Annotated in this window: 117 protein-coding genes and 1 tRNA gene (1 of these 118 only partly in view); 85 read left to right on the top strand and 33 right to left on the bottom strand. The window is 63.8% G+C overall.

Annotated features, from left to right (window positions below; genetic code table 11):
• The 10 genes from AC0L3U_RS16680 to AC0L3U_RS16635 form a co-directional block, all read right to left on the bottom strand.
• Positions 1 to 267, bottom strand: partial view of a sporadic carbohydrate cluster 2OG-Fe(II) oxygenase gene (locus AC0L3U_RS16680; protein WP_473362436.1) — the start only. Its footprint begins 540 nt before the window's first position; only the first 267 of its 807 coding nucleotides appear in the window; its start codon is at positions 265 to 267; its stop codon lies off the left edge, out of view.
• Positions 264 to 1382, bottom strand: coding sequence for a DegT/DnrJ/EryC1/StrS family aminotransferase (locus AC0L3U_RS16675; RefSeq protein ID WP_473362435.1), 1119 nt, complete (start codon positions 1380 to 1382; stop codon positions 264 to 266). The genes AC0L3U_RS16680 and AC0L3U_RS16675 overlap by 4 nt, the downstream gene beginning before the upstream one ends.
• The gene (locus AC0L3U_RS16670; RefSeq protein ID WP_473362434.1) at positions 1372 to 2478 is read right to left on the bottom strand and encodes a DegT/DnrJ/EryC1/StrS family aminotransferase; all 1107 of its coding nucleotides are present in this window, start codon (positions 2476 to 2478) and stop codon (positions 1372 to 1374) included. Before AC0L3U_RS16670 ends, AC0L3U_RS16675 begins: the two co-directional genes overlap by 11 nt.
• Before the next feature lie 8 nt (positions 2479 to 2486).
• Entirely contained in the window at positions 2487 to 3446 is a 960-nt protein-coding gene (locus tag AC0L3U_RS16665; protein WP_473362433.1) for a transketolase family protein, read from the bottom strand.
• 10 nt (positions 3447 to 3456) lie between these two features.
• On the bottom strand, positions 3457 to 4305 hold the full coding sequence (locus tag AC0L3U_RS16660; RefSeq protein WP_473362432.1) for a transketolase: 849 nt from the start codon (positions 4303 to 4305) through the stop codon (positions 3457 to 3459).
• Positions 4302 to 5330 carry an aminoglycoside phosphotransferase family protein gene (locus AC0L3U_RS16655; protein ID WP_473362431.1) on the bottom strand — a complete coding sequence of 343 codons (1029 nt, stop codon included), beginning with the start codon at positions 5328 to 5330 and terminating at the stop codon, positions 4302 to 4304. Before AC0L3U_RS16655 ends, AC0L3U_RS16660 begins: the two co-directional genes overlap by 4 nt.
• Positions 5327 to 5938: an HAD family hydrolase gene (locus AC0L3U_RS16650; RefSeq protein ID WP_473362430.1), complete on the bottom strand. Its 612-nt coding sequence runs from the start codon at positions 5936 to 5938 to the stop codon at positions 5327 to 5329. Before AC0L3U_RS16650 ends, AC0L3U_RS16655 begins: the two co-directional genes overlap by 4 nt.
• A 5-nt stretch (positions 5939 to 5943) precedes the next feature.
• A complete protein-coding gene (locus AC0L3U_RS16645; protein WP_473362429.1) occupies positions 5944 to 6945 on the bottom strand; it encodes an NAD-dependent epimerase/dehydratase family protein in 1002 nt (333 codons plus the stop codon).
• Between the two features lie 27 nt (positions 6946 to 6972).
• On the bottom strand, positions 6973 to 8544 hold the full coding sequence (locus AC0L3U_RS16640; RefSeq protein WP_473362428.1) for a PfkB family carbohydrate kinase: 1572 nt from the start codon (positions 8542 to 8544) through the stop codon (positions 6973 to 6975).
• A gap of 83 nt (positions 8545 to 8627) precedes the next feature.
• Positions 8628 to 9656 carry an SDR family oxidoreductase gene (locus AC0L3U_RS16635; protein WP_473362427.1) on the bottom strand — a complete coding sequence of 343 codons (1029 nt, stop codon included), beginning with the start codon at positions 9654 to 9656 and terminating at the stop codon, positions 8628 to 8630.
• A gap of 161 nt (positions 9657 to 9817) precedes the next feature.
• Here AC0L3U_RS16635 and AC0L3U_RS16630 point away from each other — a divergent pair, with 161 nt between their 5' ends.
• The 13 genes from AC0L3U_RS16630 to AC0L3U_RS16570 all read left to right on the top strand — a co-directional run bounded on the left by AC0L3U_RS16630 (position 9818) and on the right by AC0L3U_RS16570 (position 30021).
• On the top strand, positions 9818 to 10405 hold the full coding sequence (locus AC0L3U_RS16630) for an SIS domain-containing protein (RefSeq protein ID WP_473362426.1): 588 nt from the start codon (positions 9818 to 9820) through the stop codon (positions 10403 to 10405).
• Positions 10406 to 10481: 76 nt separating this feature from the next.
• The gene (locus AC0L3U_RS16625; protein WP_473362425.1) at positions 10482 to 11750 is read left to right on the top strand and encodes a methyltransferase domain-containing protein; all 1269 of its coding nucleotides are present in this window, start codon (positions 10482 to 10484) and stop codon (positions 11748 to 11750) included.
• A gap of 376 nt (positions 11751 to 12126) precedes the next feature.
• Positions 12127 to 12318, top strand: coding sequence for a preprotein translocase subunit SecE (gene secE / locus AC0L3U_RS16620; protein ID WP_007602984.1), 192 nt, complete (start codon positions 12127 to 12129; stop codon positions 12316 to 12318).
• Positions 12318 to 12872, top strand: a complete 555-nt coding sequence (gene nusG, locus AC0L3U_RS16615) for a transcription termination/antitermination protein NusG (protein ID WP_007602985.1) — start codon at positions 12318 to 12320, stop codon at positions 12870 to 12872. The genes secE and nusG overlap by 1 nt, the downstream gene beginning before the upstream one ends.
• A gap of 130 nt (positions 12873 to 13002) precedes the next feature.
• Entirely contained in the window at positions 13003 to 13431 is a 429-nt protein-coding gene (gene rplK / locus AC0L3U_RS16610) for a 50S ribosomal protein L11 (RefSeq protein ID WP_007602986.1), read from the top strand.
• Between the two features lie 6 nt (positions 13432 to 13437).
• A complete protein-coding gene (gene rplA, locus AC0L3U_RS16605; RefSeq protein WP_007602988.1) occupies positions 13438 to 14130 on the top strand; it encodes a 50S ribosomal protein L1 in 693 nt (230 codons plus the stop codon).
• 90 nt (positions 14131 to 14220) lie between these two features.
• Entirely contained in the window at positions 14221 to 15168 is a 948-nt protein-coding gene (locus AC0L3U_RS16600) for a 2-hydroxyacid dehydrogenase (RefSeq protein WP_473362424.1), read from the top strand.
• Positions 15169 to 15745: 577 nt separating this feature from the next.
• Positions 15746 to 16264, top strand: coding sequence for a 50S ribosomal protein L10 (rplJ, locus tag AC0L3U_RS16595; RefSeq protein ID WP_027567495.1), 519 nt, complete (start codon positions 15746 to 15748; stop codon positions 16262 to 16264).
• A 54-nt stretch (positions 16265 to 16318) separates the two neighbouring features.
• Complete coding sequence (gene rplL / locus AC0L3U_RS16590) at positions 16319 to 16696, top strand: 50S ribosomal protein L7/L12 (protein ID WP_007602994.1); 378 nt, start codon at positions 16319 to 16321, stop codon at positions 16694 to 16696.
• A gap of 481 nt (positions 16697 to 17177) precedes the next feature.
• The gene (gene rpoB, locus AC0L3U_RS16585; RefSeq protein WP_007602996.1) at positions 17178 to 21293 is read left to right on the top strand and encodes a DNA-directed RNA polymerase subunit beta; all 4116 of its coding nucleotides are present in this window, start codon (positions 17178 to 17180) and stop codon (positions 21291 to 21293) included.
• 128 nt (positions 21294 to 21421) lie between these two features.
• Positions 21422 to 25618: a DNA-directed RNA polymerase subunit beta' gene (gene rpoC / locus AC0L3U_RS16580; protein ID WP_456769430.1), complete on the top strand. Its 4197-nt coding sequence runs from the start codon at positions 21422 to 21424 to the stop codon at positions 25616 to 25618.
• A 191-nt stretch (positions 25619 to 25809) separates the two neighbouring features.
• Complete coding sequence (locus AC0L3U_RS16575; RefSeq protein ID WP_473362423.1) at positions 25810 to 27870, top strand: FAD-dependent oxidoreductase; 2061 nt, start codon at positions 25810 to 25812, stop codon at positions 27868 to 27870.
• 132 nt (positions 27871 to 28002) lie between these two features.
• On the top strand, positions 28003 to 30021 hold the full coding sequence (locus AC0L3U_RS16570) for an ABC transporter ATP-binding protein (protein WP_473362422.1): 2019 nt from the start codon (positions 28003 to 28005) through the stop codon (positions 30019 to 30021).
• Here AC0L3U_RS16570 and AC0L3U_RS16565 read toward each other — a convergent pair.
• Positions 29952 to 31187, bottom strand: a complete 1236-nt coding sequence (locus tag AC0L3U_RS16565) for an FAD-dependent oxidoreductase (protein ID WP_473362421.1) — start codon at positions 31185 to 31187, stop codon at positions 29952 to 29954. The two genes, AC0L3U_RS16570 and AC0L3U_RS16565, sit on opposite strands and share 70 nt — an antisense overlap.
• Positions 31188 to 31827: 640 nt before the next feature.
• Here AC0L3U_RS16565 and rpsL point away from each other — a divergent pair.
• The 35 genes from rpsL to AC0L3U_RS16390 all read left to right on the top strand — a co-directional run bounded on the left by rpsL (position 31828) and on the right by AC0L3U_RS16390 (position 54627).
• A complete protein-coding gene (rpsL, locus tag AC0L3U_RS16560) occupies positions 31828 to 32199 on the top strand; it encodes a 30S ribosomal protein S12 (RefSeq protein ID WP_007603006.1) in 372 nt (123 codons plus the stop codon).
• A 15-nt stretch (positions 32200 to 32214) separates the two neighbouring features.
• Positions 32215 to 32685 carry a 30S ribosomal protein S7 gene (gene rpsG, locus AC0L3U_RS16555; RefSeq protein ID WP_007603009.1) on the top strand — a complete coding sequence of 157 codons (471 nt, stop codon included), beginning with the start codon at positions 32215 to 32217 and terminating at the stop codon, positions 32683 to 32685.
• A gap of 30 nt (positions 32686 to 32715) precedes the next feature.
• On the top strand, positions 32716 to 34788 hold the full coding sequence (gene fusA / locus AC0L3U_RS16550) for an elongation factor G (protein WP_027518591.1): 2073 nt from the start codon (positions 32716 to 32718) through the stop codon (positions 34786 to 34788).
• A gap of 40 nt (positions 34789 to 34828) precedes the next feature.
• Positions 34829 to 36019 carry an elongation factor Tu gene (tuf, locus tag AC0L3U_RS16545; RefSeq protein ID WP_018456453.1) on the top strand — a complete coding sequence of 397 codons (1191 nt, stop codon included), beginning with the start codon at positions 34829 to 34831 and terminating at the stop codon, positions 36017 to 36019.
• Between the two features lie 82 nt (positions 36020 to 36101).
• Complete coding sequence (gene rpsJ, locus AC0L3U_RS16540) at positions 36102 to 36410, top strand: 30S ribosomal protein S10 (protein WP_002712302.1); 309 nt, start codon at positions 36102 to 36104, stop codon at positions 36408 to 36410.
• 53 nt (positions 36411 to 36463) lie between these two features.
• The gene (gene rplC, locus AC0L3U_RS16535; protein ID WP_007603016.1) at positions 36464 to 37177 is read left to right on the top strand and encodes a 50S ribosomal protein L3; all 714 of its coding nucleotides are present in this window, start codon (positions 36464 to 36466) and stop codon (positions 37175 to 37177) included.
• 1 nt (position 37178) lies between these two features.
• Positions 37179 to 37799 (top strand): 50S ribosomal protein L4, encoded by a 621-nt coding sequence (gene rplD / locus AC0L3U_RS16530; RefSeq protein ID WP_007603018.1) that lies wholly within the window; start codon positions 37179 to 37181, stop codon positions 37797 to 37799.
• Positions 37796 to 38098: a 50S ribosomal protein L23 gene (locus tag AC0L3U_RS16525; RefSeq protein ID WP_007603019.1), complete on the top strand. Its 303-nt coding sequence runs from the start codon at positions 37796 to 37798 to the stop codon at positions 38096 to 38098. Before rplD ends, AC0L3U_RS16525 begins: the two co-directional genes overlap by 4 nt.
• Before the next feature lie 12 nt (positions 38099 to 38110).
• Entirely contained in the window at positions 38111 to 38944 is an 834-nt protein-coding gene (rplB, locus tag AC0L3U_RS16520; protein WP_007603020.1) for a 50S ribosomal protein L2, read from the top strand.
• A 12-nt stretch (positions 38945 to 38956) separates the two neighbouring features.
• Positions 38957 to 39235 (top strand): 30S ribosomal protein S19, encoded by a 279-nt coding sequence (gene rpsS / locus AC0L3U_RS16515; protein WP_007603021.1) that lies wholly within the window; start codon positions 38957 to 38959, stop codon positions 39233 to 39235.
• A gap of 10 nt (positions 39236 to 39245) precedes the next feature.
• On the top strand, positions 39246 to 39632 hold the full coding sequence (rplV, locus tag AC0L3U_RS16510; RefSeq protein WP_007603022.1) for a 50S ribosomal protein L22: 387 nt from the start codon (positions 39246 to 39248) through the stop codon (positions 39630 to 39632).
• Positions 39633 to 39650: 18 nt separating this feature from the next.
• Positions 39651 to 40376, top strand: coding sequence for a 30S ribosomal protein S3 (gene rpsC / locus AC0L3U_RS16505; protein ID WP_007603023.1), 726 nt, complete (start codon positions 39651 to 39653; stop codon positions 40374 to 40376).
• Positions 40377 to 40408: 32 nt separating this feature from the next.
• Complete coding sequence (gene rplP, locus AC0L3U_RS16500; RefSeq protein ID WP_007603024.1) at positions 40409 to 40822, top strand: 50S ribosomal protein L16; 414 nt, start codon at positions 40409 to 40411, stop codon at positions 40820 to 40822.
• Between the two features lie 5 nt (positions 40823 to 40827).
• On the top strand, positions 40828 to 41034 hold the full coding sequence (gene rpmC / locus AC0L3U_RS16495; RefSeq protein WP_007603026.1) for a 50S ribosomal protein L29: 207 nt from the start codon (positions 40828 to 40830) through the stop codon (positions 41032 to 41034).
• Positions 41035 to 41047: 13 nt separating this feature from the next.
• Entirely contained in the window at positions 41048 to 41296 is a 249-nt protein-coding gene (gene rpsQ, locus AC0L3U_RS16490) for a 30S ribosomal protein S17 (protein WP_279662106.1), read from the top strand.
• A gap of 83 nt (positions 41297 to 41379) precedes the next feature.
• Positions 41380 to 41748 carry a 50S ribosomal protein L14 gene (gene rplN / locus AC0L3U_RS16485; RefSeq protein ID WP_007603030.1) on the top strand — a complete coding sequence of 123 codons (369 nt, stop codon included), beginning with the start codon at positions 41380 to 41382 and terminating at the stop codon, positions 41746 to 41748.
• Complete coding sequence (gene rplX, locus AC0L3U_RS16480; protein WP_007603031.1) at positions 41748 to 42062, top strand: 50S ribosomal protein L24; 315 nt, start codon at positions 41748 to 41750, stop codon at positions 42060 to 42062. Before rplN ends, rplX begins: the two co-directional genes overlap by 1 nt.
• Positions 42055 to 42612, top strand: a complete 558-nt coding sequence (gene rplE / locus AC0L3U_RS16475) for a 50S ribosomal protein L5 (protein ID WP_007611607.1) — start codon at positions 42055 to 42057, stop codon at positions 42610 to 42612. The genes rplX and rplE overlap by 8 nt, the downstream gene beginning before the upstream one ends.
• A 46-nt stretch (positions 42613 to 42658) precedes the next feature.
• Positions 42659 to 42964: a 30S ribosomal protein S14 gene (gene rpsN, locus AC0L3U_RS16470; RefSeq protein WP_456769434.1), complete on the top strand. Its 306-nt coding sequence runs from the start codon at positions 42659 to 42661 to the stop codon at positions 42962 to 42964.
• A gap of 14 nt (positions 42965 to 42978) precedes the next feature.
• Positions 42979 to 43377 (top strand): 30S ribosomal protein S8, encoded by a 399-nt coding sequence (gene rpsH / locus AC0L3U_RS16465; protein ID WP_007603034.1) that lies wholly within the window; start codon positions 42979 to 42981, stop codon positions 43375 to 43377.
• A 16-nt stretch (positions 43378 to 43393) separates the two neighbouring features.
• Positions 43394 to 43927: a 50S ribosomal protein L6 gene (gene rplF, locus AC0L3U_RS16460; RefSeq protein ID WP_007603035.1), complete on the top strand. Its 534-nt coding sequence runs from the start codon at positions 43394 to 43396 to the stop codon at positions 43925 to 43927.
• Between the two features lie 11 nt (positions 43928 to 43938).
• Complete coding sequence (rplR, locus tag AC0L3U_RS16455; protein ID WP_007603036.1) at positions 43939 to 44301, top strand: 50S ribosomal protein L18; 363 nt, start codon at positions 43939 to 43941, stop codon at positions 44299 to 44301.
• 47 nt (positions 44302 to 44348) lie between these two features.
• Entirely contained in the window at positions 44349 to 44936 is a 588-nt protein-coding gene (gene rpsE / locus AC0L3U_RS16450) for a 30S ribosomal protein S5 (protein ID WP_007603037.1), read from the top strand.
• Between the two features lie 25 nt (positions 44937 to 44961).
• Entirely contained in the window at positions 44962 to 45168 is a 207-nt protein-coding gene (gene rpmD, locus AC0L3U_RS16445; protein WP_007603038.1) for a 50S ribosomal protein L30, read from the top strand.
• A gap of 73 nt (positions 45169 to 45241) precedes the next feature.
• Positions 45242 to 45727, top strand: a complete 486-nt coding sequence (gene rplO / locus AC0L3U_RS16440) for a 50S ribosomal protein L15 (protein ID WP_007611602.1) — start codon at positions 45242 to 45244, stop codon at positions 45725 to 45727.
• A 152-nt stretch (positions 45728 to 45879) separates the two neighbouring features.
• Positions 45880 to 47211 carry a preprotein translocase subunit SecY gene (gene secY / locus AC0L3U_RS16435; RefSeq protein ID WP_027518585.1) on the top strand — a complete coding sequence of 444 codons (1332 nt, stop codon included), beginning with the start codon at positions 45880 to 45882 and terminating at the stop codon, positions 47209 to 47211.
• Positions 47212 to 47485: 274 nt separating this feature from the next.
• Positions 47486 to 48358: an adenylate kinase gene (locus AC0L3U_RS16430; protein WP_473362420.1), complete on the top strand. Its 873-nt coding sequence runs from the start codon at positions 47486 to 47488 to the stop codon at positions 48356 to 48358.
• Positions 48359 to 48545: 187 nt separating this feature from the next.
• A complete protein-coding gene (gene rpsM, locus AC0L3U_RS16425; protein ID WP_027518583.1) occupies positions 48546 to 48914 on the top strand; it encodes a 30S ribosomal protein S13 in 369 nt (122 codons plus the stop codon).
• Between the two features lie 123 nt (positions 48915 to 49037).
• Positions 49038 to 49427, top strand: a complete 390-nt coding sequence (gene rpsK, locus AC0L3U_RS16420) for a 30S ribosomal protein S11 (RefSeq protein ID WP_007603045.1) — start codon at positions 49038 to 49040, stop codon at positions 49425 to 49427.
• Between the two features lie 111 nt (positions 49428 to 49538).
• On the top strand, positions 49539 to 50570 hold the full coding sequence (locus AC0L3U_RS16415) for a DNA-directed RNA polymerase subunit alpha (RefSeq protein ID WP_007603046.1): 1032 nt from the start codon (positions 49539 to 49541) through the stop codon (positions 50568 to 50570).
• A 120-nt stretch (positions 50571 to 50690) separates the two neighbouring features.
• A complete protein-coding gene (gene rplQ, locus AC0L3U_RS16410; protein WP_456769435.1) occupies positions 50691 to 51107 on the top strand; it encodes a 50S ribosomal protein L17 in 417 nt (138 codons plus the stop codon).
• Between the two features lie 120 nt (positions 51108 to 51227).
• Positions 51228 to 52067, top strand: coding sequence for a c-type cytochrome (locus AC0L3U_RS16405; RefSeq protein WP_473362419.1), 840 nt, complete (start codon positions 51228 to 51230; stop codon positions 52065 to 52067).
• An 80-nt stretch (positions 52068 to 52147) separates the two neighbouring features.
• A complete protein-coding gene (locus AC0L3U_RS16400) occupies positions 52148 to 52936 on the top strand; it encodes an SDR family NAD(P)-dependent oxidoreductase (protein WP_473348179.1) in 789 nt (262 codons plus the stop codon).
• A gap of 9 nt (positions 52937 to 52945) precedes the next feature.
• The gene (locus tag AC0L3U_RS16395) at positions 52946 to 53242 is read left to right on the top strand and encodes a DUF1330 domain-containing protein (RefSeq protein ID WP_473362418.1); all 297 of its coding nucleotides are present in this window, start codon (positions 52946 to 52948) and stop codon (positions 53240 to 53242) included.
• A 56-nt stretch (positions 53243 to 53298) separates the two neighbouring features.
• Positions 53299 to 54627 carry a chloride channel protein gene (locus AC0L3U_RS16390; RefSeq protein WP_473362417.1) on the top strand — a complete coding sequence of 443 codons (1329 nt, stop codon included), beginning with the start codon at positions 53299 to 53301 and terminating at the stop codon, positions 54625 to 54627.
• A gap of 3 nt (positions 54628 to 54630) precedes the next feature.
• Here the strand turns inward: AC0L3U_RS16390 and AC0L3U_RS16385 are convergent, their stop codons facing one another.
• Both AC0L3U_RS16385 and AC0L3U_RS16380 read right to left on the bottom strand, forming a co-directional pair.
• A complete protein-coding gene (locus AC0L3U_RS16385; RefSeq protein WP_473362416.1) occupies positions 54631 to 55644 on the bottom strand; it encodes a zinc-binding alcohol dehydrogenase family protein in 1014 nt (337 codons plus the stop codon).
• Positions 55645 to 55724: 80 nt separating this feature from the next.
• Positions 55725 to 57338, bottom strand: a complete 1614-nt coding sequence (locus tag AC0L3U_RS16380; RefSeq protein ID WP_473362415.1) for an OprO/OprP family phosphate-selective porin — start codon at positions 57336 to 57338, stop codon at positions 55725 to 55727.
• 312 nt (positions 57339 to 57650) lie between these two features.
• Between AC0L3U_RS16380 and AC0L3U_RS16375 the strand changes: the two genes are divergently transcribed.
• From AC0L3U_RS16375 to AC0L3U_RS16360, 4 genes are all read left to right on the top strand, one after another.
• Complete coding sequence (locus AC0L3U_RS16375; protein ID WP_473362414.1) at positions 57651 to 59057, top strand: DegQ family serine endoprotease; 1407 nt, start codon at positions 57651 to 57653, stop codon at positions 59055 to 59057.
• A complete protein-coding gene (locus AC0L3U_RS16370; RefSeq protein WP_027518575.1) occupies positions 59054 to 60388 on the top strand; it encodes a replication-associated recombination protein A in 1335 nt (444 codons plus the stop codon). Before AC0L3U_RS16375 ends, AC0L3U_RS16370 begins: the two co-directional genes overlap by 4 nt.
• A 78-nt stretch (positions 60389 to 60466) precedes the next feature.
• Positions 60467 to 60784 (top strand): HigA family addiction module antitoxin, encoded by a 318-nt coding sequence (locus AC0L3U_RS16365; protein WP_473362413.1) that lies wholly within the window; start codon positions 60467 to 60469, stop codon positions 60782 to 60784.
• The gene (locus tag AC0L3U_RS16360; RefSeq protein WP_473362412.1) at positions 60781 to 61998 is read left to right on the top strand and encodes an RluA family pseudouridine synthase; all 1218 of its coding nucleotides are present in this window, start codon (positions 60781 to 60783) and stop codon (positions 61996 to 61998) included. The genes AC0L3U_RS16365 and AC0L3U_RS16360 overlap by 4 nt, the downstream gene beginning before the upstream one ends.
• Before the next feature lie 98 nt (positions 61999 to 62096).
• Here AC0L3U_RS16360 and AC0L3U_RS16355 read toward each other — a convergent pair whose 3' ends face one another.
• Positions 62097 to 62543 carry a hypothetical protein gene (locus tag AC0L3U_RS16355; protein ID WP_473362411.1) on the bottom strand — a complete coding sequence of 149 codons (447 nt, stop codon included), beginning with the start codon at positions 62541 to 62543 and terminating at the stop codon, positions 62097 to 62099.
• Between the two features lie 74 nt (positions 62544 to 62617).
• On the opposite strand from AC0L3U_RS16355, the gene AC0L3U_RS16350 reads away from it, so the two are divergent.
• From AC0L3U_RS16350 to AC0L3U_RS16330, 5 genes are all read left to right on the top strand, one after another.
• Positions 62618 to 63412: an ATP12 family chaperone protein gene (locus AC0L3U_RS16350; protein ID WP_473362410.1), complete on the top strand. Its 795-nt coding sequence runs from the start codon at positions 62618 to 62620 to the stop codon at positions 63410 to 63412.
• 54 nt (positions 63413 to 63466) lie between these two features.
• The gene (gene fliK, locus AC0L3U_RS16345) at positions 63467 to 65071 is read left to right on the top strand and encodes a flagellar hook-length control protein FliK (protein ID WP_473362409.1); all 1605 of its coding nucleotides are present in this window, start codon (positions 63467 to 63469) and stop codon (positions 65069 to 65071) included.
• Complete coding sequence (locus AC0L3U_RS16340; RefSeq protein WP_007603059.1) at positions 65068 to 65328, top strand: EscU/YscU/HrcU family type III secretion system export apparatus switch protein; 261 nt, start codon at positions 65068 to 65070, stop codon at positions 65326 to 65328. Before fliK ends, AC0L3U_RS16340 begins: the two co-directional genes overlap by 4 nt.
• Before the next feature lie 126 nt (positions 65329 to 65454).
• Positions 65455 to 66273, top strand: coding sequence for a penicillin-binding transpeptidase domain-containing protein (locus AC0L3U_RS16335; RefSeq protein ID WP_473362408.1), 819 nt, complete (start codon positions 65455 to 65457; stop codon positions 66271 to 66273).
• Positions 66274 to 66334: 61 nt separating this feature from the next.
• Positions 66335 to 66991, top strand: coding sequence for a carboxymuconolactone decarboxylase family protein (locus tag AC0L3U_RS16330; RefSeq protein WP_473362407.1), 657 nt, complete (start codon positions 66335 to 66337; stop codon positions 66989 to 66991).
• 108 nt (positions 66992 to 67099) lie between these two features.
• Here the strand turns inward: AC0L3U_RS16330 and AC0L3U_RS16325 are convergent, their stop codons facing one another.
• The 3 genes from AC0L3U_RS16325 to AC0L3U_RS16315 form a co-directional block, all read right to left on the bottom strand.
• Entirely contained in the window at positions 67100 to 68095 is a 996-nt protein-coding gene (locus AC0L3U_RS16325) for a dienelactone hydrolase family protein (protein WP_473362406.1), read from the bottom strand.
• Positions 68096 to 68174: 79 nt separating this feature from the next.
• Entirely contained in the window at positions 68175 to 68768 is a 594-nt protein-coding gene (locus AC0L3U_RS16320; protein WP_473362405.1) for a hypothetical protein, read from the bottom strand.
• Between the two features lie 149 nt (positions 68769 to 68917).
• Positions 68918 to 69322, bottom strand: a complete 405-nt coding sequence (locus AC0L3U_RS16315) for a DUF4260 domain-containing protein (RefSeq protein ID WP_027567473.1) — start codon at positions 69320 to 69322, stop codon at positions 68918 to 68920.
• A gap of 148 nt (positions 69323 to 69470) precedes the next feature.
• Here AC0L3U_RS16315 and AC0L3U_RS16310 point away from each other — a divergent pair, with 148 nt between their 5' ends.
• Both AC0L3U_RS16310 and AC0L3U_RS16305 read left to right on the top strand, forming a co-directional pair.
• Positions 69471 to 71003, top strand: coding sequence for an acyl-CoA carboxylase subunit beta (locus AC0L3U_RS16310; protein ID WP_007603066.1), 1533 nt, complete (start codon positions 69471 to 69473; stop codon positions 71001 to 71003).
• Positions 71004 to 71124: 121 nt separating this feature from the next.
• Positions 71125 to 71469: a hypothetical protein gene (locus tag AC0L3U_RS16305; protein WP_473362404.1), complete on the top strand. Its 345-nt coding sequence runs from the start codon at positions 71125 to 71127 to the stop codon at positions 71467 to 71469.
• Between the two features lie 10 nt (positions 71470 to 71479).
• Here AC0L3U_RS16305 and AC0L3U_RS16300 read toward each other — a convergent pair whose 3' ends face one another.
• Both AC0L3U_RS16300 and AC0L3U_RS16295 read right to left on the bottom strand, forming a co-directional pair.
• A complete protein-coding gene (locus AC0L3U_RS16300; RefSeq protein ID WP_018456483.1) occupies positions 71480 to 71632 on the bottom strand; it encodes a hypothetical protein in 153 nt (50 codons plus the stop codon).
• A 91-nt stretch (positions 71633 to 71723) separates the two neighbouring features.
• Entirely contained in the window at positions 71724 to 72371 is a 648-nt protein-coding gene (locus AC0L3U_RS16295; protein WP_473362403.1) for a glutathione S-transferase family protein, read from the bottom strand.
• Positions 72372 to 72501: 130 nt separating this feature from the next.
• Here AC0L3U_RS16295 and AC0L3U_RS16290 point away from each other — a divergent pair, with 130 nt between their 5' ends.
• Together AC0L3U_RS16290 and AC0L3U_RS16285 are read left to right on the top strand one after the other, a co-directional pair.
• Positions 72502 to 72816, top strand: coding sequence for a hypothetical protein (locus tag AC0L3U_RS16290; protein ID WP_473362402.1), 315 nt, complete (start codon positions 72502 to 72504; stop codon positions 72814 to 72816).
• A gap of 139 nt (positions 72817 to 72955) precedes the next feature.
• Positions 72956 to 73234, top strand: a complete 279-nt coding sequence (locus AC0L3U_RS16285) for a twin-arginine translocation signal domain-containing protein (protein ID WP_473254756.1) — start codon at positions 72956 to 72958, stop codon at positions 73232 to 73234.
• A gap of 146 nt (positions 73235 to 73380) precedes the next feature.
• Here AC0L3U_RS16285 and AC0L3U_RS16280 read toward each other — a convergent pair whose 3' ends face one another.
• The 3 genes from AC0L3U_RS16280 to AC0L3U_RS16270 all read right to left on the bottom strand — a co-directional run bounded on the left by AC0L3U_RS16280 (position 73381) and on the right by AC0L3U_RS16270 (position 75631).
• The gene (locus AC0L3U_RS16280; protein WP_007603074.1) at positions 73381 to 73632 is read right to left on the bottom strand and encodes a GCG_CRPN prefix-to-repeats domain-containing protein; all 252 of its coding nucleotides are present in this window, start codon (positions 73630 to 73632) and stop codon (positions 73381 to 73383) included.
• Positions 73633 to 73838: 206 nt separating this feature from the next.
• Complete coding sequence (locus AC0L3U_RS16275) at positions 73839 to 74849, bottom strand: alpha/beta fold hydrolase (protein WP_473362401.1); 1011 nt, start codon at positions 74847 to 74849, stop codon at positions 73839 to 73841.
• A gap of 83 nt (positions 74850 to 74932) precedes the next feature.
• The gene (locus tag AC0L3U_RS16270) at positions 74933 to 75631 is read right to left on the bottom strand and encodes a winged helix-turn-helix domain-containing protein (RefSeq protein WP_027567467.1); all 699 of its coding nucleotides are present in this window, start codon (positions 75629 to 75631) and stop codon (positions 74933 to 74935) included.
• Positions 75632 to 75779: 148 nt separating this feature from the next.
• Between AC0L3U_RS16270 and AC0L3U_RS16265 the strand changes: the two genes are divergently transcribed.
• From AC0L3U_RS16265 to AC0L3U_RS16255, 3 genes are read left to right on the top strand one after another with little or no spacing between them, the layout of a single operon-like run.
• Positions 75780 to 76088 (top strand): NIPSNAP family protein, encoded by a 309-nt coding sequence (locus tag AC0L3U_RS16265; protein WP_063995954.1) that lies wholly within the window; start codon positions 75780 to 75782, stop codon positions 76086 to 76088.
• Positions 76089 to 76125: 37 nt separating this feature from the next.
• A complete protein-coding gene (locus tag AC0L3U_RS16260; RefSeq protein WP_473362400.1) occupies positions 76126 to 76476 on the top strand; it encodes an antibiotic biosynthesis monooxygenase family protein in 351 nt (116 codons plus the stop codon).
• Positions 76477 to 76527: 51 nt separating this feature from the next.
• On the top strand, positions 76528 to 77337 hold the full coding sequence (locus AC0L3U_RS16255) for an isocitrate lyase/PEP mutase family protein (RefSeq protein ID WP_473362399.1): 810 nt from the start codon (positions 76528 to 76530) through the stop codon (positions 77335 to 77337).
• 58 nt (positions 77338 to 77395) lie between these two features.
• On the opposite strand, the gene AC0L3U_RS16250 is transcribed toward AC0L3U_RS16255, so the two are convergent.
• A complete protein-coding gene (locus AC0L3U_RS16250; protein ID WP_354200886.1) occupies positions 77396 to 77788 on the bottom strand; it encodes a hypothetical protein in 393 nt (130 codons plus the stop codon).
• Positions 77789 to 77952: 164 nt separating this feature from the next.
• On the opposite strand from AC0L3U_RS16250, the gene AC0L3U_RS16245 reads away from it, so the two are divergent.
• Positions 77953 to 78606, top strand: coding sequence for a trimeric intracellular cation channel family protein (locus AC0L3U_RS16245; RefSeq protein ID WP_473362398.1), 654 nt, complete (start codon positions 77953 to 77955; stop codon positions 78604 to 78606).
• A 182-nt stretch (positions 78607 to 78788) separates the two neighbouring features.
• Here the strand turns inward: AC0L3U_RS16245 and AC0L3U_RS16240 are convergent, their stop codons facing one another.
• Complete coding sequence (locus tag AC0L3U_RS16240) at positions 78789 to 80015, bottom strand: c-type cytochrome (RefSeq protein ID WP_473362397.1); 1227 nt, start codon at positions 80013 to 80015, stop codon at positions 78789 to 78791.
• 280 nt (positions 80016 to 80295) lie between these two features.
• Here AC0L3U_RS16240 and AC0L3U_RS16235 point away from each other — a divergent pair, with 280 nt between their 5' ends.
• From AC0L3U_RS16235 to AC0L3U_RS16190, 10 genes are all read left to right on the top strand, one after another.
• The gene (locus tag AC0L3U_RS16235; RefSeq protein WP_473362396.1) at positions 80296 to 83787 is read left to right on the top strand and encodes an indolepyruvate ferredoxin oxidoreductase family protein; all 3492 of its coding nucleotides are present in this window, start codon (positions 80296 to 80298) and stop codon (positions 83785 to 83787) included.
• 103 nt (positions 83788 to 83890) lie between these two features.
• The gene (locus AC0L3U_RS16230) at positions 83891 to 84361 is read left to right on the top strand and encodes an immunity 26/phosphotriesterase HocA family protein (protein ID WP_473362395.1); all 471 of its coding nucleotides are present in this window, start codon (positions 83891 to 83893) and stop codon (positions 84359 to 84361) included.
• A 501-nt stretch (positions 84362 to 84862) separates the two neighbouring features.
• Complete coding sequence (locus AC0L3U_RS16225) at positions 84863 to 86020, top strand: thiolase domain-containing protein (RefSeq protein WP_473362394.1); 1158 nt, start codon at positions 84863 to 84865, stop codon at positions 86018 to 86020.
• Complete coding sequence (locus tag AC0L3U_RS16220; RefSeq protein WP_473362393.1) at positions 86020 to 86409, top strand: Zn-ribbon domain-containing OB-fold protein; 390 nt, start codon at positions 86020 to 86022, stop codon at positions 86407 to 86409. Before AC0L3U_RS16225 ends, AC0L3U_RS16220 begins: the two co-directional genes overlap by 1 nt.
• Positions 86410 to 86603: 194 nt before the next feature.
• On the top strand, positions 86604 to 87464 hold the full coding sequence (locus AC0L3U_RS16215; protein WP_473362392.1) for a MaoC family dehydratase: 861 nt from the start codon (positions 86604 to 86606) through the stop codon (positions 87462 to 87464).
• Positions 87465 to 87644: 180 nt separating this feature from the next.
• Positions 87645 to 88523, top strand: a complete 879-nt coding sequence (locus tag AC0L3U_RS16210) for an SDR family oxidoreductase (RefSeq protein ID WP_473287530.1) — start codon at positions 87645 to 87647, stop codon at positions 88521 to 88523.
• 28 nt (positions 88524 to 88551) lie between these two features.
• Positions 88552 to 89505 carry a dihydrodipicolinate synthase family protein gene (locus tag AC0L3U_RS16205; RefSeq protein WP_473362391.1) on the top strand — a complete coding sequence of 318 codons (954 nt, stop codon included), beginning with the start codon at positions 88552 to 88554 and terminating at the stop codon, positions 89503 to 89505.
• Positions 89506 to 89509: 4 nt separating this feature from the next.
• Positions 89510 to 90325 carry an NUDIX hydrolase gene (locus AC0L3U_RS16200; protein ID WP_473362390.1) on the top strand — a complete coding sequence of 272 codons (816 nt, stop codon included), beginning with the start codon at positions 89510 to 89512 and terminating at the stop codon, positions 90323 to 90325.
• A gap of 80 nt (positions 90326 to 90405) precedes the next feature.
• Positions 90406 to 91320: a DMT family transporter gene (locus AC0L3U_RS16195; RefSeq protein ID WP_473362389.1), complete on the top strand. Its 915-nt coding sequence runs from the start codon at positions 90406 to 90408 to the stop codon at positions 91318 to 91320.
• 124 nt (positions 91321 to 91444) lie between these two features.
• Positions 91445 to 94132, top strand: a complete 2688-nt coding sequence (locus AC0L3U_RS16190; protein WP_473362388.1) for a PAS domain S-box protein — start codon at positions 91445 to 91447, stop codon at positions 94130 to 94132.
• Positions 94133 to 94235: 103 nt separating this feature from the next.
• On the opposite strand, the gene AC0L3U_RS16185 is transcribed toward AC0L3U_RS16190, so the two are convergent.
• Complete coding sequence (locus tag AC0L3U_RS16185) at positions 94236 to 94586, bottom strand: GrlR family regulatory protein (RefSeq protein ID WP_085395594.1); 351 nt, start codon at positions 94584 to 94586, stop codon at positions 94236 to 94238.
• A 257-nt stretch (positions 94587 to 94843) separates the two neighbouring features.
• On the opposite strand from AC0L3U_RS16185, the gene AC0L3U_RS16180 reads away from it, so the two are divergent.
• Positions 94844 to 95341: a hypothetical protein gene (locus tag AC0L3U_RS16180; RefSeq protein WP_473362387.1), complete on the top strand. Its 498-nt coding sequence runs from the start codon at positions 94844 to 94846 to the stop codon at positions 95339 to 95341.
• Between the two features lie 50 nt (positions 95342 to 95391).
• Here AC0L3U_RS16180 and AC0L3U_RS16175 read toward each other — a convergent pair whose 3' ends face one another.
• A complete protein-coding gene (locus tag AC0L3U_RS16175) occupies positions 95392 to 95775 on the bottom strand; it encodes a VOC family protein (protein ID WP_007603095.1) in 384 nt (127 codons plus the stop codon).
• Positions 95776 to 95954: 179 nt separating this feature from the next.
• Here AC0L3U_RS16175 and AC0L3U_RS16170 point away from each other — a divergent pair, with 179 nt between their 5' ends.
• From AC0L3U_RS16170 to AC0L3U_RS16160, 3 genes are all read left to right on the top strand, one after another.
• A complete protein-coding gene (locus AC0L3U_RS16170) occupies positions 95955 to 96524 on the top strand; it encodes a hypothetical protein (protein ID WP_473362523.1) in 570 nt (189 codons plus the stop codon).
• 159 nt (positions 96525 to 96683) lie between these two features.
• Positions 96684 to 97244 carry a hypothetical protein gene (locus AC0L3U_RS16165; protein WP_473362386.1) on the top strand — a complete coding sequence of 187 codons (561 nt, stop codon included), beginning with the start codon at positions 96684 to 96686 and terminating at the stop codon, positions 97242 to 97244.
• A gap of 152 nt (positions 97245 to 97396) precedes the next feature.
• Positions 97397 to 97473 (top strand) — tRNA-Arg (locus tag AC0L3U_RS16160).
• 61 nt (positions 97474 to 97534) lie between these two features.
• On the opposite strand, the gene AC0L3U_RS16155 is transcribed toward AC0L3U_RS16160, so the two are convergent.
• Positions 97535 to 98500, bottom strand: a complete 966-nt coding sequence (locus AC0L3U_RS16155) for an AraC family transcriptional regulator (protein ID WP_456769476.1) — start codon at positions 98498 to 98500, stop codon at positions 97535 to 97537.
• A 437-nt stretch (positions 98501 to 98937) separates the two neighbouring features.
• Positions 98938 to 99210, bottom strand: a complete 273-nt coding sequence (locus tag AC0L3U_RS16150; RefSeq protein WP_473348213.1) for a hypothetical protein — start codon at positions 99208 to 99210, stop codon at positions 98938 to 98940.
• 312 nt (positions 99211 to 99522) lie between these two features.
• Here AC0L3U_RS16150 and AC0L3U_RS16145 point away from each other — a divergent pair, with 312 nt between their 5' ends.
• A complete protein-coding gene (locus AC0L3U_RS16145) occupies positions 99523 to 99984 on the top strand; it encodes a host attachment protein (RefSeq protein ID WP_473362385.1) in 462 nt (153 codons plus the stop codon).
• 26 nt (positions 99985 to 100010) lie between these two features.
• On the opposite strand, the gene AC0L3U_RS16140 is transcribed toward AC0L3U_RS16145, so the two are convergent.
• A complete protein-coding gene (locus tag AC0L3U_RS16140; RefSeq protein ID WP_027567447.1) occupies positions 100011 to 100274 on the bottom strand; it encodes a hypothetical protein in 264 nt (87 codons plus the stop codon).
• Positions 100275 to 100562: 288 nt separating this feature from the next.
• On the opposite strand from AC0L3U_RS16140, the gene AC0L3U_RS16135 reads away from it, so the two are divergent.
• The 3 genes from AC0L3U_RS16135 (at position 100563) to AC0L3U_RS16125 (ending at position 102824) form a co-directional block, all read left to right on the top strand.
• The gene (locus AC0L3U_RS16135; protein WP_007603109.1) at positions 100563 to 101009 is read left to right on the top strand and encodes a hypothetical protein; all 447 of its coding nucleotides are present in this window, start codon (positions 100563 to 100565) and stop codon (positions 101007 to 101009) included.
• A 101-nt stretch (positions 101010 to 101110) separates the two neighbouring features.
• The gene (locus AC0L3U_RS16130) at positions 101111 to 101983 is read left to right on the top strand and encodes a DMT family transporter (protein WP_247361829.1); all 873 of its coding nucleotides are present in this window, start codon (positions 101111 to 101113) and stop codon (positions 101981 to 101983) included.
• 97 nt (positions 101984 to 102080) lie between these two features.
• A complete protein-coding gene (locus AC0L3U_RS16125) occupies positions 102081 to 102824 on the top strand; it encodes a hypothetical protein (protein ID WP_473362384.1) in 744 nt (247 codons plus the stop codon).
• Between the two features lie 56 nt (positions 102825 to 102880).
• Here the strand turns inward: AC0L3U_RS16125 and AC0L3U_RS16120 are convergent, their stop codons facing one another.
• Together AC0L3U_RS16120 and AC0L3U_RS16115 are read right to left on the bottom strand one after the other, a co-directional pair.
• On the bottom strand, positions 102881 to 103195 hold the full coding sequence (locus tag AC0L3U_RS16120) for a histone (RefSeq protein ID WP_473362383.1): 315 nt from the start codon (positions 103193 to 103195) through the stop codon (positions 102881 to 102883).
• Between the two features lie 66 nt (positions 103196 to 103261).
• Positions 103262 to 104773 (bottom strand): cryptochrome/photolyase family protein, encoded by a 1512-nt coding sequence (locus tag AC0L3U_RS16115; RefSeq protein WP_473362382.1) that lies wholly within the window; start codon positions 104771 to 104773, stop codon positions 103262 to 103264.
• 77 nt (positions 104774 to 104850) lie between these two features.
• On the opposite strand from AC0L3U_RS16115, the gene AC0L3U_RS16110 reads away from it, so the two are divergent.
• Positions 104851 to 106581: a methyl-accepting chemotaxis protein gene (locus AC0L3U_RS16110; protein ID WP_473362381.1), complete on the top strand. Its 1731-nt coding sequence runs from the start codon at positions 104851 to 104853 to the stop codon at positions 106579 to 106581.
• A 54-nt stretch (positions 106582 to 106635) separates the two neighbouring features.
• On the opposite strand, the gene AC0L3U_RS16105 is transcribed toward AC0L3U_RS16110, so the two are convergent.
• Positions 106636 to 107295, bottom strand: a complete 660-nt coding sequence (locus AC0L3U_RS16105; RefSeq protein WP_473348220.1) for a peroxiredoxin — start codon at positions 107293 to 107295, stop codon at positions 106636 to 106638.
• A 392-nt stretch (positions 107296 to 107687) separates the two neighbouring features.
• Between AC0L3U_RS16105 and AC0L3U_RS16100 the strand changes: the two genes are divergently transcribed.
• Positions 107688 to 108275 carry a hypothetical protein gene (locus tag AC0L3U_RS16100; protein WP_473362380.1) on the top strand — a complete coding sequence of 196 codons (588 nt, stop codon included), beginning with the start codon at positions 107688 to 107690 and terminating at the stop codon, positions 108273 to 108275.
• Between the two features lie 56 nt (positions 108276 to 108331).
• Here the strand turns inward: AC0L3U_RS16100 and AC0L3U_RS16095 are convergent, their stop codons facing one another.
• A complete protein-coding gene (locus AC0L3U_RS16095; RefSeq protein WP_473362379.1) occupies positions 108332 to 110197 on the bottom strand; it encodes an alkaline phosphatase family protein in 1866 nt (621 codons plus the stop codon).
• Positions 110198 to 110631: the final 434 nt, after the last annotated feature.

The following is a 110631-nucleotide window of genomic DNA, read 5'->3' as shown; positions in this document are numbered from 1 at the left end:
CCAGGGCTCGGCGTTGAGACCGTTGAAGACGTGCAGCCGCAGGCCGTTGAGATCATCCACGCTCACCCGCGTGTGGATGGTGTCGAGCATCGCGTAGGGGTCGTTGCCGTGTGGCAGCTTCAGATAGTCCGCCGCGAGCTCGGCGGCGCGCCGCTGGATCCGGTCGAGCCCGGCGCGATCGTCGGCCGGCGTGGTGACGAATCCGTCGTCGATGAAGCGTTGCGCCAGTTCCTGCTCGTCGGCCTCGAGGAAAGCCGTGTCCGTCATGCAAAATACTCCCGGGCGGTCGCGCAAACATAGCTGATATCCGACGCAGAGAGGAACTGGTTGATGGGAAGCGTGAGGATCTGATCCGCCTGCCGCTCGGTCACCGGGAACGCGCCGTGACCGTGACCCAGATGCGCCGCCGCCTCCTGGAGATGGATCGGTACCGGATAGTGGATCGCGGTCTCGATGCCCTTGTCGGCAAGATATTTCTGGAGGTCGTCGCGACGGTCCGTCTGCACGACGAAGGTGTGGAAGGTGTTGTACTCGATGTTGCGGCAAACCGGGATGAACAGGGGAAGGCCGGCGAGCTCAGCGCGGTATTGCGCGGCGTTGCGGCGCCGGCGTTCGATGACAGAGGGCAGGTGACGCAAGCGAATCCGGAGCACCTCGGCCTGGACTGTGTCGAGGCGTGACACGATGCCCCATTCCTGAACGTCACTGCGATTGATCAGGCCGTGATTGCGCAGGCGGCGAATTCTCGCTGCAAGCTCGGCGTCGGCGGTGACGACGAAGCCGGCGTCGCCGGCGGCATTGAGGTTCTTCAGCGGGTGGGCGGAGAAGCAGCCGAACGTTCCGATGGTCCCGCTCATCCGCCCGTCATAGGTCGAGCCGACGGCCTGTGCGCTGTCCTCGATCACGGCGAGAGCGTGCTTGGCCGCAATCGCCATCAGCGGGTTCATGTCGGCCATGCGCCCGGTCAGGTGCACCGGCATGATCGCCCTGGTCCGCGAGGTGACGGCGGCCTCGACCGCGGCCGGATCGATATTCTGGTCCGGCAGCACGTCCGCAAATACTGGCGTGGCGCCAACGGCGATGATGGCTGCGGTCGACGCCACGAACGAATTCGGCGGGGTGATCACCTCGTCGCCGGGACCGATGTTGAGAGCCCGCAACGACAGGATCAGCGCATCGGTGCCGGAATTCAGCGTCACCACATGCGGCGAGCCGAGATAGGTGGCGAGCTCCTCTTCGAGCTTCGTAACGGCCGCGCCGCCGATGAAATCGCCGCGCCGGAACACGCCCTCGATCGCCTGCATGATCTCAACGCGCTCTTCCTCGAATTGCGCGGGAAGATTGACGTAACCAATGCGCCGGCGGCCGGTGTCAGCGTCCATGGCAGAACTTCCGAACGATCTCGATGACGCGGTCCTGCTGGGCGCGCGTCAGATGCTGGTCGACGGGGAAGCTGATGACTTCCTGGGCGTGGCGGTCGGTGACCGGGAAGGTGCCCGGCGCGTAGCCGAGGTGCTTGAGGCCTTCCTGCTGGTACAGCGGGATGGGATAGTGGATCTTCGCTTCGATGCCGTTGTCCAGGCAGTATTTGTAGAGCTCGTCGCGACGCTCGGCGAACACCATGTAGAGATGGTAGACGTGCTTGACGTTGGGCCGGCGCGGCGGAATGCGCAGCCCGGGCAGGCCGGCAAGGCCCGCATCATAATAGGCCGCGTTCTCGATCCGACGGCGCGTGATCTCGCTGGTCTGGCCGATCAGCCAGTTGCCGACGACCGCCTGGAGGGAATCGAGCCGCGAATTGCAGCCGAGGATCGCGATCTCGTCGCGATTCTTCATGCCGTGGTTGCGGATCAGACGAAGTCGCTCGTTCATCCCGTCGTCATTGGTGACGACGACACCGGCATCGCCCCAGACGTTGAGGTTCTTGAGCGGATGCAGAGAGAAGCCGGCCGCGATACCGTGGGTGCCGGACCGTTTTCCCGCGAACTCCGACAGGATGCCCTGGCAGGAATCCTCGACGACGGGGATGTTGTGACGCTGGGCGATCGCCATCAGCTTGCCCATGTCGGTGACCTCGCCGGTCAACTGAACCGGCATGATCGCCTTGGTCTTCTCGGTGATCGCGGCTTCGACGTAGTCGACGTTCATGCAGAAGGAGTCGTCGCAGTCGACCAGCACCGGCGTCGCGCCGGTCTCCGCGATGGCGCCGACGGTGGCGATGAAGGTGTTGGCGGCCGTGACGACCTCGTCGCCATGGCCGATGCCGAGCGCTTTGAGCGGCAGCTTGAGCGCATCGGTGCCCGATCCGACGCCGATGGCGTGACGCACGCCGATCAGCTCGGCAAAGCGCCGTTCGAATTCCGCGACTGGCTTGCCCAGGGTGAAGTCACCGGTCGCCACCAGTCGGCCGATCTCGGCCAGGATCGGTGCCGGGTCGGAGAATTGCTCGAGCAGATAGGAATATCGAACGTCGTGCATGGGGCCCGTCAGGTGGAATGAAGTTGAGGAGAGGAGGTGTGCGAGGCGGGGAGCGCGCGCGCGATCGCGGTCGCAATGGCGTCGGCGGAAAGTCCGTGCTTCTTCAGCAGCGAGTCCTGCGATCCGTAATTGTGCATGAACCGGTCCGGCAGCGACAACCGCAGCATCGCGGGCAGGCCAGAGCCGAGCTTGTCGATCAGCGCCTCCGCGACCGCGCTGCCAAGGCCGCCCGAGGGCACGTGCTCCTCCAGCGTCACCACGAGCCTGGTGCCCCGGATCGCTTGCAGCAGCGCCTCGGTGTCGAGCGGTTTGACCGTGTGCATATGCAGGATGCCGGCGCGAATGCCTTGCGCTGCCAGCAGGTCGGCCGCAGCGAGTGCGCGCTGGAGCATGATGCCTGTCGTGACCATGATGACGTCGCCGGGCGGGCGCATCAGGATGGCCTTGCCGATCTCAAAGCCGTGCTCGGCCTTCGAGACCACGGCGTCGCCACCTTTGCCGAGTCGGATGTAGATCGGCCCGGTCCAGTCGAGCGTTTGCTCCATCAGCCGCGCGGCCTCGTCGGCATCGCACGGGCAGACCACCGTCATGTTCGGCAGCGCCCGCATGATGGCGATGTCCTCGATCGCCTGGTGGGTGGGGCCGAGCGGCGCGTAAACCAGCCCGCCGCCATTGGCGATCAGCCGCACCGGCAGATTGTGCAGGCACAGATCGACCGCGACCTGCTCGTAGCAGCGGCGGGTGAGGAATGTGGCGATGGTGTTGACGTAGGGCACGAAGCCTTCCATCGCGAGACCGGCCGACATGCCGATGATGTGTGCTTCCGAAATGCCTTCGATCAGGTGGCGCTTGGGAAACTCCTTGCTCATCGCGCGCAAGGTACCTGCGCCGGGATCGGAGCCGATGTAGAGCACACGCTCGTCGCGCGCGGCGAGCTTGTGGACCATGTTCATCGCGGTGTTGCGCATGAGGACCCGATCAAAAATCCCCGACGGCGACGCGGATGGCGTCGAGCTCGCTGTCGGTGAGCTTGTTCTTGTGATGCCAATCGGCGTTGGATTCCGCGGCCGGCAGACCCTTGCCCTTGACGGTATGGCAGATGATCGCGGTGGGTTTTCCCGGAACGGCTGGGACCTGCTTCAGGACTGTGCGCAGGGCGCCGACGTCGTGGCCGTTGAGCTCCTGGACGGCAAAGCCGAAGCTGCGCCATTTGTCCGCGAGCGGCTCCAGCGGCAGGACGTAATCGGTGGGCCCGTAGCTCTGCAGCTTGTTGTAGTCGATCAGCGCGACCAGATTGTCGAGCCCGTGCTTGGCCGCGCCCATGGCAGCTTCCCAAACCGATCCCTCGTTGATCTCGCCGTCGCCAAGCAGGACGAAGGTGCGGTAGCTGCGCTCGCGCATGCGCGCAGCGAGCGCGAGGCCGACACCGATCGACAGGCCGTGTCCGAGCGCGCCCGTCGAGGCCTCGACCCCCGGCACCATTCCGTATTCGGGATGTCCGCCCAGAATGCTGTCGGGGCCGCAGAAGCCGTCCAGCTCCGACAAGGGAAAGAAGCCGCGATCGGCCAGCAGCGCATAGAGTGCCAGACAGCCGTGCCCCTTGCTGAGGATCGCGCGGTCGCGGGCCGGATCGCGCGGGTTGTTCGGATCGATCCGCAGCACGTCATCGTAGAGCACGCGGACCATCTCGATCAGCGACAATGCCGGACCGACATGTCCGCGCCCCGCGGAGCGGACAGAACTGAGCACCAGGCGGCGCAGATAAAGGCTACGCTCGTCCAGCGTGCAGGTGAGGGCGGCTTCGGCGTAGGGCGAGATCTGGGTCACTTCGGTAAATCGGTTGGGCGAATCGTCTGGTGAAGCCGGCGGGCTTTGTCGAGCTGACCGGCGAGGCGGATCGTAACATCGCCACCTTGCGCAGCCATTGCGCGCCGGGAGCGGCTGTCCGGCAAATAGGCGTTCAGGACAATCAGGCACCAGATTCCCTTGAACACAGGATACAGTACGTCACGGCGGATCGCAAACGCGTCATCGCTCGCCTCGAAGGCGCGTGACAGCCGTTCAATCAAGCGATTCGCGCTCGCTTCCGGCAGGTCGCTGCCGGGGTGAATGGCGGTGTCGGAGACGAGCTTGACCGGGTCGTCCCAGCCAAAATATTCGAAGTCGATGAATCGCAAGCGCCCGTCTTCGGCGCGCAACGCGTTGTGCAGTCCGAAATCGGACGGACTTAGCGCGCGAAGGCTGGGCGCAAGGTCCGCCGTTGGATCCCAGCCCAGTTCCGCGTAGCGCCGACGGAGCTGCCGAATCGCGACGTCAATGCTGGGAACCAGGCTGCCTTCGATAAACGCACGCAGATCGGGATGATCATCCGAGGCCCGCTTCAGTGCGTCCAGGCGCTGCTCGTACTGGGCGATGGCCGCCTCGGGCGAGAAGATGCTGGCTGAGGCGTTCCGCAGATTCTGCGCACCTTCGGCCTCGCGCAGCTTCTGCAGCGCGATGAGGAAATCGGCGAGCTGATCGGCATCGTCGCCTTGGGGGCGCAGCACCGCGGCCTCGCCGTCGAACCATTGGTACAGCGCGCAGAACGCATCCGCGTCCTTCGCGACTGGCTGCGGTGTCGACGTGATGCCGCTGCGCGCCAGGAACGAGAGTGCATCATACTCCTGTCCCAGGCGATCGCGTCCGTCGGAGGGATAATGCTTGAGGGCGAGGGGCGGTCCATCCGCCATCTCCAGCCGAAACACCCTGTTGTTGCCGCCGGATCGTGCCGGCTGGGCGGACGCAACACGCGCACCGGCCAGGCGGCTGCCGATCGCCATCGCATCCGGCGCGGTGATGTCGGTCTCGCTCATGCCGCAAACACCTCGCGGCGGATATCGGCCCATGTCGCGATCGGCTTGCAGTGTTCGGGGTGGGGCGGCTGCGACTGCGTGAACAGGATCGATCGCGTGGCCTTCGGAAAATGCGGTTGTTCGAAGACGTCGACGAGGTCATCGATGAAGACGTCGAGCTTCAGGCTCACGAGCCTCTCGACCTTGGCGGGCAGTGTGTCCTCGAAATAGACATCGCCGATAGCCAGCGCCGCATCCGCAGCGTCGACCAGGTTGGCCCCCCGCAGCCAGCTGCGCGCGGCGTCACGCAGATCGGTGCGGTCGGGGTCCTGATGACCGAATCGGGTCTTGTGGCTGACGATGCAGACCTTCGCGCCGGTCTGCTTGCACGCCGCCAGGAATTCGCGGACTCCGGGATAGATCTCGGCGCTGCCAATTCCCTTGCCGTAGACGAAGCCTTGCAGTCCTTGCCAGGCGAGCTCGCCGCCCGCGCGGGACCGGAGATGATCCCGTAGGTCGGTCTTAAGCCCCTCCCACCCTTCCGGCACCAGCCCACGCTGACGTGCGACGGCGGCAAAGACCTTGTCGTAGCAGATGATCGTGTTGTCGAAATCGATGCCGATTCGCACGCCGCTCACTTCAGGCTGATGTTCTGCATCATCTTGATGTTGAAGTACCGGGGGTCGTTGAGCGAGTTCGGCAGGCGGCCGCCCTTGAAGGCGTTGACGAGGCCGGACACGGCCTGCTCGATCGTGTGGGTCGGCGCAAAGCCGAGCTCGCGGCGGATCTTCTCCGAAGAGACGTGGTAGGAGCGGAGATCGTCGGTCGGCTCGACGACGACGTCGACATTGCTGCCGACCACCGACTTGACGATGTCGGCGATCTTCATCAGCGAGTGGTTCTCGTAACCGATATTGTAGGTCTTGCCGTCGATCTTTGCGTCATCCTGCTGAAGCAGGAACAGATAGGCCGCTGACATGTCCTCGATGTGCAAATTGGGCCGGCGCTGCGTTCCGCCGAACACGCGGATGCGGCCGGTGTTGACCGCGAGATTTGTCAGGATGTTGACGACGACGTCGAGCCGCTGCCGCGGTGCGTAGCCGCAGACGGTGGCGGGACGAACCGTGCAGGTGACGAAACCGGACGCGGCCTCGTCGGCAAGGTCGGTCTCGCACATCGCCTTGAACTTCGAGTAGTCCGTGAGCGGCTCGCAGGACAGGTCCTCGGTCACCTCGGCTTCGTCCTTGGTGCCGTAGACGCTGGACGAGGAGGCATAGATGAAGCGCTTGATGCCCGCCTTCTTGGCGGCCCGTACCATCGGCCGGAAGCAATCGTAATTGATCGACTTGCCGAGCCCCGGGTCCAGCTCGAACGACGGGTCGTTGGAGATGCAGGCGAGGTGGATCACGGCGTCGTTGCCGCGCAGGGCCTCGTTGATCGCGGCTTCGTCACGGATGTCGCCCTTGATCAGGCGCAAATCGGGATTGTTCCGGACGGCATCGAACACGTCCTCGCCATACATGAACAGGTCGAGCACGGTGACCTTGTGGCCCGCAGCGAGCAACTGGGGAACCAGCACGCTACCGACATAGCCGGCACCACCGGTGACCATCACATTCCATTGTCGACCAATCACTGTCGTTCTCCAGTATCTGCCGTCGCGCTACTTCAGCAACGCGGTGACGAACTTGACCAGCGGCACCTTTTCGACCGAGCTGCGGTGGCCGACGATTCCGACCTTGATCGCGCCGGCCGCGTTGCCGATGAAGGCGACGTCCTCGATATTGCCGCCGGCGGCGACCAGCGGCGCGGTGATCGTCAGGAAGGCGTCCCCCGCGCCGACGGTGTCGACGACGGTCTTGGTGAAGGCGGGGACGCGCGTGACGCCGGTTTTCGACGAGAAGGGGTAACAGCCGAAGGAGCCGTGCGTGATGATCATGTTGTCGCAGTCGATCTTGCCGTGCAGGCCGGCCTCGATCACGGACGCGATGTCGCTGAACTTGTCGGTTGCAGCCAGACGCGCCTCCGGCGCGTCGATGCAGATGTAGTCGGCCCGCGGATATCTCGTGATCAAATTGTAGCCGTGATTGCCGCTGTTGCTCTGAGCATTGACCGCCAGGAACCTGGAGTTGGCGATCAGGGTGTCGATCGTGCTCGACGCGATCATGCCGTGGCCGAAATCAGTGGCGATCACCACGTCCGCGCTACGCACACGCTCCGTCGTGATACGGTCGATTTCCTTCCGATCGGCCTCGTCGAGCGGCGTGTCGTCCATGGTGTAGACTTCGAAGAGCTTGTGCAGATATCCCAGCTCGACGTACCGCGATTTGCGGGTCGTCGGACGGCCCTGAAGGCGGATCGGCGTTAACGTGACGTTCGGGCGGACATGCGCCCGAATGAACTCCTCAGGGTAGTCGTTGCCACCCAGCGTCGTGACGACCTCCACCGACTTGCAGAAGCTCGCGACATGGTTCGCCGCGGCGATGACGCCGCCGGCAAATTGCTCGCCGCTCTTGAACAGCGTGGCGACGATGTTTTCCTTCGAGGCTTTTCCGAGCGCCGTGACGTACTGGTATTCGTCGATGATGGTGTCGCCGACCAGCACGACGTGCATGTCCTGCACCTTGTCGATCAGTTTCAGCAGGCGATCGGCGCCGCCACCTTCACGGACTTTTTGCAGGTAGTCGCGGAGCGGCGGATCGTAGATGTCGAAATACCGGTTCACCAGCGACGAGGAGCTGAAGGTCACGTCACGGGTGAACACGATGCGTCCGCCGTGACGCTCGACGACGTCGCGCTCGCTCCGGATCTTGCCGGTCACGTCGTCTTCGGGGTTTTCGTAGTCGGACCCCTTCACATAGATGTCCGGCCGCACCGTATCCAGGATCGGCTCGGCGCTGGAGGTATGATTGATGCCGACCCAATCCACGGTCGCGAGCGAGGCCAGCATCTCGGCCCGCATGTTTTCGGGGAAGATCGGCCGACCGGGTCCCTTGTTGACGTAACGGTCGGCGGTGATCGTCACCATGACGACGTCGCCCTCGTTGCGCGCCGCCTGGATGTGTCTGATATGGCCGAGATGCACGAGGTCGAAGACGCCGTGGCAGAGTGCAACCTTCCGGCCCCGCGCTTGCGCGGACCGCGCAATCTCGCCCAATTCCTCGACCGTCTTGATCTTTTCGTGGGCCGCCAGTTGGTCGTTCAACGCGGGAGTGTCGGTCGGAATATTGCCCATGTGAATAACCCAAAGCGCCAGCCGGCCTCAGCCGGGCGGCCCGGAATTGATCGATTCGCGGCAACCATACCCGGCGAACCTGTTCACTGGCTTGCCTTCTGCGGCGCCCCGGACGCCGCGTCGTTGTTGTCCCCGAGATATTTGAACCAGTCCTTCGTCGCGTCCGCGATCTTGTCCACTGTCCACAGGGGGGCGTCCTTGTACTGATCCATCGACTTCAGCATCGTCGCGACCCCGTCCTCAAATTTTACCTTCGGCGTCCATTTCAGGATCCGCTTGATCTTGGTGATGTCGGCATAGGTGCAATCGGGCTCGCCGGGACGCTTGGGAATGTGGATCTTGTCGCCGCCGAGAAGCTCGACCAGCCGGTTGACACCGTAGGTGTTGTCGGAGCCGACGTTGAAAATTTCGTTCGAGACATCGGAGCACGCGGCGGTCACGAAAGCGTCGGCGACATCGCTGACGAAGGTGAAGTCGCGGGTCTGCTCGCCGTCGCCGACCACCGTGAAGGGCTTGCCGGCGAGCTTCTGCGCCATGAATACGCCGAACACGGCGCCATAGGTGCCCGTGGTGCGATGGCGCGGCCCGTACACGTTGAACAGGCGCAGCGCGACCGCGGGCAGCTTGTAGACCTGGCACCAGTGCATGACGCACTGCTCGCCGAGATTCTTGGTAAGGGCATAGGGGTACATCGGCCGGATCTCGGCGCTCTCCGGCGTCGGATAGACGTCGGGAATTCCGTAGCAGGACGACGACGCGGCATAAACGAAGCGGCTGACGCCCGCCTGCCGTGCAGCCTCGAGAACGTTGACGGTGCCGTCGACGTTGGCGCGGTGATAGGGGATCGGGGACTCGATCGAGGGAACGATGTCTGCCAGCGCTGCGAGATGGAATACCCAGTCGATGCCGTCGAAATGCGGCTTGATCGATTCGAGTTCGGTGACGTCGGCCCGCACGATCTTCAGTCGATCAGAATCGATGCGCGAGGCCAGATTTTCGGGGCGTCCGATCACGAAATTGTCGAGCGCGACGACCTCGTGGCCATCGTCGAGGAGGCGGTCGACGAGGTGACTGCCGATGAAGCCGGCGCCACCGGTAACGATGCATTTCATAGGAACATCCGTGATGCGAATGCCCAGCGAAACAGGCCCGCCAATGTTGAGTGAAGGTGGAAACCGAATCGGCTGCTGGTCGACTTCGAAGGTAATATACCTTTGCAATCGCTGGTGATAGCCGGTATCAGGGCGTCATGTCGCCGTCGAGCCGCGAGCCCATGCCTGCCGAGTCCGTCGATCCCGGTCACAAGGCTTTCCTTGACGACTACGTAGGGCGCCTCCATCGTGCGACGGCAATTGACGACGGGGTTTTCGCCAGGATTTCCGCCACCCGCACGGCCTGGTTGCGCGCGCGCGAGCAGGGCGGCCGCGTCATCTTCATCGGCAATGGAGGCTCGGCCGGCATCGCCTCCCATCTCGCAATCGATCTGGCGAAGAACGCATCGGTGCCCGCACTCTGCTTCAGCGATGCCAGCATGATGTCGTGCCTTGCCAATGATTACGGTTTCGAGGACTGGATTGCGCATGCTGTGAGGCTGAGTGCCCGCGCCGGCGATTGCCTCGTCGCAATCAGCTCGTCGGGACGCTCGAAGAACATTCTCAATGCGGTCGCGCAGGCGCGGACGATGAAGCTCGATGTGATCACGCTGTCGGGCATGAACGCGGAAAACCCGCTGCGCAATCTCGGCGACGTCAATTATTACGTCGACAGCCGCAGCTACAACATTATCGAGACCACGCATCAGTTCTGGATGATGGCCGCGATCGACCTCATCATCGGTCGCGCGGAATATCCGGCCTCCTGAGGCGGTGCCCTCGATCTGATCACCACGGGGTGAGCTTGCCTCGCCCGCTCGCATATCTCCGTTTTACGGTCCTACGATGAAAAACCTGTTCTACGTCCGTCATACCTGCCGCCTCTGTCATTCGGACAAGCAAGAGCTTGTCGTCCCGATGGCAGGCATGCCCATTGGCACGCCGAACTTTCAGGTGCCGGATGCAAGCGTCGACGATCCCGTCTTTCGGGCCGCGGTGCCGATGGCGCTGCACCTCTGCGCGGACTGCGGCCACCTGCAGATTCTCCACGTCGGCAATCCGGAGATCCAATACCGAAACTACGTCTATACCACCTCGCTCTCGCTTGGCCTGCGGGAGCACTTCGCGGGCTATGCCAACGACGTCGTCAGCCGATTCGCCATCGCGCCTGGCTCGCTGGTCGTCGAGCTCGGCAGCAACGACGGATCGCTGCTCGGTTTCTTTAGGGAGCGCGGCATGCGGGTGCTGGGTGTCGATCCCGCCGTCGACATCGCGCGGCGTGCGACGGAAGCGGGGATCGAGACCATCGGCGATTTCTTCACCGATGCCATTGGTCGCCGCATCCTGCAAAGCCACGGCGCGGCCAGTGTCGTGATCGCCAACAACATGATCGCCAATGTCGACAATCTCGACCCGCTGGTGATCGGGGTTCGCGACGTGCTTGCGCCGGACGGGCTGTTCGTTTTCGAAACGCAGTATGGCGTCGACGTCACCGAGAAGAACCTTCTCGACACCGTCTATCACGAGCATCTGTCGTATTTTAACATCAAGCCGCTGACGCGCTTCTTCGCGCGGCTTGGCATGGAAGTGATCGACGTCCAGCACATCGAGACCAAGGGCGGCTCGATCCGGGTGACGGTGCAGCGTGCCGGCGGCGCGAAGAAGCCGTCCGCGGAAGTCGCGCGCTTCATTGCCGAGGAAGACCGGCTCGGCGTCGACCGGCCGGCCTACTATGTGCCCTATGCGAAGAGGATCGCCGCCATCCGCGACGAGCTGGTCGCAATGGCCCACGCCGCCCATGCGCGCGGCCAGCTCGTGGCCGGCTACGGCGTCTCGGTCGGGACCACGACCCTGCTGCCGCAGTTCGGCCTGGAGAACAAGATCGACTTCCTGGTGGACGACGATCCCAAGAAGGGGAACGTGATGGCGGGCCCCGGATACGACATCCCGATCCTGCCGCCCGCCGCCCTTTACGAGCGCAAGCCGGCGTTCGTCGTCGTCTTCGCCTGGCGCTATGTGGATCCGATCCGGGCCAAGCACGCCGGCTACTTCGCCGAGGGCGGAAAGTTCGTTGTGCCGTTGCCGGGCATTGCGACGATCGACCGGGCCGACTGACCTTGAGGGGTTGCCAAAGGGGCTGCAGGTGAGGGGGCCACCGGTGGTCTCGTTCTGCGAGGAACCGGCTGAGGCCCTGGGGCGGCGCTTTGCAGGCGGCAGATAAGCCCTTGATCGGCCTGATCTCTAATCGGTCGCCCGCGGAGGTCGGTTTACCCGCGCGGGCCCTCTCTATCTTGACCTTTGGTCCCATCCGCAGTAGATACCGCGCACTCGCAGCCGGCCCGTTAGACGCGGATTTCCGGCGCGGCTTTGAAATCCCCGAACAATCGAGCCCGATTTCCGGCTCATCCTTCGACAGAGGGCTGGGCCAACGGCGGCTGTTCGGATCCCTGAAATTCATTCGCGTCTGTCGACGGACGTTGGACATCAAACGATGGCAGTCAGCCCGTTCAAGTTCTTGCAGGAAGTGCGCTCGGAGACCGCCAAGGTCACCTGGCCGACCCGCCGCGAGACCACGATCACCACCATCATGGTGTTCGTCATGGTCGCCGTGGCCTCGATCTTCTTCTTCGCCGCCGACCAGATCATCCGCGTCCTCATCACCTTCCTTCTGGGCATTCACTGATGGCAACAGCAACGGCTCAATTGTCTGACAAGCGCTGGTACATCGTCCACGCCTATTCGAACTTCGAGAAGAAGGTCGCCGAATCGATCCGCGAGCAGGCCAAGCAGCGCGGGCTCGAGGAGCTGTTCGAGCTGGTGCTGGTTCCAACCGAGAAGGTCACGGAAGTGCGCCGCGGCCGCAAGATCGACGCCGAGCGCAAGTTCTTCCCGGGCTACGTCCTGGTGAAGATGAAGCTGACCGACGAGGCGTTTCATCTGATCAAGAACACCCCGAAGGTGACCGGCTTCCTCGGCGCGGAAAACAAGCCGATGCCGATCTCGGAAGCCGAGGCCATGCGCATTCTGCACCAGGTGCAGGAGGGCGTGGAGCGGCCGAAGGCGTCGGTGTCGTTCGAGATCGGCGAGAACGTGCGCGTGGCCGACGGCCCGTTTGCCTCGTTCTCGGGTGTGGTCGAGGAAATCGACGAGGCGCGCTCGCGCGTGAAGGTCGCGGTGTCGATCTTTGGCCGCGCCACGCCGGTCGAACTGGAATTCGGTCAGGTCGAGAAGGTCTGATCGAGTAGGCGTGAGGCTTCGGTCTCGCGCAACAAGAGGCCGTGGGAGGGAGAGGGCGGTTGCCAGCCGCATCCGACCCAGACCACGAACCTGAAACCGCCGGCCCAGGCCGGCCCAACAGGAGTGATACATGGCAAAGAAAGTGACCGGATACCTGAAGCTTCAGGTCCCGGCCGGTGCGGCGAATCCTTCGCCCCCGATCGGTCCCGCGCTCGGTCAGCGCGGTCTCAACATCATGGAGTTCTGCAAGGCGTTCAACGCCCAGACCCAGAAGGAAGAGAAGAATACCCCGATTCCCGTCGTGATCACGATCTACGCCGATCGTTCGTTCACGTTCGAGATGAAGACGCCGCCGATGTCCTTCTTCCTCAAGCAGGCTGCCAAGATCCAGTCCGGCTCCAAGGCGCCGGGCCGTGACAAGGCGGGTGCGGTGACCAAAGCGCAGGTGCGCGAAATCGCCGAGAAGAAGATGAAGGATCTCAATTGCGACTCGATCGAGTCGGCCATGAAGATGGTCGAGGGCTCTGCCCGTTCGATGGGTCTGGAAGTGGCGGGGTAAGGGCTCATGGCAATCGGAAAGCGTTTGAACAAAGCCCGCGAAGGTATTGATCGCGAAAAGCTTTACCCGCTCGCGGACGCCATCAAGATGGTCAAGGAACGCGCGAAAGCGAAGTTCGACGAGACCATCGAGGTCGCGATCAATCTCGGCGTCGATCCGCGTCACGCCGACCAGATGGTCCGCGGTGTCGTGACCCTGCCGAACGGCACCGGCCGTACGCTCCGCGTCGGCGTGTTCGCCCGCGGCGCCAAGGCCGACGAGGCCAAGGCTGCGGGTGCCGATGTCGTCGGCGCCGAGGACCTGGTCGAGAAGGTGCAGAACGGCACGATCGATTTCGACCGCTGTATCGCAACCCCCGACATGATGCCGCTGGTCGGCCGCCTTGGTAAGGTGCTCGGCCCGCGCGGCCTGATGCCGAACCCGAAGATCGGCACCGTGACCATGGACGTCACCGGCGCCGTGAAGGGCGCCAAGGGCGGCTCGGTCGAGTTCCGCGTCGAAAAGGCCGGCATCCTGCAGGCTGGCGTCGGCAAGGCCTCATTCACCGAGGAAAAACTGGTCGAGAACATCAAGGCTCTCGCTGACGCTGTCTCCAAGGCCAAGCCGGCCGGTTCCAAGGGCACCTACATCCAGCGCGTTGCGGTGTCCTCGTCGATGGGCCCCGGCGTGAAGGTCGAGCCGGGCACCATTCTCGGCTAAGCTTTGGAAATGACATGAGGCGAGGGGCGGAATTGGGCAACCGATTCCGCCCCTCGTCGTTTGTGACGGCGTTCACCGGAAACAAGAACAATGACTGACAAGGTCCTGATCTACTCGCGCTTTCCCAAGACGATGATGGCGCGCTTTGCCGAGCGGTTCGAGCTGCTCGACACCGGCGGCAAGCCGGCGCGGGAGATGTTTTCGGCCGACCAGCTCGGCGGCATCCGCGCGGTGCTCACCGCCGGTGGCACGCCGCTGGGCGCGGAGGCGATGGACCTGTTTCCGAAGCTCGGCGCCATCGTCTGCTACGGCACTGGCTATGACGGTGTTGACCTGAAGGCCGCTGCTGCCCGCAACATCGCGGTCGGACATAGCCCGGGCGCCAATGCGGCCTCGGTCGCCGACATCGCGATGACCCTGATGCTCGCGACGACGCGGCGAATCCTGGTTGCCGACCAGTACGTCCGAAGCGGCGATTGGGCCGCGTCAAAGCCCTCGCCGATGATGCGCCCGCAGGCCGGGATGCCGGGCCGCCGCATCGGCGTCTACGGCATGGGCGAGATCGGCCGCAAGATCGCAGCGCGCTGCGCATCCTTCGAGAGCGAAATCGGCTATTTCAGCCGCAGCAAATACGAGCTGCCCTATCAATATTTCCCGACGCTAGAGGCGCTGGCCGACTGGTGCAGCGTGCTGATGATTGCGGTCCGGGCAGGAGCCGAGACCCAGCGTGCCGTCAGCGCCGACATCCTCAAGCGCCTCGGGGCGGACGGCTATGTCGTCAACATCTCCCGCGGCTCGGTGATCGACGAGAAAGCCCTGGTGGTGGCGCTCACCGAAAAGACCATCGCCGGCGCGGGTCTCGACGTCTACGACAAGGAGCCGCACGCCCCGGACGCGCTGACGGCGCTGCCCAACGTCGTGTTCGCCCCCCATATCGGCGGCCACACCCTCGAATCGCACGTCGCCATGCAGAACTGCGTGCTGGCGAACCTGTCCGCGTTTTTCGAAGGCAAGCCACTGCCTTACGGGGTCAAATGAGCCTGAATCGGCCCTTGTCGGCCCGGGTCAAGCGCCTGCGGCAACGGATTGGAACTGGTGTGAATTTTGCTCTTGGCAAGCAGGCCCCGAGCGGTTAAAGAACCGCTTCCGGACGTGCCGGCCTCGGCTGGCGCGTTCGTGCACGCATTCCGAAAACAAGCGATGGAGATCATTCCTTTTCAGGGCGTCCGTGAGGATTTGCCGGAAAAGGAGGGAAACCCGTCGGGTGTGGGATGCGGGCAGAGGTCGGGCGGTTCGCCGGCTGACCTTGTCCTGTCCAAGACTGCAGGCGCCCGCGGGGAATTTCGATTTCTCAACGGCTTAATCGCATGGCCTGCATAGACGGGTGAAGACCGGATTTCACGTCGTGACCGCCTTAGGGTCGGTTGCGGAATGGGTTTGGTTCGGACCTCGACACGCCGTGGGCTCCAGCGAGCTCCCGGAGGGCAGGCTTTGAATTGTCGTCTTGCCCGGCGTGTCCGATGGGTTTGGCCCTGAGGTTCAGGTTTGGGCGGGACGATGGGTGCAACCCGGCGGTCCCGCTTTCGCGATGACCGCCAACCGGAAAGAGCTTGCTGTGGAACGAGCGGCAAAAAAGGAAGCGGTCGAACAGCTCAATGGGGTCTTCAAGACCACGAGCGTCGCGGTCGTTGCCCAATATTCCGGCCTGACCGTTGCCCAGATGCAGAAGCTGCGCTCGCAGATGAAGCAGGCTGGTGCCTCGGTGAAGGTCTCGAAGAACCGTCTCGCCAAAATTGCTCTTGAAGGCACTGACGTCGTTGCCATCGGCCCCATGCTGAAGGGACCGACCGTGATCGCCACTTCAGACGATCCGGTAGCGGCGCCAAAGGTCGCCGTCGAATTCGCCAAGGCGAACGAAAAGTTCGTCATCATTGGTGGCTCGATGGGAACGACCGTCCTGAATGTCGACGGCGTGAAGGCTCTTGCCTCGCTGCCGTCGCTTGACGAACTGCGCGCCAAGATCGTCGGCCTGCTTGTGGCCCCGGCGACCAAGATCGCTCAGCTCGCCAACGCGCCCGCGGGCAAGCTCGCGCGCGTCATCCAGGCTTATGCCTCAAAGGGCGAAGCGGCCTGACGCCCTTCGCAAAACTCAAACCCGAACCAGACTTACATTCAAGGAAACTGAACAATGGCTGACCTGCAGAAGATCGTTGACGACCTCTCGAGCCTCACCGTGCTCGAAGCTGCCGAACTCGCGAAGCTCCTCGAAGAGAAGTGGGGCGTTTCGGCTGCCGCGGCTGTCGCCGTGGCCGGCCCGGCTGGTGGTGGCGCCGCCGCCGCTCCGGCCGAAGAGAAGACCGAGTTCACGGTCGTTCTTGCCGCCGCCGGCGACAAGAAGATCGAGGTCATCAAGGAAGTCCGCGCCATCACCGGCCTGGGCCTGAAGGAAGCAAAGGACCTCGTCGAGGGCGCGCCGAAGCCTGTCAAGGAAGGCGTGAACAAGGACGAAGCCGAGAAGCTCAAGGCCCAGCTCGAGAAGGCTGGCGCGAAGGTCGAGCTCAAGTAAGCAACGCTTACTGGCACGAGATCCCGGTCAGCATCATCGCAACCGGGATCTCGGTCCACTCCTGAAGGGGTGGGCCAGATGCAAAAGGCGTGCGACGGAACGACCCGACGCAGGCCGAACACGAAAAAGTGTGGGGATTTGAGGGTTTGTCCCTCGAATCTGCACTAATGTCGCCCCATATCGGGTCGGCAGCACGAAAGCGCGGTGGGCAGGGATGCCGCATTCCCTGTAAGGCGTTGGGAGAGGAAGCTATTTCGGGCTTTTGCAGTCCGTGAAGAGGTTGGTTGTGACGGGCGGGCGCGCTCCTGCGCCCCGCGCGTCGTTTTGCGTTTTGAAGGTCTGAAGAACAGATTCAGGACATTCCTGCCTGAAACTGAGTCTCCGGCCCCCAAGACGGGTTCGAAAAATTCAACCCGGGGAGCGGCGGTCGCCGCGTTCCGGAGGGCGCGCCCAAATCGGGCGACGAAAATGAGAGGCCACGATGGCGCAGCAGACATTCACCGGTCGCAAACGCGTTCGCAAGTTCTTCGGACACATCAAGGAAGTGGCCGAGATGCCGAACCTCATCGAGGTTCAGAAGGCGTCCTATGACCAGTTCCTGATGGTCGACGAGCCCCAGGGCGGGCGGTCTGACGAGGGCTTGCAGGCGGTGTTCCGCTCGGTGTTCCCGATCTCGGACTTCTCGGGCACCTCGATGCTGGAATTCGTCCGCTACGAGTTCGAGCCGCCGAAATACGACGTCGACGAGTGCCGCCAGCGCGGCATGACCTTCGCGGCCCCCCTCAAGGTGACGCTGCGCCTCATCGTGTTCGATATCGACGAGGAAACCGGCGCGAAGTCGGTCAAGGACATCAAGGAGCAGGACGTCTATATGGGCGACATCCCGCTCATGACGATGAACGGCACCTTCATCGTCAACGGCACCGAGCGCGTCATCGTCTCGCAGATGCACCGTTCGCCGGGCGTGTTCTTCGATCACGACAAGGGCAAGACCCATTCGTCGGGCAAGCTGCTGTTCGCCGCCCGCGTGATCCCGTATCGCGGCTCCTGGCTCGACATCGAGTTCGACGCCAAGGACATCGTCTATGCGCGTATCGACCGTCGCCGCAAGCTTCCGGTGACGTCGCTGATGTTCGCGCTCGGTCTCGACGGCGAGGCGATCCTCAGCACCTTCTACAAGAAGATCCAGTACAAGCGGATCAAGGAGGGCTGGCGTGTTCCGTTCGACGCCAATCGTTTCCGCGGCTACTCGACCATCAACGACCTGATCGACGCCGATACCGGCAAGGTCGTGCTCGAAGCCGGCAAGAAGCTCACCGTGCGCGGTGCGCGTCAGATGCAGGAGAAGGGCCTGAAGGCGCTGCGTCTGTCGGATGCGGAGCTCGTCGGCAATTACATCGCCGAGGACCTCGTCAATCCCAAGACCGGCGAGATCCACGCGGAGGCCGGTGAAGAGATCACCGACAAGTCGATGAAGGCTCTCAACGAGCAGGGCTACAAGGAGCTGCCGCTGCTCGACATCGACCACGTCAATGTCGGCGCCTACATCCGCAACACGCTCTCGGCCGACAAGAACATGACGCGTGAGGACGCGCTGTTCGACATCTACCGCGTGATGCGTCCGGGCGAGCCGCCGACGCTGGATTCGGCGCAGGCGATGTTCCAGTCGCTGTTCTTCGACGCCGAGCGCTACGACCTCTCTGCGGTCGGCCGCGTCAAGATGAACATGCGCCTCGACCTCGATGCGCCCGACACCCAGCGCACGCTGCGCAAGGAAGACATCCTCTCCGTCATCAAGACGCTGGTGGATTTGCGCGACGGCAAGGGCGAGATCGACGACATCGACCATCTCGGCAACCGCCGTGTGCGTTCGGTCGGCGAGCTCATGGAGAACCAGTACCGCATCGGCTTGCTCCGCATGGAGCGCGCGATCAAGGAGCGCATGTCTTCGGTCGACATCGACACGGTCATGCCGCAGGACCTGATCAACGCGAAGCCGGCGGCCGCCGCCGTGCGCGAGTTCTTCGGCTCCTCGCAGCTCTCGCAGTTCATGGACCAGACCAACCCGCTGTCGGAGATCACCCACAAGCGCCGCCTGTCGGCACTTGGACCGGGCGGTCTGACCCGCGAGCGCGCCGGCTTCGAGGTGCGCGACGTGCATCCGACGCATTACGGCCGCATCTGCCCGATCGAGACGCCGGAAGGTCCGAACATCGGCTTGATCAACTCGCTCGCAACCTTCGCGCGCGTGAACAAGTACGGCTTCGTCGAGACGCCTTACCGCAAGGTCAAGGACGGCCGCGTCACTGACGAGGTTGTGTACCTCTCGGCGATGGAAGAGGGCCGCTACACGGTCGCGCAGGCCAACGTGCCGCTCGATCCGAAGGGCCGCTTCACCGAAGATCTCGTGGTCTGCCGTCACGCCGGCGAAGTCTTGCCGGTGACCCCGGACAAGGTCGACTACATGGACGTGTCGCCGAAGCAGCTCGTTTCGGTCGCAGCCGCGCTGATCCCGTTCCTCGAGAACGACGACGCTAACCGCGCGCTGATGGGCTCGAACATGCAGCGCCAGGCGGTGCCGCTGGTTCGCGCCGAAGCGCCGTTCGTCGGCACCGGCATGGAAGGCGTGGTTGCGCGTGACTCGGGTGCCGCGATCGCGGCGCGCCGTTCGGGCGTGATCGACCAGATCGACGCAACCCGCGTCGTCATCCGCGCCACGGAAGATCTCGATCCGACCAAGTCGGGCGTCGATATCTACCGGCTGATGAAGTACCAGCGCTCCAACCAGTCGACCTGCATCAACCAGCGTCCGCTGGTGAAGGTCGGCGACATCGTCAAGAAGGGCGACATCATCGCCGACGGTCCGTCGACCGATCTCGGCGAGCTCGCGCTCGGCCGGAACGTGCTCGTCGCGTTCATGCCGTGGAACGGCTACAACTTCGAAGACTCGATCCTGCTCTCCGAGCGGATCGTGAAGGAAGACGTGTTTACCTCAATTCATATCGAAGAATTCGAGGTGATGGCCCGCGACACCAAGCTCGGGCCCGAGGAAATCACCCGCGACATTCCGAACGTCTCGGAAGAAGCGCTGAAGAACCTCGACGAAGCCGGCATCGTATACATCGGCGCGGAAGTGCGCGCCGGCGACATCCTGGTCGGCAAGATCACGCCGAAGGGCGAAAGCCCGATGACGCCGGAGGAAAAGCTCCTGCGCGCCATCTTCGGCGAGAAGGCTTCCGACGTCCGCGACACCTCGCTGCGCGTTCCTCCGGGCGTGCAGGGCACCATCGTCGAAGTGCGCGTGTTCAACCGGCACGGCGTCGACAAGGACGAGCGTGCGCTGGCGATCGAGCGGGAAGAGATCGAGCGTCTGGCCAAGGACCGCGACGACGAGCAGGCGATCCTGGACCGCAACGTCTACAACCGCCTTGCCGAGCTGCTCGAAGGACGGCAGGGCATCGCCGGTCCGAAGGGCTTCAAGAAGGACACCAAGATCACCCGTGCGGTGCTCGAGGAGTACCCGAAGTCGCAGTGGTGGCTGTTCGCTTCGCCGAACGACAAGCTGATGGCCGAGATCGAGGCCATGCGGAAGCAGTACGACGAGTCGAAGAAGGGGCTGGAACAGCGCTTCCTCGACAAGGTCGAAAAGCTTCAGCGCGGTGACGAATTGCCGCCCGGCGTGATGAAGATGGTCAAGGTCTTCGTCGCGGTGAAGCGCAAGATCCAGCCCGGCGACAAGATGGCCGGCCGCCACGGCAACAAGGGCGTGGTGTCGAAGATCGTGCCGATCGAGGACATGCCGTTCCTCGAAGACGGTACGCATGCCGACATCGTGCTCAATCCGCTCGGCGTGCCCTCGCGCATGAACGTCGGACAGATCCTCGAGACCCATCTCGGCTGGGCCTGTGCCGGCCTCGGCAAGCGTATCGGCCAGACGGTCGATGCCTATTTGTCGAAGCAGGACATCCGGCCGCTGAAGGAAACCTTGAAGAAGGTCTACGGCGAGGACGAGACGATCAAGTCGCTCAACGACAACGAGTTGATCGAGCTCGGCCACAATCTGAGCCGCGGCGTTCCGATCGCGACGCCGGTGTTCGACGGCGCCAAGGAAGCCGACATCGAGGAGATGCTGAAGCTTGCCGGTCTGGACGCTTCGGGCCAGTCGACCGTCTATGACGGCCGCACCGGCGATGCCTTCGATCGCAAGGTGACGGTGGGCTACATCTACATGCTCAAGCTGCACCATCTCGTCGACGACAAGATCCACGCGCGTTCGATCGGTCCGTACTCGCTCGTTACCCAGCAGCCGCTGGGCGGCAAGGCGCAGTTCGGTGGCCAGCGTTTCGGCGAAATGGAAGTGTGGGCGCTCGAGGCTTACGGCGCGGCGTACACGCTCCAGGAGATGCTGACCGTGAAGTCGGACGACGTCGCCGGCCGTACCAAGGTGTACGAGGCGATCGTGCGTGGCGACGACACCTTCGAGGCCGGTATTCCCGAATCGTTCAACGTGCTGGTCAAGGAAATGCGCTCGCTCGGCCTCAACGTCGATCTGCACAATTCCAAGGTCGGACCGGGGACGGCGGAAGCGGCCGAGTAATACGACCCTCATGCCCGGCCTGAATGGCCGGGCATCGGCGCCCAGTCCTCGAATCGCGAGGGCAGGGCGCCCCGCATAGTGATTTTCGAATTTGCTGCCGGAGGCGACCGGCACGCGAGGAGAAGACGATGAACCAAGAAATTATGAATCTCTTTAATCCGACGACGCCGGCTCAGGTCTTCGACCAGATCCGGATCTCGATCGCGAGCCCCGAGAAGATTCTGTCCTGGTCGTACGGCGAGATCAAGAAGCCGGAAACCATCAACTACCGTACCTTCAAGCCCGAGCGCGACGGCCTGTTCTGCGCCCGCATCTTCGGGCCGATCAAGGACTACGAGTGCTTGTGCGGCAAGTACAAGCGCATGAAGTACAAGGGCATCATCTGCGAGAAGTGCTCGGTCGAGGTCACGCTGTCGCGCGTCCGGCGCGAGCGCATGGGCCATATCGAGCTCGCAGCTCCCGTCGCCCACATCTGGTTCCTGAAGTCGCTGCCCTCGCGCATCGGCCTCCTGCTCGACATGACGTTGAAGGATCTCGAGCGGATCCTCTACTTCGAATATTACGTCGTGCTCGAGCCGGGCCTCACCGCGCTGAAGGACCGTCAGCTCTTGTCGGAAGACGAGTATCTGAAGGCGCAGGACGAATACGGCCAGGATTCCTTCACCGCCATGATCGGCGCGGAGGCAATCCGCGAGCTGCTCAAGGGCATGGACCTCGAGAAGCTCGAGCTGACCTTGCGCGCGGAGATGCAGGAGACCGACTCCGACATCAAGCACAAGAAGCTCGCCAAGCGCCTGAAGATCGTGGAAGCGTTCCGCCACTCCGGCAACAAGCCGGAATGGATGATCATGACCGTGGTTCCGGTGATTCCGCCGGACCTGCGTCCGCTGGTGCCGCTGGACGGCGGCCGCTTCGCGACCTCGGACCTCAACGACCTCTACCGCCGCGTCATCAACCGCAACAACCGCTTGAAGCGGCTGATGGAGCTGCGCGCACCGGACATCATCATCCGCAACGAGAAGCGCATGCTTCAGGAGGCGGTCGACGCGCTGTTCGACAACGGCCGCCGCGGCCGCGTCATCACCGGTGCCAACAAGCGTCCGCTGAAGTCGCTCGCCGACATGCTCAAGGGCAAGCAGGGCCGGTTCCGTCAGAACCTGCTCGGCAAGCGCGTCGACTATTCGGGCCGTTCGGTGATCGTGGTCGGTCCCGAGCTGCGCCTGCATCAGTGCGGCCTGCCGAAGAAGATGGCGCTCGAGCTGTTCAAGCCGTTCATCTACTCGCGGCTTGACGCCAAGGGCCTGTCCACCACCGTGAAGCAGGCCAAGAAGCTGGTCGAGAAGGAGCGGCCCGAGGTCTGGGACATCCTGGACGAGGTCATCCGCGAGCATCCCGTGCTGCTCAACCGCGCACCGACGCTGCATCGCCTCGGCATCCAGGCGTTCGAGCCCGTGCTGATCGAGGGCAAGGCGATCCAGCTCCACCCGCTGGTCTGCGCCGCGTTCAACGCCGACTTCGACGGCGACCAGATGGCCGTGCACGTCCCGCTGTCGCTGGAAGCGCAGCTGGAAGCGCGCGTCCTGATGATGTCGACCAACAACATCCTGCATCCGGCGAACGGCCAGCCGATCATCGTGCCGTCGCAGGACATCGTGCTCGGTCTCTACTACGTCTCCATCATGCGCGAAGGCCTGCCCGGCGAGGGCAAGATCTTCGGGGAGATGGCGGAGCTCGAGCACGCGCTGCACGCGAAGGTCATCCACCTCCACACCAAGATCAAGTACCGGTGGGAAGGCATCGACGATACCGGCAAGATCTCCAAGCGCTGGATCGAGACCACCGCTGGCCGCGTCATGCTGGGCAATCTGCTGCCGAAGAACCCGCGTGTTCCCTACGAGATCATCAACAAGCTGATGACCAAGCGCGAGATCTCCGGCGTCATCGACCAGGTCTACCGCCACTGTGGTCAGAAGGAGACGGTGATCTTCTGCGACCGCATCATGGCGCTCGGCTTCTACAACGCGTTCAAGGCCGGCATCTCGTTCGGCAAGGACGACATGGTCGTGCCGCACTCCAAGTGGAAGATCGTCGAGACCACCCGTACGCTGGCGAAGGATTTCGAGCAGCAGTACAACGACGGTTTGATCACCCATGGCGAGAAGTACAACAAGGTCGTCGACGCCTGGTCGAAGGCCACGGAAGAAATCGCCAAGGCGATGATGAAGGAGATCTCCTCGACCAAGAAGACGGCGAGCGGGGCGGATGCCGACATCAACTCGATCTACATGATGGCCCACTCTGGTGCCCGCGGTTCGCCGGCCCAGATGCGCCAGCTCGCCGGCATGCGTGGCCTGATGGCCAAGCCGTCTGGCGAGATCATCGAGACGCCGATCATCTCGAACTTCAAGGAAGGCCTCTCGGTGCTCGAGTACTTCAACTCGACCCACGGCGCCCGCAAGGGCCTCGCGGACACCGCGTTGAAGACCGCGAACTCCGGCTACCTGACCCGTCGTCTCGTCGACGTCGCGCAGGATTGCATCATCACGCAGGACGATTGCGGCACCAAGCTCGGCATCAAGATGCGCGCCATCGTCGATGCCGGCACCGTAGTCGCTTCGCTCGGCTCGCGCATCCTCGGACGCACGGCCTGCGAAGACGTGCGTGACAGCACGGGCAAGGTGATCTTCAAGCGCGGTACGCTGATGGAAGAGAGCCATCTGGATGCCATCCATCAGGGCGGCGTCCAGGAGGTGAAGATCCGCTCGGCGCTGACCTGCGAACTCGTCAACGGCATCTGCGGCAAGTGCTACGGCCGCGATCTCGCTCGCGGCACGCCGGTCAACCACGGCGAAGCGGTCGGCGTCATCGCGGCGCAGTCGATCGGCGAGCCTGGCACCCAGCTCACCATGCGCACCTTCCACATCGGCGGTGCGGCGCAGCTGAACGAGCAATCTTTCGTCGAATCCAACTTCGACGGCAAGATCGTGATCCGGAACAAGGCCATCGCCCGCAACAGCGACGGCCACCTGGTCGCGATGGTTCGCAACATGGTGATCGCGATCGTCGATGCCGACGGCACCGAGCGTGCGACGCACCGTATTCAGTACGGTTCGCGCCTGCACGTCGACGAGGGCGACATGGTCAAGCGCGGCCAGCGTATCGTCGAATGGGATCCCTACACCCGTCCGCTCCTCACCGAGGTCGAAGGCACCATCGGCTTCGAGGATCTGGTCGAGGGACAGTCGATCTCGGAAACGCTCGACGAGGCCACCGGTATTGCCAAGCGCGTGGTCATCGACTGGCGCTCGATGCGCGGCGGCGGGGACCTGCGTCCCGCCATCGTGATTAAGGGCAAGGACGGCAAGGTGCTCAAGCTCGCCCGTGGCGGCGATGCTCGCTACATGCTGTCGGTCGACGGCATTCTGTCGGTCGACGTCGGAGCCAAGGTCCAGGCGGGCGACATTCTCGCCCGTGTCTCGACCGAAAGCGCCAAGACACGCGACATCACCGGCGGTCTGCCGCGGGTGGCGGAATTGTTCGAGGCTCGGCGTCCGAAGGATGCGGCGATCATCGCCGAAATCGCGGGCACCATCCGGTTTGGGCGCGACTACAAGAACAAGCGTCGCATCTCGATCGAGCCGATGGACAAGACCGACGAAGCGCGCGAGTACCTGATCCCGAAGGGCAAGCACATCCACCTTCAGGACGGCGACGTCGTCGAAAAGGGTGACTTCATCGTGGAAGGCAACCCGGCGCCGCACGACATTCTGGCGGTCAAGGGCATCGAGGAACTCGCGGCCTATCTGGTCAACGAGATCCAGGAGGTCTACCGGCTCCAGGGCGTGCTCATCAACGACAAGCACATCGAGGTGATCGTCCGTCAGATGCTCCAGAAGGTGGAAGTCACCGACCAGGGCGACACGGACATGATCTCGGGCGAGCAGATCGACAAGATCGAGTTCGACCAGATCAACGCGAAGGCCAAGGAAGAGGGCAAGAAGATCGCCACGGGAACGCCGGTTCTGCTCGGCATCACCAAGGCGAGCCTTCAGACCCGCTCCTTCTTCTCGGCAGCCTCGTTCCAGGAGACCACCCGCGTCCTCACGGAAGCGGCGGTCAACGGCAAGGTCGATCCGCTCGAAGGCCTCAAGGAGAACGTCATTGTCGGCCGGCTGATTCCGGCAGGCACCGGCGCCTCCATGGCGAAGATCCGCGAAGTCGCCGTGAAGCGCGACAAGATGATCCTCGACGAGCGCGAGAAGCAGGCGGCGGTCGTGCCGCCGGCGCCGGAAGTGGAGCCGATGGCGCTGCCACCTGCGGAATGATCGTTCATCCGTAGGAATACCGAGGACACTGAAAAGGCCGGCGAAAGCCGGCCTTTTTGCTGCTTTGTTTCCCTGTTGCGGTGCAGGATCAACCTTTGTTCATCTTTCCTTCAGGCGCAAAAGCGCTTCTGCTAGGAGAGCTTAGACCGGTGGTCCCGTGAAGGGGGCGGGCCGGAGACCACGGAATTCTCATGCTTGATCTCGCAATCGTAGGCGGCGGCCCCGGCGGGCTGATGAGCGCTTGGTATCTGAAGCGTAAGCTCGGCGACCTCTGCCGCGTCACCATCTACGAGGCATCCGACCGGCTCGGCGGCAAGATCGTCACGCGCAAATTCGATTCCGCGCCCGCGATGTACGAGGCCGGCGTTGCCGAGATCTACGACTACTCGATGACCGGGCCGGATCCGTTACGCGAGTTGATCCAGCATTTCGGCTTGCAGACCATTCCGATGGATGCCGAGCAGGTGCAGTTCGGCGGCGAGCTCCTCAACGACGTCGCGGGCATGCGCCGCAAATACGGTGCCAAGACCGCAGCCGCAATCGAGGCGTTCCGTAAGCGCTGCGCCGAGACGATGACGCCGATCGAGTATTACGAGGGCGTCGGCGCGCACGACAACGAGAACCCCTGGGCCTACAAGACCGCCGAACAGGTGCTCGACGAGGAGGTCGAGGACGAAACCGCAAAGCGATTCTTCAAGGTGATGGCACGCTCGGACCTCGCGACCGAGAGCCACAACACCAACGGGCTCAACGCGCTCAAGAACTACCTGATGGATGTCGACGGCTATATCGGCCTCTATTCCATCCAGAACGGCAACGAGCAGCTCATCGAGTGCCTCCAGTCCGAGGTCAATGCCGACATCCAGCTCAATCATCGCGTCCTCACGGTCGGCAAGGCGCCGACCGGCCGCTATCAGCTCAAGATGATGAACGGCAAGGGGCCGGAGACGCGCGACTTCGACCTTGTGCTGGTCTGTCTGCCGCATTCCTGGCTCGGGACCGTCGGCTGGGAGGGCGAACAGCTCCGCAAGTCGATGGTCAAGCACGTCTCGTACTTCGACCGTCCCGCGCACTATTTGCGTGTCTCGATCCTGTTCGACACGCCGTTCTGGGGCGACAAGATCGCCGGCGCTTGGTTCATGTCGGAAGCCTTTGGCGGTTGCTGTGTCTACAACGAGGGCGCGCGCCATGATGTGGGCAAGCACGGCGTACTGAACTGGCTGATTCCGGGCTCCGACGCGCTGGCCTTTGCGAATCTCTCCGACCAGGAGCTGATCGATGCCGCGCTGAAATCGCTGCCGGCATCGCTCGGCGATGCGCGCGCCCATTTCATGGAAGGCAAGATCCACCGCTGGCTGTCGTCGGTGAACGCGATTCCGGGCGGCTTGCCCGTGCGCGACGTCATGACCAATCACCGGCCGGAGCCGAAGGAACATCCCGGAATCGTGGTGGTCGGCGACTATCTGTTCGACTCGACGCTGAACGGCCTGCTCGATTCCTCGGACGCGGCGACCGACATCATCTTGACCGAGATGATGCGCCTGCGCCGCGAGCGTTCGCAGGACGACAAGCCGCTCTCGGACAAGATCGATCGCGACTATTTCGACAATTATCGCGGCCAGGGTCCCTACAGCGAAACGTGGCAACACTTCACGGATCCCGACTATCTCACAAAACTGATCGGCATTGTCTGGGGCAAGGCCAAAGGCACGAAGCTCTTGATCGCGGGCTCGGCCAGCGGCGAGCTTGTCGGCGCGCTGCGCGATCGCGGCATCGATGCCTTCGGCATCGAGAACAACCGCGCCATTCACGCCAGAACGCCGAAGGCGCTGAAGAAGTACAACAAGCTCGGTTCGATCACCGACATGCCGTTCAAGGACGGTGCGTTCGACTTCGTGTTCGAGACCAGCCTCTGCCATGTTTCCCCGAAGCAGGTGGTCCGTGCGATCAGGGAGCTGAACCGTGTGGTCAAGACCGGGCTCGTGTTCGGCTCGGTCACCTCGGACATGGCGCCGGCACTGATCGACCGCTACGACCTCCTGCGTGGGGTCAAGAAGCTCGGCACCTGGTGGGAATGGTCCGAATTGTTCTTCGGTAACGGCTTCGAGCTGTCGATGCACCGCAAGGACTGCACCGATGCGCTCTGGGAGACGACGCTCGCCGCCAACAAGGGCCCGGGCCAGTGGTACGCCGACGCCGATTCCCTGCGCTATTCCTTTTTTGACAAGGTCGAGGACGAGGAAGACGACTAGCCGCCTGAAACGGCCGCCTTCGCCAATTGTTTTGCCGAATTCATCCTGATCGCATAGAATCGATGCAGTAGCGGTTTCCGCTATTTCCTTCTTTCTCTACGGTCATGCCGGCCGTCAGCATCGGTTGGTTTCATGGCGTCCAAGCCCCTCCCGCCCGACAAACAGAAGCTCGCCGCGGAAGAGGCGGCCGAGCTCGACGACAAGCTCGTCCCCACCGTCAAGCCGGACCTCGAAGACGACGAGGACGACGAAGACGAGGAGGATGGCGGGCTGGAGCTCGATGACGACGATGAGGACGAGGACCTCGTCGTCTTTACCGCGCGCGAAGCCGCCGGCGCGCTCGCGACCATCCTGGGCTTCGTCAAACCCTTCCTGGTCAACTACAAGCAGATGCTGTCCTTCGTGGCGTTCGGCGTCTTCGTCGAGACGCTCTTCAACGTCATCATGCCGCTCAGCCTGAAGTACCTGATCGACGACGCGCTCGGCGAGGAGGATTTCCAGGCGCTGTACAAGATCCTCGGCGTGCTCGCGGTCGCGGGCATCTTCACCTCGATCGTCGCGGTCTGGTACGAACGCTGGGATGCGAGGCTCGCGGCGTGCATCATCTCCGACGTCCGCAAACGGCTGTTCGAGCACGTCCAGGACCTGCCGGCGGCCTATTTCGGCCGCACCAAGCGCGGCGAGATCCTGTCGCGCTTCTCTGTCGACCTCGCGGCCTTCGAGGGTTCGGTCAAGACCTTCGCCAACAGTGCGGCGTTGCCGTTCCTGGAGTTGATCGCGGGCATCATCCTGATGGTGTTCCTGAACTGGCAGCTCGCGGCGGTTGCGCTGCTGGTGTTTCCGATCACGCTGATCGGTCCCCGCATGCTCACACCGAAGGCTGTTCAGGCGAATTACGAGCAGAAGCTCAACGAGTCCGCGCTGCTCGGCATGGTGCAGGAGAACGTGGCGGCGCAGGCCGTGATCAAGGCGTTCAGCCTGCAACGCCGGATGTTCGGGTTCTTCACCTTTCGCAACGACGAGACGCGAAACAAGATGGCCTCGGCGGCGTTCCTGTCGACCATGGTGGAGCGGACGGTCACCATCTCGGTGCTGCTCCTGCATCTCGTCGTGCTCGCGATCGGCGCGTATCTGGCGACCAAGGGTCAGATCACCATCGGCACCTTCGTCACCTTCGAGAGCGCGTTCTGGGAGGTGTCCTACAACATCGCCCATGTGATGCATTTCATCCCCGTGTCGATCTCCGCGGCAGCCGCGATCCGTCATATGCAGGAGCTGCTCGACGAGCCTACGCGCAGCGCCGATCGTGCCGGCGCGCCCGATCTGCCGCGCATCACCAACGACATCACCTTCGACCACGTGACCTTCCAGTACGAAGGCAGCCAGACGCCGGTGCTGGACAATCTCAGTCTCAAGCTCAGTGTCGGCAAGCGCATTGCCATCGTCGGTCCCTCGGGCTCCGGCAAGAGCACGCTGCTGAATCTGATCCTGCGGCTCTACGTGCCTGACGAGGGGCGCGTCACCATCGACGGCGTCGACGTCCGCAAGGTGACGCTGGATTCGCTGCGCCGGAGCATGGCGGTGGTGTTCCAGGAGAACATGCTGTTCAACATGTCGATCCGGGAGAACATCCGGCTCGGCAAGGAGGGCGCGACCGACGAGGAAGTGGAGGAGGCGGCCAAGAAGGCCGAGATCCACCGCTACATCATGAGCCTGCCGCAAAGATACGACACGCCGGTGGGCGAGCGCGGCGATACCTTGTCGGGCGGCCAGCGCCAGCGCATCGCGATCGCGCGCGCGGTCATCCGTAATCCCTCCGTGCTGCTGCTGGACGAAGCCACTTCGGCGCTCGACCAGACCACGGAAGCCGCGATCAACCGCACGCTGCTGAAGGTTGCCAAGGGCCGCACCATGATCTGGTCAACCCACCGTCTGACCTCGGTGGTTGAGATGGACGAGATCATCGTGATTTCAGGGGGCAGGGCGATCGAGCGCGGCTCTCATGCCGAACTGCTCGCCAAGAACGGCACTTATCGCAAGCTGTGGAACGACCAGATCCACCAACCGCATGGCGCGCCAGCTCACGTCGACGAGGACAGCGACGATGACGAGGATGAAGACGAGCTCGACGAGGACGATGACGAGGAGTGACCGAGGAAGTTCGGCTCCAGATCGAAGGCTCCTGCAAGCGGCCGCAATAGCCCCTGAACCGACCAGGCAATGAAGCGTGCCCAGCGCTGCGCCGTCCAATAGGGGCTCGTCGCAATCGAGACCGAGCGGAAGTCGAACGCCTTCGCCGTCGACCAATCGTCGCACGCCCGCTTGACCGGATCTGCGTAGAAGGTGGCGATCTTGCTTGTATCCATCCCGTCGGAGGCCAGCCATCGCGGGATGTAGCGGTTGCAGAGCCGCTCGACGTCGGTGAAGACCTTGTCGCACCCTGTGCCGGCGGCCGGGCAGGAGGTCGAGAAGGCATCGCCCACCAGCACGAGGCCGGGTTGGCCGCTTGCATCGTTCACATAGAGATCGACCGGGCGGATTTTCAGTTCACCGGGAATGTCGAATGGTCCGGTGATGCGCTTGAGCCGTGGCAGCGCGGCGTTCAGCGTCTCGGCGGGCGCGCGGCGCAGCTCAAGCAGCCAGGGATCGTCGAAGCTGCGGTAGACGAACAGATTGGCGCGCATCCGGGTCCCGATCGGAAAAAGCGTGAGGTAGGGGATGCGGTCGCTCGGCCGTTCCGAGAAATAGGTCAGCGCCGGGAAGTCGAACGAGTCCCGTCCCGCGGGCATCACGTCGAACCCGACCGAAATCGAATGGCAGGCACTGACGACTTTTCGCGAAATTCCCAGCTGGTGGCGCAGGCCGACGTTGAGGCCGTTGGCGAGCACGACCAGCCGGGCGGAGACCATCTCGTCGTTGGAGAGAGTGACCTTCTGCCGCTCCGCACTTGTCTCGACCAAGACGGCCTTGGCGCAGATGCGCTCGACGCCGGCAGGAATTTCGTCGCGGACAGCGTTGACGAGGGAATCGTAGAGGATGTTGAACTGTCGGCTCGGCGCCTTGTCGAGCAGGCGGCCGAAGCGCGCGATCCAGTTCTCACCCACGAAGGTCGCGCGCCGCAGCACCGATTCGGCGATTCCCGTCTGCAGGAATCGCCCGACCTGCACGTGACCGCTGAGTTTTTCGACACGAAAGTCCGCCGAATAGCTCTCATGCGGATCGATCAGAATGGTCGAAATGCCGCTACCGCCGAGCATCGCGGCGGCGGTTGAGCCGGACAATCCCCCGCCGATAATGGCAATGTCGGTGTACCGCATGGTGCTAATCTCTGCCCAAGGCGGCACATTGGCGCTCCAACCGGAAAGAAAGCCTTAGCCAAAGGTTACAAAAGTATATTTAACCCGGGTATAAATTGGATTCGAGGTGGCGGAACGCGCTCTTCGTTTCCATCTCGCGAAGGTGCAGCGAGCGGCCCGTGAAGCGATTTCGGCAGGCGCGGGAAGCGCTTCTGACTGACGTTTCGCCTTGACTTGACCGACTCCCACTTATAGAACCCCCTCACTTAACGACAGGCGGTGAGCATCGCCAACGTCGGAACGGGCCACCTGTTTGATCCCCTGGGATCGCCAAGACAGGCACCAACCTCGACGAATGCCGCTCAAACGCTGTCGATCATAGCTAGGCAATGCCAGTGCGATTTTAGGTCTCGTGAGCATGTTCTCTCGAGATCGAATTCGGATGCATGACCTCGGTGCGAGGACCGCAGCTTCAAGCTGACCGGTTCAACTACTGCGGTCCTCTGTGGCGTCGAAGCGCTTTCCGCCCGTTGATGGGTGGTTGGCGCGATTTCGCTTTGTGCGGATTGTTCCGCGCAAGACGGCCTCGTCGGGCGGGTAGCTCGAAAGAATTTGCGGACCCGGCGACGGGCCGCGGCAGAACACAAAGGGTAATGCCAGGATGCCGACGATCAACCAGCTGATCGCTCAACCGCGGGAAGTGCAGAAGTCGCGCAAGAAGGTGCCGGCACTGCAGCAGTCGCCGCAGAAGCGCGGTGTTTGCACGCGCGTTTACACCACGACCCCGAAGAAGCCGAACTCGGCGCTTCGTAAGGTTGCCAAGGTGCGCCTGACCAACGGCTTCGAGGTGATCGGCTACATCCCCGGTGAGGGCCATAACCTCCAGGAGCACTCGGTGGTCATGATCCGCGGCGGTCGCGTCAAGGACTTGCCCGGCGTGCGCTATCACATCCTCCGCGGCGTTCTGGATACCCAGGGCGTCAAGAACCGTAAGCAGCGCCGTTCGAAGTACGGCGCCAAGCGTCCGAAGTAAGCGGGAACCAGGTCCATGTCTCGTCGCCATTCTGCCGAAAAGCGCGAAGTCCTTCCCGATCCGAAGTTCGGGAACATCATCGTCACGAAGTTCATGAATTCGGTGATGTACGCCGGAAAGAAGTCGGTCGCCGAAGGCATCGTCTACGGCGCGTTCGGCCTCATCGAAAGCAAGACCAAGCAGAACCCGCTCGGCGTGTTCGAGCAGGCACTCGAGAACGTCATGCCGACGATCGAAGTGCGCTCCCGCCGCGTCGGCGGCGCGACCTATCAGGTCCCGGTCGAAGTTCGCTCGGTGCGCCGTCAGGCGCTGGGCATTCGCTGGCTGATCTCGGCTGCGCGCGATCGCAACGAGAAGACGATGACCGAGCGGCTCTCCGCGGAGCTCCTGGACGCGTCGAACAACCGGGGTAACGCCGTCAAGAAGCGCGAAGACGTGCACCGGATGGCGGAAGCCAACCGCGCCTTCTCGCACTATCGCTGGTAACGGCGACACACGGAATCTAAGGAACACTCCATGCCCCGCGTTCATGCCATAGAGAACTACCGTAACTTCGGTATCATGGCGCATATCGATGCCGGCAAGACCACGACCACCGAGCGCATCCTCTATTACACCGGCAAGAGCCACAAGATCGGCGAAGTGCACGAAGGTGCCGCGACGATGGACTGGATGGAGCAGGAGCAGGAGCGCGGCATTACGATTACCTCGGCCGCGACCACCGCGTTCTGGGAAGGCAAGCGTCTCAACATCATCGACACTCCCGGCCACGTCGACTTCACCATCGAAGTCGAGCGCAGCTTGCGCGTGCTCGACGGCGCCGTGTGCGTGCTCGACTCGAACCAGGGCGTCGAGCCTCAGACCGAGACGGTCTGGCGCCAGGGCGACAAGTACAAAGTTCCGCGCATCGTCTTCGCCAACAAGATGGATAAGACCGGCGCCGACTTCTACAAGTGCATGCAGGACATCGTCGACCGCCTCGGCGCGAAGCCGATCGCGATCCAGCTTCCGATCGGCTCCGAGAACAACTTCAAGGGTCTGGTCGATCTCGTTCGTATGAAGGGCGTGGTCTGGGAAGAAGAGAAGCTCGACGCCAAGTTCGTCGACATCGATATTCCCGAGGACATGGTCGAGAAGGCCAAGGAATATCGCGAGAAGCTGTTGGAAGCCGCCGTCGAGCTCGACGACGAAGTTCTCGCCGCTTACCTCGACGGCAAGGAGCCCGACGAGGCGACGTTGAAGCGCTTGATCCGCAAGGCCGTGCTGACTGGCGCGTTCTTCCCGGTATTGTGCGGCTCGGCGTTCAAGAACAAGGGCGTGCAGCCTTTGCTCGACGCGGTCGTGGATTATCTGCCGTCGCCGGTTGACGTGCCCGCCATCAAGGGCGTCGACGAAGACGGCAACGAAGTCGTTCGCCTGCCGGACGACAAGGAGCCGCTGGCTCTGTTGGCCTTCAAGATCATGGACGACCCGTTCGTCGGCACCATCACCTTCTGCCGCATCTATTCCGGCACGCTGCTGTCGGGCACCGGCGTCATCAATTCCACGCGCGACCGCAAGGAGCGCATCGGCCGCATGTTGCTGATGCATGCGAACAACCGCGAAGACATCAAGGAAGCCTATGCCGGCGACATCGTTGCACTGGCTGGCCTGAAGGAAGCGCGCACCGGTGACACGCTGTGCGATCCCGACAAGGCGGTGATCCTCGAAAAGATGGAATTCCCCGAGCCGGTCATCGAGATCGCGATCGAACCCAAGTCCAAGGCCGACCAGGAAAAGCTCGGCGTGGCGCTGGCGAAGCTCGCTGCAGAGGATCCGTCCTTCCGCGTGTCGACCGACCAGGAGTCCGGCCAGACCATCCTCAAGGGCATGGGCGAACTCCATCTCGACATCAAGGTCGACATCCTCCGCCGCACCTACAAGGTCGATGCAAACATCGGCGCGCCGCAGGTGGCGTTCCGTGAGCGCGTCACCAAGAGGGCCGAGGTCAAGTACACTCACAAGAAGCAGACCGGCGGTACCGGTCAGTTCGCGGAAGTGTCGATCGTGGTCGAGCCGAACGAGCCCGGCAAGGGCTACGAGTTCGAGTCCAAGATCGTCGGCGGTGCGGTTCCGAAGGAATACATCCCCGGCGTCGAAAAGGGCCTCAACAGCGTGATGGGCTCTGGTGTCGTCGCGGGCTTCCCCGTGGTCGACGTCAAGGTTCAGCTCGTCGACGGCAAGTATCACGACGTCGACTCGTCGGCGCTCGCCTTCGAAATCGCATCGCGTGCTGCATTCCGCGAAGCCTTGCAGAAGGGCAAGTCCGTCCTGCTCGAGCCGATCATGAAGGTCGAAGTGGTGACCCCGGAAGATTACACCGGCTCCGTCATCGGCGACCTGAATTCCCGGCGCGGTCAGATCCAGGGTCAGGACATGCGCGGCAACGCCAACGTCATCAACGCGATGGTGCCGCTCATGAACATGTTCGGTTACGTGAATAACCTGCGCTCGATGAGCCAGGGTCGCGCAACCTTCACCATGCAGTTCGACCACTACGCAGAAGCGCCGGCCAACGTGTCGGCAGAAGTCCAGAAGAAGTTTGCCTGATTGTCGTCGGTCTCGAACTGACGATTGAACGGAGAGTCAAATGGCCAAAGCAAAGTTTGAACGTAACAAGCCGCACTGCAACATCGGCACCATTGGTCACGTCGACCATGGCAAGACGTCGCTGACCGCGGCGATCACCAAGGTCCTCGCCGAAGCCGGCGGCGCGACGTTCACCGCGTACGACCAGATCGACAAGGCGCCGGAAGAGAAGGCGCGCGGTATCACGATCTCGACGGCGCACGTCGAATACGAGACCAAGAACCGCCACTACGCGCATGTCGACTGCCCCGGCCACGCCGACTACGTGAAGAACATGATCACCGGCGCCGCCCAGATGGACGGTGCGATCCTGGTCGTGTCGGCCGCTGACGGTCCGATGCCGCAGACCCGCGAGCACATCCTGCTCGCCCGCCAGGTCGGCGTTCCCGCGCTCGTCGTGTTCCTCAACAAGTGCGACATGGTCGACGATCCGGAACTGCTCGAGCTCGTCGAGCTCGAGGTCCGCGAGCTGCTCTCGAAGTACGAATTCCCGGGCGACACCATCCCGATCATCAAGGGCTCGGCGCTTGCCGCCCTCGAGGATTCCGACAAGACGCTCGGCCATGACGCCATCCTCGAGCTGATGAAGCAGGTCGACGCCTACATTCCGCAGCCGGAGCGTCCGGTCGACCTTCCGTTCCTGATGCCGGTTGAAGACGTGTTCTCGATCTCGGGCCGCGGCACCGTCGTGACCGGCCGTGTCGAGCGCGGCATCGTCAAGGTCGGCGAGGAAATCGAGATCGTCGGTCTGCGCGCCACGCAGAAGACCACGGTCACTGGCGTCGAAATGTTCCGCAAGCTGCTCGATCAGGGCCAGGCCGGCGACAACATCGGTGCGCTGCTTCGCGGTACCAAGCGCGAGGACGTCGAGCGCGGCCAGGTGCTGTGCAAGCCGGGTTCGGTCAAGCCGCACACCAAGTTCAAGGCTGAGGCTTACATCCTCACCAAGGAAGAGGGCGGCCGTCATACCCCGTTCTTCACCAACTACCGTCCGCAGTTCTACTTCCGCACCACCGACGTGACCGGTGTCGTGCATCTGCCGGAAGGCACCGAGATGGTGATGCCGGGCGACAACATCGCGATGGAAGTGCACCTGATCGTGCCGATCGCGATGGAAGAGAAGCTCCGCTTCGCGATCCGCGAAGGTGGCCGTACCGTCGGCGCCGGCGTCGTCGCCTCGATCATCGAGTAATTACGAGAACAGGGATCGGCGAATAGCGAATGTGACATTCGCTATTCGCTATTCGCCACCCCACTGAAGAAAGACCACGGCAATGAACGGCCAAAACATTCGTATCCGTCTCAAGGCGTTCGACCATCGTATCCTCGATACGTCGACCCGCGAGATCGTGAACACGGCGAAGCGCACCGGCGCGCAGGTCCGCGGACCCATTCCGCTGCCCACCCGCATCGAGAAGTTCACCGTCAACCGTTCGCCGCACGTCGACAAGAAGAGCCGCGAGCAGTTCGAGATGCGCACTCACAAGCGCCTGCTCGACATCGTCGATCCGACCCCGCAGACCGTCGATGCTTTGATGAAGCTCGACTTGGCCGCCGGTGTCGACGTCGAGATCAAGCTCTAAGATTTTTGGATCACGTTCGCCACTAGCGGACAGAAAGAACAGGAAGCACGCCGATGCGCTCCGGAGTGATCGCACAAAAGGTCGGGATGACGCGGGTCTTTACAGAGGCCGGCGAACATATCCCCGTGACCGTGCTGAAGCTCGGCAATTGCCAGGTCGTAGGCCACCGCACCGAAGAGAAAAACGGTTATGTCGCGCTCCAGCTTGGTTCTGGCAGCCGCAAGACCGTGTACATGCCCAAGGCGGAGCGCGGCCAGTTCGCGGTCGCGAAGGTCGAGCCGAAGCGGCAGGTCGAGGAATTCCGCGTCTCCGCGGATCAGATGATCCCCGTCGGTGCCGAGATCCTGGCCGACCACTTTGTCGTCGGTCAGTTCGTCGACGTCACCGGTACTTCGGTCGGTAAGGGTTTTGCCGGCGGTATGAAGCGCTGGAACTTCGGCGGCCTGCGCGCCACCCACGGCGTCTCGGTCTCGCACCGTTCGATCGGTTCGACCGGTGGCCGTCAGGACCCGGGCAAGACCTGGAAGAACAAGAAGATGCCCGGTCACATGGGCGTCGACCGCATCACCACGCTCAACCTTCGGGTCGTTCAGCTCGATGTCGAGCGCGGTCTGATCCTCGTCGAAGGCGCCGTTCCCGGTTCCAAGGGCGGCTGGATCCGCGTGCGCGACGCCGTCAAGAAGCCGCTGCCTAAGGAAGCTCCGAAGCCCGGCAAGTTCAAGGTTGCTGGCGAAGCGGACGCTGCTCCGGCTGCGCAGGAGGCGTGAGATGGAATTGAAGGTCACCACCCTCGAAGGTAAGGAAGCCGGCTCGGTCCAGCTTTCCGACACCATTTTCGGCCTCGAGCCGCGCCAGGACATCATTGCACGTTGCGTGCAGTGGCAGCTCAACAAGCGCCAGGCCGGTACGCACAAGGCCAAGGGCCGCGCCGAGATCTGGCGCACCGGCAAGAAAATGTACAAGCAGAAGGGTACCGGTGGTGCTCGTCACGGCTCGGCTCGCGTGCCGCAGTTCCGCGGCGGTGGCCGTGCCTTCGGTCCGGTGGTGCGTTCGCACGCTACCGACCTGCCGAAGAAGGTCCGTGCGCTCGCTCTCAAGCATGCGCTCTCGGCCAAGGCCAAGGACGGCGATCTCATCGTGATCGACAAGGCCGCGCTGGAAGCCGCCAAGACCAAGGCGCTGCTCGGTCATTTCTCCGGTCTGGGGTTGACCAACGCGCTGATCATCGACGGCGCCGAGCTCAACAACGGCTTCGCCGCTGCAGCCCGCAACATCCCGAACATGGACGTGCTGCCGATCCAGGGCATCAACGTCTATGACATCCTGCGCCGTCGGAAACTTGTTCTGACCAAGGCCGCCATCGATGCGCTGGAGGCGCGCTTCAAATGACGAAGAACATCGAGCCTCGCCATTACGACGTGATCCTGTCGCCGGTCGTGACCGAAAAGGCCACGATCGCCTCGGAGCACAACAAGGTGCTGTTCAAGGTGGCCGCGAAGGCGACCAAGCCGCAGATCAAGGAAGCGATCGAGAAGCTGTTCGACGTCAAGGTCAAGAGCGTCAACACGCTGGTCCGCAAGGGCAAGACCAAGATCTTCCGCGGCAACCTCGGCTCGCAGTCGAACTCCAAGCGCGCGATCGTGACTCTCGAAGAGGGTCACCGGATCGACGTGACCACCGGTCTGTAAGGTCGTAAGACGATGGCACTGAAGACATTCAATCCCACGACGCCGGGCCAGCGCCAGCTGGTCATGGTCGATCGTTCGGCCCTCTACAAGGGCAAGCCGGTCAAGGCGCTTACCGAAGGCAAGCACTCCTCTGGCGGCCGCAACAACACCGGTCGCATCACCGTGCGCTTCCGCGGCGGCGGTCATAAGCGGACGTTGCGTACCGTCGATTTCAAGCGTGACAAGGTCGATGCGCCCGCGACGGTCGAGCGGCTGGAATATGATCCGAACCGCACCGCGTTCATCGCGCTGGTCAAGTACGAAGACGGCACCCAGGCCTATATCCTGGCGCCGCAGCGCCTGGCAGTCGGTGATTCCGTCGTCGCCGGCAACTACGTCGACGTGAAGCCGGGCAATGTCATGCCGCTCGGCAACATGCCGGTCGGCACGATCATCCACAATATCGAGGTCAAGATCGGGAAGGGCGGCCAGCTCGCCCGTTCCGCGGGCACCTACGCCCAGCTCGTCGGTCGCGACCAGGACTACGTGATCGTCCGCCTGAACTCGGGCGAACAGCGCCTGGTGCACGGCCGTTGCCGCGCCACGATCGGCGCGGTGTCGAACCCGGATCACATGAACACGTCGATCGGCAAGGCCGGCCGCAACCGTTGGCTGGGCCGCAAGCCGCACAACCGCGGTGTTTCGATGAACCCGATCGACCATCCGCACGGCGGTGGTGAAGGTCGTACCTCGGGCGGTCGCCACCCGGTTACTCCGTGGGGCAAGCCGACCAAGGGTAAGAAGACCCGCTCGAACAAGTCGACCAACAAATTCATTCTCCTAAGCCGCCACAAGCGGAAGAAGTAAGGAACGCCGGACATGGTTCGTTCAGTCTGGAAAGGCCCGTTCGTCGAGGGTTCTCTGCTCAAGAAGGCAGATGCCGCGCGCTCGTCCGGCCGTCACGACGTCATCAAGATCTGGAGCCGTCGCTCGACGATCCTGCCGCAGTTCGTCGGCCTGACCTTCGGCGTCTACAACGGTCAGAAGCACGTGCCGGTGGCGGTCAACGAGGAAATGGTCGGTCACAAGTTCGGCGAGTTCTCGCCGACCCGGACCTTCCATGGCCACTCCGGGGACAAGAAAGCCAAGAAGGCTTGAGGATTAAACGATGAGCAAACCTAAGCGCGAACGGAGCCTCGCCGAGAACGAGGCCAAGGCGGTCGCCCGGATGCTGCGGGTGAGTCCGCAGAAGCTCAACCTGGTCGCCCAGCTCATTCGCGGCCGGAAGGCGGCTGCTGCGCTCGCCGACCTGCAGTTTTCGCGCAAGCGGATCGCGGTTGACGTGAAGAAGTGCCTGGAATCGGCTATTGCCAACGCCGAGAACAACCATGACCTCGACGTCGACGATCTCGTCGTGGCGCAGGCCTTCGTCGGCAACGGCCTCGTGATGAAGCGCTTTGCCGCCCGCGGCCGTGGCCGTTCGGGCCGTGTCTACAAACCATTTTCACAGCTGACGATCATCGTTCGTCAGGTCGAAGCCGCAGCAGCGGCTTAAGGGACGCAGGAGAACACGATGGGTCAAAAGATCAATCCGATCGGTCTGCGTCTCGGCATCAACCGGACCTGGGATTCCCGCTGGTACGCGGGCAAGCAGGAATACGGCAAGCTGCTGCACGAGGACGTCAAGATCCGCGAGATCCTGCACAAGGAGCTCAAGCAGGCGGCCGTCGCCCGCATCGTGATCGAGCGTCCGCACAAGAAGTGCCGCGTCACCATCCACTCGGCTCGTCCGGGCGTGGTGATCGGCAAGAAGGGCGCCGACATCGACAAGCTGCGCAAGAAGGTCGCGGACATCACCGCGTCCGACGTCGTCATCAACATCGTCGAAATCCGCAAGCCGGAGCTCGATGCGACGCTGGTGGCCGAGTCGATCGCGCAGCAGTTGGAGCGCCGCGTGGCGTTCCGCCGCGCCATGAAGCGCGCCGTGCAGTCGGCGATGCGTCTCGGCGCGGAAGGCATCCGCATCAACTGCTCCGGACGTCTGGGCGGCGCGGAAATCGCCCGCATGGAGTGGTACCGCGAAGGTCGCGTGCCGCTGCACACGTTGCGCGCAGACATCGACTACGGCGTTGCGACCGCGTTCACGACCTTCGGCACCTGCGGTGTCAAGGTCTGGATCTTCAAGGGTGAGATCCTCGAGCACGATCCGATGGCCCAGGACAAGAGAATGGCCGAAGGTGAGACTGGTGGCGGCGGCGATCGCGGCGGCCGGCAGCGCCGTGACAACGCTGCGGCCTGACGCCAGCACAGAGAATTTGAGGGCTTGAAGCCATGATGCAACCTAAGAAAACGAAGTTCCGGAAAGCGCATAAGGGCCGTATCCACGGCGTTGCGTCTTCGGGCGCGACGTTGGCCTTCGGCCAGTTCGGTCTGAAGGCGACCGAGCCTGAGCGCGTCACCGCGCGCCAGATCGAAGCCGCCCGCCGCGCGCTGACCCGCCACATGAAGCGCGCCGGCCGCGTCTGGATCCGCATATTCCCCGACGTTCCCGTGTCGAAGAAGCCTGCCGAAGTCCGCATGGGTTCCGGCAAGGGCGCGCCGGAATTGTGGGTCGCGCGCGTCAAGCCGGGCCGGGTGCTATTCGAGATCGACGGCGTCAACACCCAGACGGCGCGTGAAGCGCTGACCCTGGCGGCAGCCAAGCTGCCGATCAAGACGCGCTTCGTCGAGCGCATTGCGGAGTAATGGCCATGGCCCAGATGAAAATCGAAGACATCCGCGCATTGAGCCCCGATCAGCAGGATGACGCCATCCTGAACCTGAAGAAGGAGCGCTTCAACCTGCGCTTCCAGCGCGCCACCGGGCAGCTCGAGAACACCTCGCGCCTGCGCGAGGCCCGCCGTGACATCGCCCGGATCAAGACCGTCGCCGCGCAGACGCGCGCGAAGAAGAAGTAAGAGGCTTACGAAGATGCCGAAACGTACTTTGCAGGGCGTGGTCGTCAGCGACAAGCAAGCCAAGACCATCGTGGTGCGCGTCGATCGCCGCTTCACGCACCCGATCTACAAGAAGACGATCCGCCGTTCGAAAAACTACCACGCGCACGACGAGAGCAGCGAGTTCAAGCCGGGCGACATGGTGTGGATCGAGGAATCGAAGCCGATTTCGAAGTTGAAGCGCTGGGTCGTGATCCGGGGCGAACACAAGAAAAGCGCCTGATCTGTTGGCTTTAGCCGACTGACTTCAGGTAAATGTTGAGCGCCGGCTGGGCTGGCGCAAAGAGAAGAGGACGAGGTGCATCAATGATTCAGATGCAGACCAACCTCGACGTGGCCGATAATTCTGGCGCACGCCGTGTCATGTGTATCAAGGTGCTCGGGGGCTCCAAGCGCCGCTACGCCACGATCGGCGACATCATCGTTGTCTCGATCAAGGAAGCAATTCCGCGTGGCAAGGTGAAGAAGGGCGACGTGATGAAGGCCGTCGTGGTGCGCGTCCGCAAGGACATCCGCCGCGCCGACGGTTCGGTCATCCGCTTCGACCGCAACGCCGCCGTTCTGATCAACAATCAGTCCGAGCCGGTCGGTACCCGTATCTTCGGGCCCGTGCCGCGCGAGCTGCGCGCCAAGAACCACATGAAGATCATCTCGCTCGCGCCGGAGGTGCTGTGATGGCTGCGAAGATCCGCAAGGGCGACAAGGTCGTCGTGCTGACCGGCCGCGACAAGGGCCGCACCGGCGAGGTGTTCGAAGTGCGTCCCGACGCCGGTACGGCGCTGGTGCGCGGCATCAACATGGTCAAGCGTCACCAGAAGCAGACGCAGGCCCAGGAGGGCGGCATCATCTCGAAAGAGTCGCCGATCCAACTGTCCAACATCGCGTATGTCGGCAAGGACGGGAAGCCGACCCGCGTCGGATTCAAGATTCTGGCGGACGGCAAGAAGGTCCGCATCGCCAAGAGCTCGGGAGCTGAGATCGATGGCTGAGGCCGCTTACACGCCGCGCCTGCGCGCGGAATACGACGCGAAGATCCGGACGGAAATGACCGAGAAGTTCGGTTATGAGAACGTCATGCAGGTTCCGCGCCTGGACAAGGTCGTGCTGAACATGGGCGTTGGCGATTCCGTCAACGACCGCAAGAAGGCGGAGAACGCCGCTGCGGAATTGACCCAGATCGCCGGCCAGAAGGCGATCGTGACCTATTCGCGCGTCGCGATCGCGACCTTCAAGTTGCGTGAGAACCAGCCGATCGGCTGCAAGGTCACGCTGCGCAAGGCCCGCATGTACGAGTTCATCGATCGCCTGGTGACGGTCGCGCTGCCGCGCGTCCGCGACTTCCGCGGCTTGAACCCGAAGAGCTTCGACGGCCGCGGCAACTACTCGCTCGGCCTCAAGGAACACATCATTTTCCCTGAGATCGACTTCGACAAGGTCACGGAATCCCGCGGTATGGACATCACCGTCTGCACCACGGCCAAGACCGACGACGAGGCGAGGGCCTTGTTGACCGCTTTCAATTTCCCGTTCCGGCAGTGAGACGCTGACCTAAAGCCTCTCAAACGCGGATACCCAGGAGCCAAACATGGCAAAGAAGAGTTCAGTCGAGAAGAACAACCGGCGCAAGCGGATGACGAAGAACGCCGCCCCGAAGCGCGAGCGGTTGAAGGCGATCATCGCCGACAAGACGTTGCCGATGGAGGAGCGGTTCGCCGCGACCCTGAAGCTGGCGGAAATGCCGCGCAACTCGTCGGCGACCCGCATCCGTCTGCGTTGCGAGCTGTCGGGCCGTTCGCGCTCGAACTATCGCTTGACTAAACTGTCCCGCATCGCAATGCGGGACCTTGGCTCCAAGGGCATGGTCCCGGGCCTCGTGAAGTCCAGCTGGTAAGGAGGGTCGTTTAGATGTCTACGCACGATCCAATCAGCGATCTGATCACCCGCATCCGCAACGCGCAGATGCGCTCCAAGAACAAGGTCTCCACGCCTGGCTCGAAGATGCGCGAGAACGTGCTCGAGGTGCTGAAGAGCGAAGGCTACATCCGCGGTTACGCCACGCTCGAGCACTCCTCGGGCCGCAGCGAGATCGAGATCGAGCTGAAGTATTTCGACGGCGAGCCCGTTATCCGCGAGATCGAGCGTGTCTCCAAGCCCGGGCGCCGCGTTTACGCCTCGGTGAAGAACCTGCCGCGGGTCAATAACGGACTCGGCATTTCGGTGTTGTCGACCCCGAAGGGAATCATGGCTGACCACAGTGCGCGTGAAGCGAACGTGGGCGGCGAAGTTCTCTTCACGGTGTTCTGAGAAGGATTTTTGATCCATGTCACGTGTTGGCAAAAGGCCGGTAGCGGTGCCGTCGGGTGTGACCGCGACCGTCGACGGGCAGACCGTCAAGATGAAGGGGCCGAAGGGCCAGCTTCAGTTCGTCGTCCATAACGACGTCGAGGTGAAGCTCGACAACGGCCAGGTCAAGGTGAACCCCCGGGTCGAGACCAACCGCGCGCGGGCCCTGTACGGGACCGCTCGCGCCCAGGTCGCGAATCTGGTCGAAGGCGTCACCAAGGGTTTCGAGAAGAAGCTCGAAATCACCGGCGTCGGTTACCGCGCCGCGCTGCAGGGCAAGAACCTGCAGCTCGCGCTCGGCTACAGCCACGATGTGGTCTACGCGATCCCGGAAGGGATCACGATCACCGTGCCGAAGCCGACGGAGATCACGGTGACCGGCAGCGACATTCAGCGCGTCGGCCAGGTCGCCGCCGAGATTCGCTCCTATCGTCCGCCGGAGCCCTACAAGGGCAAGGGCGTGAAGTATGTTGGCGAATTCATCTTCCGCAAGGAAGGCAAGAAGAAGTAACGGAGCCGGTCATGTCGAAAGCCAAGGTTACGAATGCCCGGCGCAAGCGCAGTGTACGTCTGAAGCTGCGCCGCTCGGGTGGCGGCCGTCCGCGCCTGTCGGTGTTCCGCTCGTCCAAGCACATCTACGCCCAGGTCATCGACGACCTGAAGGGCGAGACGCTGGCCTCTGCCTCGTCGCTCGAGAAGTCGATGCGCGATGGCGGCAAGACCGGCGCCGACATCGATGCGGCGAAGGCGGTCGGCAAGCTGCTAGCCGAGCGCGCCGCCGAGAAGGGTGTCAAGGAAGTCGTGTTCGATCGCGGCAGCTATCTCTATCACGGGCGCGTCAAGGCTCTTGCCGACGCGGCGCGTGAGAGCGGGCTGAGCTTCTAACAGAATTTGAGGATTGAGGCGTAAGCCTCTGAAGGACTGGAAAAACCATGGCAGAACGCGAACAACGTGGTGGACGCGATCAACGCGGCGGCGGACGTGAACGCAGGGAAGAGCGCGACAGCGAGTTCGTCGACAAGCTCGTCCACATCAATCGCGTCGCCAAGGTCGTCAAGGGCGGCAAGCGCTTCGGTTTCGCAGCGCTGGTCGTGATCGGCGACCAGAAGGGCCGCGCCGGCTTCGGTCACGGCAAGGCGCGCGAAGTGCCCGAGGCGATCCGCAAGGCAACCGAATCCGCCAAGCGCAACCTGACCCGCGTGTCGTTGCGCGAGGGCCGCACGCTGCATCACGACATCGCCGGCCGTCATGGCGCGGGCCGTGTTTACCTGCGCGCAGCTCCGGCCGGTACCGGGATCATCGCCGGCGGTCCGATGCGCGCCGTGTTCGAGACGCTCGGCGTCCAGGACGTGGTTGCGAAGTCGATCGGCTCGTCGAACCCGTACAACATGGTTCGCGCGACCTTCGATGCGCTGAAGCATCAGGATTCGCCGCGCTCGGTCGCTGCCCGCCGCAACATCAAGGTGTCCACCCTCCAGTCCCGCCGTATCGGTGGCGACGCCGAGGCGGTTGCCGAATAACGGAAGCTTTTCGGAGTAGACGCCCATGGCCAAGAGTGCCGTTACGACCGCAAAGACGATCAAGATCGAGCAGACCGGCAGCGCGATCCGCCGCCATCACTCGCAGCGCTCGACGCTGATCGGGCTCAAGCTCAACAAGATCGGCCGCACCAGCGAACTGCCGGACACCCCGGCGGTGCGCGGCATGATCTTGAAGGTTCACCATCTCGTTCGCATCGTCGACGAGAAGTAAGCAAAGGCGCACGATCCCGAAGCGGAGACCCGTTTTCGGTGAAGGTCATGCGCAAGAAACAAGGAGCAGGGCGATGAAGCTCAGCGATATCGCCGACAATGCCGGCTCACGCAAGAAGCGTATGCGCGTCGGCCGCGGCATTGGTTCGGGCAAGGGCAAGCAGGCCGGCCGCGGTGGCAAGGGCCAGACCGCGCGTTCGGGCGTGCGCATCAAGGGTTTCGAAGGCGGCCAGATGCCCTTGCATCGCCGTCTGCCCAAGCGCGGCTTCAACAACATCTTCCGTATCGAGTTCGCCGAGATCAATCTCGACCGGCTCCAGGACGCGGTCGATGCCAAGAAGATCGACGCCGGCAGCGTCGTGAACGTCGAATCGCTGGTCAAGGCCGGCGTGCTGCGCCGCGCCAAGGGCGGCCTGCGGCTGCTCGGCCGCGGCGAGTTCAAGGCCAAGCTCAACATCGAAGTGCACGGCGCCTCGAAGACCGCGATCGCGGCAGTCGAGAAGGCCGGCGGCTCGGTGAAGATCCTCGCGCCTGCCAAGGAAGAAGGCGAGGCGGCGTAACAACTGCGTCATCGGCCCGCGGCTCGCGGGCCTTTACGCATGCGGGACGATGGACTTATCGAAGCCGTAGCCCCAGATAATGTCCGGTGTCCGGTATAATGTAGCCCGGCCGCGGGCATAACGGCGCAAAAGGCGGCGGGAGAAAGTCCAAGATGGCCTCTGCAGCGGAACAACTGGCAGCCAATCTCAATTTCGGTGCGTTTGCCAAGGCCGACGAACTGAAGAAGCGCATCTGGTTCACCCTGGGTGCGCTGCTCGTTTATCGGCTCGGGACCTACATCCCGCTGCCCGGCATCGATCCCAACATCTGGGAGCAGGTATTCCGCTCCCAGGCGGGCGGCATCCTCGGCATGTTCAACATGTTCGCCGGCGGCGGCATTCACCGCATGGCGATCTTTGCGCTGAACATCATGCCGTACATCTCGGCCTCCATCATCATCCAGCTCCTGACCACCGTCTCGCCGCAGCTCGAAGCGCTGAAGAAGGAAGGCGAGTCCGGCCGCAAGCTGCTGAACCAGTACACCCGCTATCTCACGGTGATCCTGGCCGCGTTCCAGTCCTACGGCATCGCGGTGGGCCTGGAAGGCGCCGGCAACGTCGTCAGCGACCCCGGCATGTTCTTCCGTCTGTCGACGGCGATCACGCTGACCGGCGGCACCATGTTCCTGATGTGGTTGGGCGAGCAGATCACCTCGCGCGGCATCGGCAACGGCATTTCCCTGATCATTCTCTCCGGCATCGTCGCCGAGCTGCCGGCGGCGCTCGCCAACATGCTCGAGCTCGGCCGTCAGGGTGCGATGTCGACCGGCCTGATTCTCGTCGTGATCGTCATGGCGGTGGCCGTGATCGCGTTCATCGTGTTCGTGGAGCGCGCCCAGCGCCGCCTCTTGATCCAGTATCCGAAACGCCAGGTCGGCAACAAGATGTTCGAGGGGCAGTCCTCGCATCTGCCGCTCAAGCTCAACACCTCGGGCGTGATCCCGCCGATCTTCGCGTCCTCGTTGTTGCTGCTGCCGACCACGGTTGCGAACTTCAACGCGGGCAGTGGGCCGGAATGGTTCCAGTGGATCAACACCCAGCTCGGCCACGGCCGTCCGCTGTTCCTGATCATGTATCTGGCGCTGATCGTGTTCTTCGCCTTCTTCTACACCGCGATCGTGTTCAATCCGACCGAGACTGCGGACAATCTGAAGAAGCACGGCGGCTTCATTCCGGGTATCCGTCCGGGCGAGCGCACCGCGGAATATATCGACTACGTGCTGTCGCGCATCACCGTGCTCGGCGCGGTCTATCTGGCGATCGTCTGCTTGATTCCGGAAATCCTGATCTCCTACGCCTCGGTGCCGTTCTACTTTGGCGGCACTTCGCTGCTGATCGTCGTCAGCGTCACCATGGACACGGTGGCGCAGGTGCAGGGCTATCTCCTGGCGCATCAGTACGAAGGTCTGATCCGGAAGTCGAAGCTGCGCGGCCGGCGCCGTTAAGCGCGGCGTCCTCTCGGGCGGCGCAATTGCGCCGCCGATTCGCCGCGCGTGCAACGCGCGGCACCTGCGGGAGCGGCCAGCCAGCCATCCGGTGGCATCGGCAGAGCCACTCGCACTGAAGCGCAATCACTGATCTCAAAGGCTTCTTGGCGTCCGGCCATTTGCTCCCCTATGATATGGGTAGCGGTGCGGCGCTGATTATGATTTGCACTGTAACTGGACTTCAAAACACAGGTGCGCGACGTATCGCGCACCAATCGGGGGGCGTACGCCGATGAGAATTATACTTCTGGGGCCGCCGGGATCGGGCAAGGGCACCCAGGCGCAGCTGCTGGTGCAGCGCTATGGCATCGTCCAGCTCTCGACCGGCGAGATGTTGCGTGCGGCGGTGGCGGCCGGAACGCCGGTCGGTCTCAAGGCCAAGGAGATCATGGCCAGCGGCGGTCTCGTGCCCGACGATGTCGTGGTCGGAATCATCTCCGATCGAATCGATCAGCCGGATGCCAAAAACGGTTTCATCCTCGACGGTTTCCCGCGCACCGTGCCGCAGGCCGAGGCGCTGGATGAGCTGCTCAAGCACAAGCACCTCAAGCTCGATGCCGTGATCGAGCTCCGCGTCAACGAGAGCGCGCTCCTGAATCGCGTCGAGACTCGCGTCGCCCAGATGCGCGAGCGCGGGGAGGAAGTCCGACTCGACGACACCCCGGAGGTCCTGACCAAGCGGTTAGCCAGCTACCGCAACCAGACGGAACCGCTGATTCACTACTATTCCGAACGGCGGAAGCTCTCGACCATCGACGGCATGATGGCCATCGACGAGGTCACCCGCGCCATCCATCGCCTGCTCCTGGCGCTTGGGGCGGTCGAGCCCAAGACGCACGGCAAGACTCATGGTAAGGCCCCCGCCCGGCGCGCGGCCAAGGCGGCCCCGGCCAAAAAGGCCAAGGCGGCGAAGAAATCGGCCAAAAAGGCCGCCAAATCCAGGAAAGCGACCAAGAAGGCCGTGAACGGTCCCAAGAAGGCGGCCAAGAAAGCCGTCAAGAAAACCGTGAAGAAAAAGGCAGCCAAAAAGACCGCCAAAAAGGCTGTCAAGAAAGGTGCCAAAAAGGCCGCAAAAAAGGTCACGAAAAGGCGAGCTAAGCGCTAGCAGCGGTTGACGAAAGCCCCCTGAATCCCCTAATAAGCCCCGCATCCAAGTCGGATAGTTTCAAACGATGCCGGGCCCCAGGAAGACCAGGGGTGGGCGTCGTGTTCGCGTTTGTGAACACCTGCCCGAGAAACCAAGCACTTAAAGCGCGATTCCTGACGAGGAATCGGCGACAGGAGAGAAGGCCGTGGCCCGTATTGCCGGCGTGAACATCCCGACCAACAAGCGCGTGCTGATCGCGCTCCAGTACATCCATGGCATCGGCCAGAAGATCGCCGGTGAGATTCTGGACAAGGTGAAGATCCCGGTGGATCGTCGCGTCAATCAGCTCAGCGACGCCGAAGTGCTCCAGATCCGCGAAGTGATCGACCGCGACTATATGGTCGAGGGCGATCTGCGTCGCGAAGTCGGCATCAACATCAAGCGTCTGATGGATCTCGGCTGCTACCGCGGCCTGCGCCATCGTCGCGGTCTGCCGGTGCGTGGCCAGCGTACCCACACCAATGCGCGTACGCGCAAGGGTCCGGCCAAGGCCATCGCCGGCAAGAAGAAGTAAGTTTTCGCATCCAATCATGGCGTGTGGCGACCCGGGGATGACCCGTTCGCCACGCGCCTTTCGTTCCACAGGTGTAGCCGCTGGCATTACGGCGGCGTTTGAGATCTTCAGGAAAGGTAGTCTATGGGCAAGGAAGCCACCCGCGTTCGTCGTCGTGAGCGCAAGAACATCGCCTCCGGCGTCGCGCATGTGAACTCGTCGTTCAACAACACGACCATCACCATCACCGACGCGCAGGGCAACACCATTGCCTGGTCCTCCGCCGGCACGATGGGCTTCAAGGGCTCGCGCAAGTCGACCCCGTATGCCGCACAGGTTGCCGCCGAGGACGTGTCGAAGAAGGCGCAGGAGCACGGCATGCGCACGCTCGAAGTCGAAGTCGCCGGTCCCGGTTCGGGCCGCGAATCGGCGCTCCGGGCGCTCCAGGCCGCGGGCTTCACCGTCACCTCGATCCGCGACGTGACCACGATCCCGCACAACGGTTGCCGTCCCCGCAAGCGTCGGCGCGTTTGATACCAGATTGCGGGCGCATCGGCGCCCGCAATGACTTTTTGCAAAGCCGTGGAAATGATCCGCGGCCTTTCTCCAACGCCAGTGCCTGCAACAGCAGTCTGACTGGCCTGTATGGGTGAAACAGTGACGATCCAGAAAAATTGGCAAGAACTGATTCGGCCGAACAAGCTGCAGGTACAGCCCGGCAGCGATCCGACCCGTTTCGCGACCATCGTCGCCGAGCCGCTTGAGCGCGGCTTCGGCCAGACGCTCGGCAACGCGCTGCGCCGCATTCTGCTGTCCTCGCTCCAGGGCGCGGCGGTGCAGTCGGTGCACATCGACGGCGTGCTGCACGAGTTCTCCTCGATCGCGGGCGTCCGTGAGGACGTCACCGACATCGTGCTCAACATCAAGGACATCTCGATCAAGATGCAGGGCGAAGGCCCCAAGCGCATGGTCGTCAAGAAGTCCGGCCCGGGCGTCGTCACTGCCGGCGACATCCAGACCGTGGGCGATGTCGTCGTGCTCAATCCGGACCTGCAGATCTGCACGCTCGACGAGGGCGCCGAGATCCGCATGGAGTTCACGGTCGCAACCGGCAAGGGCTACGTTCCCGCCGAGCGCAACCGCCCCGAGGACGCGCCGATCGGCCTGATTCCGGTCGACAGCCTGTACTCGCCGGTCCGCAAGGTCTCCTACAAGGTCGAGAACACCCGCGAGGGCCAGATCCTCGACTACGACAAGCTGACCATGACGATCGAGACCAACGGCGCGCTGACGCCGGATGATTCCGTGGCCTACGCTGCGCGCATCCTGCAGGATCAGCTCAACGTGTTCGTCAACTTCGAAGAGCCGCGCAAGGAAGTCGCCCAGGAGATCATCCCGGACCTCGCCTTCAACCCGGCCTTCCTCAAGAAGGTGGACGAGCTCGAGCTGTCGGTGCGTTCGGCCAACTGCTTGAAGAACGACAACATCGTCTACATCGGCGACCTCGTGCAGAAGAGCGAAGCGGAAATGCTCCGCACTCCGAACTTCGGCCGCAAGTCGCTGAACGAGATCAAGGAAGTGCTGGCCCAGATGGGTCTGCACCTCGGCATGGAAGTGCCGGGCTGGCCGCCGGAGAACATCGACGAGCTCGCCAAGCGCTTCGAGGATCACTACTGATCCGAACGACGACAGGCTGAGGCGCGAATTCATCGCGCCTTAGCGGGCGAACGCAGGCAGCCCACCTGAGCAACTGTCCGACGAACCGTCGCGACGAATGAAATTCAAGGAATAGATAAAATGCGTCACGGCAAGGTTCATCGCAAGCTCAACCGCACCGCCGAGCATCGCCGCGCGATGTTCGCCAACATGTGCGCCGCGCTGATCAAGCACGAGCAGATCGTCACCACGCTGCCGAAGGCGAAGGAATTGCGTCCGATCGTCGAGAAGCTGATCACCCTCGGGAAGAAGGGCGGCCTGTCCATGCGTCGCCAGGCCATCTCCGAGATGCGCGACAAGGATCAGGTCAGGAAGCTGTTCGACACGCTCGCGCCCCGCTACAAGGATCGCCAGGGTGGCTACACCCGCATCATCAAGGCGGGCTTCCGTTACGGCGACAATGCGCCGATGGCCGTGATCGAGTTCGTCGACCGCGACGTCGATGCCAAGGGCCAGGACTCCGGCCCGGTGCAGGAAAAGGAAGCCGAGGCGGCGTAAGCCGACCGGCGGAGAGTTTTCAGAAAGCGGCGCCTCCGGGCGCCGCTTTTTTGTATGGCGCGGCGGCATCTCATACCGCGCATCGTTTCGTTGAACGCGATTCCGGCCGGGGGGCTCTCGATGAGGATTGTGTCAGGGATTGCGCTGGCGCTGCTGATGTCGCCGGCCTCTGGCGAGACGCTGGTCGAGCGCGGCGCCTATCTCGTCAACAGCGTGATGGTTTGCCACAACTGCCACACGCCGCGAGGGCCGCAAGGGCTCGATCTCTCGCACGCGCTCTCCGGCGGCAGCCAGGTTTTTGACGAGCCCGCCTTCAAGGTCTCTGGCTCCAACATCACACCGGACAAGGACACCGGCATCGGCAACTGGACCGACGCGGAGCTGAAGCGGTTTCTCGTCAGCGGCGTCAGGCCGGACGGAACCAGGGTCGCGCCGATCATGCCGACCGCGTTCTACACCGTGCTCACGGCCCGCGATCTCGACGCGCTCGCAGCTTATTTGCGCTCAGTGCCGGCCGTACGCCACGAGACGCCGCCGCCGGAATACAGAAGCGCGCCGAAGCCGGAGACGCCGATCTACGCCGGCAAGCAGGCGAACGAGGCTGAGCTTTCCGACAGGCTTGCGCGCGGCCGCTATCTCCTGACCATCGCCCATTGCCTGGAATGCCACACGCCGGACGGCCCGTCCGTCGTGCACGATTTCGCCGCAGCGAGCGGCAAGGGCGGCCGGACATTCAAGGGGCCGTGGGGCGAATCCGTCTCTCCCAACATCACCGCGGATTCAACCGCGGGCATCGGCGGGTGGAGCGACGACGAAATCAAACGTGCGATTACGCAAGGCATCGCGCGCGACGGCCATAAACTGAAGCCGCCGATGGCCTATGCTGCCTATGCCAGCATGACGGCTCAGGATCTCGATGCCATCGTCGCGTTTCTCAGGACGCTTCCGCCTCGCAACTAAATCCTCACGCGTCGGTGAGGGGCGATTGCACCCGCCCGCGCAGCGCACGATATCTCCGTCAGCTTCAATGGAGACATCGCATGAACATCGACCTTTCCGGAAAGACCGCCCTCGTGACCGGCTCGACCGCCGGCATCGGCCACGCCATCGCCAAGGGTCTTGCCGGCTCGGGTGCGAGCGTCGTGATCAACGGACGCGGCCAGGACAAGGTCGATGCGGCCGTGCGCAAGCTGGAAGGGGCGGGCGGAAAGGTCCGCGGCATCGCCGCCGACGTCTCGACCGCCGCCGGCTGCAAGGCATTGGCGGCGGCGCTGCCAGACGTCGACATCCTCATCAACAATGCCGGCATCTTCGAGCCGAAAGACTTTTTCGACATTCCGGACGAGGACTGGAGTCGCTTTTTCGAGGTCAACGTGATGAGCGGCGTACGTCTCTCGCGCGCGTATATGAAGGGCATGCTCAAGCGTAACTGGGGCCGAATCGTCTTCATCTCCTCCGAGTCCGGCCTCAACATTCCCGTCGAGATGATCCACTACGGCATGAGCAAGACGGCCCAGCTCTCGGTCGCGCGCGGCCTGGCGCAGCTCACCCGCGGCACAGGCGTCACCGTCAATTCCGTGCTGCCAGGCCCGACCATGTCGGAAGGCGTCGAGACCTTCGTGAAGGATCTCGCCAAGCAGAACGGCCAGTCGCTGGATGAGGCCGCGGCCAATTTCGTCAAGCAGCATCGCCCAAGCTCGCTGCTCCAGCGCTTTGCCAGTGTCGACGAGATCGCCAACATGGTGGTCTATGTCGCCTCGAAGGAAGCGTCCGCGACCAACGGTGCGGCGCTGCGCGCGGAAGGCGGCATCGTCAACACGATTGCCTGAGGCCTTCGCATGCCGGCCTATGTGATCTCCGAGGTCGAGGTACGCGACAGAGCCGCGATGGAGGCCTATCGGACGCTGGCTGCCGCATCCATCGCGCAATATGGCGGCCGCTATCTCGTCCGCGGCGGCGCCACTGAGGTGGTGGAGGGCGGCCCGCCGCCCGAGACCATCATCATCGTGGAGTTCCCATCGATGGCGCGGGCGCAGGAATGGTATGCCTCGGCCGAGTACGCCGAGGCGCTAAAGCTGCGGCAGACGGCACTGGAGCGACGGCTGATGTTCGTCGAGGGCGTGGTTCCAGTCTAGCTGGTCTGCTCGCTTGCCTCTTCAATTCGCGGCGGGACCGGCTAAACCTCGGCTTTATGCTCTGGCCCCTCTCGACCCGCCATAAACGCCTGTTCAGGCTGACATCCGCGCGATGGCAGCGGAGGGCGATCTTCGTGCTTGGTGGGATCGGGGTTGGCGCCGCGGCGGTGGCGCTGGCGCAACTCGCCGATCTCGCCCAGCACGCCTTTGCGCTGCTGTTGGCCCAGTCGCGCTACGCAGTGCTCGCGGTGACACCTCTCGGCTTCATGCTCTCGGCCTATCTGACCACCCGGCTGTTCCCGAACGCACAGGGCAGCGGCATTCCCCAGGCGATCGCCGCACGGCATCTGACCGACCAGACGGCGCGCGAGAGCCTGGTCTCGATCCGGATCGCGATGGGAAAGGTGATCCTCACCCTGTTCGGCCTGCTGTGCGGCGGCTCCGTCGGCCGGGAAGGACCGAGCGTTCAAGTCGGCGCTTCCATCATGTTCGCGCTCGGACGCGTCTCGCCACGCCGTCAGCCCGGATTGATCCTGGCCGGCGCGGCCGCCGGCGTCGCGGCCGCCTTCAACACGCCGCTGGCGGGGATCGTCTTCGGCATCGAAGAGATGAGCCGGGCTTTCGAGACGCGTACCAGCAGTCTCATCATCGCGGCGGTGATCGCGGCCGGCCTGACCTCGCTTGCGCTGATGGGCAATTACGCGTATTTCGGCAGCAGTGCGACGTCACTGGCTCCTGGCACCGACTGGCTGGCGGTTCCCGTGTGCGGCGTGGTCGGTGGTTTGGCCGGCGGCGTCTTCAGCCGCATCGTCATCGTGATGGCGCGCGGCTTCGCCCACCCGCTCGGGCGCACGGTCAAGGGCCACCCTTTGTGGTTCGCACTCGCGTGCGGATTGGCGGTCGCGATCTGCGGCCTTGTCTCCGGCGATACGATCTATGGCACAGGCTACCAGCAGGTAAAGACGGCCCTGGAGCAGGGCGCACCGCTGCCGCAGGACTTCGGCATCCTCAAGCTCCTTGCCACCACCTTCGCGGCGATCAGTGGCATACCCGGCGGAATTTTTTCGCCGTCACTCGCCGTTGGAGCCGGCCTAGGCAGCAATATCGCGTCCTTCTTCCACGAAGCTCCGCTCGGCGCGATCATGTTGCTCGGCATGGTGTCGTATTTTGCAGGTGTGGTGCAGGCGCCGATCACCGCCTTCGTCATCGTGACCGAGATGACCGACAACCGCGCCATGGTGGTGCCGTTGATGGCCGCCGCCTTGATCGCACACGCCACCTCGCGGCTGATCTGCGAGGAAGGGATCTACCACGCCCTCGCCAAGGGCTTTATCGAGCGGGCGACGCGTCCGCCGGAGACGAAAGCGGCGCCCGCTTCGAGCTAAGACCTACCACCCCTCCAGCACGATCTTGCCGCGCGACTTGCCGCTCTCGAGCAGCGCGTGGGCGCGTTTGAGATTAGCCGCGTTGATCGTGCCAAAGGTCTGGTCGAGCGTGGTACGCAAGACACCCTTGTCGATGAGGTCGGCGACGTCGTTGAGCAGATGATGCTGCGCGATCATGTCGGCGGTCTGGAACGAGGAGCGCGTGAACATCGATTCCCAATGCACCGAGATGGCCTTGCCCTTGAATGCGCTCACAGTGAATTCCGGCGGATCGTCGATCAGGCCGAACTTGCCCTGCGGCGCCATGAACTCGGCGATGCTCTTGTAGTGCTGGTCGGTGAAGGTGAGGCTCGCCACCAGCGCGACGGGCGGCAGCTTCAGCTTCTCGATCTGCTCCTTCATCGGCTTACCGTGGTCGATCACCGCATGCGCGCCGAGATCGAGGCACCATTTTTGCGACTCCGGCCGCGTCGCGGTCGCGAGCACCGTCAGCCCGGTGAGGCGGCGGGCGAGCTGGATCAGGATCGAGCCGACACCGCCGGCGCCGCCCGTAATCAGCAGCGTGCGCAGATCGACACTCTTGCCGGGCACCGCACCGAGCCGGTCGAACAACAGCTCCCAGGCCGTGATGGAGGTGAGGGGGAGAGCGGCTGCCTGCGCGAATGACAGGCTCTTCGGCTTGTTGCCGACGATACGCTCGTCAACGAGATGGAATTCGGAATTGGTGCCCTGGCGCAGGATCGAGCCGGCGTAAAACACCTCGTCGCCCGGCTTGAACAGCGTGACGTCGGGACCGACGGCGTCGACCACGCCGGCCGCGTCATAGCCCAGAATCTTGGTCTCGCCCTCGGGTGGAGCGGCGCGCTTGCGCACCTTGTAATCGACCGGATTGGCCGAGATCGCCTTCACGGCGACGCGGATGTCGCGGCCGCCGGGCTCGGGCTTTGCGGTCTCGAAATCGATCAGCGCGTCCTGATCCTCGATCGGAAGCGATTTCTTGTAGCCGACGGCCTTCATGGCTTGTCTCCTTCAGATAGCGTTGCAGATGCCGGGTCCCGGGTTCGCGTTTTCGCGCGCCCCGGGACGACAGGCGAGAGCTAGAACGCGAACTGCGTCCGCATCGCGACCGCATCGAACTTCGAGCCGACATCGGCGGTCGAGACCGGCGAGGCCTGCCTCGACACCGTGCCATGCAGATAGTCCAGCATGAAACGGACGTTGCCGTTGACATACCAGTTCAGCGCTGCCGTGTAGACGGTCTGCCGGCCGCCTGCGACGCCGGTGGCGGTCCCGAGTTGATCGTTGAGGTCGATCGTGGAGAAGCGTCCCGCGACCTCCCACGCGCCCCAGCCGCCGCCCTCGAGCGAGAATGGGTGCGCCGGCTTGACGCCGCCATAGGCCGCATTCGCCGCATTATAGCTGCGACCCTCGCCAGTCAGCACGTAGCCGGCCTGGGCGTAGCCGCCCTGGAATTTGAGGCTCGGCGCTCCCAGCGGCGGCAGCCCGGTATTGGCGCTGCGATCGATGTTGTACCAGAAATACTCGCCTTGCAGGATCAGTGGTCCATAGGTGGCGGCGGCTTCGACGCTGTAGACCTGCGCGCCGGAGGCATTGGCGATTGCGCCGGTCGTAGCCAGCGCCGTGGGATCGATGCGCAGTTCCGGACGATCGCTCAGCGTCACCGTCTGTGCGCCCGTCACCAGATTGCGCGTCGGCTGGATCAGCCATTCGGCATTGCCGCCGAGATGGACTGAGTAGTCTTTGCCGCTGACGACCTGGCCGGCGACACGCGCGACCGCGCCGTATTGTTCCGTGGTGCCGTTCGGCGCAACGCTCGAGGCTGAGTGGATCGCACCGGTGGCGGGACCGGTGATATAGGCGCCAGCCCAGAACACGTCGTTGTACCAGCGCGTGCCGACCGCCGAACGGAAGTCGCCCGCAGCGATGCTCGTGGCGACGATCCCGGCCGAGGCGCGTTCCATGAACATGATGTCGTTGGAGCTCGTGGCCTCATCGAGGGTGTAGGGCAGGTCCATGATGCCGCCTTCGATGGCCATCTTGCCGCCGAACGGTTTCAGGCCGGTATAGCTGAGATAGGCGTTCTCGACGCCAGAGACGCCGCCGCCGGGCAGCGAACCCGGAGCTGCGCCGCCAAACCCGTCGGAGGAGCCGCCGAAGTCGTAGACCAGCGCGAAATTCCAGTCGTGGAAGAACTTGCCGGCGACACCGATGCGCGCGCGGCGGACGTTCTCGCCGCTGTCGAGCTTTTGCGGCACGGTTGCCGCCGTGTTGGGCCGATAGTCGTAGCCGCCGACATCCCAATGCACGCGGCTTGTGATCCCGACGCAGTTAGCCCCATCGGCAGTGCAGATGGTCGGTCGGTTGTTCGGCATCGTCACGACGACGCCGGATGCGGGCGCCGGTCCCTTGAGCGGGATCGCCGCGTTGGCATTGGCGACGGCGGCCTTCGCTTCGGAACGCGCTTCGGCTTTCGCCTCCGCCTTCGCCTCAACCCTGGCCTTCGCCGTGGCCGCGGTATTCGCGGCAGTCTGGCTCTGGAGCTTGTCGAGCTTCTGCTCCAGCATCTTCAACTGCTGCTTCAGGAGCGCGATCTCCTGGTCGCTGCTGCTCGCCGACTGGGCCTGGGCCTGCGAGGCTGCCAGTGCGGCGGCGAGACCAATCGCCGTGGCTGCAATTCTTGTCCTGCTCACGTCATGACTCCATCGTTTGACGAACTTCCCCAAGTCGCTGGCGGAGAGCCTAGGTGTGATCGATGACTACCCCGCGACGCTGCGGCCGGTTGCGCGGTTCCCACTGGTGTAAATTCGCCGCAACCGAATCCGCCTTGCACCACCATGCAAGATGACGCACATCATGCCAATCGGCAGGCCCGGCAAATTGCTATTTCGCACGCGGAGCTTGCAGACCGGACACACCAAAAAGGGGGCCGAATAGGCCGCCCGGCGCCCTTCTATTGGGGGGCGAACGCGCCTATATTCCGGCGTCTTTTCCAAGAGGTAGGAATGTTTCGATCGACCTGGAGCGCCGTCGTCACGGCACTGTGCATAGCCTTTTCGGCCAACTTCAATCCGGCCGCCGCGCAGGACCGCCGAGTGCCGTCCTCGCCCGCCGAACTGCGGCTGTCCTACGCGCCGATCGTGCAGCGGGTGCAGCCGGCGGTCGTCAACGTCTATGCCGCCAAGGTGGTGCAGAACCGCAACCCGCTGCTCGACGACCCGATCTTCCGCCGCTTCTTCGGCGTGCCCGGCCAGCAGCAGGAGCAGGTGCAGCGCTCGCTTGGTTCGGGCGTGATCGTCGATGCCTCCGGGCTCGTTGTCACCAACGTCCACGTCATCGAAGGCGCCGACCAGGTCAAGGTGTCGCTGTCGGACAAACGTGAGTTCGAGGCCGAGATCGTTCTGAAGGACTCTCGCAGCGATCTGGCCGTGCTGCGGCTGAAGGACACCAAGGAGAAGTTTCCGGCTCTCGAATTCACCAATTCGGACGAGCTGCTGGTGGGCGACGTCGTGTTGGCGATCGGCAATCCCTTCGGCGTCGGCCAGACCGTGACTCACGGCATCATCTCGGCCCTGGCGCGCACGCAGGTCGGTATCACCGACTACCAGTTCTTCATCCAGACCGACGCTGCGATCAATCCTGGCAATTCCGGCGGCGCGTTGGTGGACATGAACGGCAGGCTCGCGGGCATCAACACCGCGATCTATTCGCGCTCCGGCGGCTCGCAGGGCATCGGCTTCGCGATCCCCGCCAACATGGTGCGCGTCGTCGTCGCCTCCGCCAAGGGTGGCGGCAAGGCGGTCAAGCGGCCCTGGCTAGGGGCGAAATTGCAGGCGGTGACGCCGGAGATCGCCGAGAGTCTCGGCCTGCGTTCGCCGACCGGTGCGCTGGTCGCAAGCGTCGTTCCGAACGGACCGGCGGCCAAGGCCGGGCTGAAATCCTCCGACCTGATCGTCTCGATCGACGGCCAGACCGTGGATGATCCCAACGCCTTCGACTATCGCTTCGCCACACGGCCGCTCGGCGGCACGGCGCAGATCGACGTGCAGCGCGGCGGCAAGCCGGTCAAGCTGACTGTGGCGCTGGACGCCGCGCCCGATGCCGGCCGCAACGAGCTCGTCATCACCGCGCGCTCGCCTCTCCAGGGCGCGAAGGTCTCGACCATCACCCCGGCGCTCGCCGATGAGCTGCATCTGGACGCCGATACCGAAGGCGTCGTGGTCACCGATCTCGGCGGCGACAGCGCGGCCGCGAATGTCGGCTTCCAGAAGGGCGATGTCATCCTGGCCGTCAACAACCAAAAGATCAGCAAGACCAGCGATCTCGAAAAGGCGGCGGCCGAGCGCCAGCGCATCTGGCGCATCACGCTGGTGCGCGGCGGCCAGCAAATCAACGTCACGCTGGGCGGATGAGTCCGAAGCGACCACAGGAGACGCCAACTCTCTTCGCCGCGGCGGGGCTTGATCACGAGGCTCCGCATCCGCTGCCGGATCGGCTGCGGCCGCGCGCGCTCTCGGAGGTCGTCGGCCAGGATCACATCCTGGGTCCCGACGGCGCGCTGACGCGCATGCTGGAGACGCGCACGCTGGGCTCGCTGGTGTTCTGGGGCCCGCCCGGCACCGGCAAGACCACGGTGGCGCGGCTGCTCGCCGACGCCACCGATCTGCATTTCGAGCAGATCTCTGCGGTGTTCTCAGGGGTCGCCGATTTGAAGAAGGCCTTTGAGGCCGCGCGTGCACGCCGCGAGATGGGCAAGGGCACGCTGCTGTTCGTCGACGAGGTGCATCGCTTCAACCGCGCCCAGCAGGATTCGTTTCTGCCCGTCATGGAAGACGGCACGGTGGTGATGGTCGGCGCCACCACCGAAAATCCCTCCTTCGAGCTCAACGCGGCGCTTCTGTCCCGGGCGCGCGTGCTGGTGTTTCGCTCGCTCGACGCGGCCGCGATCGAAAAGCTGTTTGCGCATGCCGAGGAGGTCGAGGGCCGCAAGCTGCCGCTCGACGAGGAAGCGCGCGCCGTGCTGGTGCGCATGGCCGATGGCGACGGCCGCGCGTCACTGACGCTCGTCGAGGAAGTCTGGCGCGCCGCGCGCAAGGACGAGATTTTCGACGCCGCGCAGTTGCAGGAGATATTGCAGCGTCGCGCGCCGATCTACGACAAGTCGGCCGACGGCCATTACAATTTGATCTCGGCGCTGCATAAGTCGGTGCGGGGCTCCGATCCCGATGCCGCGCTGTATTATCTCGCGCGCATGCTCGACGCCGGCGAGGACCCGCTGTTTTTGGCCCGCCGCGTCGTGCGCATGGCGGTCGAGGATATTGGGCTTGCCGATCCGCAGGCGCTGGTCATCGCCAACGCAGCCAAGGATACCTTCGACTTCCTCGGTCATCCCGAGGGCGAGCTCGCGATCGCGCAAGCCGTGGTCTATCTCGCCACCGCGCCGAAATCGAACGCCGTCTACACCGCCTTCGGCAAGGCGATGCAGGTCGCAAAGCAGGCCGGCTCGCTGCTGCCGCCGAAACATATCCTCAACTCGCCGACCAAGCTGATGAAATCGGAAGGCTACGGCGCATCTTACGAATACGACCACGACGCCCCCGACGCCTTCTCCGGCCAGGATTACTTCCCGGAAGCGCTGGGCCGCCAGACCTTCTACGACCCGCCCGACCGCGGGTTCGAGCGGGAGATCAGGAAGCGACTGGATTATTGGGCGAAGTTGCGGAAGGAGCGGGGTGGGGCCTAACCCTTTCGGGCTTGCCGTAGGGTTCGATTTACGGTTTACGTAACGCGTAATTCACGCTAGTCCGGCCAAGAAATCGCCATGTCCCGCACGCCCATACATCCCGGTGAACACCTTGCCGAAGAACTGCGACAACTCGGCATCTCCGCCGCAGAACTCGCGCGTCAGGTCGAGGTACCCGTGAACCGGATCACAGGCATCATCAATGGACAGCGCGGCATCACGGCCGATACGGCGTTGCGTCTTGGTCACTGGTTCGACACCAGCCCGCAGTTCTGGATGAACCTGCAGCAGCAATATGAGCTGCGCCTCGCGGAAAAAGAGGTGGGGGCGCAGGTTGCGTCGCTGCCGCGCCGCGCGACGGCGCAGTCGACACCAAAGTTTGGAAAAACCGCATGAGCCGCCGCATCAAGAGAATGAACCCAAAACCCCGCGAGCGCGATGAGCGCAAGGAGGCGCGTCCGTTCAAGGCGCGTAGCGCGAAGACGGCTGGGCCGCGGCCGGGCGGCAAGCCCGGCGCGAAGCCGCCGCGCTTTGCGAGCGAGCGCGTCGAGCGGCGCGCACCCAAAGCCGAACCGGAAAAGGCTGCGCCGGCAAAGCCTCCCGTCGAGGCATTGCTGCCGACCAAGGTGCAGACCGTCAAGGTGACGGCCGACGAGAACAATATGCGCGTCGACCGCTTCCTTGAAGCGCACTTTCCCGGCCTGTCGTTCTCCCACATCCAGCGCGTCGTTCGTAAAGGCGAGCTGCGCGTCGACGGCAAGCGCGTCGACAGCAAGGACCGGCTGGAGGAGGGTCAGAGCGTCCGCATTCCGCCGCTGAAGCTCGACACGCCGAAGGCACCCAACCCCGAGTCGGAGGCGGCGCAAAAGACGCTTGCCGCGCTGAAGGAAATGACGATCTACGAGGACGACGACGTTCTCGTGCTGAACAAGCCGGCCGGACTTGCCGTGCAGGGCGGCTCGGGCATGACGCGACACATCGACCAGATGCTGGAGGTGATGCGCGATTCCAAGGGCCAGAAGCCGCGCCTCGTGCACCGCATCGACAGGGAGACTTCGGGCTGTCTCCTGGTCGCCAAGACCCGCTTTGCCGCCTCGCATCTCACCGGCGCATTCCGTTCGCGGTCGGCGCGAAAAACCTATTGGGCGCTGGTGCCGGGGCTACCGAAGCCGAAGCAGGGCCGTATCTCGACATTTCTCGCCAAGGAGGAGAGCGAGGACGACACCATCATGCGCATCGCCCAGCATGGCGACGAGGGCGCAAGCCACGCTGTGACCTACTATGCGGTTGTCGAAACCGCCGGCAACAAGCTGACCTGGGTGTCGCTGAAGCCGGTGACCGGGCGCACCCACCAGCTGCGCGCCCACATGGAACATATCGGCCACCCCATCGTCGGCGATCCCAAATATTTCAACATCGAGAACTGGCAATTGCCGGGCGGCCTGCAAAACCGGCTGCATCTGCTCGCGCGCCGTATCGTCATCCCGCATCCGCGCGGCGGCTTCATCGATGCCACCGCGCCCTTGCCGCAGCACATGCAGCAGTCGTGGAATTTGCTCGGGCTCGATGCAACCAGATTTGATCCGATCGAGAACGCGCCTGAAGAGTAGGCCGTCATTGCGAGGAGCTCTTGCGACGAAGCAATCCAGACTGTCTCCTCGGTGAGACTCTGGATTGCTTCGCTACGCTCGCAATGACGGGAGCTACCTCAATTCCGAAACTGCTCCAGAAACATCCGCAGGCTATCGTGCGGGCTCTCGACATCTGTGATCAACCAGCCCTCGGGCCCGCTGACCAGGATAAAGTTCAGAGTCACCGGCCGGCCGCGATTGTCGAAATTCGCCGCGACATAGGTTTTGTCGTATTGCCTGCGAACGACCGCGATCGCGATGGGGCCGAGTTTCCAGCTCGGGCTCTGCACCAGGAAATCGTAGGGCGCGACCCGCGGCGCGGACCACACCTTGCGCAAGGAGGGGTCGAAGAATTGCCGGGCGGTGGCGGCATCCCGCGGTAGGCCGTTGGAGAGCTCCGGCGCGCCTTGGCCGTAATGGGCGTAGACGTTCCGGACGACCGATTCCGGAGTCCGAAAGCCGGCCTGCGCCGCGGCCAGCCAAAACCCGGCGAACAGAGCCAAAATGCCCGCAAGTTCCCTCATACCTGCCGCTCGCTTTATCGGTCGCCGCTCTTACCTTACAAGCCTAGCATTGAGTGATCAGGGCCGAAAACCAGATGCGCGAATTGTTCGATGAAGCTGCGGGGCGATCCCCGCTTGATCCGCAGGAATTGGTCCGCCAGGCCGCGCGCGTGCCGTTGCGCAAGCGCTTCTACAAGGAGGTGGGGGTGGCCGAGGCTGAGGGCGGTTTTGCCATCATGCTCGACGGCAAGGCGATCCGCACGCCGTCCGGCCGCCAAGTGATCATCCCTTCGCGCGCGCTGGCCGACGCAGTGGCTGCGGAGTGGGCGGATCAGAACGAGACGATCAAGCCCATGACCATGCCGCTGACGCGGATCGCCAACAGCGTGGTCGAGGGCGTCGTCGACCGCGTCGATCTCGTCACGGACGACCTTGCAAAATACCTCCAGTCCGATCTGCTGTTCTATCGCGCCGGCCATCCCGAGGGACTTGTCGCCCGCGAGGCCGCGCATTGGGATCCGGTGCTGTTCTGGGCGGCGGAGACGCTGGGGGCGCATTTCATCCTGTCCGAAGGCATCATGCACGTGACGCAGCCGGATGAGGCGCTCCGAGCTGCGCGCGCCGCGCTGCCCCATGACGCCTGGTCGGTCGCCGCCCTCCACGTGATCACCACCCTGACCGGCTCGGCGCTGCTGGCGCTGGCGCTTGCCCATGGCGTGCGCGACGCCGACCAGGTCTGGGCGGCAGCCTATGTCGATGAGGATTGGAACGCCGAGAAATGGGGCGTGGACGAGGAAGCGGCCGGCCGCCGCGCCGCCCGCCTGCGGGATTTCGAGGCTGCCGTGGCGGTTTTGACCGCGGTGAAGCCACCCGCGGTCGGAGGTCCTTAACGAGAGGTTTACGACGCAGGCGTTAGGGTGGCCCGTGCTCCTGGGCCCCTCGCGATGCCGACGCCGATAAGCTCGATCCTTCCCGTCAGTGCCGCCAGCCCTGTTGCTGACGCGGCGACGCCCGATCTTGTGCTGCAGGCCGGCAGCGTGGTCGACGCAAGAGTCGTCAGCGTGCTCGCCGATAATCTGGTGCGGATCGCGATCGCCAACCTCTCGATGGATGTGATGACCGAGGTGGCGCTGACACCAGGACAAAATCTTCAGCTTGCGGTGTCGCAAAACGGCGGCACCATCCGGCTCGCCGTCATGGGCGCGGCAGGCGAGGCGGCCGCCGATCAGGTCACACTGACGCCGGCCGCGGCCTCGCTGGTGGACAGCCCGCCGTTAGTGCCATCAGCGGGCGCGGCCCGCAATGCCCTCACACCGACCGAGCAGGTCGCCGTCACAGCCGCCTCGGCCGAGGCCGTGACGAAGCAGGGCAGCCAGGCGCCGCTGTTCGCCAATCTGGCCGCGGTGGTCACCGGTAGCGATCTTCCGGCGGGGCTGAAGCAGGCGATGCTGGGCGTGCTGGCGCAGCAGACGCCGCTCAACACCGGCCTCGAAGGTGGCGACATCGAGTCCGCTTTCCAGAAGTCCGGACTGCTCCTCGAAGCCTCGCTCGCCGCAGGCGCGACTCCGTCCGCCGGCACGATGCCGGATTTGAAAGCCGCGCTGCTGGTGCTGCGGCAGACGCTGGCAACGCTCGATACGGCGCCACAGACGCAAGGTGCCACCCTTCCAGCTGGTACCGTGGCGACACCGCAAGTCGCTGCCGCGCAGACGCAGGCTGCACCGACCGCATTGCCCGCAACCGAACCCGAGATCGCCCAATCACCGCAAATGCCGCGCAGCGCCAATCTCGCGGCTGCTGTGCTGGCGGACATCGCTGGCGGTGCGCCGCAACCTGCGATGCCGCGAACCATATCTGCGGGCCTTGCTGCGAGCCTCCTGCAAGAGATCACACAAAACCTGCCGCGCATGACGGGGAACGTACCGGGCTCGAACAAGGCCGTACCCGACGGACATATTCTCGAGGCCGCCGCGCGCGCAACGCCACCGCCGGTTCGCGGCGCGCTGCCGGTGCCGCAAGCTATCGCCTCGCCGTCACTCGTAACGGATACGCCGCTTGCCGCGACCGTGCATCGCCTGCTCGACGACACCGATGCCGCGATTGCGCGCCAGATCTTGCTCCAGGTTGCTTCGCTACCCGATCGCACTGACGCCAGCGGTCACAGGATCGATCCGACTGTGCCGCAGTGGAATTTCGAGATTCCGTTCGCAACGCCGCAGGGTACGGCAATGGCGCATTTCGAGATCTCGCGCGACGGCGGCAATGAATCCGCCGATCCCGCCAGGCGCGCCTGGCGTGCGCGCTTCACACTCAATGTCGAGCCGACCGGCCCCGTGCACGCTTTGATTACGCTGAACGGCGACAAGACCTTCGTGCGGATGTGGGCGGAGCGGCCGGCGACCGCACAGCAGCTCCGCGCCGGAATCGGCGAGCTCAACCAGGCCCTGACCAGGGCCGAGCTCAAGCCCGGCGACATCCTGGTCCGCGATGGCACCCCGCCACAGCCCGCACCGGCCCGCGCCGGCCACTTCCTGGATCGCGCCACATGAGCGACCCGTCGAAGCTTGCGATTGCGCTCCACTACGAGAAGGGCAGCAACGCGCCGGTCGTCGTCGCCAAGGGCAAGGGGACGATCGGCGAAAAAATCGTCGAGATCGCCAAGGCCAATGACATCCCGATCGAGGAGAACGAGATCCTGGCCGGTGCGCTCTCCAAGGTCGAACTCGGCGAGGAGATCCCACCCGACCTCTACAAGGCCGTCGCCGAAGTGCTGGTGTTCGTGCTGCGGCTTTCGGGCAGGCGGTAGAGCATGATCCGGAAAAGTGTGTAGCGGTTTTCCGGAGAGATCATGCTCAAGAGATAAATCGTCATCGTTTCACCACGATAACGGCTTCATGGTCGGATCCATTTTATCGTTCAACGGACATCGCTCTTGCTCACCCGCCGTTCGACTCTCGGTCTCCTCGCCGCAACCGCGATCCTGCCGTCGCGCACACTCGCTCACGTCGCGCCACCGCGAAATGAAATCCGTGACAGCCTGGCAAAGCGCTTCACCGATCTCGGCACATCAGGCACCTTCGTCGGCTACAAGGTCGAGGACTATCTGGTCGTGGCGAGCGACAGGGAACGTTCGGGCGAGGCCAAGCTGCCGGCTTCGACCTTCAAGATACCGAACTCGCTGATCGCGCTCGAAACTGGCGTCGTCACTGACCCCGACAAGGATGTATTTCCCTGGGATGGCGTGAAGCGTCCGATTGAGGCCTGGAACAAGGACCACACGCTGCGCAGCGCGATTCTCGTCAGCGCGGTGCCGGTCTATCAGGAGATTGCGCGCCGGATCGGGCAAGAGCGCATGCAGAAGTATGTCGATCTGTTCGACTATGGCAATCGCGACATCGGCGGCGGCATCGACCACTTCTGGCTCACCGGCGCCTTGCGCATCGATCCGGTCGAGCAGGTCGATTTCGTCGACAGGCTGCGCCGCCGCGCGCTGCCGATCTCGAAACGCAGCCAGGATCTCGTCGCTGACATCCTGCCGGTGACCAAGGTCGGCGATAGCGTCATTCGCGCCAAGTCCGGGCTGCTTGGCGCCGAGCGCGGCGAGCCGTCGCTTGGCTGGATGGTGGGCTGGGCCGAGAAGGGCGAAGCGCACACCGTGTTCGCGCTCAATATGGACTGCAAGGAGCCGCGTCTGGTCGGCGAGCGCATGCCCCTGACGCAAGCCTGCCTTGCCGAGATCGGCGCGATCTAGCGCTATCACGCTGGCGTTGCTCGACTAGCATCCCCCGGTCAAGAAGAACCGGGAGGACAACATGAACTCAACGCCACTCTGGCTGTCGTCGCTCACACTCGCCGCGGCGGGCGGCTGGCTCGCCGCCACGATGTTTGCCGGCCCCGCCAGCAGCAGGGAGCCGCGCTTTCCGCAACTCACCATGGACCAGCTCGATGCCAAGCAGAAACCGCTCGGCGAGCAGATCATGAAGGTCTCGAGCGTCGGCATCGGCGGTCCCTACAATCCGATGATCCGCAGCCCGGTGCTCGGCCAGCGCCTGTTCGACCTGTTCCACTATCTGCGCTGGGAGACCTCGGTCCCGACAAAGCTCAACGAGTTCGCGATCCTGATCATCGGGCGGCAATGGCGCTCGCAGGTCGAGTGGTACGCCCATGCGCCGCTCGCGGCGAAGGCGGGCCTGTCGCCCAACATCATCGCGGAGCTCAAGGCCAATAAGCGGCCTGCGAAGATGGCCGAGGACGAGGCCGTCGTGTACGACTTCGTCACCGAGCTCACCACGACGAAGAAGGTCGGCGACGAAACCTATGCGCGCGCGAAGAAGGTGTTCAATGACCAGCAGATTGTCGACCTCACCGCAGTCGCCGGCAATTACGTGATGGTCGCGATGCTGCTGGCAATGGCGGAGGAGACCGTGCCGCCGGACAAGCAGGAGCCGTTCAAGCCGGGCGAGCCGTAGCCTCCGTCATTGCGAGGAGCCCTTGCGACGACGCAATCCAGACTGCCTCGGCGGAAAGATTCTGGATTGCTTCGCTTCGCTCGCAATGACGGAGTATGTCGCGCTGGCCTAACCCAGCTTGAACAACACTTGCAAAAACTCCTCCACGGCCTTGCGCGACTCGGCGGCAGTCGTTGGATTGCCGCCGACATGCGGATTGAGCTCGACGCAGGCATCCTGGTAGGTGAACGGCGCTTTCGTATCGGCATTCATCAGCACGCCGCCGTCGCCTTCGCGGATCTGGCAGTTGCGCACGGTCTGCGCACCCGTGGACACGGCGACGGTACTGACGCCGAGCAACCCACTGTCAAAACCGTGCGCGCTGTTGGGGTATTCGGTCAGCACCACGTCGCGGCCGGCCGTCTTGAGTCGCTCGACGAAAGCCTTGCAGCTCTTGACGGGATTGTAGTCGTCGGGCGCGCCGTGGAAGATGCGAATCGGGCGCGCGGCGATGTCCGTGTCGTTCTGATAGGTCGTTGAGCAGTCGGGGTAGAACGGAATGTAGGCGGCGAACTGGATGCCGGACTTGTTCCAAAGTTTGTGGAAGCGGTCGAGGCTCGCATAGAGCGTCGCCTGTCCGCCGCGTGAAAAGCCCATCAGCACGATGCGATCGGGATCGACGCGGGGATGTTTCGCGAGGATCTCCAGCGAGCGGTAGATGTCGATGACGAGGTTGAGCCGGCCGAGCAGGGCCTGGTTCGGCCCCACCACCGTCAGCCCGCGGCCGGTAAAGCCGTCGATCACGAAGGTCGAGATGCCCATGGCGTTGAACGCGTGCACCCAGGCCTCGGTGGTGGCGCCGACGCCGCTCGAGCCGTGCATCAGCACCACGACGGGGAGTTTTCCGCTGCCTTGCGCCACGCGCAGTTCGCCGGCGACTGTCACCGGCTTTCCGGCCGCGGCGTCGCCGCTGAGGAATTGCTGATCGGAGAGGGTGAGCGAGGGGATCGGGTAGATCTCGGCGCGGGTAGCGACTTCCCTGGGAAGCGATTGCGCGTTGGCGCCCATGCCGGCGAACAGCGTTGAAATGCAGAGCGCCATGGCGACGCGGAATGCCGTCGGCATCGGATCCTCCCCCGTGATTTTCAGTGAGTAGAACAACAGGCCTGCGCGCTGTCAAATTGACGCAAGCCGGCGGTTCGCCTCAGGCGGGATCGGCCTTCTTCACCGTCAGCGCCTGGTCGATCGCAAAACCGCCAATCTCGCTCATCGCCTGCGAGATCACGTCGCCCTTGCGGGCAAAGCCGGCGGAGAGGAAATCGAACTGGGTGCGCGCCAGCCGCAGCACCTCGATCGGCACGGAGATTGCGGTCTCGTTGAAGCTGTCGACGGAGGCGTGCAGCGTCTCCAGCTCGCTTGTGAGCTGGCCGATATGGCTCTCGGCGTGCTGCATCAGGCCGAGCAGCTTGCCGCGCTCGGCATCGAATGCCGCGCGCTCGGCCGCTGCGGCCGCGGTGACCTCGGCAAGCTGGCTGCGCAGCCCGTCGATTTGCTTGACCATGGCGTCGGACGCCATCTCACCGGCCTCGCGCAGCTCGCTGTTGCGCGTGTTCTCTTCGTGCTCCCGGTGATAGAGGCGTTCCGCCGACATCGCCCGTTGCGTCAGCGAGTCGATCAGCGCGGCCGCGCGCAGCAGCATCTCGCCGTTCCGCCCCGACACCATGCTGGCCATGCGCCGCAGGAAGTCGGTGGTTTCGGACGACGAGTTCGGCGGCAGGGGAACGACCGTCGCGGACATGGGGTGATGCTTGCAGCCGGAAATGATGACCGCCGCCGTACCGACTGAGCTCACGCAACATTCGGCGCCTGATCGTAAACGTGAGCAAGCCTGAATCGGCAGGTCCGGTCAACCGGGCCGGGCCGCCAAATTACGGGCAGCGCGTGGGGTCAGGTATCCTTCTGCCGGCCGATCCGGCCGAGATGGGTGAAGCCGAAGCCGGCCGAATATTTCAGGCCGTAGCCCAGCGCCCGGTCGATGCCGATATGGGCGAGCCAGATCAAGGCGATGGACAGGGTGAGCGGCGAGGCGAGGCCGAAGCCGAGCGTCAGCAGCGCGACCGGCGCCATGTAGCTGTGGGCGGCGTTGTAGACCATCGCGCCGAGTTTTGCGTCCGACAGGTATGCCAGGAAGCTGAGATCGGGGACGAAGAACAGCAGGGCGAACACCAGCCATGAGCCGTCCCAGGCCCAGTAGAGCATCACCATCCCCACAAACAGGGTCAGGCCCTCCAGCCGCAGCAGGATGTTGACGCCGCCGGTCGCCGCGCCGGTCTCGGCCGCTCCTTCGGTCATGCTCGTCTCCCAGGCAAAACCTTGAAATTCCTTGCGCTTTCCCGCTGCGGCAAGGCAGCCCTGCGGCGCGGAAAGCCGCTTCCCGGCCCGCAAAATGCCGTGTTAGAACCCCGGCAATCGCATTTAGGCTAAGAACTGGCGGGAGCAAATGAAGAATATCCTGGACGCCCTTGAAGACCGTCGCGCCGGCGCAAAGCTCGGCGGCGGCGAGAAGCGCATCGAGGCGCAGCACGCCCGCGGCAAGCTGACCGCACGTGAGCGCATCGAGCTCTTGCTCGACAAGGGATCGTTCGAGGAATTCGACATGTTCGTCGAGCACCGCTCCACCGAGTTCGGCATGGAGAAGAACAAGGTGCCCGGCGACGGCGTCGTCACCGGCTGGGGCACCGTCAACGGCCGCAAGACGTTTGTCTTCGCCAAGGACTTTACGGTGTTCGGCGGCTCGCTGTCGGAAACGCACGCGCTGAAGATCACAAAGCTCCAGGACATGGCGATGAAGGCGCGTGCGCCCATCATCGGCCTCTATGACGCCGGCGGCGCCCGCATCCAGGAGGGCGTCGCAGCGCTCGCCGGCTATTCCTATGTGTTCCGCCGCAACGTGCTCGCCTCCGGCGTGATCCCGCAGATCTCCGTCATCATGGGCCCCTGCGCCGGCGGCGACGTCTATTCGCCCGCGATGACCGACTTCATCTTCATGGTGAAGAACACCAGCTACATGTTCGTCACCGGTCCCGACGTGGTGAAGACCGTCACCAACGAGGTCGTCACGGCGGAAGAGCTCGGCGGCGCCTCCGTGCACGCCACGCGCTCCTCGATCGCCGATGGCGCCTTCGAGAACGACGTCGAGACGCTGTTGCAGATGCGGCGCCTGATCGACTTCCTGCCGTCCAACAACACCGACGGCGTGCCGGAATGGCCGAGCTTCGACGACATCGGCCGGGTCGACATGTCGCTCGACACGCTGATCCCCGACAATCCGAACAAGCCCTACGACATGAAGGAGCTGATCCTGAAGGTCGTGGACGAGGGCGACTTCTTCGAGATTGCGGATGCCTTTGCCAAGAACATCGTCACCGGCTTCGGCCGCATCGCCGGCCGCACGGTGGGCTTCGTCGCCAACCAGCCGATGGTGCTGGCCGGCGTGCTCGACTCTGACGCTTCGCGCAAGGCGGCACGCTTCGTGCGCTTCTGCGATGCCTTCAACATCCCGATCGTCACCTTCGTCGACGTGCCGGGCTTCCTGCCGGGCACCGCGCAGGAATATGGCGGCCTGATCAAGCATGGCGCCAAGCTCTTGTTCGCGTACTCACAGTGCACCGTGCCGCTGGTTACCATCATCACCCGCAAGGCCTATGGCGGCGCCTTCGACGTCATGGCCTCCAAGGAGATCGGCGCCGACATGAACTACGCCTGGCCGACCGCCCAGATCGCGGTGATGGGCGCCAAGGGCGCGGTCGAAATCATCTTCCGCGCCGACATCGGCGACCCCGACAAGATCGCCGCGCGCACCAAGGAATACGAAGACCGCTTCCTGTCGCCCTTCATCGCCGCCGAGCGCGGCTACATCGACGACGTCATCATGCCGCACTCGACCCGCAAGCGGATCGCGCGGGCGCTGTCGATGCTGAAGGACAAGAAGGTGGAAACGCCGGCGAAGAAGCACGACAATTTGCCGTTGTAAGCGCACTTGTAGCCCGGATGAGCGAAGCGACATCCGGGTTTTCTATCCAAGTCCCGCATGTCGCTTCGCTCATGCGGGCTACAGATTCTGTTTCTGACTTGGCATCCTCGATCCAAATCGAATGACCGACGATCCGACCGACGAGATATCAGACATCGAAGCGCGTATCGAGGCGTTGGCCGAGATCGCCGAGCGATGTCGGAAGTACATCCTGGCATCCAAGCTCGCCATCGGCGGCGGCGCTGCGCTATTGCTGATCACGATCCTCGGCTTGTTCGGGATGGGGCAGACCGCCGCGCTCGGCTCGATCGCTCTGGTGCTCGGCGGGATCGTCTCGCTTGGCTCGAACGTCAGCACGTTGCGGCAGACGGAGAGTGCGATCGACGACGCTGAGGCGCTTCGGTCTCAACTGATCAGCCGCATCGACCTTCGCGTGGTCGCCGATACGCCGATGAAGCTTGTGTAGCGCGCCAGCCTTACGCGGCAGCCCTGCGCGACAGCACCTGCAACTCCTCGCGGCATTCGGCTGCGAACGCCTGAAGCTGTTCCGCGGTTTGGCGGTCGAGGATCGCCTTTGCCAGTCTTTCAGCGCGGGCAAGCTGGTCTCTGAGATATGCGATGCGGGCCATGTGTCACCTTCCGCAGGGGTTGATTTGATGGCTGTGAGCCTAGGGCCGTCGCCGAATTAATTATGTGAGGTGCGTCACACCCCACGCCGCGTCAGCGCGCCGCATCCGCCGCAGCGAAATGCGCCATCTGGTCGGCGTGGGCCTTGGCGAAGGCCGGGCGGGCGGTGGCGCGCGCGACGTAGGCGCGGCAGGCCGGATGCTCCGTGAGCCCGTCAAAATGATCGACGAGGCGCAGCACGTCGGCCATCAGGATGTCGGCGACGGAGAAGGAGCCCGTGAGCCACTCGCGCGCCGCCAGCGCCGGCTCGAGATGCTTGAGCCGAAGCTTGAGGAAGTCGTCCACGAATTTCCAGGCCGCCGTGTCGGTCGGATGTCCCATGAACTTCGACATTCCCCAAGGCAGGCTGGCCATCTCCACCGAATTGAGCGCCGCGAATACCCATTTCGTCGTCTCGGCGCGGCCGCGCGGGTCTTTGGGCATCAGCTTCTCGCTGAGCTCGCCAAGATGCAACAGAATCGCGCCGGTCTCGAAGATGGAGATGTCGCCGTCGGTCAGCCATGGCACCTGGCCGAACGGCTGGTGCGCGAGATGCGCAGCGCCGCGGTCGTCGAACGGCACGCTGGCGACGCGATAGGGCAAGGCGGCTTCTTCCAGGGCCCAGCGCACGCGAAGATCGCGCACCCAGCCTCGCGGTGGTTCGGGAACCCAATTGAAAGTGGTCAGGGTGAGGTCGGCCATTTGCTGTCTCCGTGTCCTGGTTCGAAGCAAAGGACGAGCGAAGGGCGCACATTCCGACACCGGTGCCACTCTTTTTTGTTGTCCGCGACATCACCGGCTAGTCTCACCCCAAACAACAGGAGGGAATCCGATGCCGTCAGCCTTCTTCGTCGTCCGCGCCATCATCACCGATGCCGGCAGGCGCGCCGCCTTCGATAGATGGTACGAGACGGAACATCTGCCCGACGCGATGAAGGCGTTCGGTGCGGCTAAGGCCTGGCGGTTCTGGAGCCTCGACGATCCGTCACTGCATCAGGCGATGTATCAGTTCGAGAGCGAGGCTGCGCTGCAGGCCATGCTGAAGGGCGATGCGCTGACGCAGCTGGTGGCGGATTTCGAGCGCGATTGGCCCGACGTGACGCGCACGCGCGAGTTGCTGGTGCTGGCGCAGGAGTTCGGGAAATAGAGCACCGGGCTTACCTGCGCTGCGAATTCTCCTGTCACCTGCGCAACGAAGCTGAACGCGCGATTCAGCTTCGGTTCATGTCGTCACCACGACACTCGCCTCTGCATCACTGGCACGACCGTCCAAGAGGAAAGAAGTCATGGAGCGCCGGAACTTTTTAAAATTTGCAATCGGTGTCGCAGCCGGAGCTGCCGCGTTCACGACCGCCGCGCAGGCCGCGCCGCTGGCGCCGCAGCCGCTCGGTGATGGCAGGATGCCGCAAGGCAATCCCGACGCTCATCCCGCAGTCACGAGCAGCGATGAAGCCGCGCAGTTGAAGCCGGAGCAGGTGCACTGGCACGGCCATCACCGTCATTGGGGTTGGCGCCGCCGTCACTGGGGCTGGCATCGCCGGCGCTGGCACCGCCGCCATTGGTAAGCGTCGCGCTAAGCGAGGCTTGAACGGGGACCGCGATCGCGGTCCCCGTTCTGATTCGAAACATCCCGGTGCGACGTCAGGCGCTCGAAAGAAAATGGCCGCGCAGGCTTTCGCCGCGCGGCCATTTCGCTATGCGAAAAACGAGATCAGAACGGGCGGCAGCGGCCGGCGTACCAGCGGAAGCCATAGGGGCACACGCGCGCGCGCGGCACGACCACGACAGGGGCCGGCGCAACCACGATCGGACCCGGACGGACAACGACCGGACCACGCATCGGGCGGCAGCCGCCATAGGCGCCGCGATACCAGCCGGGGCCGCAACCGCCGGCGGCGCTGGCCGCCTCGCTGAAACCAACGACCGCGCTGGCGAGCATCACGGCGGCGAACAGGTATTTCATTTGATCTTCCTTCTCGTCCTTGGGGGGTAGGCTTTGGGGGCGGGTTCTAGGAGGGCTTGGCGCTTTCGGCGCACCATGAATCAAAAGACACGATTCGACACGTTAAAATCGCAACATGCCGACACGACGCCAGCCAAATCTGCCAATCATGACCTGAATGCGGCATGAACATTCCCCGCACGCGGCTCCGGACGACAGCAATGACGCTAGCGGCCGAGAAAACCCAGCACCAGCTCCTTGTACTTCTCAGGCGCCTCCAGGAAGACGAGATGGCCGGTGTCCGGGATCACCTCGGCCCGCGCATTCGGCATCTTCGCCGCGAGTGCCTTCGCCAGCTCGGCGTTCTCTCCCATTTTCGCGCGCAGCGCCTCGGGCGCGTTCGGTCGGCCCGGTGCGTTGTGGTCGTCGGCACCCATGATGAACAGCGTCGGCTCGGTGATCAGTGCGATCTCGTGCGCCACCGGCTCGCGATAGATCATCTGGCCGGAACTGACGAAGGCGCGCAGCCAGCGCGAATAATCAGGGCTGCCCTTGACGTTGAAGCGGGCATCGATGAACGGCGTGATCGCCTCCGCCGGCAGCTTGATCGCATAGTTGGTCTGGAGCTGCTTGCGATAGCCATCGGCCGTGAGCTTGTCCTCGGTCTCGATGATCTTCTCGGTCGGCGTCGGCGGCACATAGAGGCGGTAGTCTTCCAGCCCGATCGGGGCCGTCAGAATGAGGTGGGCGACGCGGTCGGGAAAGGCGCGGGCGATGCGGACGCCCAGCATGCCGCCGAGCGAATGGGCGACGATCTCGGCCTTGTCGATCTTGAGGTGATCGAGCAGCGCGACGGTGTTGCGCGCCAGAGTGTCGAAATGCAATTCGCCGATCGGCTTGGAGGATTTGCCGAAGCCGATCTGGTCCGGCACCACGACGCGGAAGCCGGCCTCGCTCAGCATCTTGATAACAGGCGCCCAGTAGCTCGACGGGAAATTGCGCCCGTGCAGCAGCACGACGGTGCGGCCGTTCGGCTGCGCAGGCGGCACGTCCATATAGGCCATGCTGAGCTGCTCGCCGTCATTGGTCAGAGGCAGCAGGTGTACGGGATAGGGATAGGCAAAGCCTTCGAGCGCGATGCCGTAAGGCTCGCGCGGGGCGGCGTCGGCGGCGTGGGTGGAGGTGAGCGGAGAGGCGATGAGGACGGCGGCGAGCGCGGTCGGAAGGAGGCGGATCATGGGGGTCTCTGTGTGTGACAACGTGGCCATAAACACGTGGTTGGCCGGGTCAAGCGAGAGACGTCGCTCACACGCAGTTGTGTTTAGTCCCGCCCATCACCGAACAACGCAGCGAACTGCTTCTCGCCGGTGCGCGTAAAATTCACCACGCGGCTGCCGGGCGTGGCGTCGCGTGCAGCCCATTTCAGCTCGGCGAAACGCTGCATCATCGCGGCGCCCAGCGTGCCGGCGAGATGGTGGCGCCGCTCGCTCCAGTCGAGGCAGGCCTTGCAGACCGGCCGGCGCGGATGGGCGAGCATGTCGGGCGAGATCTGCAAATGCTTGGCCAGGAAGCGCTCGCCCTCCGCCGTCAGCTCGATCTCCTGCTTCTTCTGCCTGACCAGGTTTTGCGCGCGCAGGGTGTCGAGCATCTGCACGCCGAGGTCGCCGGCGAGATGGTCGTAGCAGATCCGGGCACGCCGCAGCGCCGGATCCTTCGGCCCGGTGCGCACGCGCATATGGCCGGTCCGTGCGGCAAGGCCCGCAAGGCCCTCCAGCACGCCGGCGACGTCGTCGTCGGTGAGGCGGTAGTAGCGGTGGCGGCCTTGCTTCTCCGGCTCGATCAGGCCACCGGCCTCGAGCTTGGAAAGATGCGAGCTCGCGGTCTGCGGCGTGATGCCGGCCTCCTGCGCCAGCTCGCTTGCGGTGAGCGCGCGGCCGTTCATCAGCGCCGTGAGCATGTTGGCGCGTGCGGGATCGCCGACGAGCGAGGCGATCATGGCGATGTCAGGACCTGATTTCATGCTTCGATGGTAGCCGAAGCATTGCGGTGGGGCAAGCGCGTAGCGTGTCTCCCGTAAACACGTCATTGCGAGCGAAGCGAAGCAATCCAGTGCTTTAGCGGCGGCGGTGTCGCTCACGCGTTTCGCAACGATAAATCAGGAGCCCATCATGTCCATCACCGTCTTCATCCGCTACCAGCTCGATCCCTTCAAGCGCGCGCAGTTCGAGGAGTATTCGAAGCGCTGGCTCACCATCATCCCGAAATGCGGCGGCGATCTGATCGGCTATTTCATGCCGCACGAGGGCACCAACAATATCGCGTTTGCGCTGATCACGTTCGAGAGTCTGGCTGCGTATGAGGCCTATCGCGCCCGGCTGCGTCAGGATACGGAAGGCATGGCGAACTTCCACTTCGCCGAGGAGCACAAATTCATCCTCGCGGAAGAGCGCACGTTTCTGCGCCAAGTGGTTTTGTAAGTGGTATCGTAGGCCATCAACGACAGGAGAGATGCCCATGATCGCCGTGATCTTCGAGGTCTGGCCGAAGCCGGAACACCGCCAGGATTATTTCGACCTCGCGGCCGACCTCAAGCCGATCCTGCAAACCATCGACGGCTTCATCTCGGTCGAACGTTTCGAGAGCCTGACCGACAAGGGCAAGATCTTGTCGCTGTCGTTCTGGCGGGACGAGGCGGCCGTACAAGCCTGGCGCAACACGATGGAGCACCGCCGCACCCAGGCCAAGGGCCGCGCAAAAATCTTCGCCGATTATCACTTGCGTATCGCCAGCGTCATCCGCGACTACAGCATGAATGATCGCGAGCAGGCGCCAAAGGACAGCCGCGCGGTGCACGACGCGCACTAGCGCGCGCGGCGGCACGTCCCCATCTCTGCGCGGCCAACAAGGGAGAGAAACATGCACGTGACAACTGCTGACAAGCGCACGACCTTCAGGAAGCTGCACGAGAGCGGCTGCTTCATCCTGCCCAATCCGGTCGACGTCGGCAGCGCGAAAGCGTTGCAGCATCTCGGTTTCAAGGCACTCGCATCGTCGAGTGCGGGCTTTGCCTGGACCATCGGCAAGGCCGACAACCACGTCTCCGTCGAGGACGTATGTCAGCATCTGGCGGTATTGAGCACGTCCGTCGACATCCCCGTGAACGCGGATTTCGAGGGCGGCTTTGCGGTTGAGCCGGACAAGGTCGCGGACAATGTCGAGCGCTGTGTGCGCACCGGCGTTGCCGGCCTGTCGATCGAGGATTCTACCGGCGACAAGGACAAGCCGATCTACGAGCGCGCGCTCGCAGTCGAGCGCATCCAGGCGTCGCGCAAGGCGATCGGCGATAGTGGCGTGCTCTTGGTCGGCCGCTGCGAGGCGTACCTTTGGGGCGTGACCGACCTCAAGCTCGTCATCGACCGGCTCGCCGCTTACGCCGATGCCGGCGCCGATTGCCTTTACGCGCCGGGCCTGAAGAGCCGCGAGGACATCGCCGCGGTGGTGAAGGCTGTCGCACCCAAACCGTTCAACCTGCTGATCGGCGGCTCCGGGCTGTCGTTGCAGGAAGCTGCCGATCTTGGCGTGCGCCGGATCAGCGTCGGCGGTTCACTCGCTCGCGCCGCCTGGGGCGGCTTCATGCGCGCCGCGAAGGAGATGGCGGAGAACGGGACGTTCACCGAACTCGGCAGCGGCTATCCCGGCGGCGAGCTCAACAAGATCTTCAGCTGAAGACAAACGAAAGCGGCGGACCTGAAATCCCGCCGCTGTCGCATATTGTTGCAAATCGTTACTTCGCGCCGTCAGCCGGTGCCGGCGTATCCGGGGCCGGCCTGCTCGGCGCGGCGCCCGTGGTCACGCCCGGTCCGGTGTTGGTGCGCGGCGTCACGTCGCGCATGCCGGGGGGGGCGGCCGGATTGGTGGCCGGTGCCTGCTGCGCGGTCTGCGTCGCCGGCGTGGTGCTGGCCTGGTTGCTGGTGCCGGTGTTGTTCAGGCCATAGAACACAGCGCCCAGCACCAAGGCGATTGCCACTGCGAACAGGGCTACTTTGCCGCTGGAGGCGGGGCCTTCGCCAAGCTCCGGGTCGACCTGAAGCTGGGCATCCCGTCGCGCCGCATTGCGATACTCATCATCGGCGAGATTCGGGCGGTACGGATCGTTGATAAAACGGTCGTCAGCCATCGATTGGTTCTCCTCGATTATTGCGGCGGGACAACCCGTGGATGCGAGATTCTGTTCCGCCCTCCTTAATGCTTTCGTCGCATGTTGCGCCCGCGGCGGGAATCGGGAACCTGTTCGCTGGGGAACCTGAAGCGTAAGCTCCGCTGACGGAAGGGAACAAAGCGATGTGGAGCTTGCCGCCGAGCGATAGCGTGCTGCATCTGTTGTCGCTGGTCGCGGTCGCGGCGCAAGGCATGACCGCCGCGCTCGCTGCCGGCCGCCGCAGCATGGATTGGCTCGGCGTCTGCTTCCTCGGCTGCATCACGGCGCTCGGCGGCGGCACATTGCGCGATCTCTTCCTGGGGCATTATCCGCTGGCCTGGGTGCAGAATCCCATCTACCTCGCACTGGCCGGAGGCGCCGCCTTCCTCACCATCCTGATGGCGCGCCTGGTGCACCGGCTGAAACTGGCTTTCATCGTGCTCGATGCCATCGGCCTCGTCGTCTTCACGATGACCGGCTGCGACATCGCCTGGCAGATGGATGCCACGCTGCCGATCGTCATCGTCTCCGGCATGGTGACCGGTTGCGCCGGCGGCGTGTTGCGCGACGTGCTCTGCAACGACGTGCCGCTGCTGTTCCGCTCCGAGCTTTACGCCAGCGTCTCGGTGGTGACGGGACTGTTCTATGCGACCGCGTTCGGTCTCAAGCTGAACGCCGAGCTCTGGACCATTTTGACGTTCGTCCTCGGCATCAGCTTCCGCCTGCTGGCGGTGCGCTACAAATGGGAGATGCCGAAATTCGTGTTCACGGAGGAGGAGGAGGAGGAGGAGCGGTAGGTCTTCTTTCTTACCTCGCCCCGCTTGCGGGGAGAGGTCGACGCGCGAAGCGTGGCGGGTGAGGGGGAGTCTCCGCGAGTCCAACTGTCACTATCTTCGCTGAAGCAGCCCCTCACCCCAACCCTCTCCCCGTAAGAACGGGGCGAGGGAGCATACCGTCGCCGCGGCGCGAGGTTCGTTCTTTACGGCTCCTGCTTCCGCGCCCTTGCCACCTGCGCCGGCGTCACCAGCGGCGCGGCGTTGCCCCAGGAATTGCGGATATAGTTCGTCACCGCCGCGACCTCTTGGTCAGACAGCTGGTTGGAATAGGCCGGCATCTCGCCGGTGTTGGGCGCGCGCGGCGTGGTCACGGTGTGGGCGCCGTCGAGGATGATGCGTAAGGTCGAGGACGGATTGACCGATTGCAGCAGCGCGTTGGCGGGCAGCGGCGGATAGATGCGTGGTGCGCCTGTGCCGTCGGCCTCATGGCAGGCGACGCAGAGCTTGGCGTAGACGGCCTGGCCAGCCTTCATCTCGGCATCGTCAGGCGGCGTCACGATCGTCTCACGCCGCGCTGGCGGCAGGTTCTTCAGGTAAACCGCGATCGCGCGCACGTCGGCATCGCTCATCTTCGAGGTCGAGTTGACGACCACCTCCGCCATCAGCCCGCTGGCATGGCTCCTGGCGTTGCGCCCGCTCTGAAGATATTCGGTGACGTCCTCGACGCTCCACGATCTCAGCCCGGTGCGAGTGGCGCCATCGAGCCGTGGCGCGTACCAGCCGCCGACCTCGTTGCCCGCGAGGGCCTGCGCCTGCTTGTCCGCGCCAAAATAGTTCTTCGGCGTATGGCAGGCGCCGCAATGACCGAGCCCGGTGACGAGGTAACCGCCCCGATTCCACGCCGCGCTCTGGCTCTGGTCCGGCTCGAACAGGCCGGGCTTGAAATACACCATGTTCCAGATCCGCATCAGGCCGCGATAGCTAAAGGGCCAGCGCAGTTCCGGCGGCTTGTTGCGGCTCGTGACGGCCGCGAGCGTTCCGAGATAGGCCCGGATCGCCAGCGTGTCGTCCTTCGTCATCCGCGTGAAATAGGGGTAGGGAAACGCCGGGTAATAATTGGAGCCGTCGGGCGCGACGCCGGTGCGCACGGCGCGGGTGAAGTCGGCATCGGTCCAGGCGCCGATGCCGGTGTCGCGGTCCGGCGTCAGGTTCGGCGCGTAGATCGCGCCGAACGGCGTGTCGATGCGCTTTCCGCCCGCGAACGGTTTGGCCGGATCGGCGGTGTGGCAGCCGCCACAGTCGCCGGCCTCCACCAGCGCCTTGCCGGTGGCGATCAGCTCCGGCGACGGCTCGACAGCGACGGCCGCGTTCGCAACCGCACTGCACAACGCCAGAGCCACGAGAGCCAGGCCAGCCAGAATCGTCCGCATCGAAAGCCTCTCCTGCGATCCATCGACGCCGTCCCAGATGACCAGGCGTCAATTCGTTGCGCGACGGCGGGGGTATGGTGACACAAAATGAAAATCGCGGATGCCAATGCAGCCACGAAATTGCGATTTTTACCCGGCGCTGCCTTTGGTCCAGAATTGTGATGCGGAGCGTGAAATATCCGACATAGAGTGGCGGAAATGGTCGGCGCGCCCTAGCTAAAAACAACGGGCAGGCAACGGCTTAAGCAGCCAAGCGCTCAAAAGGGCGGAAGAGGACATAATGGGCATCAACCAGGGTCCGATCAGTCTCGATCAGAAATACACCCAGGACACCGGACATATTTTCACGACGGGCATTCAGGCCCTGGTCCGGCTGCCGATGGCCCAGATCCGGCGCGACCGTGCCGCGGGGTTGAACACCGCGGGCTTCATCTCCGGCTATCGCGGCTCGCCCCTCGGCGGCTACGACCAGCAGCTCTTCGCCGCGCGAAAACATCTCGAGCAGTACAATATCAAGTTCCAGCCCGGCGTGAACGAGGACCTGGCCGCGACCGCGGTCTGGGGCTCGCAGCAGCTCAACCTCTCGCCCGGCGCCAAGTATGACGGCGTGGTCGGCATCTGGTACGGCAAGGGCCCCGGCGTCGATCGCTGCGGCGACGTCTTCCGCCACGGCAATGCCGCGGGCTCCGCCAAAAACGGCGGCGTCTTGTGTCTCGCCGGCGACGACCACGGCGCAAAATCCTCGACGGTCCCGCATCAGTCCGACCACGCCTTCATGTCGGCGCTGATGCCCTATCTCTACCCCTCGAGCGTCCACGAGATGATCGAGATGGGTCTTCTCGGTATCGCGATGTCGCGCTACTCGGGCTGCTGGGTCGGCATGAAGGTGATCACCGAGACCGTGGAGACCACCGCCGAGATCGACCTCACCGACGAGATGACGCCGTTCGTGATCCCGACCGATTTCGAGATGCCCGAAGGCGGCCTCAATCTGCGCTGGCCCGACGACCGCTTCGCCCAGGACCGCCGCTTGCAGGACTACAAGGGCTTTGCCGCGATCGCCTTTGCGCGCGCCAACAAGGTCAATCGCATCACCATGGACTCGCCGAATGCCCGCTATGGCATCATGGCGTCCGGCAAGAGCTACGAGGATATCCGGCAGGCGCTGCGGGAGCTCGGGATCACACCCGAGGTCGCCGCCAAGATCGGACTTCGATTGTACAAGATCGGCATGCCCTGGCCTCTGGAGCCGGAAGGCGTCAGGCAATTCGCCGTGGGCCTCGAGGAAATCTTCATCATCGAAGAGCGCCGTGAGATCGTCGAAAATCAAGTGAAGCAGGAGCTGTTCAACTGGCGCGACGATGTCCGTCCCCGCATCATCGGCAAGATGGACGACCACGACAAGCGCTTCCTCCCCTTTGCCGAAGAACTCAGCGTCGCCTCACTGGCCAGCTCGCTCACCGAGCGTCTGCTCCGACTTGATCTCAATCCCGAAATTGCAACGATGCTGCGCGCGAAGGCCGATTGGTTCAACGGCCGTCAGGCGTCGCAAATGCAGGCGACCGCGCCTGTCGCCCGCACTCCGTATTTCTGCTCCGGCTGCCCGCACAACACATCGACCAAGGTGCCCGAAGGCAGTCGCGCCTTTGCCGGCATCGGTTGCCACTTCATGGCACTGTGGATGGATCGCTCCACCGAGACCTTCACCCACATGGGCGGCGAGGGTGTGCCGTGGGTCGGCGTCGCCCCCTTCACCAAGGAAGAGCACGTGTTCGCCAATCTCGGCGACGGCACCTATTTCCACTCCGGCAGCCTCGCGATCCGCCAGGCGATCGCCTCCGGCGCCAACATCACCTACAAGATCCTCTATAACGACGCGACCGCGATGACCGGCGGCCAGCATGTCGACGGCGAATTGTCGCCGCAGCAGATCACCTTCCAGCTTCACAGCGAAGGTATCCGCGAGATCTACCTGGTCTCGGAAAATCCCGACGCCTATCCGGCGAACGAGATCGCGCCCGGCGTCAAGACCGCGCATCGTGACGAGCTCGACGCGGTGCAGAAAACCCTGCGCAAGGTCAAGGGCGCGTCCGCGATCGTCTTCGTGCAGACTTGCGCCGCCGAGAAGCGCCGCCGCCGCAAGCGTGGCACGATGGAGGATCCGGCGCGCCGTGTACTCATCAATCCGGCGGTGTGTGAAGGCTGCGGCGATTGCTCGGTGCAATCGAACTGCATTTCGGTCGAGCCGCTGGAGACCGAGTTCGGCCGCAAGCGCGCCATCAACCAGTCGACCTGCAACAAGGATTATTCCTGCGTCAAAGGCTTTTGCCCGTCCTTCGTCACCGTCGACGGCGGCAAGATGCGCAAGCGTGCGCCGGCCGGCGTCGGCGATATCGGCGCGCTGCCCGAGCCGGCATCGCGCCCGAACCTGGACAAGCCCTACAACATCGCGGTCGGCGGCGTCGGCGGGACCGGCGTGCTGACCATCGGCGCGCTGCTCGGCATGGCCGCCCATATCGAGGGCAAGGCCTCGATGATCCTCGACATGTCGGGTCTGGCGCAAAAGGGTGGGGCGGTGCTGAGCCACGTCCGCCTGTCGGATCATCCGGCCGAGGTGACCTGCTCGCGCATCGTCACCGGCACGGCCGATGTGGTGCTCGCAGCCGATGAGGTGGTCGCGGTTGCCAAGGACACCATCTCGCTCTGCGACAGCAGCCGCACCCGCGGCATCATCAACAGCCACGTCATTCCCACCGCCGACTTCGTTCTCAACCGCGATTTCAACTTCCAGACCCGCAAGCTGAACGGGTTGCTGGAAACCGCGCTGCACAAGGATTCGGTGTTCTTCGACTTCACCAAGCCGGCCGAGCAGCTCCTCGGCGACAGCATCGCCACCAACATGATGATGATGGGCTACGCCTATCAGAAGGGCCTCTTGCCGTTGTCTGCGGAATCGATCGAGCAGGCGATCGAGGTCAACGGCGTCTCGATCAAGATGAACAAGGAAGCCTTCCGCCTCGGCCGGCTCGCGGTCGCCGATCCCGAGCGCCTCGCCGGCATGCTGAAGGGAACGGATGAGGCCGTCGCGCCCAGGACCCTGGACGCCATGACGCTCGACGAACTCATCGAGCACCGCGCCAAGCATCTCACTGCCTATCAGAACGGCCGGCTGGCCAAGCGCTACCGCAAGCTGGTGGACCAGGTCAGCGACGCCGCCAGGCAGGGCGGCTATGACGAGGCGCTGACACGCGCCGTTGCGGTCAACTACGCAAAACTGCTGGCCTACAAGGACGAATACGAGGTCGCGCGCCTTTACACCGACGGCGCGTTCGAAAAACAGCTCCGCGACCAGTTCGAAGGCGACTTCAAGTTCAACTTCAATCTTGCCCCGCCTATTCTCAGCAGGGGCGTCGATGCGCTCGGCCGCCCGAAGAAGCGCGCCTTCGGCCCGTGGATGCTTCCGGTGTTCCGCGTGCTGGCGAAATTCAAGGTGCTGCGCGGCACGCCGCTCGACATCTTCGGCCGCAGCGCCGACCGCAAGCTCGAACGCGATCTGATCGCCGGCTACGAGAAGGACGTCGCCACCGTGCTCGGCCTGCTGTCGCCGCTCACGATCGACACCGCGGTGGAGCTGCTGTCGTTGCCCGACCGCATCCGCGGCTACGGGCCGGTGAAGGAGAAGGCCGTCGCGGACGCCAAGGCCCGCTACGCCCAGCTAGCGGCCGATCTGGCCAACCCGCCGCCGGCGCCGAGGCAGATCGCGGCGGAGTAGGTGGTCGCACGTCTGGGGGTGGTTAGCGATTGCGTAACCCACCAGGTTCCTTCAGCGAGGGCTGCTAATCTAACTAGGTCACGTACGGTGCGATCGACAGCAGATGAAGCTGCCCTACGAAGAAGGCTCTGTGTTCGCAATGCCGCTCGGAAACGGCGGATTTGCTCGTGGAGTCGTCGCGAGGTCGACCCGCGTGGGAAGGGTTCTGCTGGGCTATTTTTTCGGTCCGCGTCTTGAAACGTCAGCGTCGGCAACGCTCGATCACCTTCATCCTGACCAAGCCGTGACGAGAATTCGCTTCGGAGACCTAGGACTGATTGACGGGCGATGGGTGATCATCGGCAAGGTGCCCAACTGGGATCGGGCAGATTGGCCAATCCCCGACTTTGTCAGGCGAGATCCCATCTCGAGGAAGGCTTGGTTGGTGCGGTACTCGGACGTTGATCCGCTTCGCAGCGCATCCGAGCTCCTTTCAGATTATGATGACCTGCAGGGGTTGGACAGTGACGGCCTGTTCGGTGCTGGAGCGGCCGAGACAAAGATTTCAAAGCTCTTGGCTCCTCGGCCGCATTAGTCGGTAAGCCATACGATGGTGTCGGTGGCTATGTTTTCGCAAACCCGATCTCCTACAGTGGGCAGAGGCGAGAAGCGCCGTGCCCACGATCTCACCAAGATTGCATAGCAAGAGGGTGGGCATGCTTCGCTTCGCCCGCCTAGGATTTCCTGTTTGAAATCAACGATCGCTCTACTGTGCATGGGGTTGTTTTCGCGAAAAAACGTTTTTCGATAAAACGAAACCGCTTGTGCCGTCGGGCAAAACACCTTTAGGGTTCTGCCCGTCGCCCCCGTCATTGCGAGCGCAGCGAAGCAATCCAGAAATGCGTCCGCGGAAAGATTCCTGGATTGGTTCGCTGCGCTCGCAATGACGACTGCGGAAGCAGAGGCGCTCCCGCCGCACCTCGGATGATGCGCCAACCCGCTGCCCTCTCGCCCGGCGGAATATTTCCGCGCTTGCCAACAGGGCGGCAGCGGTTCAGAAAAAACCGGAAGCGAGAAACGCCAGCGGAGACCTTATTTGACCATCAAGGGCAAGGCCTACATTGCCGGGATCTACGAACACCCGACCCGGCACGCGCCGGACAAATCCACCGCGCAGCTCCATGCCGAGGTCGCCAAGGGCGCGATCGAGGATGCCGGGCTCAGCAAGGACGATGTCGACGGCTATTTCTGCGCGGGCGACGCTCCGGGCGGCGCCTGGCCGATGGTCGATTATCTGGGCCTCAACACCAAGAAACTCCGCCATGTCGATTCCACCGAGACCGGCGGCTGCTCCTACATCATCCATCTCGGCCATGCCGCCGAAGCCATCGCCGCGGGCAAGTGCTCGATCGCGCTGATCACGCTGGCCGGCAAGCCGCGTACCGGCGCGATGCCGCCGCGCGCGGCCGGCGCCGAGGCCGATTTCGAGACGGCTTACGGTGCGACCACGCACAATGCCTACGGCATGTGTGCCATGCGCCACATGCACGACTATGGCACCACCAGCGAGCAGCTCGCCTGGATCAAGGTCGCGGCCTCGCACCATGCGCAATACAATCCGCATGCGATGCTCAAGGACGTCGTCACCGTCGAGGACGTCCTGAACTCGCCGATGATCTCCGATCCCTTGCATCGCATGGATTGCTGCGTCGTCTCCGACGGCGGCGGCGCGCTGATCGTGACGACGCCCGAGATCGCAAAAAGCCTGAAGAAGCCGCTGGTGAAGCTGATCGGCCATGGCGAGGCGATGAAGGGTCCGCGCGGCGGCAAGGACCTCGACCTCACATACTCCGCCGGCATCTGGTCCGGCCCGCGTGCGTTCGAGGAAGCCGGCATCACGCCGAAGGACATCAAATACGCCTCGATCTACGACAGCTTCACCATCACCGTCTTGATGCAGCTCGAGGACCTCGGTTTCTGCAAGAAGGGCGAGGGCGGCAAGTTCGTCGCCGACGGCAATCTGATCTCGGGCGTCGGCAAGCTGCCGTTCAACACCGATGGCGGTGGTCTCTGCAGCAACCATCCCGTCAACCGCGGCGGCATGACCAAGATCCTCGAAGCCGTGCGGCAACTGCGCGGCGAGGCGCATCCGAAGGTGCAGGTGCAAAATTGCGATCTCGCCATCGCCCACGGCACCGGCGGGCTTTTGGGTGTTCGTCATGCCGCCTCGACGGCGATTCTGGAGCGCGTGTGATGAGCGAAGCCAAGAAATATCCGGCCCCGGTGACCAACCCCGAGACGGCCGCGTTCTGGGACGCGGCCAAGCAGGGCAAGTTCATGATCAAGCGCTGCATCGCCTGCGGCGAGGCGCATTACTTCCCGCGCGCGATCTGCCCGTTCTGCTACTCCGACAAGACGGTGTGGGAGGAGTCTTCGGGCGAAGGCACGATCTACACTTACAGCTTGATGCGGAAGTCGCCGACCGGTCCTTACGCGATTGGCTACGTCGCGCTGAAGGAGGGGCCGTCGCTCCAGACCAATTTTGTCGATTGCGATCTGACGACGTTGAAGATCGGCCAGAAGGTGAAGGTGGTGTTCAAGCCGACCGACGGGGCGCCGCTGCCGTTTTTTACGCCGGCTTAGTTTCTTCCTTCCCCCCTTGTGGGGGAAGGTGGCGCGGAGCGCCGGATGAGGGGTATCGCTCCGCGGAGAAAGCTTTCACTGCGGAAGCAACCCCTCACCCAAGTGAGTTTGTTGCACCGTCCTCGCTGCCCTCTCCCACAAGGGGAGAGGGCACTTCAATTGGCGGTGCCGAAGACATTCGGGAGAAAACAAAAATGTCCGCCAGATACGACGAACTCAAAGGCCTCAAAAACCTCGGCCAGAAATATTCCTACACCGATCGCGAAGTGATGCTCTATGCCTACGGCATTGGGCTCGGCGCCGATCCGATGGACGAGAACGAGCTCGCCTTCGTCAACGAGGGCACGTTGACGCCGCGGCCGCTCAAGGTGGTGCCGACCTTCGCCTCCGTCGCGGCGTGGGGCGCGGGGCCCGGCGAGATGAATCTCAACCGCGTGATGGTGGTCGACGGCGAGCGCGACATCACCTTCCACCAGCCGCTGCCGGTCGCCGCGCACATCACCGCCGATTCCTCCGTGGTCGAAGTCTACGACAAGGGCAAGGACAAGGGCGTCGTCATCAGCCACCAGACCGTGCTCAAGAACGAGAAGGGCGAGAAGCTGGCAACGCTGGTCGCCTCGCGCTTCGCCCGCGGCGATGGCGGCTTTGGCGGGCCGAACCTGACCCAGCCGGATCCGCACAAGATCCCGTCGCGCGCACCCGACACGACGATCGACATCGTCACGCGCCCCGACCAGGCGCTGGTCTATCGTCTCTGCGGTGACCGCAACCCGCTGCACAGCGATCCCGAGTTCGCGAAGAAGGCCGGCTTCCCGCGCCCGATCCTGCACGGCATGTGCACCTACGGCATCACCTGCCGCGGCGTGCTCCAGACCTATGCCGACTACGACGCCTCCGCCTTCCGCCAGCACGTCGCGCGGTTCTCCTCGCCGGTGTACCCCGGTGAGACGGTGACGATGGACCTCTGGAAGGACGGCAGCGTGATCTCGTTCGAAGCCAAGGTGAATTCGCGCGGCGTCACCGTGATCAAGAACGGCAAGACGGTGCTGGGTTAGCACACGGGATGGCCGTGGTCTCCCTCGCCCCGCTCTTGCGGGGAGAGGGCGGGGTGAGGGGCTCTCACCACGAGCCGAGACGGTATTGGGACCTGTACCCCCTCACCCGGATCGCAAGGGCGATCCGACCTCTCCCCGCAAGCGGGGCGAGGTAAAAAAACAAAACAGGGAGACGCCACCATGGGACTACTCGATGGCAAGGTTGCGCTGATCACCGGCGCGGGCGGGGGGCTCGGTGAGGCCTACGCAAAGCTGTTCGCGCGGGAAGGGGCTTCCGTCGTCGTCAACGACCTCGGCGGCCCCCGTGACGGCTCCGGCGCCGACACATCGATGGCGCAGCTCGTGGTGGATGCGATCAAGGCCGAGGGCGGCAAGGCGGTCGCCAATGGCGCCGATATCTCCACCATGGAAGGCGGCCAGTCGGTGTTCGACGACGCCATCAAGCACTTCGGCCGCGCCGACATCCTCGTCAACAACGCCGGCATCCTGCGCGACCAGACCTTCGCCAAGGCCTCTGAGTCCGACTGGGACAAGGTCATCAAGGTGCATCTGAAGGGCACCTTTTGTTGCACCATGCCGGTGTTTCGCTGGATGCGGGAAAACGGCGGCGGCGTCATCGTCAACACTTCCTCGACCTCGGGCCTGATCGGCAATTTCGGCCAGAGCAATTACGGCGCGGCCAAGGGCGGCATCTGGGGCCTGTCCAACGTGCTGGCAATCGAGGGCCGTAAATACAACATCCGGATCTGGACGCTTGCGCCGGGCGCGCTGACCCGCATGACCGCAGACCTGCCCCGCTATAAGGAGAACCCCGGTGCGGCGCTGGAGCCGGACGGCATCGCGCCGGCCGTGCTATACATGGTCAGCGACTTGTCCGGCGACCAGACCGGAAAGGTGCTGGGCGTGTCCGGGCCCCGCGGCGTGCGCGAAATGCGGATGATGGAAATGGACGGCTGGAAGCCGCCGCACACGGGCTGGAAGGCCCAGGACATCGCCGATCATGCCAAGGAGATCTTCTTCTCCGAAGAGCAGATCAAGATGGGGGCGCGGCGGTTTTAGCCATCGACAGAGAGAAACAAGGACAACGATGAAACTCACCGCCGATGCCAAGGGCACCTTCGCAATCGCGCCGACGCCGTTCCACGATGACGGCCGGATCGACGAGCGCTCGATCGACCGCCTGACCGATTTCTACGAGGAGGTCGGCTGCGACGGCGTCACGGTGCTGGGCATTCTTGGCGAGGCGCCGAAGCTCGATGCCGCCGAGGCCGAGCAGGTGGCGGTACGCTTCGTCAAGCGCGCCAAGACAATGCAGGTGATCGTCGGCGTCTCCGCGCCCGGTTTCGCCACCATGCGCTCGCTGGCGAAAGCATCCATGGAGGCAGGCGCGGCCGGTGTGATGATCGCACCGCCGCCGTCGTTGCGGACCGACGACCAGATTATCGGCTATTACAAGCAGGCGGCCGAGGCGATTGGCCCCGACGTACCCTGGGTGCTCCAGGACTATCCGCTGACCTTGTCGGTGGTGTTCACTCCCGCCGTGATCCGCAAGATCGTCACCGACAATCCGAACTGCGTGATGCTCAAGCACGAGGACTGGCCGGGGCTGGAGAAGATCTCGACGCTGCGCAACTTCCAGAAGGACGGCTCGCTGCGGCCGCTCTCGATCCTCTGCGGCAATGGCGGGCTCTTTCTCGACTTCGAGATGGAGCGCGGTGCCGACGGCGCCATGACCGGCTATGCCTTCCCCGAGCTTCTGATCGACGTCGTGCGACTTTCGAAGGAAGGCAAGCGCGACGCCGCCCACGATCTGTTCGACGCGCATCTGCCGCTGATCCGCTACGAGCAGCAGCCTGGTGCTGGCCTTGCCGTGCGCAAATACGTGCTGCAGAAGCGCGGCATCATCGCCTCCAGCGCCCAGCGCAAGCCCGGCGCCACTATCACGCCGGCGGCGAAGGCAGAGGTCGAGTACCTGCTGTCGCGCGTCGCCCGAATCGACAAGCGCGCCAATCTCGGCCCACAATCCAGCGCCGCAGGTTAATCGAATGGCCGAGGCATCAGCATCACGCCCTGCGTCGACGATCCTCCTGCTGCGCGACGGCGTGAAGGTCGACGGCAAGAGCCGCGACGAAATTGAAGTCTTCATGATGGTCCGCCATCATCAGATCGAGTTCAATTCGGGCGCGCTGGTGTTTCCCGGTGGCAGCGTCGATGCCGGCGATCAGGAGATCGTCAAGCGCTCCGACCTGTATTCGGGCGGCGAGGGCCTGAGCGAAGCGGACCGCGGATTTCGGATCGCCGCGATCCGCGAGACCTTTGAGGAAAGCGGCATCCTGCTGGCGCGGTCGAAAGAATCGGGCACGCCGGTCGGTGCCAGGCGCGCCGGCGAGATCGCCGATGCGCATCGCGTCGCGCTCAACGAGCACAAGGTCAGCTTCCTGAGCATTCTGGCCGACAACGGCCTCCAGCTCGCGCTCGATACGCTGGTGCCTTACGCACACTGGATCACGCCCGAGGGGATGCCAAAACGTTTCGACACCTGGTTCTTCCTTGCGGCAGCACCTCCCGACCAGCTCGGCGCGCATGACGGCCGGGAGTCGACCGATTCGATCTGGGTCTCGCCGCGCGAGGCGGTGGAGGGCGGCGAGAGTGGTCGCTTCAAGCTGCCGTTCCCGACCACGCGCAATTTGATCCGGCTCGCCAAGCAGTCGAGCGTGAGTGCCGCGCTCGAGCACGCCCGCGGCATGGCGGTTGTGACGGTGATGCCTGTCATGACCAAGACCGAAACCGGCCGTCAGCTCCGAATCCCCCGCGAGGCCGGCTATGACGGCGAAGTGTTCGAGGTCGGGGCGGTCGGCTAGGACACTTCGACACAAAGCGAAGTATCAGAGAGGGCAGAGGCGCTAGGTTCCGTCCCTGACAACGGGACGGGGCACTCGTCATGGACAACCGGCAGGACAACAACATTATCGTCGAGCTGGCGCTGCTGCTCGCGCTGGCCACGCTCTGGGGCGGCTCCTACACCTTCATCAAGCTCGGCGTCGCCACCATTCCGCCGATCACGCTGATCGCGGCGCGCACCACGATTGCAGGCCTGCTGCTGCTCACGATCATGTGGGCGCGCGGCATCAGAATGCCGAAGGATGCCGCGACCTGGCAACGCTTCGCCTTCCAGGCCGTGCTCAACAGCGTGATCCCCTGGACGTTGATCGCCTGGGGCGAGCGCCATGTCGATGCCGCGCTCGCGACCATCCTCAACTCGGCAGGTCCGATCTTCACCTTCCTGCTCACGGCGGTCGTGACGCGTCACGAGGCGACGACACCGCGAAAGCTGGTCGGGGTGGTCGCCGGCATGGCCGGCATCCTGTTGATCGTCGGCGTCGATGCCGTCCATGATGTCGGAAGCGGCCTCGTCGCGGAGGCCGCCATCGTTGCCGCCACCATCTGCTACGCCTGCGCCGCCATCTTCGGTCGCGGCTTCAAGGGCCTCGATCCCATGGCGCCCGCGGCCGGCTCGCTGCTGGCGGGAGCGGCGGCACTGATACCGGCCTCGCTCATCGTCGAGCAGCCCTGGACACTGTCGCCCTCGCTGAGTTCCGTGCTGGCGCTGCTCGCGCTGGCGACCTTCTCGACCGCAGCGGCCTTCGTGATCTATTTCCGCCTGATCCAGACCCTGGGCTCGGTCGGCACCACCGCGCAGGCCTATCTCCGCGTGCCGATCGGGGTTGGCATCAGCGTCTCCTTCCTCGGCGAGAGCCTGAGCCGGACCGCCTGGATCGGCCTTGCCTGCGTCGTCCTCGGCGTCGCCGCCATGACCATCCCGGCCCGGCGGCCGGCCGGCGTCAAAACGTCATAAAACCGGAGCCAAGGAGGGCGGCAGGGCTTCAATATTAAGGATATTCGGCGGCGAGAGGCATGTTCCCCCGGGACCGCAATACGTCGTATATTGGAGCTCCAATAGCCCGGTTCTCACATCACCAATGTCCGCCGAATTGACGCCGACCCCTGAGAAAAAGCGAACATTCTCGCTCTCCATCGGCCAGCTTACCTTCGGCAGCTTCCTTCTGGTGCTGGCGGTGATCATCGTCACCTCGACCGCGAGCGTGATCGCGATCCGGCACATTGACACGACCTTTGCCGAGCTGCAGCGGCTGCAGAGCGTCGGCGACCTCGCCGAGGATATCGACCGCCGCATGAACGAGCTGCGGCTCGCCGCGCGCGACTTCGTCACCGATCCCGGCGCCGGCATCCAGTTCAAGCAGGTGGGCGAGGCGGCCTCGACGCTCAGTGACATCCTGAAGAAGACCCGCATCGAGCTCGTGCCCGAGCAGCAGGACATGATCGACGGGGTCAGCGAGCGGCTTGCGACCTATCGCAGCGGCCTGGAGCGGATCTCGACCTTGATCGACCGCCGCGCCCAGCTGCTTGCCGGCCTGCCGCCGCTCCGCGACCAGTTCGACGCGGCTGTCTCCGGCACCGGGGACCGGGAGCTGGCGTCCCGCCTGTCGGAAGCGCAGAGCCGGATCGCGCTCGGGTTGCTTGCGCGCAACCCCTCCGCGGCCGAGCAGGCGGCGCAAAGCATGCGGGCGATGGGCGTCACCGATCCCAAGCTCAGATCGGCGGTCAACGACTACGCCGAGGCGATCATCGCAGTCGCTGTCCGTGAACGGCAGATCGCCGACATCGATCGCGAGGTGCTGGGAACCGAGGGCCGGCTGATCGGCCGCGTCACCGAATTGCTGCGCGAGGTCAGCGCCCGCCGCGGTCACGTGCTGTCGCGCGACTTCGCCCGCACGCTGACGGAGGCGCGCTGGCAAAGCATCGTGCTCGGTACCATCGGTGTGCTGATCGGCATTCTCGCGGCCGGCTTCGTGGTGCGGCGGACGGTCCGTCCGCTCGCCCAGATCGCGCGGTCGATCCGCGCGCTCGCAGCCGGCGAGAAGAACACCTCGATCCCGTCCGCCGACCTCGACAATGAGATCGGCGATATCGCACGCGCAGCCGAAGTGTTCCGCCGCGCGCTGGAGGAGGCCGACACGGCACGCGAGGCGGCGGTGCGCGCACTGACCGAGCAGCGCCTCGCCGAAGAGAGCTACCGGAAACTGTTCGAGGGCTCGGTCGACGGCATCTATGTCACGACACCGGCCGGCGATCTCCTCAACGCCAATCCGGCGCTGGCGCGGATGATGGGCTATGACAGTCCGCAGCAGCTGATCGACAGCATCAACGACATCGCCCACACCATCTATCTCAATCCCGAGGCGCGCGTCGAATATCAGCGGCTGATGGCCCGCGACGGCATGGTGCGCGAGTTCGAATACCAGGTGCGCCAGCGCGGCGGCGACATCCTGTGGCTGTCCGATAGTGCCACCGGCGTCCGCGACGAGGCGGGCAATATCGTCCGCTACGAGGGCACGCTGCGCGACATCACCGACCAGAAGCGCGCGGAAGACGCCATTGCCGAAGGGCGGCGCCTGCTCCAGCAGGTCATCGACACCGTGCCCGCGGTCATCAACGTCAAGGACCGCGACCTGCGCTACGTGCTGATGAACCGCTACATGGCCGGCATCTTCGGCATCGAGCCCGGCGATGCGCTCGGCCGCACCACGGCCGACCTGATGTCGCGCTACGGCGCGGCCAAATCCGACGAGAGCGACAAGCGCGTGCTGACGCTGCGAAAAGGTCTCGGCTTCTACGAAGAGGAGTACATTGATTCGTCCGGCCACATGCGGCAATGGCTCGTCAACAAGCTGCCGCTGCTCGATGCCGAAGGCGAGATCGAGCGGATCGTCACCGTGGCGCTCGACATCGGCGAGCGCAAGCGCGGCGAGCAGGAGATGCGGAAAGCCAAGGAATCCGCCGAGACCGCGCTGCGCAATCTGCGCGAGACCCAGGCCTCGCTGATCGAGGCGGAGAAGCTGGCGGCGCTCGGACGCCTCGTCGCCGGCGTCGCGCACGAAGTCAACAATCCCGTCGGCATCAGCCTCACGGTCGCCTCCGCACTGGAACGCAAGACCGCGATGTTCACCGCCGAGGTCGAGCGTGGCGAGCTGCGCCGCTCCACGCTCAACGACTTTCTCCACACCAGCCGCGATGCGTCCTCGCAGCTCGTCTCCAATCTCAATCGGGCCGCCGAGCTGATCCAGTCGTTCAAGCAGGTCGCCGCCGACCGCAACTATTCGGACCAGCGCAGCTTCGATCTCGGTGACCTCACCGAGCAGGTGGTGATGAGTCTGCGGCCGGGCCTTCGCAAGCACAATCTGACGCTCAATGTCGAGTGCCAGCCTGATCTGACCATGAACAGCTATCCCGGACCGTACGGCCAGGTGCTGACCAATCTGTTTCTCAACGCGGTGGCGCACGCCTTTCCGGACGGCCGCCCGGGGACCATCGACATCCAGGTGCGCGAGTCCGGCAAGGACAATGTCGAGATCATCTTCTCCGACAATGGCTGCGGCATGTCGCTCGACGTCCGCCGCCGTGCCTTCGATCCGTTCTTCACAACGCGGCGCGACCAGGGCGGCACCGGTCTCGGGCTGCACATCGTCTACAGCATTGTCACGAACAGGCTCGGCGGACGGCTCGATCTGGATTCCGAACCGGGCAGCGGCACACGTATCCAGATCATCCTGCCGCGCGTGGCGCCGCTCGAGCAGGCCGCGGAATAGCTCGCGCGTTTTCGAGCGAGGTGGATGCCGGCTCGGGTGAAGAAAACACGTCGAAACAACAATTGAGAGCTGAGGTTCTGATTCAATCAGAACCGAAAATGCTCTAGTCGGCCTCTGCAAGCTTGTGCAGTGTCGCGCCGAAAATCTGGCTGGCCTTGCCGACCAGCGCGGTGCCCGTCATGTCCCCGCGCGTCTCCGTGAAGGTGCCGCTGAGGCCGATGCCGACCGCGGCAGGGCCGCCGAACAGCGGATTGTCGTCACCCCGCGGCGAGGTGTGACGCTGGACCAGCACCTCGCCCTTGAAGGTGTTGTCCTTCACCGTGTAGCTGCCGGTGTAATAGAGGTAGGCATCGCCGCCAAGAATCTTGCCGTCGCGAAACAGAATCACGCCGCTGCCCTTGCCGACCCGACCATCGAGCAGGTTCACGTGAATCGAATAGAGGCCGTTCTTCATAACGTCCCGAGGCCGGCCGCCATCGCCCAATGGCGTAACCGGTAGTGCATTTATGCCAAAGCGCATGCGGCCACGCAACGCGGCAGTTTGGCCGCCGACCTTGCGAGCTTGCCCGTGAGCCGTAGTTGTCCCGGCTTGTCTGTGACACCGCCATGACGGTCTGATCATGAAGCGGGGCCAGTCGTTGCGAATCAAGTTGGCCCGCGAAATGCATAACCATTGTTGCACTGGCCGCGGGGTGCTGGAGCAAGACAAACGTGAGCAACTGGATCAATTCCGGCGGCGAGAAGCCGCGTCTGTACAGTGTGCGTTCCACGATTTGCGAAACACGACAACGGCGGATCGGCGGCGCGGCGCGCTGGCGAACCGTGGCGAGCCTAGCATGCGTCCTGGCCCTGATCGCACTCGCGGCCCCCTTCGGCCACGCGCGCGACCGCGGCCAGTTCGTCAACACCAATGCCGAATTGAAGGCCTGGTTCGACGGACTGCGAAGCGGCAAGGGGCCTTGTTGCTCCGATGCCGACGGCTCGGCGCTCTCGGACACCGACTGGGACAGCAAGGACGGGCACTATCGGGTCCGCGTCCCGCGTTATGGCTACATGATCGACGGCCGACCGCAGGAGCTCGTCTGGGTCGACGTGCCCGAGGAGGCCGTGATCTCGGAGCCGAACCGGGTGGGGCGCACCATGGTCTGGCCGATCTACGGCTACATGGGCGTCGCCGTCCGCTGCTTCATGCCCGGCAGCATGACTTGAGGCGCGCCGGGCGGCACGTCGCCCGGTGAACCGACGCGGCACGTGCCGTGTCAGGTATATTTCTTGTCGCGCTCGAGCAGCTCGATGGAGATGCCTTCGGGGCCACGGATGAAGCAGATGCGCACGCCGGGGCGGATCGTGGTCGGTTCGCGCGTGAAGGTGACGCCCTTGGCCTTGATCTCGGCGGCGACGGCGTCGATGTCCTTCACCGTGAGACCGAAATGGTCGAGGCCTTGATGCGGGTGCGGCGGCGGCGGGTTGACCGCATTGTCGCCCTCGAGTGGCGCAATGAAGATCCTTGCGCCGCCGAGATTCACGTCGATCCGTCCTGGCGCTTGCACGATCTCGCCACCAAGGATGTCCCGCAGCCAGGCCGCCGTGGCCTCCGGATCGGGGCTGCGCAGATGGACGTGATCCCAAGTGACGACTGGCATTTCGTGTTCTCCCGACGGATCTTGATGTTGCAGCGCATGTTAGCGGCCTCGGCCCGTGACCGCCACCGCTCTTGCCGACTCGGCAGCTGCGCGGGAACCTTAGTTCGCCTTCCGGATTAAGGTAAGCAGTGGCCGAATCCGTTGTCGAACGTGCTTCCGCCGCGATCGGTGAGGCAACCATGAGCGCTGGATTTGACCGCATCGGGTTAGGGCGTCTCGCCGGAACCGGCGAGCGACTGGCGCGGGCGGTGACGATCGCGAGCGTTTCATTTGGGCGAGGCCTGCTGTGGCTGTTGGCGGCCATCATCGTCGGTTGCGGCATCTGGATGCTGCTCCCTCTTTCCAGAGGCAACAGCGCCGAATCGGCGAGATCTGACGTGGCAGCGGTGGAGACGGCGCCTTCGGGGGATGCGACCGCCGTGTCGCCCGCTTCCGAAGCTCCGATTCCGACAATGGCAGAACTCGGTCGGATCAGGATTTCATCTCAGACCTGGCGCCGCGGCGGCCTTGGCTCGAAGGCGCTGGTGACGCTCACGCTGCGCAACGACAACGACTATGCCGTAAAGGATGTCGAGATCGTCTGCGCTTTTGCGCGGCGCGATGGCAGTCATCTCACCGACCGCACCCGCGTTCTGGCGGATCCGGTCAGCATGAAGAGCCGCAAGACTTTTGCGCGCATTCCTGTCGGCTTCGTCAACGTGAATGCCGATCAGGCAAAGTGCTCGCTTGTGGCAGCACGTCGGACATAAGGCCGGCATGCCGGGTAGCGGAAAAGTTACTGTCCTGGGGGCTTGGCCGAAAAACTTGGCGTCGCCATTTGAACCGAACGGCTGGGCCAGGAACCAATTAAATGATCGCCTGTTAAGGCGGAGAGCCCACGCGGGGATGCGGCGGGCGGAGCGTGGCCAATGCCCATCTTTCGGTATTTCTTCTTTGTCGGTGGAGCCTTGCTCGCACTGCTGTTCGCGGCGAACTACGTTCTACCGACTTCGCCTGTGACGCAGGCTATCGCAACCGCAAGCAACGAACAGCCGTTGATTCGGATCCGGTCCGATCGCCACCTGCCGGAGCGTGTCGTACTCGACACCAGTCAGCCGACGCTTGCCGCCCCTGCGGTGAAGGTCGCCGCCGTCGCGGCTCCCCAGCCGCCCGTGGAGGGCATGTCACCCGCTTTGGCCGAGATATCAGCCAAGGCGCGGGTCCGCGAGACGTTCGCCCAATTCACGCCTGCCGGGAAGGCCGATACTGCTGCGGTCAGGAAGACCGAAGCCAGGACGCAAATTCAGCCGCAAGTTCAGGCGCAGGCCCAGATTCCGGAGGCCCAGCCCGCTCAGACCCAACCCTCTCAGATCTCGGCGCAGCAGCCCAAGCGCAAGATCGCCAGAACGCATCCGGTGCCGCAGCAAGGGCGGCCGATGATGGTGATGGCGCAGCAGCCGCATTTCGGCTTCTTCAACAGCACTTGGTAAGGGCGGGTCTGACCCGTCTCGAATCGGGGCGGGAAGGGCTTTTTATTGGACGGCCTCTCTGCTAATTCGAACCCATCCGAACGTCGTCCGGCCTGCTGGCTCGCCAGCAGCGATCTGGGGCGTCTCGGTTGCGGCCCATCGTCTGGGCCAGGGCGCTCGTAGCTCAGCTGGATAGAGCATCGGATTTCGATTCCGAGGGTCGGGAGTTCGAATCTCTCCGAGCGCGCCAATTCCGGAAATGTTCCGAAGAGGGCGCTGACAACAACGACCGCCGCAGCGGCCTGCCCCCGTCAGCTAGCCGTCGGACCGGCTTGCCGGCCTCGTGCCAGCGTGTCGGACGGCGCTTCGTGGAAGATCGCGCGGTAAGCTGCGGAAAACTCTCCCAAATGGTGAAAGCCTTGGGCGCGCGCGCATGTGGCGACGGTGGCGCCGCTGCCCTTGAGAAGACGAGACCGGGTCTCCCACAATTTTTTCAGGCGAATGTACTGGTGCAGGCTCATGCCACGCACCTTGCTGACGGCGCCGCCGAGCGTGCGGATCGAGACGCCAAACTCGCCGGCGAGATCGGCGGTATAGATCGGAGCAGTCGGATGTGCTGCGACGTAATCGTCGATCCGTTGCACAAGTTTGATCGACCGCTCGCCCCGGACGGAGGCACTCCGGTCCGAGAGCGAATCGATACGAAACAGATCGTCGAGCGCGAGCAGCAGGCCTTCCTGGAGATGGGCGGCGACCTCGGTCGTTTCGAACAGGGCCGGCTGCACCGACGCGGTTCGCAGAATGTCGAGCAGGAGCTGCCGTATGTGGAGCAAAGCGGGGCGGTTCGCGCCATAGGCTCGCAAATCGTCCGCCCGATCGAACCAGCCCCGGTCGCTCATGCCGGGTGAGAAGATGATCATCGCATGATGATTGGTCCGGCGCTCGACGAAATGGCATTCATCGCTGCCGCGGAGCGCGATGAAGAAACGCGCGTCCAGATCCATGCCCTTGGAATTGACCTGAAGGTCGTCCGTCATGGGCAGGATCACCATCCCGCCCGGCATCCGATAGGCGCCGTCGAGGATGCGCGCGAACGAGCGCATCATGACGATGCGGCAGCCGGGCAGGGAGACGATAGCGCGAGCCGCCGCGAAATTCCGGACGTCGAGCGGAATGCTTCTCGCATCCTCCATCGACTCGATCGGCCGAAACGCATCGACGTCGGCAAAGCCGATCAATTGAAGCGCCGAGGAAGGGGCGAGGGCGTCGAACAACATACGTGTGGCCGGCTGTCGCAATGTGACAATCAAATGAACGTCAGTACATCGCCATCAATGGCGAAACATCGCGCTTCAGTAAACCGGATTCCGGGCCGTAGTATTGCGGACATCATGGCATCAAGCCGGCGGATCGATGTCGTCGTCAACGGTCTCGAGTCATCGGCTGGCCGGAGGAGAGATCGATGAAATGCAGCCGCGTGCAGGCGGGACAGGCGAAGGAGGCAAAGCTCTGTGCCTCCTGTCTCTGTTGCTTCTCCAAATGTGTCTGCACATTCATGCCCGTCTGGGGACATCGAAAAACGATCAAATCGACCATCATCGGAGAATGACGGCGTGGCGGATTTCGTCTTTGATCTAGATCAGTTTTGGAATGACTCCAGACCAACATCCTTGATCTCGCAAAAGCGAAGGGGCCCCGGAGGGCCCCTTTAGAATCACCAGCGGCGATAGCGTGGTCCGTAATAGCGAGGCCCGCCATAAAAGCGCGGTGCATACCGGGGACCGTAGTAGGGCCGCGGCGCGTAGTATCCATAGTAGTTCGGGCGCCAGAAACAGCGTCCCCAGGCGTCACAGACCATGCGGACCTGCTCGACGTCGGAAACCTGCGGCGTCGCAGGAGCAGGCGCGATGGGCATGGCGAACGCCGCCGGTGATGCGACCAACGCACCCAGCAAGGTCGCGGCGACGAGGCCAATTCTAAGCTTCATGATGTCTTTCTCCGCTTACGCAATACAGGGATATCTAAGTTTGTTCTGATCAAATTGTGGCGGGGGCGAAATGTAATGCTGATGAACAGGTCTTCAGCCAGCCCGCCGCAGGCCTGACCTTTAGCTCCGGCAGACTATCCCAGGTTCGCGCTCTTGACCAATGCTGTGCTTGCGTTTGCGCCCAGCAGGACATCGCCGCCCTCCTTGATCCCGCGCAATTCTCCGATGCGGCTTCGTCCCTAAGCTAGCCTTGTGGCCAGCCTTTCGAGCAATTCGAAGAGCAGGCTCGCGAGGTCGCTTTGGAGCTGTGCAATGGACAAAATGAGAATCGACAAGGGTGACTGGCTGGTCGTGTGCGACGGGCGCAAGGCGCTCATTCTGGAAAACCTCGGCGACGAGATGTTTCCGAACCTCCACACCAGGGAAGTGCATGAGCAGCCTAATCCGTCGACCAGCGCGCAAGGGAGCGACGCGCCGGGCAGGCTCCATGGTGCGGCCGGCACCGCGCGCAGCTCGGTGGAGCAGACTGATTGGCATGACGAGGCCGAGCGCGCCTTCCTGCGCAGCCTGGCCGGACGGCTCGATGCCGCCGTCAGCTCAGGCGAGACCTCGGCCTTGACCATGGTGGCCTCGCCGCGTGCGCTTGGGATGATCCGCGCCGACTATTCGGATGTGGTGCGCAAGGCACTCCAAGGCGAGGTCGGCAAGGACCTCGTCAAACTGCCAGTCTACGAAATCGAGAAGCAATTGCTGCTGTCGGGCGCCGCCAAATAGCGGCCCCTGGGACGCGCCTGCGCCCCTCAGTAGCAGGGGTGCCGGCGGCGGTCCTGGCCGACATAGGCGGCTGCGCTCTGGTAGCAATGGTTGGTCGACGGGCCGTCGTAAAAGGCGAACGTCCCGGGAGTCATGCCGGGCCCGTAATTGTGGAGATAGCTGATCGGGTAGGGCAGCGGGTTCGTGGTATAGCGGTGGTACCGGTGATGTCCCCGTGCCTCTGCGAGGCCAGGGGCAAGGATTGCGGCCGACAGGGCAGCAATCGCGGCTACAAGCTTCAACTTGCTCATCTCGAATCTCCGGAACCCGCACGAATAGGTCAGCCATTTATAGCCAGTTCGGGCGGCCGGAACACCCGTCTGCAGCCCGGAAATCGGGGCCAATCCCGCAGATTCCCGGGTGGGTGTGACAGAATTGCCGGTTCTGTGGTCCGACTTGCCCATTTTTGGCCTTTTCGAGATGCTTAACGAATTCCCCACACAAGTGTGACCAAAGAGAATTAGCTCAAGACTCCTGTTGCCGGCTTCTTGGGATCCATAGGCCGGTCCATTCCTGAAGGCTTTCGCCGTCACCTCGCCATGCGCATCACGCTTCTGAGCCTGCTGTTGCTCTCGGTCGTCGCCGCCACGCCGGCGCGGGCCGAGCTGCACATTACCCGTGACCACGGCGGCTATGTCGAGGAGTACAAGGCCAAGTACAAGCGCGTCCGCGAGAAGGGCGAGCGCGTCATCATCGACGGCATCTGCAACTCGGCCTGCACCCTGGTGCTCGGCATCGTGCCGATGAACAAGATCTGCGTGACGCCGCGCGCCAGCCTCGGCTTCCACCAAGCCTACTACGACAAGGCCTTCACCTTCGGCATCAAGGTCACCAGCGCGGAGGGGACGTCCGACCTGATGGCCTATTACCCCGACACGGTGAAGGACTGGATACGCCGCAATGGCGGGCTCACCACCGACATGAAAAAGATCAAGAACGGCGTCGAGCTCTGGAAGATCATCGATCCCTGTCCGGACGAATGGTGAGCGGCTGAACCGTCCGGTCCGTCGCAGCGCAGCATCGTCCGGACGAAATTGGCCGAAATTCGCATTGCCGCATTGGCCCCCGGTGGGGCAATGAGGCGGCAATGAATCATAATCAAGAAGCCCTGACCGCCCGCGCCGCGCCGATCCTGTTCGTCCTGCTCTGGAGCACGGGCTTCATCGGCACCAAATACGTCGTCAACAATGCCGATCCCCTGACCTATCTCGCCATCCGCATGGCGTTCGTGGTCGGTCTGATGGCGATCATCGTCGCGATTGCGCGGCCGAAATGGCCGGACCGGATCGGCATCGCGCACAGCGCCGTCGCCGGCATTCTCGTCCATGGCTTCTATCTCGGCGGCACCGCAATCGCGATCGCGCACTCGATTCCGGCCGGGCTCTCCGCGCTCATTCCGGGCCTTCAGCCGATCCTGACCTCGACCATCGCCAACCGCTGGCTCGGGGAGAAGGTGACGCCGGTGCAATGGGCGGGGCTCGTCCTTGGCCTCGGCGGCGTCGTGCTGATCCTGCACGGCCGTCCCATGACCGGCGAAGCCGGGCTCGGCTGGCTCGCCTCCGTCGTCTCGCTGATCAGCATCACGCTCGGCACGCTCTATCAGCGCCGCTACTGCAACCACATCGACTGGCGCGCCGGCAATCTCGTGCAGTACGTGTCCGTCACGATCTTCTTTGCGATCGGCGCCTTCCTGTTCGAGGACCGCGTGGTGCACTGGACGCGCGAGTTCATGCTGGCGCTGGCCTGGCTCGCCGTGGCCCTCTCGATCGGGTCGATCGGGCTGCTGTACTGGCTGATCCGCCATGCCGCCGCCACGTCTGTTGCAAGCCTGTTCTATCTGGTGCCCGCCGTGACGGCGCTGATGGCTTATCTGCTGTTTGGAGAAAAGCTCGATGCGTTGGCGATCGCGGGCATGGTGATGTGCGCGGCCGCGGTGTTCGTGGTCAACCGGCGCTTCTAGGACCGGCGGGCCGGGCCGCCGGAATACATCCCTGACGTGCGCGGCAAGATCGTGCTAGGGTCGGCGCATTTTAGTGGCTCTTTCACAGGTGATTTCCATGAAGAAGGCGAGACGCGCATTGCTTGGTAGGTCCCTGAAGCCGGTCCGGATTGCCTGCATCAACTACGCGGAGCCGACGATCAGCGGCCGCAAGATGGCCAGGCTCACAGCGGCGCTCCAGAAATGCTACGACAAGCACTTCCTGCCGGTGTGGGGCTATCCGGTCGACCTCTATGTCAGCGAAAAGCCGAAGCCGGGCGAGTGGCAGCTGGTCTATTTTGACGAGGCCTCCCACAAGAACATGCTCGGCCGCCATGAGCTGACGCATCGCCGCCAGCCGATCTCAAAGATCTTCGTCAAGGCGCTGGGCGACGAGCCGGTCAGCGTGGCGGCCTCGCACGAGCTGTTCGAGATGGTGCTCGATCCCATGGCCAATCTCTGGGCCGACAAAAACCGGAACACCCAATATGCCTATGAGGTCTGTGACGCCGTGGAAGAGGACACCTTCTTCGTCGCCGGCTTCGAGATGTCGAACTTCGTCTATCCGTCCTGGTTCGAACCGTTCAAGCACCGCCCGGGCACCAAGTTCGACCACAAGGGAACGCTGAAGGAGCCGTTCTCGATGACCGAGGGCGGCTACGTCATCAAGAAGGTCAACGGCAGGAAGGTGATCAAGGCGTTCGGCTCGCCCGAGAAACGGCGGCGCTTCGACGCCGAGGACCGGCGCGGCCATCGCAGCGAATTTCGCGATCCGCAGGGCGAGCATCACCCGGGCCGGCGCGCGGCTAAGCGGCGGGGGTAGGGCATCGCTGGAGCCGTCTCCGGGCGCGTCCGCCCCCGGAGACTTGAGCGTTGCGATCAGCGCTTGGCCTTCTTGGCCTTCTTTTTCGACTTGGCAGCTTTCTTCGTCGCCTTCTTTGCGGTCTTCTTCGACGACTCCTTGGCCGCCTTCTTCGACTTCTTCGCAGCTTTCTTCGAAGTCTTCTTGGTGGCCTTCTTCGCAGCCTTCTTGGCTTTCTTCTTGGAAGCCTTCTTCGGCGCTACTTTCTTCGCGACCTTCTTGGCGGCTTTCCTGACCTTCTTCACCGCAGTGACAGCGGCGTCCTTGGTCGCTTCCACGGCGGTGGTGATCGTGTCCATCGCCTGTTCGGTGATCGGCTTGTCGTCGTCCATATTGTCCCCCACGGTTTGCATGGAGCGATGACGATAGCGCGTTTCATAATTGTGTCAAAGCAACGCTCAACCTTTGCGGATCTTGGCGTAGGCGGCGAGCGCGCGCTCTCGTCCCTTGGCATGATCGACGATCGGCTGCGGATAGGTCTTGCCGAGCGTGACGCCAGCGCTCGCAAGCTCGATCGGCGTGGCCTCCCAGGGCTTGTGGATCAGCTTGGCCGGCACGTCCTTTAGCTCGGGCACCCAGCGCCGGACATAGGCTCCATCCGGGTCGAACTTCTCGCCCTGCAGCACCGGATTGAACACGCGGAAATAGGGCGCCGCGTCGGCGCCGCAGCCGGCCACCCACTGCCAGTTGGCGGGATTGCTGCCGGCATCCGCATCGACCAGTGTGTCCCAGAACCAGCTTTCGCCGTCGCGCCAGTCGATCAGGAGGTGCTTGACCAGGAACGAGGCGACGACCATTCGCACCCGGTTGTGCATCACGCCGGTGTGCCAGAGCTCGCGTAGGCCGGCGTCAACGAGGGGATAGCCGGTGCGCCCGCGCTGCCAGGCTGCGAGCACCTTGGCGTCGGGCTTCCATGGGAAGCCGTCAAAGTTTGCTTGCAGGTTTTCGGTGGCAAGGTTGGGGTGGTCATGCAGCAGGTGCCGGCAGAACTCTCGCCAGCCGAGCTCGCTCAGGAACTTGTCGATGCTGGGTCCGATCGCGGGATTTTCCGCCGCGGCGAATCGCGCGGCGTGCCAGACTTGGCGCGGGCTGAGCTCGCCGAACCTCAAATGCGGTGACAGATGTGAGGTGCCCTCGCGGTCCGGGCGGTCGCGATCGCCGACATAGCCTTGTGCGGTGTGCTTGAGGAAGTGGCGCAGTCGGGCGCGGGCTGAGGCTTCGCCGGGCGTCCATGTCTCGCGCAGGCCGCCGGCCCAATCGGGCTTGTCCGGCTCGAGCTTCCAGGTCTCCAGCGCCTCGCTGGCGACAGTGGGCGCAGGACGCAGCTCCTTCGGCGCCGGCAATGGCTTCGGCGGATCGCCGAGCGCCAGCACGCGCCGCCAGAATGGCGTGAACACGCGCAGGCCGCGGCCTTCCTTGTTGCGGATCGCCGCGGGCGGAACGAGCAAGTCGCCGGGGAAACTTTGCGAGTCCACGCCGCTCTTTGCCAGTGCCGCTTCGAGCTGCCGCTCGATCGCCTGATGCGGCGCCTGTGCGATCCCGTTCCAGTAGACCGAACGCGCTCCGCTCTCACGCGCCACCTCCGCGATCACCTTGGCCGCTGGCCCCTTACGCAGGATCAGCGATCCGCCGCGCGTGGCAATATCGGCGCCGAGCGCCCGCAGCGACTGCGCCAGCCACCAGCGCGCCGCGGCGCCCGGCGCTCGCCCGGCCGCGTCGTCCAGCACATAGAGGCATATCACCGGCGCGCCGGTCTCCGCAGCGGTCTTGGCGGCAGCGTGGAGGGCGGGGTGGTCGGACAGGCGGAGGTCATCGCGAAACCAGACGATGATGGGCGGAGCGCTTGGCGTAGTCCTTAGCGTCGTTCTGGGCGTGGTCAGGGGTGTCCTCGTTAACGATTTGGAAAGCATGCCGCGATGGGAACCGCGTTAATGTGGCCGTAAGTCGATTGCACGAATATGCAGGAATTACAGGAGTCATTCCATTCATGTACGGACGAGCAACGGCGAAGTTTCTGCCGCAATTCAAACTTGGCACCAAGGCGCTCCTATGCGCGGTGCTGCTGATCGCCATGAATACGGCGCTCGTGGTCGGCGCCGGCTATTGGTCGCTCAGCTCCGCTTTCAACGATCGTGCGCTGCGCGACATCGAGGTGAGCTTGCGCACGCTGGCGCTGGCCTTTGCCGAGATCGTTCCCGATGCGAAGATCACGATGCGGGATGGCGCGGTGGCGCGCGCCGAAATTCCCAAGATGCCCGACTTCAAGGATCACGCCATCGTCGATCGCGCGGTGTCCTATGTCGGCGGCAACGCCACCCTGTTCGTATTCGACGATGCGAGCGGGCAGTTCGTGCGGCGCTCGACCAATGTGAAAAAGGAAAATGGCGACCGCGCCGTCGGGACCCAGCTTGCCGCCGATCATCCGGCGCAGGCGCTGCTGCGCCGTGGCGAGGCCTACAAGGGCCCGGCCACGCTGTTCGGCAAGTCCTTCATGACCGCCTATTTCCCGATCGCCGACGCCAGCGGCAAGGTCGCCGGCATCCTCTATGTCGGCATCCCGATGGCTCAGTTCGAGAGCATGCTGGCCCACACCATCGAAAGTATGGCGATCGCCGCCGGGCTCGCCGCGCTGCTGGTGCTGGTCCTGACCTTGCTGGTCGTCCGCCGTGTCACCAAACCGCTCACCTCGGTCACGCGCTCGCTGACGGCGCTCGCCGAAGGTCAAAGCGACGTCGAGATCGATTGCGAGAATCGCGCCGACGAGATCGGCGAGATCGCCCGCACGGTCGCGGTGTTCAGGAGCAATTCGCAGGAGCGGGCGCGGATGCGCAGCGAGCAGGCGGCGGCTTCGGCCGCAGCCGCCGAGCAGCGCAAATCCGACCTGCGCAATTTCGTCGAGGAGTTCCGCGGCGGTGTCGGCGGCATTCTCGACAAGGTGCTGACATCGTCAGGCGAATTCGAGCGGACGGCGCGGCAGCTCACCGACACGGCGCGCTCCACCGCCGATCTGTCGGCGCGGTCGGCGGGAGCCTCCGAAAACGCCTCCGAGCACGTGCGTTCGGCGGCGTCGGCCTCGGACGAGCTGTCTCAATCGATCTCCGAAATCACCCGGCGGGTGCAGGAATCGAACGTCATTTCCGCTGAGGCGGTGCGGCAGGCCGAGGCGACCGATCAGCGCATCGCGCAGCTCTCCGAGGCGGGCGCGCGCATCGGCGATGTCGTCAAGCTGATCACCTCGATCGCCGAGCAGACCAACCTCTTGGCGCTGAACGCGACCATCGAGGCCGCGCGCGCGGGCGATGCCGGCCGCGGCTTTGCGGTGGTGGCCCAGGAGGTCAAGACGCTCGCCGGCCAGACCGCCAAGGCGACCGACGAGATCTCGAACCAGATCGCCAGCATGCAGCTTGCGACCGAGGAATCGGTTGTCGCCATCAAGGCGATCAGCCAGACCATCGAGCGCATCAGCGGCATCGCGGGTTCGATCTCGGCGGCGGTCGAGCAGCAGAAGAGTGCGACCCAAAACATCGTCGCCAGCGTTCGCGCGGCGGTATCGGGCACGGCCGATGTCGCCGTCAACGTCCGTCAGGCCGCCGAGGGTGCGAACGAGACGGGTGAGACGTCCAGCCGGATGTTTGCCTCCGCCCAGGCGTTGTCGGGCGAGAGCCTGCACCTGAAGGCCGAGGTCGAGGGCTTCCTCGAACGCGTGCGCGCGGCGTAAGAGCTGACATCGTCATCCGGGGCGATGCCGACGCGTCGCCCCGGATGACAGTTTTTATTTCGGCTGCGGCACGATCCGGATGTAGGGCTTCGGCTCCTTCCAGCCCTGCGGATAGATCGTCTTGGCCTCGTCGTTGGAGACCGAGCCCGCGATGATGACGTCGTCACCCTGCGACCAGTCGGCCGGCGTCGCGACGCGATGCTTGGCGGTGAGCTGGAGCGAGTCGATCACGCGGAGGATCTCCTGGAAGTTCCGGCCCGTCGTCATCGGATAGACCAGCACAAGCTTGATCTTCTTGTCCGGCCCGATGACGAAGACGTTGCGGACGGTCTGGTTGTCGGCGGCGGTGCGGACAAGGGGGTCGCCTGAGATGGCAGCCGGCAGCATGCCGTACAGCTTGGAGACGTTGTAGTCGGTATCAGCAATCATCGGGAAGTTCGGCGCTGCGCCTTGCGTCTCCTTAATGTCCTCCGACCATTTCGAATGGCGATCGACCGGATCCACCGAGAGGCCCATCAGCTTGACGCCGCGCTTGTCGAAGTCCGGCTTGAGCTTGGCGAGCGCGCCGAGCTCGGTCGTGCAAACCGGCGTGAAGTCCTTCGGGTGCGAGAACAGCAGCGCCCAGCTATTGCCGATCCAGTCGTGGAACTTGATCTTCCCTTCGGTGGTCTCGGCTTCGAAGTCGGGGGCGGTGGCGCCGATCGGAAGTGTCATGGTTCTACCTCATGTTATTGAATTTACTTGTGAATTCATCTTTGACCGTCGTGACCATTATAGGGTCTCCGCGATCCCAAGTGAACGCTAACTGAACCGCTTCAAGTAAAATGTGAATTCCTTCTTTGAAGGCCTGATTTCCTAGCACCTTTTTGTTACAGCGGCGCCTGCGGCGAAACATCTCCACCGGGGCTATACGGGTGCGATTGCCCCGAGAAAGCCTTTTATGAGTTCCATCACGCTCGCCCGTCGCTTCCCAGAACCAAACTGGTCCTGACAGCGACCAATTGGCAACTATCTCAAAAAGTCGCGCTCCCCGTACCGAATCATTAACCACCCCTTTACGCCGGCATGAAAATGCTGGCCGATCAGAAGAAATCTGGAAGTGAACTATGTCTGCCGCTGCGCATAAGTCTGTTGAGTCGCCGTCCCTCGAATTGTCCCGCCTCGAACCGTCCTGCCGCGATACCTCGGCCCATGCACTGACCATCGTGCGCGACGGCGTCATCACGGGCGAAGGCCCGACCACCAAGGGAAGGGTGCATTTCTCCCGCTCGCTCGATGCCGATGACACCGCGTGGTGCGCCCGCATTCTCACCGCCACAGCCGTGAACGACCAGCCGGTCAGCCGTGCTGAAGCCGAAGTGCTGTTCGAGATCAACGAAGCCGCGACCGAACGCACCGATGGTGGCCGGTTCGACGATTTGCTGGCCAAGGCGGTCGCCCATTATGCGGCGAGCGCCTCCGGCCTGAAGGTGCCGCCGCGCAGCGTCGCGTTGTCGGCCGAGTCCGATATCGAGGGCTGGGCGCCGTCCTATGCCTCCAAGGTCAACAGCGAAATGCTGGAGTGGATCGCCGGCCAGATGCGCGGCAAGCGCCACAACAACCGTCGCCTGATGGCGATGGTGGCGACCTTCCTGGGCGCCACCGCGCTGCCTCTGGCGGGCCAATTGCCGAACGTGTTCGACATCGGCATGTAAGATTTTGGGCATGTAAAATTCTGCGCCTCTCACGAGGACGCATTTGAACGGCGGGGTTACTTCCCCGCCGTTTTTTGTTTGCCGGTGTCCAACTCGAGCCCGAGCGTGCGGCCCGGGAAACCGGCGGTGTCGAAATAGCGCTGGCTGCCGACGCGCTGGAAGTTCAGCACGGTTTGCAGGCCGTTTTCGGACTTCTTCGACTTCTCGACCCCCTTGTACGCCTTCGGAACGACGCCGTTGGGCAACGCCTCCGACATCACGCGGCCGACGAGGCCGCCGTTCTGCGAACCGCGCAGGCCGAGGAGCTGGGCGGCCGTCATGCCGACGTCGGCATTGCTGACCGGGATCTCGCTGACATAGCCGGCCTTGAAGTCCGGCCCGATGGCGGCCATGAAGTTCATGGTGTCGCCGCGGCTGAAGCTGCCATGCATGCCCTGGCCCTGGCGCAGCACGGTGTCGGCGACCTGCACCGAGCAGTTGGTCGGCGCCTCGCCGCAATCGCTGGCATAGGAGCGGAAGTTGACGACGATCGCCGGCGTCGGCGTCGCCGCCTTGCCGCGCAGGTTGATGCTCGACAGCGGCAGGGTGCCGGGGAAGCGGCCGAGCGAGTCATCGACGAACAGGCCGGAGACGTAGTCCTGCTCGAGCAGCGTCTTGACGGTCTGGGCCGCCAGCTTCTTGTCCTTGTTCGGCAGATAGATCAGGTCCGAGCCGCCATTGGTGGCGACGACGAGATCGGGCTTTTCCGGATCCTTGCCGAGGACACCGTTGCCGGCCTTGGGATGCTTGTTGCCCTCGATCTTCGCATTCTTGTCGTTGGGATCGAACAGCGGCAGTTCGAGCGCCTTTGCGAGGTCGAGCGCCAGAAAGCCCATCGGCAAAAAGTCCTTCGGGGTGTCGTCATAGCTGAGCTTGGCCGAGGGGCTGGTCTTGCTTTCCTTGGAGATGGTCGAGAAGCCGTGGTCGGCCTGAACCATGATGTTGGTGTTTGCTGCAAGGCCGAGCTCGTCCAGCGCCTTGCGGAGCTGGGCGAGGTTGTTGTCGGCATTCTTGATGCCGGCCATCGAAGTCGGCCCGTTAATGCCGGGCATGATCTGGTTGAGGCTGTCGCCGGTGTTGTGCTGACTGCCGTCTGGGTCGCGCGACCAGAACACCAGCACGAACGGTTTGTTGCGGGCCTTGAACATCGGCAGCACGACCTTGGCCGCGACGTCCGCGAAATAGGCCTGCTGCGCGACGTTGGCGACGGTAGTGCCGGGCGTCTTGGCATCGCCCGCCTTGGAGTTGTCGCCGCGCGGCGGCGTGGCAAGGGGCAGGCCGGCCTTGGTCAGCGCGTCCTTGACCTCGTCCGACAGCGCCACGCCATTTTTGCCGCCCGTGGCATCGTCGAACACGATCGAATGCAGGCCGGCCTTTTCGGGCTTGTCGGTGTGGTCGAACTGATAGGTCGGACCATGCTTACCGAGCGCGGCGGTGCTGAAGCCTTTGTCCCGCGCCAGCTTCAGGATCGTGTCCTCGTTGAGATAGTCGCCCTTGAAATGCTCGTCGATGTCGCCGAGCACGGCGTCGTTCTCAATGAAGGGGACCACGGTGTCGCCTGCGGGCACCGAGGTGTAGTTGGTCCAGATCGTGTTGGAGAACACGCCGGTATCGCCGAGATAATGGCCGGTCGACATCGCCGAGCCGTTGGCCATGGTGAAGGTCGGGAATAGCGAGTGCGAATTCTTGAAATTGACGCCCTTGTCGCGGATTTCGGCCATCGCGGGGGCAGTCTCGGGTGTGACCTTCAGCGCCCGCAGACCGTCCGGAATGAACAGGATCAGGTTACGGGGCGTGTTGTTCTCTGCGGAGGCAGGTCCGGTCGAAATTCCGGCGGACAACACTGTCAGTCCGGCTGACAGCAACACCAGTGAACGACGCATCAAAATCTCTCCCTGCGAGGCGGCTTGGCCGCCAACCGCGGCCCCCGGCTTCGTTTAGTTTCGCTGCATGACGGTTTTGTTACAAGAGCGGAGCGCCATGCAAAGAAGGGTAGGGGCCCCGCTCTGCGTTGCATCCGGGGCACGAGATCGCGGTGTCGGCAGGCAACTGCTTCAGCATCGTCATTGCGAGCGCAGCGAAGCAATCCAGAATCTCTCCGCGGCGGCAGACTGGATTGCTTCGCTGCGCTCGCAATGACGGAGTCTGTGGGTGGCAGCGTCGCGCTTCCATTCGCATTCCGGATCGCAGACACACCTTCGCCATCTCGCGGCTTGTTCGCCCGAGCTTTGCTTCGTCGTCTCACCCTCAATTGAAAGAGGGCGCAGGGAAGACCGGGTGCCGGCTGGCACCCGCGGTCCACTGTGCGAGATTGTCG

The sequence above is a fragment of the Bradyrhizobium sp. Kon69 genome (assembly GCF_055807515.1).
The sequence above is the reverse complement of the archived record's forward strand: the minus strand, read 5'-3'. Positions and strand labels throughout refer to the sequence as shown.

Coding starts and splice junctions, on each gene's coding strand:
- AC0L3U_RS16675 (WP_473362435.1), bottom strand. CDS start 1,382: ATGGACGCTGACACCGGCCGCCGGCGCATTGGTTACGTCAATCTTCCC.
- AC0L3U_RS16670 (WP_473362434.1), bottom strand. CDS start 2,478: ATGCACGACGTTCGATATTCCTATCTGCTCGAGCAATTCTCCGACCCG.
- AC0L3U_RS16665 (WP_473362433.1), bottom strand. CDS start 3,446: ATGCGCAACACCGCGATGAACATGGTCCACAAGCTCGCCGCGCGCGAC.
- AC0L3U_RS16655 (WP_473362431.1), bottom strand. CDS start 5,330: ATGAGCGAGACCGACATCACCGCGCCGGATGCGATGGCGATCGGCAGC.
- AC0L3U_RS16640 (WP_473362428.1), bottom strand. CDS start 8,544: ATGGGCAATATTCCGACCGACACTCCCGCGTTGAACGACCAACTGGCG.
- AC0L3U_RS16635 (WP_473362427.1), bottom strand. CDS start 9,656: ATGAAATGCATCGTTACCGGTGGCGCCGGCTTCATCGGCAGTCACCTC.
- AC0L3U_RS16630 (WP_473362426.1), top strand. CDS start 9,818: ATGCCTGCCGAGTCCGTCGATCCCGGTCACAAGGCTTTCCTTGACGAC.
- AC0L3U_RS16625 (WP_473362425.1), top strand. CDS start 10,482: ATGAAAAACCTGTTCTACGTCCGTCATACCTGCCGCCTCTGTCATTCG.
- secE (WP_007602984.1), top strand. CDS start 12,127: ATGGCAGTCAGCCCGTTCAAGTTCTTGCAGGAAGTGCGCTCGGAGACC.
- nusG (WP_007602985.1), top strand. CDS start 12,318: ATGGCAACAGCAACGGCTCAATTGTCTGACAAGCGCTGGTACATCGTC.
- rplK (WP_007602986.1), top strand. CDS start 13,003: ATGGCAAAGAAAGTGACCGGATACCTGAAGCTTCAGGTCCCGGCCGGT.
- rplA (WP_007602988.1), top strand. CDS start 13,438: ATGGCAATCGGAAAGCGTTTGAACAAAGCCCGCGAAGGTATTGATCGC.
- AC0L3U_RS16600 (WP_473362424.1), top strand. CDS start 14,221: ATGACTGACAAGGTCCTGATCTACTCGCGCTTTCCCAAGACGATGATG.
- rplL (WP_007602994.1), top strand. CDS start 16,319: ATGGCTGACCTGCAGAAGATCGTTGACGACCTCTCGAGCCTCACCGTG.
- rpoB (WP_007602996.1), top strand. CDS start 17,178: ATGGCGCAGCAGACATTCACCGGTCGCAAACGCGTTCGCAAGTTCTTC.
- rpoC (WP_456769430.1), top strand. CDS start 21,422: ATGAACCAAGAAATTATGAATCTCTTTAATCCGACGACGCCGGCTCAG.
- AC0L3U_RS16575 (WP_473362423.1), top strand. CDS start 25,810: ATGCTTGATCTCGCAATCGTAGGCGGCGGCCCCGGCGGGCTGATGAGC.
- AC0L3U_RS16570 (WP_473362422.1), top strand. CDS start 28,003: ATGGCGTCCAAGCCCCTCCCGCCCGACAAACAGAAGCTCGCCGCGGAA.
- AC0L3U_RS16565 (WP_473362421.1), bottom strand. CDS start 31,187: ATGCGGTACACCGACATTGCCATTATCGGCGGGGGATTGTCCGGCTCA.
- rpsL (WP_007603006.1), top strand. CDS start 31,828: ATGCCGACGATCAACCAGCTGATCGCTCAACCGCGGGAAGTGCAGAAG.
- rpsG (WP_007603009.1), top strand. CDS start 32,215: ATGTCTCGTCGCCATTCTGCCGAAAAGCGCGAAGTCCTTCCCGATCCG.
- fusA (WP_027518591.1), top strand. CDS start 32,716: ATGCCCCGCGTTCATGCCATAGAGAACTACCGTAACTTCGGTATCATG.
- tuf (WP_018456453.1), top strand. CDS start 34,829: ATGGCCAAAGCAAAGTTTGAACGTAACAAGCCGCACTGCAACATCGGC.
- rpsJ (WP_002712302.1), top strand. CDS start 36,102: ATGAACGGCCAAAACATTCGTATCCGTCTCAAGGCGTTCGACCATCGT.
- rplC (WP_007603016.1), top strand. CDS start 36,464: ATGCGCTCCGGAGTGATCGCACAAAAGGTCGGGATGACGCGGGTCTTT.
- rplD (WP_007603018.1), top strand. CDS start 37,179: ATGGAATTGAAGGTCACCACCCTCGAAGGTAAGGAAGCCGGCTCGGTC.
- AC0L3U_RS16525 (WP_007603019.1), top strand. CDS start 37,796: ATGACGAAGAACATCGAGCCTCGCCATTACGACGTGATCCTGTCGCCG.
- rplB (WP_007603020.1), top strand. CDS start 38,111: ATGGCACTGAAGACATTCAATCCCACGACGCCGGGCCAGCGCCAGCTG.
- rpsS (WP_007603021.1), top strand. CDS start 38,957: ATGGTTCGTTCAGTCTGGAAAGGCCCGTTCGTCGAGGGTTCTCTGCTC.
- rplV (WP_007603022.1), top strand. CDS start 39,246: ATGAGCAAACCTAAGCGCGAACGGAGCCTCGCCGAGAACGAGGCCAAG.
- rpsC (WP_007603023.1), top strand. CDS start 39,651: ATGGGTCAAAAGATCAATCCGATCGGTCTGCGTCTCGGCATCAACCGG.
- rplP (WP_007603024.1), top strand. CDS start 40,409: ATGATGCAACCTAAGAAAACGAAGTTCCGGAAAGCGCATAAGGGCCGT.
- rpmC (WP_007603026.1), top strand. CDS start 40,828: ATGGCCCAGATGAAAATCGAAGACATCCGCGCATTGAGCCCCGATCAG.
- rpsQ (WP_279662106.1), top strand. CDS start 41,048: ATGCCGAAACGTACTTTGCAGGGCGTGGTCGTCAGCGACAAGCAAGCC.
- rplN (WP_007603030.1), top strand. CDS start 41,380: ATGATTCAGATGCAGACCAACCTCGACGTGGCCGATAATTCTGGCGCA.
- rplX (WP_007603031.1), top strand. CDS start 41,748: ATGGCTGCGAAGATCCGCAAGGGCGACAAGGTCGTCGTGCTGACCGGC.
- rplE (WP_007611607.1), top strand. CDS start 42,055: ATGGCTGAGGCCGCTTACACGCCGCGCCTGCGCGCGGAATACGACGCG.
- rpsN (WP_456769434.1), top strand. CDS start 42,659: ATGGCAAAGAAGAGTTCAGTCGAGAAGAACAACCGGCGCAAGCGGATG.
- rpsH (WP_007603034.1), top strand. CDS start 42,979: ATGTCTACGCACGATCCAATCAGCGATCTGATCACCCGCATCCGCAAC.
- rplF (WP_007603035.1), top strand. CDS start 43,394: ATGTCACGTGTTGGCAAAAGGCCGGTAGCGGTGCCGTCGGGTGTGACC.
- rplR (WP_007603036.1), top strand. CDS start 43,939: ATGTCGAAAGCCAAGGTTACGAATGCCCGGCGCAAGCGCAGTGTACGT.
- rpsE (WP_007603037.1), top strand. CDS start 44,349: ATGGCAGAACGCGAACAACGTGGTGGACGCGATCAACGCGGCGGCGGA.
- rpmD (WP_007603038.1), top strand. CDS start 44,962: ATGGCCAAGAGTGCCGTTACGACCGCAAAGACGATCAAGATCGAGCAG.
- rplO (WP_007611602.1), top strand. CDS start 45,242: ATGAAGCTCAGCGATATCGCCGACAATGCCGGCTCACGCAAGAAGCGT.
- secY (WP_027518585.1), top strand. CDS start 45,880: ATGGCCTCTGCAGCGGAACAACTGGCAGCCAATCTCAATTTCGGTGCG.
- AC0L3U_RS16430 (WP_473362420.1), top strand. CDS start 47,486: ATGAGAATTATACTTCTGGGGCCGCCGGGATCGGGCAAGGGCACCCAG.
- rpsK (WP_007603045.1), top strand. CDS start 49,038: ATGGGCAAGGAAGCCACCCGCGTTCGTCGTCGTGAGCGCAAGAACATC.
- AC0L3U_RS16415 (WP_007603046.1), top strand. CDS start 49,539: ATGGGTGAAACAGTGACGATCCAGAAAAATTGGCAAGAACTGATTCGG.
- rplQ (WP_456769435.1), top strand. CDS start 50,691: ATGCGTCACGGCAAGGTTCATCGCAAGCTCAACCGCACCGCCGAGCAT.
- AC0L3U_RS16405 (WP_473362419.1), top strand. CDS start 51,228: ATGAGGATTGTGTCAGGGATTGCGCTGGCGCTGCTGATGTCGCCGGCC.
- AC0L3U_RS16400 (WP_473348179.1), top strand. CDS start 52,148: ATGAACATCGACCTTTCCGGAAAGACCGCCCTCGTGACCGGCTCGACC.
- AC0L3U_RS16395 (WP_473362418.1), top strand. CDS start 52,946: ATGCCGGCCTATGTGATCTCCGAGGTCGAGGTACGCGACAGAGCCGCG.
- AC0L3U_RS16390 (WP_473362417.1), top strand. CDS start 53,299: ATGCTCTGGCCCCTCTCGACCCGCCATAAACGCCTGTTCAGGCTGACA.
- AC0L3U_RS16385 (WP_473362416.1), bottom strand. CDS start 55,644: ATGAAGGCCGTCGGCTACAAGAAATCGCTTCCGATCGAGGATCAGGAC.
- AC0L3U_RS16375 (WP_473362414.1), top strand. CDS start 57,651: ATGTTTCGATCGACCTGGAGCGCCGTCGTCACGGCACTGTGCATAGCC.
- AC0L3U_RS16370 (WP_027518575.1), top strand. CDS start 59,054: ATGAGTCCGAAGCGACCACAGGAGACGCCAACTCTCTTCGCCGCGGCG.
- AC0L3U_RS16365 (WP_473362413.1), top strand. CDS start 60,467: ATGTCCCGCACGCCCATACATCCCGGTGAACACCTTGCCGAAGAACTG.
- AC0L3U_RS16360 (WP_473362412.1), top strand. CDS start 60,781: ATGAGCCGCCGCATCAAGAGAATGAACCCAAAACCCCGCGAGCGCGAT.
- AC0L3U_RS16355 (WP_473362411.1), bottom strand. CDS start 62,543: ATGAGGGAACTTGCGGGCATTTTGGCTCTGTTCGCCGGGTTTTGGCTG.
- AC0L3U_RS16350 (WP_473362410.1), top strand. CDS start 62,618: ATGCGCGAATTGTTCGATGAAGCTGCGGGGCGATCCCCGCTTGATCCG.
- fliK (WP_473362409.1), top strand. CDS start 63,467: ATGCCGACGCCGATAAGCTCGATCCTTCCCGTCAGTGCCGCCAGCCCT.
- AC0L3U_RS16340 (WP_007603059.1), top strand. CDS start 65,068: ATGAGCGACCCGTCGAAGCTTGCGATTGCGCTCCACTACGAGAAGGGC.
- AC0L3U_RS16330 (WP_473362407.1), top strand. CDS start 66,335: ATGAACTCAACGCCACTCTGGCTGTCGTCGCTCACACTCGCCGCGGCG.
- AC0L3U_RS16325 (WP_473362406.1), bottom strand. CDS start 68,095: ATGCCGACGGCATTCCGCGTCGCCATGGCGCTCTGCATTTCAACGCTG.
- AC0L3U_RS16320 (WP_473362405.1), bottom strand. CDS start 68,768: ATGTCCGCGACGGTCGTTCCCCTGCCGCCGAACTCGTCGTCCGAAACC.
- AC0L3U_RS16315 (WP_027567473.1), bottom strand. CDS start 69,322: ATGACCGAAGGAGCGGCCGAGACCGGCGCGGCGACCGGCGGCGTCAAC.
- AC0L3U_RS16310 (WP_007603066.1), top strand. CDS start 69,471: ATGAAGAATATCCTGGACGCCCTTGAAGACCGTCGCGCCGGCGCAAAG.
- AC0L3U_RS16305 (WP_473362404.1), top strand. CDS start 71,125: ATGACCGACGATCCGACCGACGAGATATCAGACATCGAAGCGCGTATC.
- AC0L3U_RS16300 (WP_018456483.1), bottom strand. CDS start 71,632: ATGGCCCGCATCGCATATCTCAGAGACCAGCTTGCCCGCGCTGAAAGA.
- AC0L3U_RS16295 (WP_473362403.1), bottom strand. CDS start 72,371: ATGGCCGACCTCACCCTGACCACTTTCAATTGGGTTCCCGAACCACCG.
- AC0L3U_RS16290 (WP_473362402.1), top strand. CDS start 72,502: ATGCCGTCAGCCTTCTTCGTCGTCCGCGCCATCATCACCGATGCCGGC.
- AC0L3U_RS16285 (WP_473254756.1), top strand. CDS start 72,956: ATGGAGCGCCGGAACTTTTTAAAATTTGCAATCGGTGTCGCAGCCGGA.
- AC0L3U_RS16280 (WP_007603074.1), bottom strand. CDS start 73,632: ATGAAATACCTGTTCGCCGCCGTGATGCTCGCCAGCGCGGTCGTTGGT.
- AC0L3U_RS16275 (WP_473362401.1), bottom strand. CDS start 74,849: ATGATCCGCCTCCTTCCGACCGCGCTCGCCGCCGTCCTCATCGCCTCT.
- AC0L3U_RS16270 (WP_027567467.1), bottom strand. CDS start 75,631: ATGAAATCAGGTCCTGACATCGCCATGATCGCCTCGCTCGTCGGCGAT.
- AC0L3U_RS16265 (WP_063995954.1), top strand. CDS start 75,780: ATGTCCATCACCGTCTTCATCCGCTACCAGCTCGATCCCTTCAAGCGC.
- AC0L3U_RS16260 (WP_473362400.1), top strand. CDS start 76,126: ATGATCGCCGTGATCTTCGAGGTCTGGCCGAAGCCGGAACACCGCCAG.
- AC0L3U_RS16255 (WP_473362399.1), top strand. CDS start 76,528: ATGCACGTGACAACTGCTGACAAGCGCACGACCTTCAGGAAGCTGCAC.
- AC0L3U_RS16250 (WP_354200886.1), bottom strand. CDS start 77,788: ATGGCTGACGACCGTTTTATCAACGATCCGTACCGCCCGAATCTCGCC.
- AC0L3U_RS16245 (WP_473362398.1), top strand. CDS start 77,953: ATGTGGAGCTTGCCGCCGAGCGATAGCGTGCTGCATCTGTTGTCGCTG.
- AC0L3U_RS16240 (WP_473362397.1), bottom strand. CDS start 80,015: ATGCGGACGATTCTGGCTGGCCTGGCTCTCGTGGCTCTGGCGTTGTGC.
- AC0L3U_RS16235 (WP_473362396.1), top strand. CDS start 80,296: ATGGGCATCAACCAGGGTCCGATCAGTCTCGATCAGAAATACACCCAG.
- AC0L3U_RS16230 (WP_473362395.1), top strand. CDS start 83,891: ATGAAGCTGCCCTACGAAGAAGGCTCTGTGTTCGCAATGCCGCTCGGA.
- AC0L3U_RS16220 (WP_473362393.1), top strand. CDS start 86,020: ATGAGCGAAGCCAAGAAATATCCGGCCCCGGTGACCAACCCCGAGACG.
- AC0L3U_RS16215 (WP_473362392.1), top strand. CDS start 86,604: ATGTCCGCCAGATACGACGAACTCAAAGGCCTCAAAAACCTCGGCCAG.
- AC0L3U_RS16210 (WP_473287530.1), top strand. CDS start 87,645: ATGGGACTACTCGATGGCAAGGTTGCGCTGATCACCGGCGCGGGCGGG.
- AC0L3U_RS16205 (WP_473362391.1), top strand. CDS start 88,552: ATGAAACTCACCGCCGATGCCAAGGGCACCTTCGCAATCGCGCCGACG.
- AC0L3U_RS16200 (WP_473362390.1), top strand. CDS start 89,510: ATGGCCGAGGCATCAGCATCACGCCCTGCGTCGACGATCCTCCTGCTG.
- AC0L3U_RS16195 (WP_473362389.1), top strand. CDS start 90,406: ATGGACAACCGGCAGGACAACAACATTATCGTCGAGCTGGCGCTGCTG.
- AC0L3U_RS16190 (WP_473362388.1), top strand. CDS start 91,445: ATGTCCGCCGAATTGACGCCGACCCCTGAGAAAAAGCGAACATTCTCG.
- AC0L3U_RS16185 (WP_085395594.1), bottom strand. CDS start 94,586: ATGAAGAACGGCCTCTATTCGATTCACGTGAACCTGCTCGATGGTCGG.
- AC0L3U_RS16175 (WP_007603095.1), bottom strand. CDS start 95,775: ATGCCAGTCGTCACTTGGGATCACGTCCATCTGCGCAGCCCCGATCCG.
- AC0L3U_RS16170 (WP_473362523.1), top strand. CDS start 95,955: ATGAGCGCTGGATTTGACCGCATCGGGTTAGGGCGTCTCGCCGGAACC.
- AC0L3U_RS16165 (WP_473362386.1), top strand. CDS start 96,684: ATGCCCATCTTTCGGTATTTCTTCTTTGTCGGTGGAGCCTTGCTCGCA.
- AC0L3U_RS16155 (WP_456769476.1), bottom strand. CDS start 98,500: ATGTTGTTCGACGCCCTCGCCCCTTCCTCGGCGCTTCAATTGATCGGC.
- AC0L3U_RS16150 (WP_473348213.1), bottom strand. CDS start 99,210: ATGAAGCTTAGAATTGGCCTCGTCGCCGCGACCTTGCTGGGTGCGTTG.
- AC0L3U_RS16145 (WP_473362385.1), top strand. CDS start 99,523: ATGGACAAAATGAGAATCGACAAGGGTGACTGGCTGGTCGTGTGCGAC.
- AC0L3U_RS16140 (WP_027567447.1), bottom strand. CDS start 100,274: ATGAGCAAGTTGAAGCTTGTAGCCGCGATTGCTGCCCTGTCGGCCGCA.
- AC0L3U_RS16135 (WP_007603109.1), top strand. CDS start 100,563: ATGCGCATCACGCTTCTGAGCCTGCTGTTGCTCTCGGTCGTCGCCGCC.
- AC0L3U_RS16130 (WP_247361829.1), top strand. CDS start 101,111: ATGAATCATAATCAAGAAGCCCTGACCGCCCGCGCCGCGCCGATCCTG.
- AC0L3U_RS16125 (WP_473362384.1), top strand. CDS start 102,081: ATGAAGAAGGCGAGACGCGCATTGCTTGGTAGGTCCCTGAAGCCGGTC.
- AC0L3U_RS16120 (WP_473362383.1), bottom strand. CDS start 103,195: ATGGACGACGACAAGCCGATCACCGAACAGGCGATGGACACGATCACC.
- AC0L3U_RS16115 (WP_473362382.1), bottom strand. CDS start 104,773: ATGCTTTCCAAATCGTTAACGAGGACACCCCTGACCACGCCCAGAACG.
- AC0L3U_RS16110 (WP_473362381.1), top strand. CDS start 104,851: ATGTACGGACGAGCAACGGCGAAGTTTCTGCCGCAATTCAAACTTGGC.
- AC0L3U_RS16105 (WP_473348220.1), bottom strand. CDS start 107,295: ATGACACTTCCGATCGGCGCCACCGCCCCCGACTTCGAAGCCGAGACC.
- AC0L3U_RS16100 (WP_473362380.1), top strand. CDS start 107,688: ATGTCTGCCGCTGCGCATAAGTCTGTTGAGTCGCCGTCCCTCGAATTG.
- AC0L3U_RS16095 (WP_473362379.1), bottom strand. CDS start 110,197: ATGCGTCGTTCACTGGTGTTGCTGTCAGCCGGACTGACAGTGTTGTCC.